The organism is Shinella zoogloeoides (assembly GCF_020883495.1).
Taxonomy (GTDB): Bacteria; Pseudomonadota; Alphaproteobacteria; order Rhizobiales; family Rhizobiaceae; genus Shinella; species Shinella zoogloeoides.
Window position 1 is genome coordinate 1,315,229 of record NZ_CP086610.1, and the last position, 109,624, is coordinate 1,424,852.

120 protein-coding genes and 7 tRNA genes (2 of these 127 cut by a window edge) are annotated in these 109,624 nt (G+C 63.3%); 87 read left to right on the top strand and 40 right to left on the bottom strand.

Annotated features, from left to right (window positions below; genetic code table 11):
- Together K8M09_RS06570 and prfB are read left to right on the top strand one after the other, a co-directional pair.
- Positions 1-1,054: the end of a penicillin-binding protein 1A gene (locus tag K8M09_RS06570; RefSeq protein ID WP_160784701.1), read on the top strand. The gene continues 1,394 nt to the left of window position 1, outside the view; 1,054 of the gene's 2,448 nt are visible here — the last part of the coding sequence; its start codon lies beyond the left edge, outside the window; the stop codon is at positions 1,052-1,054.
- Positions 1,055-1,154: 100 nt separating this feature from the next.
- Positions 1,155-2,286, top strand: a protein-coding gene (gene prfB, locus K8M09_RS06575) for a peptide chain release factor 2 (RefSeq protein ID WP_160784700.1) whose coding sequence is annotated in 2 segments (ribosomal slippage) — positions 1,155-1,223 and positions 1,225-2,286 — 1,131 coding nt in all. Because the reading frame shifts where the segments join, the coding sequence is not laid out codon by codon here.
- 45 nt (positions 2,287-2,331) lie between these two features.
- Here the strand turns inward: prfB and K8M09_RS06580 are convergent.
- The 7 genes from K8M09_RS06580 to K8M09_RS06605 all read right to left on the bottom strand — a co-directional run bounded on the left by K8M09_RS06580 (position 2,332) and on the right by K8M09_RS06605 (position 5,692).
- Positions 2,332-2,826 carry a hypothetical protein gene (locus K8M09_RS06580; protein WP_160784699.1) on the bottom strand — a complete coding sequence of 165 codons (495 nt, stop codon included), beginning with the start codon at positions 2,824-2,826 and terminating at the stop codon, positions 2,332-2,334.
- 31 nt (positions 2,827-2,857) lie between these two features.
- Positions 2,858-3,631 carry an NAD kinase gene (locus K8M09_RS06585; RefSeq protein ID WP_160784698.1) on the bottom strand — a complete coding sequence of 258 codons (774 nt, stop codon included), beginning with the start codon at positions 3,629-3,631 and terminating at the stop codon, positions 2,858-2,860.
- Positions 3,632-3,772: 141 nt separating this feature from the next.
- Positions 3,773-3,973, bottom strand: coding sequence for a hypothetical protein (locus tag K8M09_RS06590; RefSeq protein WP_160784697.1), 201 nt, complete (start codon positions 3,971-3,973; stop codon positions 3,773-3,775).
- A 119-nt stretch (positions 3,974-4,092) separates the two neighbouring features.
- On the bottom strand, positions 4,093-4,260 hold the full coding sequence (locus K8M09_RS06595; protein ID WP_160784696.1) for a hypothetical protein: 168 nt from the start codon (positions 4,258-4,260) through the stop codon (positions 4,093-4,095).
- Positions 4,261-4,331: 71 nt separating this feature from the next.
- Complete coding sequence (locus tag K8M09_RS23645; protein WP_267500183.1) at positions 4,332-4,457, bottom strand: hypothetical protein; 126 nt, start codon at positions 4,455-4,457, stop codon at positions 4,332-4,334.
- Between the two features lie 158 nt (positions 4,458-4,615).
- A tRNA-Thr gene (locus tag K8M09_RS06600) sits at positions 4,616-4,691 on the bottom strand.
- Positions 4,692-4,744: 53 nt separating this feature from the next.
- A complete protein-coding gene (locus K8M09_RS06605) occupies positions 4,745-5,692 on the bottom strand; it encodes a LysR family transcriptional regulator (protein ID WP_160784695.1) in 948 nt (315 codons plus the stop codon).
- 131 nt (positions 5,693-5,823) lie between these two features.
- Here K8M09_RS06605 and K8M09_RS06610 point away from each other — a divergent pair, with 131 nt between their 5' ends.
- Complete coding sequence (locus tag K8M09_RS06610) at positions 5,824-6,447, top strand: FMN-dependent NADH-azoreductase (RefSeq protein ID WP_160784694.1); 624 nt, start codon at positions 5,824-5,826, stop codon at positions 6,445-6,447.
- Positions 6,448-6,517: 70 nt separating this feature from the next.
- Here K8M09_RS06610 and rlmB read toward each other — a convergent pair whose 3' ends face one another.
- On the bottom strand, positions 6,518-7,393 hold the full coding sequence (gene rlmB, locus K8M09_RS06615; protein ID WP_160784693.1) for a 23S rRNA (guanosine(2251)-2'-O)-methyltransferase RlmB: 876 nt from the start codon (positions 7,391-7,393) through the stop codon (positions 6,518-6,520).
- Between the two features lie 245 nt (positions 7,394-7,638).
- On the opposite strand from rlmB, the gene K8M09_RS06620 reads away from it, so the two are divergent.
- From K8M09_RS06620 to rpoC, 13 genes are all read left to right on the top strand, one after another.
- A tRNA-Tyr gene (locus K8M09_RS06620) sits at positions 7,639-7,723 on the top strand.
- A 26-nt stretch (positions 7,724-7,749) separates the two neighbouring features.
- Positions 7,750-7,823: transfer RNA gene (locus K8M09_RS06625), tRNA-Gly, on the top strand.
- A 139-nt stretch (positions 7,824-7,962) separates the two neighbouring features.
- Positions 7,963-8,337, top strand: coding sequence for a hypothetical protein (locus K8M09_RS06630; RefSeq protein WP_160784692.1), 375 nt, complete (start codon positions 7,963-7,965; stop codon positions 8,335-8,337).
- A 285-nt stretch (positions 8,338-8,622) separates the two neighbouring features.
- A complete protein-coding gene (gene tuf / locus K8M09_RS06635) occupies positions 8,623-9,798 on the top strand; it encodes an elongation factor Tu (protein ID WP_160784683.1) in 1,176 nt (391 codons plus the stop codon).
- Positions 9,799-10,010: 212 nt separating this feature from the next.
- Positions 10,011-10,086 (top strand) — tRNA-Trp (locus K8M09_RS06640).
- Positions 10,087-10,278: 192 nt separating this feature from the next.
- The gene (secE, locus tag K8M09_RS06645) at positions 10,279-10,479 is read left to right on the top strand and encodes a preprotein translocase subunit SecE (protein ID WP_160784691.1); all 201 of its coding nucleotides are present in this window, start codon (positions 10,279-10,281) and stop codon (positions 10,477-10,479) included.
- Positions 10,480-10,495: 16 nt separating this feature from the next.
- Positions 10,496-11,026: a transcription termination/antitermination protein NusG gene (gene nusG / locus K8M09_RS06650; RefSeq protein WP_119259257.1), complete on the top strand. Its 531-nt coding sequence runs from the start codon at positions 10,496-10,498 to the stop codon at positions 11,024-11,026.
- Between the two features lie 201 nt (positions 11,027-11,227).
- Positions 11,228-11,659 carry a 50S ribosomal protein L11 gene (gene rplK / locus K8M09_RS06655; protein ID WP_160784690.1) on the top strand — a complete coding sequence of 144 codons (432 nt, stop codon included), beginning with the start codon at positions 11,228-11,230 and terminating at the stop codon, positions 11,657-11,659.
- Positions 11,660-11,663: 4 nt separating this feature from the next.
- The gene (rplA, locus tag K8M09_RS06660) at positions 11,664-12,356 is read left to right on the top strand and encodes a 50S ribosomal protein L1 (protein ID WP_160784689.1); all 693 of its coding nucleotides are present in this window, start codon (positions 11,664-11,666) and stop codon (positions 12,354-12,356) included.
- Positions 12,357-12,691: 335 nt separating this feature from the next.
- Positions 12,692-13,210 (top strand): 50S ribosomal protein L10, encoded by a 519-nt coding sequence (gene rplJ, locus K8M09_RS06665; RefSeq protein WP_024270435.1) that lies wholly within the window; start codon positions 12,692-12,694, stop codon positions 13,208-13,210.
- Between the two features lie 60 nt (positions 13,211-13,270).
- The gene (gene rplL / locus K8M09_RS06670; RefSeq protein ID WP_119259254.1) at positions 13,271-13,648 is read left to right on the top strand and encodes a 50S ribosomal protein L7/L12; all 378 of its coding nucleotides are present in this window, start codon (positions 13,271-13,273) and stop codon (positions 13,646-13,648) included.
- Between the two features lie 254 nt (positions 13,649-13,902).
- Complete coding sequence (gene rpoB, locus K8M09_RS06675) at positions 13,903-18,042, top strand: DNA-directed RNA polymerase subunit beta (RefSeq protein ID WP_160784688.1); 4,140 nt, start codon at positions 13,903-13,905, stop codon at positions 18,040-18,042.
- Between the two features lie 157 nt (positions 18,043-18,199).
- Positions 18,200-22,411 (top strand): DNA-directed RNA polymerase subunit beta', encoded by a 4,212-nt coding sequence (gene rpoC, locus K8M09_RS06680; RefSeq protein ID WP_160784687.1) that lies wholly within the window; start codon positions 18,200-18,202, stop codon positions 22,409-22,411.
- 143 nt (positions 22,412-22,554) lie between these two features.
- On the opposite strand, the gene K8M09_RS06685 is transcribed toward rpoC, so the two are convergent.
- On the bottom strand, positions 22,555-22,851 hold the full coding sequence (locus K8M09_RS06685) for a transcriptional regulator (protein ID WP_160784686.1): 297 nt from the start codon (positions 22,849-22,851) through the stop codon (positions 22,555-22,557).
- 630 nt (positions 22,852-23,481) lie between these two features.
- Between K8M09_RS06685 and rpsL the strand changes: the two genes are divergently transcribed.
- The 32 genes from rpsL to K8M09_RS06845 all read left to right on the top strand — a co-directional run bounded on the left by rpsL (position 23,482) and on the right by K8M09_RS06845 (position 44,168).
- The gene (rpsL, locus tag K8M09_RS06690) at positions 23,482-23,853 is read left to right on the top strand and encodes a 30S ribosomal protein S12 (protein ID WP_022719193.1); all 372 of its coding nucleotides are present in this window, start codon (positions 23,482-23,484) and stop codon (positions 23,851-23,853) included.
- Between the two features lie 55 nt (positions 23,854-23,908).
- A complete protein-coding gene (gene rpsG / locus K8M09_RS06695) occupies positions 23,909-24,379 on the top strand; it encodes a 30S ribosomal protein S7 (protein ID WP_160784685.1) in 471 nt (156 codons plus the stop codon).
- 31 nt (positions 24,380-24,410) lie between these two features.
- Positions 24,411-26,510 carry an elongation factor G gene (gene fusA / locus K8M09_RS06700; protein ID WP_160784684.1) on the top strand — a complete coding sequence of 700 codons (2,100 nt, stop codon included), beginning with the start codon at positions 24,411-24,413 and terminating at the stop codon, positions 26,508-26,510.
- 65 nt (positions 26,511-26,575) lie between these two features.
- Positions 26,576-27,751 (top strand): elongation factor Tu, encoded by a 1,176-nt coding sequence (gene tuf, locus K8M09_RS06705; RefSeq protein ID WP_160784683.1) that lies wholly within the window; start codon positions 26,576-26,578, stop codon positions 27,749-27,751.
- A gap of 189 nt (positions 27,752-27,940) precedes the next feature.
- Positions 27,941-28,249, top strand: coding sequence for a 30S ribosomal protein S10 (gene rpsJ, locus K8M09_RS06710; RefSeq protein ID WP_003507767.1), 309 nt, complete (start codon positions 27,941-27,943; stop codon positions 28,247-28,249).
- A gap of 157 nt (positions 28,250-28,406) precedes the next feature.
- Entirely contained in the window at positions 28,407-29,087 is a 681-nt protein-coding gene (rplC, locus tag K8M09_RS06715; RefSeq protein WP_160784682.1) for a 50S ribosomal protein L3, read from the top strand.
- A 12-nt stretch (positions 29,088-29,099) separates the two neighbouring features.
- A complete protein-coding gene (rplD, locus tag K8M09_RS06720) occupies positions 29,100-29,720 on the top strand; it encodes a 50S ribosomal protein L4 (RefSeq protein ID WP_160784681.1) in 621 nt (206 codons plus the stop codon).
- Positions 29,717-30,010 (top strand): 50S ribosomal protein L23, encoded by a 294-nt coding sequence (locus K8M09_RS06725; RefSeq protein ID WP_117372286.1) that lies wholly within the window; start codon positions 29,717-29,719, stop codon positions 30,008-30,010. The genes rplD and K8M09_RS06725 overlap by 4 nt, the downstream gene beginning before the upstream one ends.
- 31 nt (positions 30,011-30,041) lie before the next feature.
- Positions 30,042-30,878, top strand: a complete 837-nt coding sequence (gene rplB / locus K8M09_RS06730; protein ID WP_160784680.1) for a 50S ribosomal protein L2 — start codon at positions 30,042-30,044, stop codon at positions 30,876-30,878.
- Between the two features lie 15 nt (positions 30,879-30,893).
- Entirely contained in the window at positions 30,894-31,172 is a 279-nt protein-coding gene (rpsS, locus tag K8M09_RS06735; RefSeq protein WP_023517272.1) for a 30S ribosomal protein S19, read from the top strand.
- A gap of 2 nt (positions 31,173-31,174) precedes the next feature.
- Positions 31,175-31,564: a 50S ribosomal protein L22 gene (gene rplV, locus K8M09_RS06740; protein ID WP_023514179.1), complete on the top strand. Its 390-nt coding sequence runs from the start codon at positions 31,175-31,177 to the stop codon at positions 31,562-31,564.
- A complete protein-coding gene (rpsC, locus tag K8M09_RS06745) occupies positions 31,564-32,295 on the top strand; it encodes a 30S ribosomal protein S3 (RefSeq protein WP_117372289.1) in 732 nt (243 codons plus the stop codon). The genes rplV and rpsC overlap by 1 nt, the downstream gene beginning before the upstream one ends.
- 38 nt (positions 32,296-32,333) lie before the next feature.
- The gene (gene rplP, locus K8M09_RS06750) at positions 32,334-32,747 is read left to right on the top strand and encodes a 50S ribosomal protein L16 (protein WP_119258428.1); all 414 of its coding nucleotides are present in this window, start codon (positions 32,334-32,336) and stop codon (positions 32,745-32,747) included.
- A 12-nt stretch (positions 32,748-32,759) separates the two neighbouring features.
- Entirely contained in the window at positions 32,760-32,960 is a 201-nt protein-coding gene (gene rpmC / locus K8M09_RS06755; RefSeq protein WP_024270441.1) for a 50S ribosomal protein L29, read from the top strand.
- Between the two features lie 13 nt (positions 32,961-32,973).
- Positions 32,974-33,210, top strand: coding sequence for a 30S ribosomal protein S17 (rpsQ, locus tag K8M09_RS06760; RefSeq protein ID WP_160784679.1), 237 nt, complete (start codon positions 32,974-32,976; stop codon positions 33,208-33,210).
- 235 nt (positions 33,211-33,445) lie between these two features.
- Positions 33,446-33,814, top strand: a complete 369-nt coding sequence (gene rplN, locus K8M09_RS06765) for a 50S ribosomal protein L14 (RefSeq protein ID WP_119258425.1) — start codon at positions 33,446-33,448, stop codon at positions 33,812-33,814.
- A gap of 12 nt (positions 33,815-33,826) precedes the next feature.
- Complete coding sequence (rplX, locus tag K8M09_RS06770) at positions 33,827-34,138, top strand: 50S ribosomal protein L24 (RefSeq protein WP_024270443.1); 312 nt, start codon at positions 33,827-33,829, stop codon at positions 34,136-34,138.
- The gene (gene rplE / locus K8M09_RS06775; RefSeq protein ID WP_160784678.1) at positions 34,131-34,688 is read left to right on the top strand and encodes a 50S ribosomal protein L5; all 558 of its coding nucleotides are present in this window, start codon (positions 34,131-34,133) and stop codon (positions 34,686-34,688) included. Before rplX ends, rplE begins: the two co-directional genes overlap by 8 nt.
- A 33-nt stretch (positions 34,689-34,721) precedes the next feature.
- Positions 34,722-35,027 carry a 30S ribosomal protein S14 gene (gene rpsN, locus K8M09_RS06780; protein ID WP_119258423.1) on the top strand — a complete coding sequence of 102 codons (306 nt, stop codon included), beginning with the start codon at positions 34,722-34,724 and terminating at the stop codon, positions 35,025-35,027.
- Between the two features lie 12 nt (positions 35,028-35,039).
- Positions 35,040-35,438 carry a 30S ribosomal protein S8 gene (gene rpsH, locus K8M09_RS06785; protein ID WP_064329860.1) on the top strand — a complete coding sequence of 133 codons (399 nt, stop codon included), beginning with the start codon at positions 35,040-35,042 and terminating at the stop codon, positions 35,436-35,438.
- A 42-nt stretch (positions 35,439-35,480) separates the two neighbouring features.
- On the top strand, positions 35,481-36,014 hold the full coding sequence (gene rplF, locus K8M09_RS06790; RefSeq protein ID WP_160784677.1) for a 50S ribosomal protein L6: 534 nt from the start codon (positions 35,481-35,483) through the stop codon (positions 36,012-36,014).
- 12 nt (positions 36,015-36,026) lie between these two features.
- Positions 36,027-36,389 (top strand): 50S ribosomal protein L18, encoded by a 363-nt coding sequence (gene rplR, locus K8M09_RS06795; RefSeq protein ID WP_119258421.1) that lies wholly within the window; start codon positions 36,027-36,029, stop codon positions 36,387-36,389.
- A gap of 125 nt (positions 36,390-36,514) precedes the next feature.
- Positions 36,515-37,081 (top strand): 30S ribosomal protein S5, encoded by a 567-nt coding sequence (gene rpsE / locus K8M09_RS06800; RefSeq protein ID WP_119258420.1) that lies wholly within the window; start codon positions 36,515-36,517, stop codon positions 37,079-37,081.
- A 13-nt stretch (positions 37,082-37,094) separates the two neighbouring features.
- Positions 37,095-37,298: a 50S ribosomal protein L30 gene (gene rpmD, locus K8M09_RS06805; protein ID WP_064329863.1), complete on the top strand. Its 204-nt coding sequence runs from the start codon at positions 37,095-37,097 to the stop codon at positions 37,296-37,298.
- Between the two features lie 11 nt (positions 37,299-37,309).
- A complete protein-coding gene (gene rplO, locus K8M09_RS06810; RefSeq protein WP_160784676.1) occupies positions 37,310-37,789 on the top strand; it encodes a 50S ribosomal protein L15 in 480 nt (159 codons plus the stop codon).
- 315 nt (positions 37,790-38,104) lie between these two features.
- Positions 38,105-39,445, top strand: a complete 1,341-nt coding sequence (secY, locus tag K8M09_RS06815; protein ID WP_160784675.1) for a preprotein translocase subunit SecY — start codon at positions 38,105-38,107, stop codon at positions 39,443-39,445.
- Positions 39,442-40,026 carry an adenylate kinase gene (locus K8M09_RS06820; RefSeq protein ID WP_160784674.1) on the top strand — a complete coding sequence of 195 codons (585 nt, stop codon included), beginning with the start codon at positions 39,442-39,444 and terminating at the stop codon, positions 40,024-40,026. Before secY ends, K8M09_RS06820 begins: the two co-directional genes overlap by 4 nt.
- 229 nt (positions 40,027-40,255) lie before the next feature.
- Positions 40,256-40,624: a 30S ribosomal protein S13 gene (gene rpsM, locus K8M09_RS06825; protein WP_160784673.1), complete on the top strand. Its 369-nt coding sequence runs from the start codon at positions 40,256-40,258 to the stop codon at positions 40,622-40,624.
- 244 nt (positions 40,625-40,868) lie between these two features.
- Complete coding sequence (gene rpsK, locus K8M09_RS06830; protein ID WP_023513823.1) at positions 40,869-41,258, top strand: 30S ribosomal protein S11; 390 nt, start codon at positions 40,869-40,871, stop codon at positions 41,256-41,258.
- Positions 41,259-41,358: 100 nt separating this feature from the next.
- Complete coding sequence (locus K8M09_RS06835) at positions 41,359-42,369, top strand: DNA-directed RNA polymerase subunit alpha (protein WP_119258414.1); 1,011 nt, start codon at positions 41,359-41,361, stop codon at positions 42,367-42,369.
- Positions 42,370-42,414: 45 nt separating this feature from the next.
- Positions 42,415-42,840 (top strand): 50S ribosomal protein L17, encoded by a 426-nt coding sequence (rplQ, locus tag K8M09_RS06840; protein WP_160784672.1) that lies wholly within the window; start codon positions 42,415-42,417, stop codon positions 42,838-42,840.
- Between the two features lie 158 nt (positions 42,841-42,998).
- The gene (locus K8M09_RS06845) at positions 42,999-44,168 is read left to right on the top strand and encodes a GGDEF domain-containing protein (protein WP_160784671.1); all 1,170 of its coding nucleotides are present in this window, start codon (positions 42,999-43,001) and stop codon (positions 44,166-44,168) included.
- A 1-nt stretch (position 44,169) separates the two neighbouring features.
- Here the strand turns inward: K8M09_RS06845 and msrQ are convergent, their stop codons facing one another.
- Complete coding sequence (gene msrQ, locus K8M09_RS06850; RefSeq protein WP_160784670.1) at positions 44,170-44,829, bottom strand: protein-methionine-sulfoxide reductase heme-binding subunit MsrQ; 660 nt, start codon at positions 44,827-44,829, stop codon at positions 44,170-44,172.
- Positions 44,829-45,770, bottom strand: coding sequence for a protein-methionine-sulfoxide reductase catalytic subunit MsrP (gene msrP, locus K8M09_RS06855; protein ID WP_160784669.1), 942 nt, complete (start codon positions 45,768-45,770; stop codon positions 44,829-44,831). Before msrP ends, msrQ begins: the two co-directional genes overlap by 1 nt.
- A gap of 200 nt (positions 45,771-45,970) precedes the next feature.
- On the opposite strand from msrP, the gene K8M09_RS06860 reads away from it, so the two are divergent.
- On the top strand, positions 45,971-47,383 hold the full coding sequence (locus K8M09_RS06860; protein ID WP_160784668.1) for a DegQ family serine endoprotease: 1,413 nt from the start codon (positions 45,971-45,973) through the stop codon (positions 47,381-47,383).
- The gene (locus K8M09_RS06865) at positions 47,380-48,687 is read left to right on the top strand and encodes a replication-associated recombination protein A (RefSeq protein ID WP_160784667.1); all 1,308 of its coding nucleotides are present in this window, start codon (positions 47,380-47,382) and stop codon (positions 48,685-48,687) included. The genes K8M09_RS06860 and K8M09_RS06865 overlap by 4 nt, the downstream gene beginning before the upstream one ends.
- Positions 48,688-48,689: 2 nt before the next feature.
- Here the strand turns inward: K8M09_RS06865 and K8M09_RS06870 are convergent, their stop codons facing one another.
- The 8 genes from K8M09_RS06870 to K8M09_RS06905 form a co-directional block, all read right to left on the bottom strand.
- The gene (locus K8M09_RS06870) at positions 48,690-49,004 is read right to left on the bottom strand and encodes a DUF1883 domain-containing protein (RefSeq protein ID WP_160784666.1); all 315 of its coding nucleotides are present in this window, start codon (positions 49,002-49,004) and stop codon (positions 48,690-48,692) included.
- 169 nt (positions 49,005-49,173) lie between these two features.
- Positions 49,174-49,809 carry an alpha/beta hydrolase family protein gene (locus K8M09_RS06875; RefSeq protein WP_160784665.1) on the bottom strand — a complete coding sequence of 212 codons (636 nt, stop codon included), beginning with the start codon at positions 49,807-49,809 and terminating at the stop codon, positions 49,174-49,176.
- Between the two features lie 12 nt (positions 49,810-49,821).
- Positions 49,822-49,986: a hypothetical protein gene (locus K8M09_RS06880; RefSeq protein ID WP_170299399.1), complete on the bottom strand. Its 165-nt coding sequence runs from the start codon at positions 49,984-49,986 to the stop codon at positions 49,822-49,824.
- A 60-nt stretch (positions 49,987-50,046) separates the two neighbouring features.
- On the bottom strand, positions 50,047-51,039 hold the full coding sequence (locus K8M09_RS06885) for an endonuclease/exonuclease/phosphatase family protein (RefSeq protein WP_160784664.1): 993 nt from the start codon (positions 51,037-51,039) through the stop codon (positions 50,047-50,049).
- Positions 51,040-51,164: 125 nt separating this feature from the next.
- Positions 51,165-51,746, bottom strand: coding sequence for a hypothetical protein (locus tag K8M09_RS06890; RefSeq protein ID WP_160784663.1), 582 nt, complete (start codon positions 51,744-51,746; stop codon positions 51,165-51,167).
- Positions 51,747-51,914: 168 nt separating this feature from the next.
- The gene (gene gpt, locus K8M09_RS06895; protein WP_160784662.1) at positions 51,915-52,412 is read right to left on the bottom strand and encodes a xanthine phosphoribosyltransferase; all 498 of its coding nucleotides are present in this window, start codon (positions 52,410-52,412) and stop codon (positions 51,915-51,917) included.
- Positions 52,413-52,524: 112 nt separating this feature from the next.
- Positions 52,525-53,367, bottom strand: coding sequence for a universal stress protein (locus K8M09_RS06900; protein WP_160784661.1), 843 nt, complete (start codon positions 53,365-53,367; stop codon positions 52,525-52,527).
- 64 nt (positions 53,368-53,431) lie between these two features.
- Complete coding sequence (locus K8M09_RS06905) at positions 53,432-54,187, bottom strand: competence/damage-inducible protein A (protein WP_160784660.1); 756 nt, start codon at positions 54,185-54,187, stop codon at positions 53,432-53,434.
- A gap of 169 nt (positions 54,188-54,356) precedes the next feature.
- Between K8M09_RS06905 and wrbA the strand changes: the two genes are divergently transcribed.
- Positions 54,357-54,956: an NAD(P)H:quinone oxidoreductase gene (gene wrbA / locus K8M09_RS06910; RefSeq protein ID WP_160784659.1), complete on the top strand. Its 600-nt coding sequence runs from the start codon at positions 54,357-54,359 to the stop codon at positions 54,954-54,956.
- An 86-nt stretch (positions 54,957-55,042) separates the two neighbouring features.
- Here the strand turns inward: wrbA and K8M09_RS06915 are convergent.
- Positions 55,043-55,127 (bottom strand) — tRNA-Leu (locus tag K8M09_RS06915).
- 155 nt (positions 55,128-55,282) lie between these two features.
- Between K8M09_RS06915 and K8M09_RS06920 the strand changes: the two genes are divergently transcribed.
- Positions 55,283-55,642, top strand: a complete 360-nt coding sequence (locus K8M09_RS06920) for a hypothetical protein (protein WP_160784658.1) — start codon at positions 55,283-55,285, stop codon at positions 55,640-55,642.
- A gap of 9 nt (positions 55,643-55,651) precedes the next feature.
- Entirely contained in the window at positions 55,652-55,951 is a 300-nt protein-coding gene (locus tag K8M09_RS06925; RefSeq protein WP_160784657.1) for a hypothetical protein, read from the top strand.
- 69 nt (positions 55,952-56,020) lie between these two features.
- Here K8M09_RS06925 and K8M09_RS06930 read toward each other — a convergent pair whose 3' ends face one another.
- From K8M09_RS06930 to K8M09_RS06945, 4 genes are all read right to left on the bottom strand, one after another.
- Positions 56,021-57,028, bottom strand: a complete 1,008-nt coding sequence (locus tag K8M09_RS06930; protein ID WP_160784656.1) for an inorganic phosphate transporter — start codon at positions 57,026-57,028, stop codon at positions 56,021-56,023.
- Entirely contained in the window at positions 57,028-57,672 is a 645-nt protein-coding gene (locus K8M09_RS06935) for a DUF47 domain-containing protein (protein ID WP_160784655.1), read from the bottom strand. Before K8M09_RS06935 ends, K8M09_RS06930 begins: the two co-directional genes overlap by 1 nt.
- 124 nt (positions 57,673-57,796) lie before the next feature.
- A complete protein-coding gene (locus K8M09_RS06940; RefSeq protein WP_229342178.1) occupies positions 57,797-58,354 on the bottom strand; it encodes a hypothetical protein in 558 nt (185 codons plus the stop codon).
- A 96-nt stretch (positions 58,355-58,450) separates the two neighbouring features.
- The gene (locus tag K8M09_RS06945) at positions 58,451-59,905 is read right to left on the bottom strand and encodes a TrkH family potassium uptake protein (protein ID WP_160784653.1); all 1,455 of its coding nucleotides are present in this window, start codon (positions 59,903-59,905) and stop codon (positions 58,451-58,453) included.
- Between the two features lie 132 nt (positions 59,906-60,037).
- Between K8M09_RS06945 and ilvA the strand changes: the two genes are divergently transcribed.
- From ilvA to K8M09_RS06960, 3 genes are all read left to right on the top strand, one after another.
- A complete protein-coding gene (gene ilvA, locus K8M09_RS06950; protein ID WP_160784652.1) occupies positions 60,038-61,285 on the top strand; it encodes a threonine ammonia-lyase in 1,248 nt (415 codons plus the stop codon).
- Between the two features lie 62 nt (positions 61,286-61,347).
- Positions 61,348-61,662 carry an HlyU family transcriptional regulator gene (locus tag K8M09_RS06955; protein ID WP_160784651.1) on the top strand — a complete coding sequence of 105 codons (315 nt, stop codon included), beginning with the start codon at positions 61,348-61,350 and terminating at the stop codon, positions 61,660-61,662.
- A 123-nt stretch (positions 61,663-61,785) separates the two neighbouring features.
- The gene (locus K8M09_RS06960) at positions 61,786-63,036 is read left to right on the top strand and encodes a GGDEF domain-containing protein (RefSeq protein ID WP_229342324.1); all 1,251 of its coding nucleotides are present in this window, start codon (positions 61,786-61,788) and stop codon (positions 63,034-63,036) included.
- A gap of 18 nt (positions 63,037-63,054) precedes the next feature.
- Here the strand turns inward: K8M09_RS06960 and K8M09_RS06965 are convergent, their stop codons facing one another.
- Positions 63,055-63,516 carry an Lrp/AsnC family transcriptional regulator gene (locus tag K8M09_RS06965; RefSeq protein ID WP_160784649.1) on the bottom strand — a complete coding sequence of 154 codons (462 nt, stop codon included), beginning with the start codon at positions 63,514-63,516 and terminating at the stop codon, positions 63,055-63,057.
- A 163-nt stretch (positions 63,517-63,679) separates the two neighbouring features.
- On the opposite strand from K8M09_RS06965, the gene ald reads away from it, so the two are divergent.
- Positions 63,680-64,798 (top strand): alanine dehydrogenase, encoded by a 1,119-nt coding sequence (gene ald / locus K8M09_RS06970; protein ID WP_160784648.1) that lies wholly within the window; start codon positions 63,680-63,682, stop codon positions 64,796-64,798.
- Positions 64,799-64,875: 77 nt separating this feature from the next.
- On the opposite strand, the gene K8M09_RS06975 is transcribed toward ald, so the two are convergent.
- The 6 genes from K8M09_RS06975 to K8M09_RS07000 form a co-directional block, all read right to left on the bottom strand.
- Entirely contained in the window at positions 64,876-65,436 is a 561-nt protein-coding gene (locus K8M09_RS06975) for an OmpA family protein (RefSeq protein WP_160784647.1), read from the bottom strand.
- A gap of 87 nt (positions 65,437-65,523) precedes the next feature.
- Positions 65,524-66,123: a GNAT family N-acetyltransferase gene (locus K8M09_RS06980; protein WP_160784646.1), complete on the bottom strand. Its 600-nt coding sequence runs from the start codon at positions 66,121-66,123 to the stop codon at positions 65,524-65,526.
- Between the two features lie 3 nt (positions 66,124-66,126).
- The gene (sseA, locus tag K8M09_RS06985; RefSeq protein ID WP_160784645.1) at positions 66,127-67,017 is read right to left on the bottom strand and encodes a 3-mercaptopyruvate sulfurtransferase; all 891 of its coding nucleotides are present in this window, start codon (positions 67,015-67,017) and stop codon (positions 66,127-66,129) included.
- Between the two features lie 12 nt (positions 67,018-67,029).
- On the bottom strand, positions 67,030-67,773 hold the full coding sequence (locus K8M09_RS06990) for an alanyl-tRNA editing protein (RefSeq protein WP_160784644.1): 744 nt from the start codon (positions 67,771-67,773) through the stop codon (positions 67,030-67,032).
- Positions 67,774-67,778: 5 nt separating this feature from the next.
- Positions 67,779-68,819 carry a cysteine synthase A gene (locus K8M09_RS06995; protein WP_160784643.1) on the bottom strand — a complete coding sequence of 347 codons (1,041 nt, stop codon included), beginning with the start codon at positions 68,817-68,819 and terminating at the stop codon, positions 67,779-67,781.
- A 123-nt stretch (positions 68,820-68,942) separates the two neighbouring features.
- Complete coding sequence (locus K8M09_RS07000) at positions 68,943-70,208, bottom strand: SAM-dependent methyltransferase (RefSeq protein ID WP_160784642.1); 1,266 nt, start codon at positions 70,206-70,208, stop codon at positions 68,943-68,945.
- Positions 70,209-70,432: 224 nt separating this feature from the next.
- Here K8M09_RS07000 and K8M09_RS07005 point away from each other — a divergent pair, with 224 nt between their 5' ends.
- Positions 70,433-70,639 carry a hypothetical protein gene (locus K8M09_RS07005; RefSeq protein WP_160784641.1) on the top strand — a complete coding sequence of 69 codons (207 nt, stop codon included), beginning with the start codon at positions 70,433-70,435 and terminating at the stop codon, positions 70,637-70,639.
- A gap of 116 nt (positions 70,640-70,755) precedes the next feature.
- On the opposite strand, the gene K8M09_RS07010 is transcribed toward K8M09_RS07005, so the two are convergent.
- Positions 70,756-70,830: transfer RNA gene (locus K8M09_RS07010), tRNA-Asn, on the bottom strand.
- Positions 70,831-71,015: 185 nt separating this feature from the next.
- Between K8M09_RS07010 and K8M09_RS07015 the strand changes: the two genes are divergently transcribed.
- Positions 71,016-71,279 carry a hypothetical protein gene (locus K8M09_RS07015; RefSeq protein WP_229342180.1) on the top strand — a complete coding sequence of 88 codons (264 nt, stop codon included), beginning with the start codon at positions 71,016-71,018 and terminating at the stop codon, positions 71,277-71,279.
- 66 nt (positions 71,280-71,345) lie between these two features.
- Complete coding sequence (locus K8M09_RS07020; RefSeq protein ID WP_160784639.1) at positions 71,346-71,822, top strand: DUF2938 domain-containing protein; 477 nt, start codon at positions 71,346-71,348, stop codon at positions 71,820-71,822.
- A 52-nt stretch (positions 71,823-71,874) separates the two neighbouring features.
- On the opposite strand, the gene K8M09_RS07025 is transcribed toward K8M09_RS07020, so the two are convergent.
- Positions 71,875-72,198 (bottom strand): RcnB family protein, encoded by a 324-nt coding sequence (locus K8M09_RS07025; protein WP_229342182.1) that lies wholly within the window; start codon positions 72,196-72,198, stop codon positions 71,875-71,877.
- Positions 72,199-72,324: 126 nt separating this feature from the next.
- On the bottom strand, positions 72,325-72,762 hold the full coding sequence (locus K8M09_RS07030; RefSeq protein ID WP_160784638.1) for a PACE efflux transporter: 438 nt from the start codon (positions 72,760-72,762) through the stop codon (positions 72,325-72,327).
- Positions 72,763-72,844: 82 nt separating this feature from the next.
- Between K8M09_RS07030 and K8M09_RS07035 the strand changes: the two genes are divergently transcribed.
- Both K8M09_RS07035 and K8M09_RS07040 read left to right on the top strand, forming a co-directional pair.
- Positions 72,845-73,777, top strand: coding sequence for a LysR family transcriptional regulator (locus tag K8M09_RS07035; protein WP_160784637.1), 933 nt, complete (start codon positions 72,845-72,847; stop codon positions 73,775-73,777).
- Between the two features lie 124 nt (positions 73,778-73,901).
- Positions 73,902-73,975 (top strand) — tRNA-Cys (locus K8M09_RS07040).
- Positions 73,976-74,418: 443 nt separating this feature from the next.
- Here K8M09_RS07040 and exbD read toward each other — a convergent pair.
- On the bottom strand, positions 74,419-74,847 hold the full coding sequence (gene exbD, locus K8M09_RS07045) for a TonB system transport protein ExbD (RefSeq protein ID WP_160784636.1): 429 nt from the start codon (positions 74,845-74,847) through the stop codon (positions 74,419-74,421).
- Between the two features lie 4 nt (positions 74,848-74,851).
- Positions 74,852-75,877 carry a tonB-system energizer ExbB gene (exbB, locus tag K8M09_RS07050; RefSeq protein WP_229342184.1) on the bottom strand — a complete coding sequence of 342 codons (1,026 nt, stop codon included), beginning with the start codon at positions 75,875-75,877 and terminating at the stop codon, positions 74,852-74,854.
- Positions 75,878-76,167: 290 nt separating this feature from the next.
- Here exbB and K8M09_RS07055 point away from each other — a divergent pair, with 290 nt between their 5' ends.
- The 5 genes from K8M09_RS07055 (at position 76,168) to exoR (ending at position 83,697) form a co-directional block, all read left to right on the top strand.
- Complete coding sequence (locus tag K8M09_RS07055; RefSeq protein ID WP_229342326.1) at positions 76,168-76,818, top strand: protein-L-isoaspartate O-methyltransferase family protein; 651 nt, start codon at positions 76,168-76,170, stop codon at positions 76,816-76,818.
- A gap of 267 nt (positions 76,819-77,085) precedes the next feature.
- Positions 77,086-77,814: a PopZ family protein gene (locus K8M09_RS07060; RefSeq protein ID WP_160784634.1), complete on the top strand. Its 729-nt coding sequence runs from the start codon at positions 77,086-77,088 to the stop codon at positions 77,812-77,814.
- 139 nt (positions 77,815-77,953) lie between these two features.
- Positions 77,954-80,881, top strand: a complete 2,928-nt coding sequence (locus K8M09_RS07065) for a valine--tRNA ligase (protein WP_160784633.1) — start codon at positions 77,954-77,956, stop codon at positions 80,879-80,881.
- Between the two features lie 357 nt (positions 80,882-81,238).
- Positions 81,239-82,525, top strand: coding sequence for an OmpP1/FadL family transporter (locus K8M09_RS07070; protein WP_160784632.1), 1,287 nt, complete (start codon positions 81,239-81,241; stop codon positions 82,523-82,525).
- Positions 82,526-82,917: 392 nt separating this feature from the next.
- Complete coding sequence (gene exoR, locus K8M09_RS07075; RefSeq protein ID WP_407697079.1) at positions 82,918-83,697, top strand: exopolysaccharide production regulator ExoR; 780 nt, start codon at positions 82,918-82,920, stop codon at positions 83,695-83,697.
- Positions 83,698-83,860: 163 nt separating this feature from the next.
- Here the strand turns inward: exoR and xth are convergent, their stop codons facing one another.
- Positions 83,861-84,655: an exodeoxyribonuclease III gene (xth, locus tag K8M09_RS07080; protein WP_160785002.1), complete on the bottom strand. Its 795-nt coding sequence runs from the start codon at positions 84,653-84,655 to the stop codon at positions 83,861-83,863.
- A 32-nt stretch (positions 84,656-84,687) separates the two neighbouring features.
- Positions 84,688-85,020: a HesB/IscA family protein gene (locus K8M09_RS07085; protein ID WP_160784631.1), complete on the bottom strand. Its 333-nt coding sequence runs from the start codon at positions 85,018-85,020 to the stop codon at positions 84,688-84,690.
- Positions 85,021-85,239: 219 nt separating this feature from the next.
- On the opposite strand from K8M09_RS07085, the gene K8M09_RS07090 reads away from it, so the two are divergent.
- The 15 genes from K8M09_RS07090 (at position 85,240) to K8M09_RS07160 (ending at position 102,456) form a co-directional block, all read left to right on the top strand.
- Positions 85,240-86,460 carry a deoxyguanosinetriphosphate triphosphohydrolase gene (locus tag K8M09_RS07090; protein WP_160784630.1) on the top strand — a complete coding sequence of 407 codons (1,221 nt, stop codon included), beginning with the start codon at positions 85,240-85,242 and terminating at the stop codon, positions 86,458-86,460.
- 68 nt (positions 86,461-86,528) lie between these two features.
- Complete coding sequence (gene argS / locus K8M09_RS07095) at positions 86,529-88,289, top strand: arginine--tRNA ligase (RefSeq protein WP_160784629.1); 1,761 nt, start codon at positions 86,529-86,531, stop codon at positions 88,287-88,289.
- Between the two features lie 63 nt (positions 88,290-88,352).
- Entirely contained in the window at positions 88,353-91,490 is a 3,138-nt protein-coding gene (locus tag K8M09_RS07100; protein ID WP_160784628.1) for an SPOR domain-containing protein, read from the top strand.
- Between the two features lie 82 nt (positions 91,491-91,572).
- Positions 91,573-92,592: a beta-N-acetylhexosaminidase gene (nagZ, locus tag K8M09_RS07105; protein WP_160784627.1), complete on the top strand. Its 1,020-nt coding sequence runs from the start codon at positions 91,573-91,575 to the stop codon at positions 92,590-92,592.
- A gap of 83 nt (positions 92,593-92,675) precedes the next feature.
- The gene (locus K8M09_RS07110; protein ID WP_160784626.1) at positions 92,676-93,491 is read left to right on the top strand and encodes a segregation and condensation protein A; all 816 of its coding nucleotides are present in this window, start codon (positions 92,676-92,678) and stop codon (positions 93,489-93,491) included.
- A complete protein-coding gene (scpB, locus tag K8M09_RS07115; RefSeq protein ID WP_229342186.1) occupies positions 93,484-94,194 on the top strand; it encodes an SMC-Scp complex subunit ScpB in 711 nt (236 codons plus the stop codon). The genes K8M09_RS07110 and scpB overlap by 8 nt, the downstream gene beginning before the upstream one ends.
- Before the next feature lie 53 nt (positions 94,195-94,247).
- A complete protein-coding gene (locus K8M09_RS07120; RefSeq protein WP_160784625.1) occupies positions 94,248-95,351 on the top strand; it encodes an ABC transporter ATP-binding protein in 1,104 nt (367 codons plus the stop codon).
- Between the two features lie 42 nt (positions 95,352-95,393).
- Entirely contained in the window at positions 95,394-95,591 is a 198-nt protein-coding gene (locus K8M09_RS07125; protein WP_160784624.1) for a twin-arginine translocase TatA/TatE family subunit, read from the top strand.
- A 50-nt stretch (positions 95,592-95,641) separates the two neighbouring features.
- Positions 95,642-96,238: a Sec-independent protein translocase protein TatB gene (gene tatB / locus K8M09_RS07130; protein WP_160784623.1), complete on the top strand. Its 597-nt coding sequence runs from the start codon at positions 95,642-95,644 to the stop codon at positions 96,236-96,238.
- Positions 96,235-97,065 carry a twin-arginine translocase subunit TatC gene (gene tatC / locus K8M09_RS07135; protein WP_160784622.1) on the top strand — a complete coding sequence of 277 codons (831 nt, stop codon included), beginning with the start codon at positions 96,235-96,237 and terminating at the stop codon, positions 97,063-97,065. Before tatB ends, tatC begins: the two co-directional genes overlap by 4 nt.
- 77 nt (positions 97,066-97,142) lie before the next feature.
- On the top strand, positions 97,143-98,426 hold the full coding sequence (gene serS, locus K8M09_RS07140; protein ID WP_160784621.1) for a serine--tRNA ligase: 1,284 nt from the start codon (positions 97,143-97,145) through the stop codon (positions 98,424-98,426).
- A gap of 11 nt (positions 98,427-98,437) precedes the next feature.
- Entirely contained in the window at positions 98,438-99,208 is a 771-nt protein-coding gene (gene surE / locus K8M09_RS07145) for a 5'/3'-nucleotidase SurE (protein WP_160784620.1), read from the top strand.
- Positions 99,205-99,861: a protein-L-isoaspartate(D-aspartate) O-methyltransferase gene (locus K8M09_RS07150; protein ID WP_160784619.1), complete on the top strand. Its 657-nt coding sequence runs from the start codon at positions 99,205-99,207 to the stop codon at positions 99,859-99,861. Before surE ends, K8M09_RS07150 begins: the two co-directional genes overlap by 4 nt.
- A 256-nt stretch (positions 99,862-100,117) precedes the next feature.
- Positions 100,118-100,744 carry a biotin biosynthesis protein BioC gene (locus K8M09_RS07155; protein ID WP_160784618.1) on the top strand — a complete coding sequence of 209 codons (627 nt, stop codon included), beginning with the start codon at positions 100,118-100,120 and terminating at the stop codon, positions 100,742-100,744.
- A 128-nt stretch (positions 100,745-100,872) separates the two neighbouring features.
- A complete protein-coding gene (locus K8M09_RS07160) occupies positions 100,873-102,456 on the top strand; it encodes a peptidoglycan DD-metalloendopeptidase family protein (RefSeq protein ID WP_160784617.1) in 1,584 nt (527 codons plus the stop codon).
- Between the two features lie 62 nt (positions 102,457-102,518).
- On the opposite strand, the gene K8M09_RS07165 is transcribed toward K8M09_RS07160, so the two are convergent.
- Complete coding sequence (locus K8M09_RS07165; RefSeq protein WP_160784616.1) at positions 102,519-103,403, bottom strand: ATP-binding protein; 885 nt, start codon at positions 103,401-103,403, stop codon at positions 102,519-102,521.
- A gap of 167 nt (positions 103,404-103,570) precedes the next feature.
- Between K8M09_RS07165 and yajC the strand changes: the two genes are divergently transcribed.
- The 5 genes from yajC (at position 103,571) to K8M09_RS07190 (ending at position 108,334) form a co-directional block, all read left to right on the top strand.
- The gene (gene yajC / locus K8M09_RS07170; protein WP_160784615.1) at positions 103,571-103,909 is read left to right on the top strand and encodes a preprotein translocase subunit YajC; all 339 of its coding nucleotides are present in this window, start codon (positions 103,571-103,573) and stop codon (positions 103,907-103,909) included.
- A gap of 92 nt (positions 103,910-104,001) precedes the next feature.
- Positions 104,002-106,509, top strand: coding sequence for a protein translocase subunit SecD (secD, locus tag K8M09_RS07175; protein WP_160784614.1), 2,508 nt, complete (start codon positions 104,002-104,004; stop codon positions 106,507-106,509).
- Positions 106,502-106,888, top strand: coding sequence for an Mth938-like domain-containing protein (locus tag K8M09_RS07180; RefSeq protein ID WP_160784613.1), 387 nt, complete (start codon positions 106,502-106,504; stop codon positions 106,886-106,888). The genes secD and K8M09_RS07180 overlap by 8 nt, the downstream gene beginning before the upstream one ends.
- 20 nt (positions 106,889-106,908) lie before the next feature.
- Positions 106,909-107,763 (top strand): phytoene/squalene synthase family protein, encoded by an 855-nt coding sequence (locus K8M09_RS07185; protein ID WP_160784612.1) that lies wholly within the window; start codon positions 106,909-106,911, stop codon positions 107,761-107,763.
- Between the two features lie 115 nt (positions 107,764-107,878).
- Positions 107,879-108,334, top strand: coding sequence for a hypothetical protein (locus tag K8M09_RS07190; protein ID WP_160784611.1), 456 nt, complete (start codon positions 107,879-107,881; stop codon positions 108,332-108,334).
- Between the two features lie 3 nt (positions 108,335-108,337).
- On the opposite strand, the gene trmFO is transcribed toward K8M09_RS07190, so the two are convergent.
- Positions 108,338-109,624: the 3' portion of a methylenetetrahydrofolate--tRNA-(uracil(54)-C(5))-methyltransferase (FADH(2)-oxidizing) TrmFO gene (gene trmFO / locus K8M09_RS07195; protein ID WP_160784610.1), read on the bottom strand. It continues 123 nt past the right edge of the window; only the last 1,287 of its 1,410 coding nucleotides appear in the window; the start codon falls outside the window, past its right edge — the gene reads right to left on this strand; its stop codon occupies positions 108,338-108,340.

Consider the following 109,624-nt stretch of genomic DNA (forward strand, 5'->3'; position numbering starts at 1 on the left):
CAACCGCGCGACGCAGGCGATGCGCCAGCCGGGTTCCTCCTTCAAGCCCTTCGTCTATGCGGCGGCGCTCGACAACGGCTATACGCCGGCCTCGGTGGTCATGGATGCGCCGTTCGAGATCGTCGCCGGCGGCCAGGTCTGGCGCCCGCAGAACTACGGCGGCGGCTCGGCCGGCCCCTCGACGCTGCGCCTCGGCATCGAGCGCTCGCGTAACCTGATGACGGTGCGCCTCGCGAACGACATGGGCATGAACCTCGTCGCCGAATATGCCGAGCGCTTCGGCATCTACGACAAGATGCTGCCGGTTCTCGCCATGTCGCTCGGCTCGGGCGAGACCACGGTGATGCGCATGGTTTCGGCCTATGCCGTGCTCGCCAATGGCGGCAAGCAGATCAAGCCCTCGCTGATCGACCGCATTCAGGATCGCTACGGCAAGACCATCTTCCGCCATGAAGAGCGCACCTGCGAGAACTGCAACGCCAGTGACTGGGAAAACCAGCCGGAACCGGAACTGGTCGACAATCGCGAACAGGTCCTCGACCCGATGACCGCCTACCAGATCACCTCGATGATGGAAGGCGTCGTCACGCGCGGCACCGCCGCCGGCAAGATCAAGCTCGACCGCCCGACGGCGGGCAAGACGGGCACGACCAACGACGAGAAGGACGCCTGGTTCGTCGGCTATACGCCGGATCTCGTGGCCGGCCTCTATATCGGCTTCGACAGCCCGGCCCCGCTCGGCCGCGGCGGCACCGGCGGCTCGCTTTCCGCGCCGATCTTCAACGAGTTCATGCAGGCCGCGGTGGAGGGCACGCGCCCGACGAAGTTCATCGTGCCCGAGGGCATGCAGTTCATCGCCGTCAACCGCAAGACCGGCATGCAGGCCTATGAAGGCGATCCGGACACGATCATGGAAGCCTTCAAGCCCGGCACCGGCCCGGCCGACGTCTTCTCGGTCATCGGCGGCGACGAATATGCGACCCCCGAGGAAATCCTGAACAGCTCGCCGCAGGCCAACCAGGCCGTGACGGGCGGCAGCGGCGGCCTGTTCTGATCCAGCCGATCCCTTTGCGGGGGCGGGCGCGGGGCTTTACATCCGCGCCCGCCCTCTCTATTTCGGGGCCACCGAAACCTGAAGCATCGAAGAAACGGACATGCGCGCGGAAATCGAGAATATCGTCGACGAAATCAAGCAGGCCATAAGCCTGCTGAGGAGGCATCTTTGACTGGGATCAGGCGGTAAGACGACTGGACTGGTTGAACAACAAGGCAGAGGATCCCAACCTCTGGAACGATGCCCAGGAAGCCCAGAAGCTGATGCGCGAGCGCCAGCAACTGGACGAAAGCATCAATGGCGTGAAAGCCATCGAGCAGCAGCTCCGGGACAATATCGAACTCATCGAGATGGGTGAGGAAGAGGGCGACGATTCCGTCGTCAAGGACGCCGAAGATGCGCTGAAGGCCGTCAAGGTCGAGGCCGCGCGCAAGCAGGTCGAGGCCATGCTTTCGGGCGAGGCGGACACCAACGACACCTATCTCGAAGTGCATTCCGGCGCCGGCGGCACGGAAAGCCAGGACTGGGCGAACATGCTCCTGCGCATGTACACCCGCTGGGCCGAGCGCTCGGGCTACAAGGTGGAGCTGCTGGAAGTCCACGACGGCGAAGAGGCCGGCATCAAGTCCGCGACGCTTCTCGTCAAGGGCCACAACGCCTATGGCTGGCTGAAGACGGAATCGGGCGTGCATCGCCTTGTCCGCATCTCGCCCTATGACAGCAATGCGCGGCGTCACACCTCGTTCTCGTCGATCTGGGTCTATCCGGTGGTCGACGACTCGATCAACATCGAGGTGAACGAAAGCGACTGCCGCATCGACACCTACCGTTCGTCGGGCGCCGGCGGCCAGCACGTCAACACGACCGACTCGGCCGTGCGCATCACGCACATCCCGACCGGCATCGTGGTTGCCTGCCAGCAGGAGCGTTCGCAGCACAAGAACCGCGCCAAGGCGTGGGATATGCTGCGCGCGCGCCTCTACGAGCAGGAGCTGAAGAAGCGCGAGGACGCCGCCAACGCCGAAGCCGCCTCCAAGACGGATATCGGTTGGGGTCACCAGATCCGCTCCTACGTCCTCCAGCCCTACCAGCTCGTCAAGGACCTGCGCACGGGTGTCGAAAGCACGGCCCCTTCGGACGTGCTGGACGGCGAGCTGAACGAGTTCATGGAAGCCGCGCTCGCCCATCGCGTCAACGGTGGCGCCGATGCGGTGGTGGACGACCTGAACTGAGGTCTGCCGACATGAGATGAACGACGGGCGCTTCGGCGCCCGTTTTCAATTGGTGGCGCGTTCCACCTTGATCGCGCCGAGATCGTCGATCAGCACCGTCCAGCCTTCAGGCTCCACGGCTTTGGGATCGGTCTTGAGATAGACCGTCGCGAAGAGGCCGGGCTGCGCGGTAACGCCCGAGGAATTCTCCGGGCGGATATCGGTCACGTAGGGCTTCATCGCCGAAAATTCATCCAGCACCGCCGAGGAGGCGATCTTCGGGCCGGCTGCGGTCGCCTCGATCTGCTGGAGATGGATCGCGGCCGTTCCGTCCGGCTGGCGAACGGCGATCAGCTTGTAGTAGCCGCGGCGCGGGGCGGCTTGCGCGTCGCCTCCGACCGTCTCCGGCTTGGCCGTGTCGGCTTCCTCGGCCGGCTCCTCCCAGAAGCCGGTGCTGACGACGAAGGTGATCGTCTCTCCGACCGGCGAATCGCCCTCGGCCGCGGCCGGGCCGGTGAAAAGGAAAAAGGCGAGGGCGGCGGCGAGCAGATGCCGTTTCATGGCGAACTCCTGTCCTGAACCTGTCGCCGCCTCAATAATCGAATTGTTCGGCAAGAATCCGATCGGACCAGGAATGATCAGGATCCGAGAGGATGCGCGCCGAAAGGCCTATCGATTCGGCGATGCGCACGGAGATTACCGACTTGACCTCCGTATTGTCGGCCACGGCGTTGACAGGCCGCTTTTCCGCCTCCAGCACCTCGATCTCTACGGTCACCTTGTTCGGCAGCAGCGCGCCGCGCCAGCGGCGCGGCCGGAAGGCGCTGACAGGCGTCAGGGCGAGAAGCGGCGCCTCCAGCGGCAGGATGGGGCCGTGGGCGGAGAGATTGTAGGCTGTGGAACCCGCCGGCGTCGCCAGCAGCAGGCCGTCGCAGATCAGTTCCTCGAGCCGTACGCGCCCGTCCACGCTGACGCGCAGCTTGGCCGCCTGGTACGACTGGCGGAACAGGTAGACCTCGTTGATGGCCAGCGCCCGGCGCTCCTGGCCGCTCGTGTCGCTCGTGGTCATTTCGAGCGGACGGAAGGCGTTCTCCACCGCGGTCTCGATGCGCGCCGGCAGGTTCTGCGTGTCGTAGCGGTTCATCAGGAAGCCGATGGAGCCGCGATTCATACCGTAGACGCGCTTGCCGGAATTCATCGTCGTGTGCAGCGTTTGCAGCATGAAGCCGTCGCCGCCGAGCGCGACGATCACGTCGGCCTCCTCGGGATCGGTATTGCCGTAGATGGCGATCAGCTCGTTGCGCGCTTCCTGCGCTTCCTGCGCCTGCGAGGCGACGAAGGAGAGGGAGGTGGAATTACGCGTCATGCCCTGATCCGCATCCTCGCTGCAAAGCCCCGCCGGGTGCGGGCTGGCCTTTGTCGCATGCCTTCACGGCCCGCGCATCTGAAAAATACCGGCGACATCGATGCGGGCGGGCGGCGCTCGTTTGCATCGCTGTCGGCGGCTTCAAGCCTTGCGGGCCTTTTCCTGCGCCTCGAGGCGGTTGAGCACGGCCTGGCCGGCGGCCGCGGCCTGAAGCGGATTGGCGAAGGGACCGTTCACCGGATAGGTGACGCCGCGATAGGTGAGGGCGAAGAAATAACGCCCCTTGGCGTCCTTCTCCACCGAGACCTTGGTAGTCGGGTCCGGGTTCTTGTCTGCCGCCACGTTCGTTCCTCCGCATGATCGCCGCGCGGCTGGGTCACCGCGCGCTGTGCATGCCTATAGGGCAGAGCGCAGCCCACGGCAATGGAGCCTGCGTGGGGTGGCGGCACAGAGGAACGGCATCATTGCAGCCGTAGCTCAAGCTGCTTCTTGTTCTTCAGCACATAGAGCGGCTTGGCGACGGCCGCGGCCTTGCGCTGAAGCTCAAGGCGGTTCTGCATCTGCCGCTCGCGTAAGGAACGGCAGGCTTCGAGAAGGGCATGTCCGCGTTCCAGGGCATCGTTCTGCATGATTGCAACCTCCATATGTTCACTATATGTTCTATTTCTCTTGGGAAGTCAAGACACGGGCAACGGTAGGATCAGAACGTGGTTCTCAGGAAATGCGACAGGCTTTCGGCAGCTTCCCGGGTATACGCGCCCTGGTTCTGTGTGAAATCCCAGACGATGGCGCAGGCGATCGCAAAGACGGCGATGACATATCTCATGGGCACCCCGCACGACAGGGAAGGCGTGCGCCGGAAAACGGGCGCAGGGGGTATGGTGCGCCTTGCCGCAGCGCGAGTCCATCGAATTTCGGACTGTGTAAATTTTGGATTTTATCGGCGCATGGCCGCGCCGGAAATCGGCGCTCATGAGGAGAGAGTGGTGCCCCCAGCAAGACTCGAACTCGCGACCCCCTGATTACAAATCAGGTGCTCTACCAACTGAGCTATAAGGGCACTCTGCGAGGGAGTTAGCATATTCTCCGCTGCTGTAAAGCGAAAAGGCCGCTTCAGATCGACCAGTTGCTGTCGGAGGCGCCCCGGGGGACGATTTCCTGGCAGCGCTCCATGGAGCGCGGCAGGTTTTCGGCGAGGTGGTCTATGAGGGCGCGTACGGCCGGCAGCATGCCGTGGCGCGAGGTGAACACGGCATGCACGGCCGATTCCGCGCTCGACCAGTCGGGCAGGACCGGCGTCAGCAGGCCGGCGCGGAAGCCGCGCTCGACGATCATGTCCGGCAGCAGCGCCAGCCCCACGCCCTCGATGGTCGCCCGTTCCAGAACGGTGAAGTCGGAGCAGGTCAGAACCGGCGAATGGGAGACGTCGTGTACCTCGCCATTGGCGTGGAACAGCGTCCAGATGGCGCGCGGATTGTTCTCCTGCATGGAAAGGGTCGGCACGCGGCCGATCGTGTCGAGGTCGATGGGGCCGTAATGTTCTAGGAAGCGGGGACTTGCCGCAAGGTAGCGGCGGGTTCCGCCGAAGCGGCGCACGATCAGCGACTGGTCGGTGTCGTAGCTGTCGCGCACGCGCAGCGCCACGTCTATCCGCTCCTCGATGAGATCGACCGGCCGCCCGGTGGTGAGGATCGAGAGGCGGACCAGCGGATAGCGCCGCATGAAGCCCGGCAAGATATCCGCGACGACGGGGGCGAAGCCGGGCGGCATGGACATGCGCACCGTGCCGGCCGGCTCCGCCTTGGCGACCGCGACCACGGCCTCCGCCGCCTCCACGCCGGAAAGCACCGCCTCGCAGCGCTCGTAGAAGGACTGGCCGATATCGGTGACGGAGAGCTTGCGGGTGGAGCGCTCGATGAGCCGCACGCCGAGCTGTTCCTCCAGCGCGGCGATGCGCTTGCTGATCTTCGACTTCGGCAAGGACAGGGCATTGGCCGCGGCGGTGAAACCCTTGTGCCGAACCACGGCGGCGTAAAGCGCGAGATCGTTCAGGTCCTGCATGGCGTTCTCTCCGGTGATCGCCTGATTATTGTTTCCATGCGGAAACAGTCAATTGGATTTTTGCCGTCTAATCACGCGATTGTTTTCGGATCATATGGGTTGCATCGAATTTCAAGCAAAGGTGCTGACCCATGAACCTCCTTCACATCGATTCCGGCATTCTCGGCGATCATTCCGTTTCCCGCCGCCTGACCGCCGCCGTCGCCGCCCAGATCAAGGCCGAGCAGCCCCGCACGGCCGTCACCTATCGCGACCTCGTCGCCAGCCCGCTGCCGCATCTTTCCGGCGCGCATCTGATGGCGGCCAACGCCGCGCCTGAAGATGTCGATGCGCAGATTGCGGCCGACGTCGCGGAAAGCAAGGCCGTGCTGGATGAGTTCCTTGCCGCCGACACCGTCGTCCTCGGCGTGCCCATGTACAATTTCTCCCTGCCGAGCCAGCTCAAGGCCTGGATCGACCGCGTCGCCGTTGCCGGCAAGACGTTCCGCTATACGGCCGAAGGTCCGGAAGGGCTTGCCAAGGGCAAGAAGGTGATCGTCGTCTCCACCCGCGGTGGTCACTACAGCGCCGGCCCGGCGGCTATCATGGATCACCAGGAAAGCTACCTGAAGACCGTGCTCGGCTTCCTCGGCATCACGGATATCGAGATCGTTCGCGCCGAGGGGCTGAATCTCAGCGCCGACTCGAAGGTCGAGGCCATTTCGGAGGCCGAGCGCGTCATTTCCGATCGCGGCAGCCTGAAGCTTGCAAGCTGAGGTCGCTACCCAAAATGCAAAAGGCCCGCCGGTGGAAGCCGGCGGGCCTTTTGCGCATTCAGGAGGTGGTTCAGCCGAACAGGTGGCGATGCGAGGCGTAGAGCGCGATGGCGGCCGCATTCGACACGTTGAGCGACTTGATCGCGCCGGGCATGTCGAGACGGGCGAGGGCCTTGCAGGTGGCGCGCGTCTTCTGCCGCAGGCCCTTGCCCTCCGAGCCCATCACGAGCGCGATACGCTGGCCGGAAAGCGTGCCTTCCAGCGGGGCGGGGCCTTCCGAATCGAGGCCGACCGTCTGGAAGCCGAGCTTGTGCAGCTCTTCCAGCGCATCCGAGAGATTGGTGATCTGGATATAAGGGATGAGTTCCAGCGCGCCGGAGGCGGTTTTCGCCAATACGCCCGATTCGGTGGGGGAATGGCGCTGCGTGGTGATGACCGCGCCGGCGTTGAAGGCGACGGCCGAGCGCATGATGGCGCCGACATTGTGCGGGTCGGTGACCTGATCGAGCACGAGCAGGAGCGGCGAATCCTTCAGCGCCTCCAGCCGGCGCGCCGGCAGCGGCCGCGTTTCCAGCATCACGCCCTGGTGGATGGCTTCGGGGCCCAGCACCTTGTCGAGGTCGGAGGGAAGCACGGTCTCGACCGGATAGGGCAGGGTGGAAAAGTCCGGCAGCTCCAGCCGCTGGGCGGCGTTCTGGCTCACGGAAAGCTTGATGATTTTGCGCTCGGGATTGTCGAGCGCCGCGCGCACCGTATGCAGGCCATAAAGGAAGACCTGGTCGGGGGCGACGGCCGGCGGCTTCCAGCCTTCGGCCTGCCGGCGCCGGCGGTCGTCCTTGGGCGTCGGGATCTCGCCGCGCTCGCGCCGCTGGTCGCGATGCGCCCGGCGAAGCTTGGCGTAGTGGGTGTCTTTTGCGGACTTGCCGCCGGTATCGTCTTTGCTCATGCCGCTTCTATAATGCATGTCGCGCAAAAGTGTGCAGCGGTTTTGCACGAACTGCGAAAAATCGGGTGGGGAGCAAATCCCGCAGCCTGGGCCTCCGATGGGGACGATGACGTTTTTCGCAATTTTTTCCGTGACGTCGTGTTGACAGGATGAATTGTGCCCGTCATATACCGCGCCAGATCGAAGGCGCCGCTGCAAGGCACTGCCGAACGGTCGCTACTGGTCGCTTGATCCCGCCGGAATATGGAGGGATGCCCGAGTGGTTAAAGGGGACGGACTGTAAATCCGTTGGCTCAGCCTACGTTGGTTCAAATCCAACTCCCTCCACCATTCCGTTGCTCGGATCAAGACCTCCCGCGGGTATAGCTCAATGGTAGAGCAGCAGCCTTCCAAGCTGAATACGCGGGTTCGATTCCCGCTACCCGCTCCATCGATAATCCCTTGAAATTGGTGTGTTGTGCGGTCTCGCCGCGATCGATGACGCTCTTCGCTTCCGGCGCGAATCCTCAAGCCGCTCGACTCTTTCCTCAATTGGTTCCATGATCTTCCTCAGCGATGGGGAGGGGATCATGAATATGAAATCCTGCATTGTTGTCGCCTTCGCGGCAGCCCTTTCGGGTTGCGGCCAAACCGCGACGAAAGAAGTGACGCCGTCGACGCCGGTCTATGCGCTGACGCAGGCGGATACCGAGACTGTCCAGGCCGGCGTGCGGGCCTCGCTCAAGGACCCGGCATCCGCAACCTTCGGCCCGATGAGCGCGACGCAGCGGGCCGATGGCGTGATAACGGTCTGCGGCTATGTCGGCACGGCACCCTTCATGGGCGTCCTGACGCTTGCGCCGAAGCCGGTCTTCGACGTGACCGGGGTCGGGAGCGACGACGCGAAGGCGGCGTTGACGACGACGTTCTGCCAGAAAGCCGGAATCGTTCTGGCGGCGCAGTAGGCGTCGGGGCGGTATTATTGCCGGTTCCGGAGGCCTTGGCGGCGGGATATGCCGGCTCGGCCGTGACGCATTTCGCGCTCAGACGGCGGGGCAGCATCCCGGCATAAGGCTTTGCCTTGAAAAATCGATTCGGCATTCCGACTTATGGCAAATCCGGCTTGCCCAAGCTCGTTTCCGGCGGATTTCGTTGTGCATTTAAGGCTTGCGCATTCGTTGCGAAAGCCTTAAACGCCTGCCAAACCGGACGGGCCGGTTAGCCCAACTTTCGTTCAGTAGGAAAAAGACATGGCAAAAGGTAAGTTTGAGCGCAACAAGCCTCACGTAAACATCGGGACGATCGGCCACGTTGACCATGGCAAGACGTCGACGACTGCAGCGATCACGAAGTACTTCGGCGAGTTCAAGGCGTACGACCAGATCGACGCTGCCCCGGAAGAAAAGGCACGCGGCATCACCATCTCGACGGCGCACGTCGAATACGAGACGGCCAACCGTCACTATGCACACGTCGACTGCCCCGGCCACGCCGACTACGTCAAGAACATGATCACGGGCGCTGCCCAGATGGACGGCGCGATCCTCGTCGTTTCGGCTGCTGACGGCCCGATGCCGCAGACCCGCGAGCACATCCTGCTCGCCCGTCAGGTTGGCGTTCCGGCGATCGTCGTGTTCCTCAACAAGGTCGACCAGGTTGACGACGCCGAACTTCTCGAGCTCGTCGAGCTGGAAGTTCGCGAACTTCTGTCGTCCTACGAATTCCCGGGCGACGACATTCCGATCGTCAAGGGTTCGGCTCTTGCCGCTCTGGAAGACTCGAACAAGGAAATCGGCGAAGACGCGATCCGCGCCCTGATGGCCGCAGTCGACGACTACATCCCGACCCCGGAACGTCCGATCGACCTTCCGTTCCTGATGCCGATCGAAGACGTGTTCTCGATCTCGGGCCGTGGTACGGTTGTGACCGGCCGCGTCGAGCGCGGTATCGTCAAGGTTGGTGAGGAAATCGAAATCGTCGGCATCCGTCCGACGACGAAGACGACCTGCACGGGCGTTGAAATGTTCCGCAAGCTGCTCGACCAGGGCCAGGCCGGCGACAACATCGGTGCGCTGCTGCGCGGTGTGAACCGTGACGGCGTCGAGCGTGGCCAGATCCTGTGCAAGCCGGGTTCGGTCAAGCCGCACAAGAAGTTCAAGGCCGAAGCCTACATCCTGACGAAGGAAGAAGGCGGCCGTCATACGCCGTTCTTCACGAACTACCGTCCGCAGTTCTACTTCCGCACGACGGACGTAACGGGCATCGTTACGCTTCCGGAAGGCACGGAAATGGTCATGCCGGGCGACAACGTCACGGTTGACGTCGAGCTGATCGTGCCGATCGCGATGGAAGAAAAGCTGCGCTTCGCTATCCGCGAAGGCGGTCGTACCGTCGGCGCAGGCATCGTTGCCTCCATCGTCGAGTAATTTCGGGTCCCTGACCTGAAGAGAGCCCCGCGGGAAACCGCGGGGCTTTTGCGTTTCGGGCGCTTGCGCTGATGGGGCAGGGCGCTTGCCGGAATAAGCACTGATTTGTTGTAAGAAATGCGTTTTTCGGGCTTGCAAAGTCCGCCCCAGCGCCGTAAAGACCCCATGCCTTGCCGGTGACGGGTGCTTTGCTTCCGATGCGGCAGGCGATTAGGGGTATAGCTCAGTTGGTAGAGCGGCGGTCTCCAAAACCGCAGGTCGGGGGTTCGAGCCCCTCTGCCCCTGCCATTTCCTGCCGGACAGCGCGGACCACTTGCAGCGACGGTCGTAAATGGCGTGGCGGCTTCCACCGCCTAAATTCGTTAAAAGTCCGGTTGCCTCTTGTGAAAAAGGGAATCGGGCTTTATGTAGGGCAAAACAGACACGCGGTGCGTGGGGCTGAGAGTTCAGCTTTACGCGCCGTAATGGCGTGGACATTCAATGGCATCGAAAACGAATCCGATTGCGTTTCTGAAGCAGGTACGCTCCGAGACGGCGAAAGTGACTTGGCCCTCGCGGCGCGAGACGATGATCTCGACCGTCATGGTGTTTGTCATGGTCTTCCTTGCCGCAGTGTTCTTCTTTGCTGCGGACCAGTTGATGGGCTGGCTGATCGGCCTCGTCCTGAACGCCGGCGCCTGATTGGTTGGAGATGAACATGGCTTCCCGTTGGTACATCGTCCACGCCTATTCGAATTTCGAGAAGAAGGTCGCTGAGGATATCGAGAACAAGGCCCGCCAGAAGGGTCTTGATCACCTCTTCGAAAAGATCCTCGTGCCGACCGAAAAGGTCGTCGAGGTGCGTCGCGGCCGCAAGGTCGACTCCGAGCGCAAGTTCTTCCCCGGCTACGTGCTGGTGCGGGCGAACCTGACCGACGAGGCGTACCACCTCATCAAGAATACGCCGAAGGTCACGGGCTTCCTCGGTTCCGACAACAAGCCGGTTCCGATCCCGGACAGCGAGGCGGAACGCATCCTGTCGCAGGTTCAGGACGGTGTTGATCGTCCCAAGCCCTCCGTCTCCTTCGAGATCGGCGAGCAGGTTCGCGTTTCCGACGGTCCGTTCGCTTCGTTCAACGGTATCGTCCAGGACGTCGACGAGGAGCGGTCGCGCCTCAAGGTGGAAGTGTCGATCTTCGGTCGCGCCACCCCGGTCGAGCTGGAATACGCCCAGGTCGAGAAAATCTGATTTCGGCGGCGCTTTCGGGCGCTGCTCGTTCGAAAATCCAATCCTCGTTCCGAGGGTTGGTGGCGGAAGTTTCCGCCGACCGCGTGGAAGGGAAGGCGGCCTGTAGCCGGGCGCTCGTACCGCACCACGCAACCGCAGCCGCCGGTCTTTGGACCGGCATCGAGGGCCGGGCAACCGGCCGCATTCTGAAAGGCAGAGAAAATGGCTAAGAAAGTTGCAGGCCAGCTCAAGCTTCAGGTCAAGGCAGGATCGGCAAACCCGTCCCCGCCGATCGGCCCGGCGCTTGGTCAGCGTGGCATTAACATCATGGAATTCTGCAAGTCGTTCAACGCAGCGACGCAGGAAATGGAAAAGGGTATGCCGATCCCGGTCGTCATCACCTACTACCAGGACAAGTCCTTCACCTTCGTGATGAAGCAGCCGCCGGTGACCTACTTCCTCAAGAAGGAAGCCAAGATCCAGTCCGGCTCGAAGACCCCGGGCAAGGGCGCGACGGTCGGCAAGCTCACCAAGGCTCAGATCAAGTCGATCGCCGAAGCCAAGATGAAGGATCTCAACGCCGCCGATATCGAAGGCGCGATGGCAATGGTCGAGGGCTCCGCCCGCGCCATGGGCCTGGAAGTGGTAGGTTAATATCATGGCCAAGATTGCAAAGCGCATCCAGAAGATCCGTGAAGGCATCGACCCGACCAAGCTCGTCGCCCTGTCGGACGCTATCGCTCTCGTCAAGGAGCGTGCCGTCGCCAAGTTCGACGAAACCGTCGAAGTCGCCATGAACCTCGGCGTCGACCCGCGCCACGCAGACCAGATGGTCCGCGGCGTGGTCAACCTGCCGAACGGCACGGGCCGTGACGTTCGCGTCGCCGTCTTCGCACGTGGCGCCAAGGCTGACGAAGCCAAGGCTGCCGGCGCCGACATCGTCGGTGCGGAAGACCTGCTCGAAATCGTCCAGGGCGGCAAGATCGACTTCGATCGTTGCATCGCGACCCCGGACATGATGCCGCTCGTCGGTCGCCTCGGTAAGGTTCTCGGCCCGCGCGGCATGATGCCGAACCCGAAGGTCGGCACGGTCACCATGGACGTCACGGGCGCCGTCAAGGCTTCCAAGGGCGGCGCAGTCGAGTTCCGCGTCGAGAAGGCTGGTATCATCCACGCCGGCATCGGCAAGGCTTCCTTCGACGCCAAGGCTCTTGAAGAGAACATCAAGGCCTTCGCCGACGCCGTCATCAAGGCGAAGCCGGCTGGCGCCAAGGGCAACTACGTCAAGCGCGTAGCCATCTCTTCGACGATGGGCCCAGGCGTAAAGATCGACCCGTCGACGGTCGCTTAATTTCGGTTCGGCTTCGGCCGGATCGCAACAGAATTCCCGGCCTATCCGGCCGGGAATTTCCGGGGAAACCCGGAACTCCTGTCCGAGATTGCAGGTGGTTAGACCTTAATCACTTTGCCTGCATGAGACGGGTGAGACCTGAATTTCACTCAGCGTCGGATGACGCGGAATTCGGTTCGAACCTACCTTGCCTGTGTCGCGGCTCTAAGCCGAGCGCGGGGGGACAGGATCCTCGAGCGTCGCTCGGGATCAGCTTTTTGAGATGATCTCTAGCGGCAAAGGCAAACCCGGCAGGTTCCGTGAGAATTCACGGTCCTGTTAACTGGAGATAGGCAGTGGAAAGAGCGGAAAAACGCGAATTCGTCACGGAGCTGAATGAAGTCTTCAAGGCTTCCGGTTCGGTTGTCGTGGCCCGCTATGCCGGCATCACCGTTGCACAGATGAACGATCTTCGTACGAAGATGCGTGCAGCTGGCGGTACCGTCAAAGTCGCGAAGAACCGCCTGGCCAAAATTGCCCTTCAGGGTACGGAGTCGGAAGGGATGTCTGATCTCTTCCAGGGTCAGACGCTCATTGCATACGCAAATGATCCGATGATCGCTCCGAAGGTAGCCATGGATTTCGCCAAGACCAACGACAAGCTCGTTGTTCTCGGTGGCGCCATGGGTGCGACCACACTCGACGCAGAAGCAGTCAAGTCGCTTGCGACCCTGCCTTCGCTCGACGAGCTTCGTGCAAAGCTCCTGGGCCTCATTGCAGCCCCGGCAACGCGCGTCGCCACGGTCGTTGCAGCACCGGCAAGCCAGCTTGCCCGCGTGTTCGCAGCCTACGCCAAGAAGGACGAAGCCGCGTAAGGCGGTTTTTCGCTGTAAATCAAACAACCCAGTTCGAACCGAACAAAAGGAACTACTACAATGGCTGATCTCGCAAAGATCGTTGAAGACCTGTCCGCCCTGACCGTCCTGGAAGCCGCTGAGCTTTCCAAGCTTCTCGAAGAGAAGTGGGGCGTTTCGGCTGCAGCTCCCGTAGCTGTTGCTGCTGCTGGCGGCGCTGCTGCTCCGGCTGCTGCTGAAGAAGAAAAGACCGAATTCGACGTTATCCTCGTTGACGCTGGCGCCAACAAGATCAACGTCATCAAGGAAGTCCGCGGCATCACCGGCCTCGGCCTCAAGGAAGCCAAGGACCTGGTCGAAGGCGCTCCGAAGCCGGTCAAGGAAGCCGTTTCCAAGGCTGAAGCCGCTGACCTCAAGAAGAAGCTTGAGGACGCCGGCGCCAAGGTCGACGTCAAGTAATACCGGAATACGATGGGAGAGGGTTTCGACCCTCTCCCATTGCTCCTTTCCGCTGAACTGATTACCCAAAAGCCGCAAAAACGGCTTTTGGGTAATGGGTTCTTCAAGAGGATGGTCTTCGACCCGCAAGATTGGGCAATCCGGCCCGTCGACCGGCAGCAAGACGAGTTTGAACCAACCCATTGGTCGACGGGATCGACTGGCCAGCGAACCCCGTCCGTTGCAGGCCCGGATGCAAATTTGAAGGAGCGACGATGGCTCAGACCCTTTCGTTTAACGGTCGTAGGCGCGTACGCAAGTTTTTTGGTAAAATCCCCGAAGTCGCTGAAATGCCGAACCTCATCGAGGTTCAGAAAGCGTCTTACGATCAATTCCTGATGGTTGAAGAGCCCGCCGGCGGTCGTCCGGAGGAGGGCCTTCAGGCCGTTTTCAAGTCGGTTTTCCCGATCACGGACTTCTCCGGCGCTTCCATGCTCGAATTCGTTTCCTACGAGTTCGAACAGCCGAAGTTCGACGTCGAGGAATGCCGCCAGCGTGACCTGACCTATGCAGCGCCCCTCAAGGTGACGCTGCGCCTCATCGTGTTCGATATCGACGAGGATACGGGCGCCAAGTCCATCAAGGACATCAAGGAACAGAACGTCTACATGGGCGACATGCCGCTCATGACCGACAACGGTACGTTCATCGTCAACGGCACCGAGCGCGTCATCGTTTCCCAGATGCACCGTTCGCCGGGCGTGTTCTTCGACCACGACAAGGGCAAGAGCCATTCTTCCGGCAAGCTGCTCTTCGCCGCCCGCGTCATCCCGTATCGCGGTTCCTGGCTCGACATCGAGTTCGACGCCAAGGATATCGTGCATGCGCGCATCGACCGCCGCCGCAAGATCCCCGTCACCTCGCTGCTCATGGCTCTCGGCATGGACGGCGAAGACATCCTGTCGACCTTCTACACGAAGTCGCTCTACCAGCGCGACGGCGAAGGCTGGCGCGTACCGTTCAATCCCGACGCGCTGAAGGGCCAGAAGGCCGTCGCGGACATGATCGACGCCGACACGGGTGAAGTGGTCGTCGAGATCGGCAAGAAGCTGACCCCGCGTCTGCTGCGCTCGCTCTCCGAAAAGGGCCTCAAGGCCCTCAAGGCGACCGACGAAGACCTCTACGGCAACTATCTCGCCGAAGACGTCGTCAACTACGGCACGGGTGAAATCTACCTCGAAGCCGGCGACGAAATCGACGAGAAGACCCTGCCGGTCATCCTGTCGGCCGGTTTCGACGAAATCCCGGTCCTCGACATCGACCACATCAATGTCGGCGCCTACATCCGCAACACGCTTTCGGCAGACAAGAACGAGAACCGTCAGGACGCTCTGTTCGATATCTATCGCGTCATGCGTCCGGGTGAACCGCCGACCATGGATTCGGCCGAAGCCATGTTCAACACGCTGTTCTTCGATGCGGAGCGTTACGACCTCTCCGCCGTCGGCCGCGTGAAGATGAACATGCGCCTCGATCTCGACGTCGCCGACACGGTCCGCACGCTGCGCAAGGACGATATCCTTGCCGTCGTGAAGATGCTTGTCGAACTGCGCGACGGCAAGGGCGAGATCGACGACATCGACAACCTCGGCAACCGCCGCGTCCGTTCGGTCGGCGAGCTGATGGAGAACCAGTACCGTCTCGGCTTGCTCCGCATGGAGCGTGCGATCAAGGAACGCATGTCCTCGATCGAGATCGACACGGTCATGCCGCAGGACCTGATCAACGCGAAGCCGGCAGCCGCCGCCGTTCGCGAATTCTTCGGTTCCTCGCAGCTCTCGCAGTTCATGGACCAGGTGAACCCGCTTTCGGAAATCACCCACAAGCGCCGTCTTTCGGCTCTTGGCCCGGGTGGTCTGACCCGTGAGCGCGCAGGCTTCGAAGTCCGCGACGTTCATCCGACCCACTATGGCCGTATCTGCCCGATCGAAACGCCGGAAGGCCCGAACATCGGTCTGATCAACTCGCTCGCAACCTTCGCCCGCGTCAACAAGTACGGCTTCATCGAAAGCCCGTACCGCAAGATCGTCGACGGCAAGGTGACGAACGATGTGGTCTACCTCTCCGCCATGGAAGAGGCCAAGTACCACGTCGCCCAGGCCAACTCGGTGCTCGAAGCCGACAACTCCTTCGCTGAAGAGTTCGTCGTCTGCCGTCACTCGGGCGAAGTCATGCTCGCCCCGCGCGACCAGATCAACCTCATGGACGTTTCGCCGAAGCAGCTCGTTTCGGTCGCGGCGGCGCTCATCCCGTTCCTCGAGAACGACGACGCCAACCGCGCGCTCATGGGTTCGAACATGCAGCGTCAGGCCGTGCCGCTCCTGCGCGCGGAAGCGCCGTTCGTCGGCACCGGCATGGAGCCGGTCGTCGCCCGTGACTCGGGCGCCGCCATCGCGGCCCGCCGCGGCGGTGTCGTCGACCAGGTCGACGCGACGCGTATCGTTATCCGCGCCACCGAAGACCTCGATCCGTCGAAGTCCGGCGTCGATATCTACCGTCTGCAGAAGTTCCAGCGTTCCAACCAGAACACCTGCGTCAACCAGCGCCCGCTGGTCACCGTCGGTGACGTTCTGAACAAGGGCGACATCATCGCGGACGGTCCGTCGACCGACCTCGGCGACCTCGCGCTCGGCCGCAACGCGCTCGTCGCGTTCATGCCGTGGAACGGCTACAACTACGAAGACTCGATCCTGATGTCCGAGCGCATCGTCTCCGACGACGTGTTCACCTCGATCCACATCGAGGAATTCGAAGTCATGGCCCGCGACACCAAGCTGGGTCCGGAAGAAATCACGCGCGACATTCCGAACGTTTCGGAAGAAGCGCTGAAGAACCTCGACGAAGCCGGTATCGTCTATATCGGTGCAGAGGTTCAGCCGGGCGACATCCTGGTCGGCAAGATCACCCCGAAGGGCGAAAGCCCGATGACGCCGGAAGAAAAGCTCCTGCGCGCCATCTTCGGTGAAAAGGCCTCCGACGTTCGCGACACCTCCATGCGCATGCCGCCCGGCACCTTCGGCACGGTCGTCGAAGTTCGCGTCTTCAACCGCCACGGCGTGGAGAAGGACGAACGCGCGATGGCGATCGAGCGTGAAGAGATCGAGCGTCTGGCAAAGGACCGTGACGACGAGCAGGCGATCCTCGACCGTAACGTCTACGGCCGTCTGATCGACATGCTGCGCGGTCACGTCGCCGTTGCCGGCCCGAAGTCCTTCAAGAAGGGCACCGAGCTTTCGAACGCCGTCGTCTCCGAATATCCCCGCTCGCAGTGGTGGATGTTCGCCGTCGAGGACGAGAAGGTTCAGGGCGAGATCGAAGCCCTCCGTGGCCAGTACGACGAATCCAAGTCGCGCCTTGAACAGCGCTTCATGGACAAGGTCGAAAAGGTCCAGCGCGGCGACGAAATGCCCCCGGGCGTCATGAAGATGGTCAAGGTCTTCGTCGCTGTTAAGCGCAAGATCCAGCCGGGCGACAAGATGGCCGGCCGTCACGGCAACAAGGGTGTCGTCTCGCGCATCCTGCCGATCGAGGACATGCCGTTCCTCGAAGACGGCACGCATGTCGACATCTGCTTGAACCCGCTGGGCGTGCCTTCGCGCATGAACGTCGGCCAGATCCTCGAAACCCACCTTGCCTGGGCTTGCGCTGGCATGGGCAAGAAGATCGGCGACCTGCTCGACGAGTACCGCAAGACCATGGACATCACGGACCTGAAGCGCGAGCTGACGGAAGTGTATGAAAGCGAAGCCAAGGACGAAGTCGCTCACTTCGACGACGACGCCCTGGTCAAGCTTGCCGAGCAGTCCCGCAAGGGCGTCTCCATCGCAACCCCGGTCTTCGACGGCGCGCATGAACCCGACGTTGCCGGCATGCTGGAGCGCGCAGGTCTTGCCTCGTCCGGCCAGTCGGTTCTCTACGACGGCCGTACGGGTGAAGCCTTCGACCGCCAGGTCACCGTCGGCTACATGTACATGATCAAGCTGAACCACCTCGTGGACGACAAGATCCACGCCCGTTCGATCGGCCCGTACTCGCTCGTTACCCAGCAGCCGCTGGGCGGCAAGGCGCAGTTCGGCGGCCAGCGCTTCGGGGAAATGGAGGTCTGGGCGCTCGAAGCCTACGGCGCCGCCTATACGCTGCAGGAAATGCTGACCGTGAAGTCGGACGACGTCGCGGGCCGCACCAAGGTGTACGAGGCGATCGTGCGTGGCGACGACACGTTCGAGGCGGGCATTCCGGAGAGCTTCAACGTTCTCGTCAAGGAAATGCGCTCGCTCGGTCTGTCGGTCGAACTCGAGAACTCGAAGGTCGATCCGAACGCGGAAGCCGGCCAGCTTCCCGACGCGGCGGAATAAGCCTGATGATCCGGTGCGCGCTTCAAGGCGCGCACCGTCACCGCCTCGGCCCGGTCGGGCAGGGGCGGCTCATCCGTTTCGAGCAGCCTTGCGGCACCCGGGTATCGCCGCAATTGGTTGCTAAGCAGAGGGCCACTGGCCCACGAAGGAGATAGGCATGAACCAAGAGGTCATGAACCTTTTCAACCCGCAGGTGCCTGCGCAGACGTTCGACTCCATCCGTATTTCGATCGCGTCGCCGGAAAAGATCCTGTCCTGGTCGTATGGCGAGATCAAGAAGCCGGAAACGATCAACTACCGTACGTTCAAGCCGGAACGTGACGGTCTCTTCTGCGCGCGCATCTTTGGTCCGATCAAGGACTACGAGTGCCTGTGCGGCAAGTACAAGCGCATGAAGTACAAGGGCATCATCTGCGAAAAGTGCGGCGTCGAAGTCACGCTGTCGCGCGTTCGCCGTGAGCGCATGGGCCATATCGAGCTCGCCGCTCCCGTTGCCCATATCTGGTTCCTGAAGTCGCTGCCCTCGCGCATCGCCACGCTCCTCGACATGACCCTCAAGGATGTCGAGCGCGTTCTCTATTTCGAGAACTATATCGTGACGGAGCCGGGCCTGACCGCGCTCAAGGAAAACCAGCTTCTTTCCGAAGAAGAATACATGATCGCCGTCGATGAATATGGTGAAGACCAGTTCACGGCGATGATCGGCGCCGAGGCCATCTACGAGATGCTCGCTTCGATGAACCTCGAGAAGATCGCCGGCGACCTGCGTTCTGATCTGGCCGACACCACGTCGGACCTGAAGCAGAAGAAGCTGATGAAGCGCCTGAAGATCGTCGAGAACTTCATGGAATCCGGCAACCGTCCGGAATGGATGATCATGAAGGTCGTTCCGGTGATCCCGCCGGACCTGCGTCCGCTGGTTCCGCTGGACGGCGGCCGCTTCGCGACGTCGGACCTCAACGATCTCTATCGCCGCGTCATCAACCGTAACAACCGTCTGAAGCGCCTCATCGAGCTGCGCGCACCGGGCATCATCATCCGTAACGAGAAGCGCATGCTTCAGGAATCGGTTGACGCCCTGTTCGACAACGGCCGCCGCGGCCGCGTCATCACCGGCGCCAACAAGCGCCCGCTGAAGTCGCTGTCCGACATGCTCAAGGGCAAGCAGGGCCGCTTCCGCCAGAACCTGCTCGGCAAGCGCGTCGACTATTCCGGCCGTTCGGTCATCGTGACGGGCCCGGAACTCAAGCTGCACCAGTGCGGCCTGCCGAAGAAGATGGCGCTCGAACTGTTCAAGCCGTTCATCTACGCCCGCCTCGACGCGAAGGGTTTCTCCTCGACCGTCAAGCAGGCCAAGAAGCTCGTCGAAAAGGAAAAGCCGGAAGTCTGGGATATCCTCGATGAGGTCATCCGCGAGCATCCGGTTCTCCTGAACCGTGCGCCGACGCTCCACCGTCTGGGCATCCAGGCCTTCGAGCCGACCCTGGTCGAAGGCAAGGCCATCCAGCTTCACCCGCTCGTCTGCACGGCCTTCAACGCCGACTTTGACGGCGACCAGATGGCCGTTCACGTCCCGCTCTCGCTGGAAGCCCAGCTTGAAGCGCGCGTGCTCATGATGTCGACGAACAACATCCTGCATCCGGCGAACGGCGCACCGATCATCGTGCCCTCGCAGGACATGGTTCTCGGCCTCTACTATCTGGCGATCCAGAACCAGAACGAGCCGGGCGAAGGCATGGCCTTCTCCGACATGGGCGAACTGCACCATGCTCTGGAAAACAAGGTCGTCACGCTGCACGCCAAGATCCGTGGTCGCTTCAAGTCGGTCGATGCCGACGGCAAGCCCTACACGAAGATCTATGAAACGACGCCCGGCCGCATGATCATCGGCGAACTGCTGCCGAAGAACGGCAACATTCCGTTCGACATCTGCAACCAGGAAATGACCAAGAAGAACATCTCGAAGATGATCGACACGGTCTACCGTCATTGCGGCCAGAAGGACACGGTCATCTTCTGCGACCGCATCATGCAGCTCGGCTTCGCCCATGCCTGCCGCGCCGGCATTTCGTTCGGCAAGGACGACATGATCATCCCGGAAACCAAGGTGAAGATCGTCGGCGATACCGAAACCCTGGTCAAGGAATACGAGCAGCAGTACAACGATGGCCTGATCACTCAGGGCGAGAAGTACAACAAGGTCGTCGACGCCTGGGGCAAGGCTACCGAAAAGGTTGCGGAAGACATGATGGCCCGCATTAAGGCCGTCGAGTTCGACCCGGAAACCGGTCGCCAGAAGCCGATGAACGCGATCTACATGATGTCCCACTCGGGCGCCCGCGGTTCTCCGAACCAGATGCGCCAGTTGGGCGGCATGCGCGGCCTCATGGCGAAGCCCTCGGGCGAGATCATCGAAACGCCGATCATCTCGAACTTCAAGGAAGGCCTGACCGTGAACGAGTACTTCAACTCGACGCACGGCGCCCGTAAGGGTCTGGCAGACACCGCCTTGAAGACCGCGAACTCCGGTTACCTGACCCGTCGTCTCGTCGACGTCGCGCAGGATTGCATCGTCACGCATGTCGACTGCGGCACCGACAAGGGCCTCACGATGACGGCAATCGTCGACGCCGGCCAGGTCGTGGCTTCCATCGGCACCCGCGTTCTCGGCCGTACGGCTCTGGACGATATCGATCATCCGGTCACCGGCGCTCGTATCGTGGATGCCGGCAGGATGATCCTCGAGGCCGATGTCGTCGAGATCGAGAAGGCTGGTATCCAGTCGATCCGTATCCGTTCGGCGCTGACCTGCGAAATCCAGACCGGCGTCTGCGGCGTCTGCTACGGTCGCGACCTTGCACGCGGCACGCCCGTCAACATGGGCGAAGCCGTCGGCGTCATCGCGGCACAGTCGATCGGTGAACCGGGCACCCAGCTCACCATGCGTACCTTCCACCTTGGCGGCACGGCGACCGTGGTCGACCAGTCGTTCCTGGAAGCATCGTATGAAGGCACGGTGCAGATGAAGAACCGCAACATGCTGCGCAACTCCGAAGGCGCACTCGTCGCGATGGGCCGCAACATGGCGATCACCATCCTCGACGAGCGCGGCGTGGAACGTTCCTCGCAGCGCGTCGCCTACGGTTCGAAGATCTTCGTCGACGACGGCGACAAGGTGAAGCGCGGCCAGCGTCTCGCCGAGTGGGACCCCTACACCCGTCCGATGATGACGGAAGTCGAGGGCACCGTTCACTTCGAAGACGTTGTCGACGGTATCTCGGTTCTGGAATCGACGGACGAATCCACCGGCATCACCAAGCGTTCGGTCATCGACTGGCGCTCGACGCCGCGCGGTACGGACCTGAAGCCGGCCATCGTCATCAAGGACAAGAACGGCGCTGTCGCCAAGCTGTCCCGCGGTGGCGAAGCCCGCTTCATGCTCTCGGTCGACGCGATCCTCTCGGTCGAACCGGGACAGAAGGTCTCCCAGGGTGACGTTCTTGCCCGCTCGCCGCTGGAAAGCGCCAAGACCAAGGACATCACCGGCGGTCTGCCGCGCGTTGCCGAACTGTTCGAAGCCCGTCGTCCGAAGGACCACGCCATCATCGCTGAGATCGATGGTACGATCCGCTTCGGCCGCGACTACAAGAACAAGCGTCGCGTGCTGATCGAGCCGGCGGAAGACGGTGTCGAGCCGGTCGAATACCTGATCCCGAAGGGCAAGCCCTTCCACCTTCAGGACGGCGACTACATCGAAAAGGGTGACTACATCCTCGACGGCAACCCGGCGCCGCACGACATTCTGGCGATCAAGGGCGTGGAGGCACTCGCTTCCTACCTCGTGAACGAAATCCAGGAAGTCTACCGACTGCAGGGCGTTGTGATCAACGACAAGCACATCGAGGTGATCGTTCGCCAGATGCTGCAGAAGGTCGAGATCACGGATGCTGGCGACTCGACGTATATCGTCGGTGACAACATCGACCGTATCGAGCTGGAAGACGTCAACGACGCCCTGATCGAGGAAGGCAAGAAGCCGGCTTACGGCGATCCGGTCCTCCTCGGCATCACCAAGGCGTCGCTGCAGACCCCGTCGTTCATCTCGGCCGCTTCGTTCCAGGAGACCACCAAGGTCCTCACGGAAGCTGCGATTGCCGGCAAGACCGACGGCCTGCAGGGCCTCAAGGAAAACGTCATCGTCGGCCGCCTCATCCCGGCCGGTACCGGCGGCACCATGACCCAGATCCGCCGCATCGCGACGGCCCGCGACGAGATGATCCTCGACGAGCGCCGCAAGTCGACCGGCGCTGGCGTCGCCACCCCGATGCTGGCGGACCTCGCCGGCGGCGAAGGTGCCGCAGCCGAATAAGGCTGACGCTACGACAATACAGAACGCCGGGCCTTGCGCCCGGCGTTTTCGTTTGGCGGGGAGGGCGGTTCGCCGGTCCCATGCCAAAAACAAAAAAAGCCGCCCGGCGACCGGGCGGCTTTTTGCATTTCGGGAAGAAAGGGTCAGGCGAAGCGGATGATCGCGACTTCGCCTTCGAGCGCGCCCCGGTAGGCGGAGGCGTGCGGCTCGTCTTCCGGCTCGCCCGTCAGCGTGCCGATCTGGTCGAGGTCTGCTTCCAGGAACCCTTCCTCGGAAAGCGCGTTCAGGGCTTCCCGCACGGCGCTGTCGTCGTCCGGCGCACGCAGCATGACATGAATGTCGATGCCTTCGTCGCCCTCGCGCTCATAGGCCTTGCCGATGATGATGAAGACCATCGGCTCGTCGAGCGTATTGTTGTCGTTATCGGCGCTGGACGTCATGGCGGGTTCCTTTCGGGATCGGGTTGTGCTCGTTCTATAAAGGGTAGGGCGGCCGGACCCAAACGCAAAATCCGCCGCCCTTCAAAAAGATGAGAGAGAATCGGCGGATGTGCCGCGAGGCGTCCGACTCTTTCCGGTTGATTCCGCTTTCACGCTTTCTTAATGTTCTCCAGCGATGGCTCAGCCCGCCGCCTGCATGCTGAAACGGGGGCAGGGCAGGGCCGGAAAGCCCTGCTTTTCAGGCGGGGCAGCCATTCCGGCCCGGGATTCTTTGGCCGCGCCCCTTGACCTTTTGCCCTTAAGTCAGTAGACCGCACGCCATCAGAGCCTATGTGGGGCTGGCTGGTTCGGAATGACTCGTTCTGAAGTTCGCCTCAAACAGGGCTCGACGCACGTTGAGAACATGAATGCTGCACGCATGACGCGGTTATAGCGCGTCCTCTGCCTAACGAGGTCATCCACCAAGGTGGATCGGCCTTTTATTGCGCATGAACACGCGTGTGGCCACGAGCATTTTGCAGGCAAGCGGCACGCTTGGCGTCGCATAAATGCGGCAACCGAGTATGCCGGGGCGGTCCGCCGCTCCAAAACCGCCCGCAAGGGTAACAGACACGATTAAGGGATGGTTCTATGCCTACCGTAAACCAGTTGATCCGCAAGCCGCGCCAGGCGTCGGTTAAGCGCAACAAGGTTCCTGCCCTGCAGGAAAACCCGCAGAAGCGCGGCGTTTGCACCCGCGTCTACACGACGACCCCGAAGAAGCCGAACTCGGCTCTGCGTAAGGTCGCCAAGATCCGCCTGACCAATGGCTTCGAAGTCATCGGCTACATTCCGGGCGAAGGCCACAACCTGCAGGAACACTCCGTCGTCATGATCCGTGGCGGCCGCGTGAAGGACTTGCCGGGCGTGCGTTACCACATCATCCGCGGCGTTCTCGACACCCAGGGCGTCAAGAACCGCAAGCAGCGCCGCTCCAAGTACGGCGCGAAGCGTCCGAAGTAATACAGTAACCGGCGCCATTTCGCTGGTCAGAACCTTTTGAAGAAAGACGAAAAGTATGTCCCGTCGCCATAGAGCAGAAAAGCGCGAGATCAATCCGGACCCGAAGTTCGGCGATCTCGTCGTCACCAAGTTCATGAACGCCATCATGCTGGACGGCAAGAAGTCCGTCGCCGAAACGATCGTTTACGGCGCCTTCGATGTCGTTCAGGGCAAGGCCAAGCAGGATCCGCTCGGCGTGTTCCACTCGGCTCTCGACAACGTCGCTCCGCACGTCGAAGTGCGTTCGCGTCGCGTCGGTGGTGCGACGTACCAGGTTCCGGTCGATGTTCGTCCGGAGCGTCGTCAGGCTCTGGCCATCCGCTGGCTGATCGCCGCTGCCCGCAAGCGTAACGAAACGACCATGGTCGAGCGCCTCTCCGGCGAACTCATGGACGCAGCGAACAACCGCGGCAGCGCCGTCAAGAAGCGCGAAGACACGCACAAGATGGCTGACGCCAACCGTGCATTCTCGCACTACCGCTGGTAACCGAAACTAACGTCTCGAAAGGAGTCCGCTAATGGCTCGCGAATACAAAATCGAAGACTACCGTAATTTCGGTATCATGGCGCACATCGACGCCGGCAAGACGACGACGACCGAACGCATCCTCTACTACACCGGCAAGTCCCACAAGATCGGCGAAGTCCATGACGGCGCCGCCACCATGGACTGGATGGAGCAGGAGCAGGAACGCGGCATCACGATCACGTCCGCTGCGACCACGACCTTCTGGAAGGGCCGTGACGGCAAGACCCGCCGCTTCAACATCATCGACACCCCCGGCCACGTTGACTTCACCATCGAAGTCGAGCGTTCGCTGCGCGTTCTCGACGGTGCGATCGCCCTTCTCGACGCCAACGCCGGCGTTGAGCCGCAGACGGAAACCGTCTGGCGTCAGGCCGAGAAGTACAACGTTCCGCGCATGATCTTCTGCAACAAGATGGACAAGACCGGCGCGGACTTCTACCGCTCGGTTTCCATGATCAAGTCGCGCCTCGGCGCGACCGCAGTTGTCATGCAGCTTCCGATCGGCGCTGAAAGCGACTTCAAGGGCGTTATCGACCTCGTCGAGATGAACGCTCTCGTCTGGCGCGACGAATCGCTCGGCGCCCAGTGGGACGTCGTCGAAATTCCGGAAGACATGAAGGAAAAGGCCGAGGAATACCGCGAGAAGCTCATCGAGACCGTCGTCGAAATCGACGAAGCCGCGATGGAAGCCTATCTCGAAGGTAACTACCCGGACAACGACAAGATCCGCGAACTCGTTCGCCGCGGCACCATCGAAGTGAAGTTCCACCCGATGTTCTGCGGTACCGCGTTCAAGAACAAGGGCGTTCAGCCGCTCCTCGACGCCGTCGTCGACTACCTGCCGTCCCCGGCAGACATTCCGGCGATCAAGGGCATCGACGTGAAGACCGAAGGCGAAATCGAGCGTCACGCTGACGACAGCGAGCCGCTCTCCATGCTCGCCTTCAAGATCATGAACGACCCCTTCGTCGGTTCGCTCACCTTCGCCCGCATCTATTCCGGCAAGCTCGAAAAGGGCACGTCGGTCATGAACACGGTCAAGGAAAAGCGCGAGCGCGTCGGCCGTATGCTTCAGATGCATTCCAACTCGCGTGAAGACATCGAAGAAGCCTTCGCAGGCGACATCGTTGCTCTCGCCGGCCTCAAGGACACGACGACGGGCGACACGCTCTGCGATCCGCTGAAGCCGGTCATCCTCGAGCGCATGGAATTCCCCGAGCCGGTCATCCAGATCGCCATCGAGCCGAAGACCAAGAACGACCAGGAAAAGATGGGCCTCGCCCTGAACCGCCTGGCCGCCGAAGACCCGTCCTTCCGCGTCAAGACCGACGAAGAATCCGGCCAGACGATCATCGCTGGCATGGGCGAACTTCACCTCGACATCATCGTCGACCGTATGCGTCGCGAGTTCAAGGTCGAAGCGAACGTCGGCGCTCCGCAGGTTGCTTACCGTGAGACGATCACGCGCAAGACGGAGAAGGACTACACGCACAAGAAGCAGACCGGTGGTACCGGCCAGTTCGCCCGCGTGAAGCTCGTCTTCGAACCGAACCCGGATGGCGAAGATTTCGTCTTCGAATCCAAGATCGTCGGCGGTGCTGTTCCGAAGGAATACATCCCGGGCGTTCAGAAGGGTATCGAAAGCGTTCTGTCCTCGGGTCCGCTCGCAGGCTTCCCGATGCTCGGCGTCAAGGCGACGCTCATCGACGGCGCCTTCCACGACGTCGACTCCTCGGTCCTCGCCTTCGAAATCGCATCGCGTGCATGCTTCCGTGAAGCGTCCCGCGAAGCCGGCGCCCAGCTTCTGGAGCCGATGATGAAGGTCGAAGTCGTAACGCCGGAAGACTATGTCGGCGACGTCATCGGCGACCTGAACTCCCGTCGTGGCCAGATCCAGGGCCAGGAATCGCGCGGCGTCGCCGTCGTGATCTCTGCCAACGTGCCGCTGGCGAACATGTTCAAGTACGTCGACAACCTGCGCTCCATGTCGCAGGGCCGCGCCCAGTACTCGATGGTCTTCGACCATTACGCGCCGGTTCCGTCGAACGTCGCACAGGAAATCCAGGCAAAGTACTCCGGTCAGAAGTGACCGGGGTATCCCCCTCAAGAATTTGAACGAATTTCCCTTCGGGGATCAGGAACGGAGAGCCGGAAATGGCAAAAGGTAAGTTTGAGCGCAACAAGCCTCACGTAAACATCGGGACGATCGGCCACGTTGACCATGGCAAGACGTCGACGACTGCAGCGATCACGAAGTACTTCGGCGAGTTCAAGGCGTACGACCAGATCGACGCTGCCCCGGAAGAAAAGGCACGCGGCATCACCATCTCGACGGCGCACGTCGAATACGAGACGGCCAACCGTCACTATGCACACGTCGACTGCCCCGGCCACGCCGACTACGTCAAGAACATGATCACCGGTGCTGCCCAGATGGACGGCGCGATCCTCGTCGTTTCTGCTGCCGACGGCCCGATGCCGCAGACCCGCGAGCACATCCTGCTCGCCCGTCAGGTTGGCGTTCCGGCGATCGTCGTGTTCCTCAACAAGGTCGACCAGGTTGACGACGCCGAACTTCTCGAGCTCGTCGAGCTGGAAGTTCGCGAACTTCTGTCGTCCTACGAATTCCCGGGCGACGACATTCCGATCGTCAAGGGTTCGGCTCTTGCCGCTCTGGAAGACTCGAACAAGGAAATCGGCGAAGACGCGATCCGCGCCCTGATGGCCGCAGTCGACGACTACATCCCGACCCCGGAACGTCCGATCGACCTTCCGTTCCTGATGCCGATCGAAGACGTGTTCTCGATCTCGGGCCGTGGTACGGTTGTGACCGGCCGCGTCGAGCGCGGTATCGTCAAGGTTGGTGAGGAAATCGAAATCGTCGGCATCCGTCCGACGACGAAGACGACCTGCACGGGCGTTGAAATGTTCCGCAAGCTGCTCGACCAGGGCCAGGCCGGCGACAACATCGGTGCGCTGCTGCGCGGTGTGAACCGTGACGGCGTCGAGCGTGGCCAGATCCTGTGCAAGCCGGGTTCGGTCAAGCCGCACAAGAAGTTCAAGGCCGAAGCCTACATCCTGACGAAGGAAGAAGGCGGCCGTCATACGCCGTTCTTCACGAACTACCGTCCGCAGTTCTACTTCCGCACGACGGACGTAACGGGCATCGTTACGCTTCCGGAAGGCACGGAAATGGTCATGCCGGGCGACAACGTCACGGTTGACGTCGAGCTGATCGTTCCGATCGCGATGGAAGAAAAGCTGCGCTTCGCTATCCGCGAAGGCGGCCGTACCGTCGGCGCAGGCATCGTTGCCTCCATCGTCGAGTAAGTCTTAAGGCTTCAGGCCGCTGAAATAGGAAGGGCAGGATTGCATCCTGCCCCTCCGGTCTTTGATAATTTAGCGGACTGGCCTTTCGGCATTGTGTTTTCGTGCGCCTTCCTTTATGGGAAGCGCCAGAATCAAAAAAGCGCATTCCTCAAGAGAATCGCGCCGATAACGAACTAAGGAAAAAGTCGTATGAACGGCCAGAACATCCGCATCCGCCTCAAGGCGTTTGACCACCGGATCCTTGATGCCTCCACGCGTGAAATCGTGTCGACGGCAAAGCGCACCGGCGCAAGCGTCCGCGGTCCCGTTCCTCTCCCGACCCGTATTGAAAAGTTCACGGTCAACCGTTCGCCCCACGTTGACAAGAAGAGCCGTGAACAGTTCGAGATGCGCACCCACAAGCGCCTGCTCGACATCGTAGATCCGACGCCGCAGACGGTCGATGCTCTTATGAAGCTCGACCTTGCGGCCGGTGTGGACGTAGAGATCAAGCTCTAAGTCCTGGCGCAAGCCGAATAACAAGGAAGGTACGTGGCGAAAGCCGACGTCTTCTAAAAACGGGAAACCCGACGGCCTCGAGCCCGAGTGGAATCCTTAAACCAAGAGGCATGACGGGACGTCACGATCCCGCCAGGACTTCTAAGAGGATTGAACCATGCGTTCAGGTGTGATTGCACAGAAAGTAGGGATGACTCGCGTCTATAATGACGCAGGTGAGCACATCCCCGTAACAGTATTGCGACTGGACAACGTCCAGGTCGTTGCCCAGCGTACGCAGGACAAGAACGGCTACACGGCTGTTCAGCTCGGCGCCGGCTCTTCCAAGGTGAAGAACACGGCAAAGGCGCTCCGCGGCCAGTTCGCCGCTGCAAGCGTCGAGCCGAAGGCCAAGCTCGTCGAATTCCGCGTTTCGGAAGACAACCTCATCGAAATCGGCGCGGAACTGACCGCCAGCCATTTCGTCGCAGGCCAGCTCGTCGACGTTACCGGCACCACGATCGGTAAGGGCTTTGCCGGCGCCATGAAGCGCCACAACTTCGGCGGTCTTCGTGCAACGCACGGCGTTTCCGTTTCGCACCGTTCGCACGGTTCGACGGGTAACAACCAGGACCCGGGCAAGGTCTGGAAGGGCAAGCGCATGGCTGGTCACATGGGCCAGACGCGCGTCACCACCCAGAACCTCGAAGTCGTCTCCACCGACGAAGAGCGCGGTCTCATCCTCGTCAAGGGCGCAGTCCCGGGCTCCAAGGGCGCCTGGATCGTCGTTCGTGACGCCGTCAAGTCCGGCACCCCGTCCGACGCTCCGCGTCCGGCCGCCGTGCGCGCAGCCAAGTAAGGGAGCCTGATCATGGATCTCAAAGTCACGACCCTCGAAGGGAAGGACGCCGGCAAGGTCTCCCTCTCCGACGCGATCTTCGGCCTCGAGCCGCGCGAAGACATCATTGCCCGCGTCATCCGCTGGCAGCTCGCCAAGAAGCAGCAGGGCACGCACCAGTCGCTGACCCGCGGCGAAGTCGCTCGCACCGGCTCCAAGATGTACAAGCAGAAGGGTACGGGCCGCGCTCGTCACCATTCGGCTCGCGCTCCGCAGTTCCGCGGCGGTGCCAAGGCTCACGGCCCGGTATCCCGCAGCCACGCTCACGACCTGCCCAAGCAGGTTCGCGCGCTCGGCCTGCGTCACGCCCTCTCGGCCAAGATCAAGGCTGACGACGTCATCATCATTGATGATCTCGTTGCTGCAGAAGCAAAGACGAAGGCTCTGGCCGGCGCATTCGCTTCGCTCGGCCTCACCAATGCCCTCTTCATCGGCGGCGCAGAACTTGACGGCAACTTCAAGCTCGCAGCACGCAACATCCCGAACGTGGATGTCCTGCCGATCCAGGGTATCAATGTTTACGACATCCTGCGCCGCGGCAAGCTCGTGCTCTCCAAGGCTGCTGTAGAAGCCCTCGAGGAGCGGTTCAAATGACGGATCTTCGCCACTACGATGTGATCGTATCTCCTTCGATCACCGAAAAGTCGACGCTGGTATCCGAAAACAACCAGATCGTCTTCAACGTTGCCAAGCGCGCTTCCAAGCCTGAAATCAAGGCTGCGGTCGAAGCACTCTTCGGCGTCAAGGTCACGGCTGTGAACACGCTCGTCCGCAAGGGCAAGGTAAAGCGTTTCCGCGGCTTCGCCGGCCGGCAGGGAGATGTCAAGAAGGCTATCGTCACGCTCGCTGACGGTCAGTCCATCGACGTCTCCACCGGGCTCTAATCGGGCACTCGGCTAAAGAGGAAACAAGAAAATGGCATTGAAACACTTCAATCCGACCACTCCGAGCCAGCGCCAGCTGGTCATCGTCGACCGGTCGGGCCTTTACAAGGGCAAGCCCGTAAAGGCTCTGACCGAAGGTCTCACCAAGAGCGGCGGCCGTAACAACCTTGGTCGTATCACTGCCCGCTTCATCGGCGGCGGTCACAAGCGTACCTACCGTCTCGTCGACTTCAAGCGTCGCAAGTTCGACGTCGAGGGCACGGTCGAGCGTCTGGAATACGACCCGAACCGCACCGCGTTCATCGCTCTGGTGAACTATGCCGACGGCGAGCAGGCCTACATCCTGGCTCCGCAGCGCCTGGCAGCCGGCGACAAGGTCATCGCCTCCAACAAGGCCGTTGACGTCAAGCCCGGCAACACCATGCCGCTGCAGTACATCCCGGTCGGTTCGATCGTTCACAACGTCGAAATGAAGCCGGGCAAGGGCGGCCAGATCGCCCGTTCCGCCGGCACCTTCGTCCAGCTCGTCGGCCGCGACCAGGGCATGGCGATCCTTCGCCTGAACTCGGGCGAGCAGCGCCTGGTTCACGCCTCCTGCCTCGCAACGGTCGGCGCCGTATCCAACCCGGACCACGGCAACATCAACGACGGCAAGGCCGGTCGTACCCGTTGGCGCGGCAAGACCCCGCATAACCGCGGCGTCGTCATGAACCCGGTCGACCACCCGCACGGCGGTGGTGAAGGCCGCACCTCCGGTGGTCGCCATCCGGTGTCCCCGTGGGGCAAGCCCACCAAGGGCAAGCGCACCCGTTCGAACAAGTCCACGGACAAGTTCATCATGCGCTCGCGCCACTTGAAGAAGAAGTAAGAGAGGTAGTCAGGAATGGCTCGTTCAGTATGGAAAGGCCCGTTTGTTGACGGCTATCTTCTCAAGAAGGCTGAGAAGGTTCGTGAAGGCGGTCGTAGCGAAGTGATCAAGATCTGGAGCCGTCGCTCCACGATCCTGCCGCAGTTCGTAGGTCTCACCTTCGGTGTCTACAACGGCAGCAAGCACATCCCGGTGGCCGTCAACGAAGACATGGTCGGCCACAAGTTTGGTGAATTCGCTCCGACGCGGACCTACTACGGTCACGGCGCGGACAAGAAGGCGAAGAGGAAGTAACGATGGGTAAGGCTAAAGCCGAACGTCGGCTGAAGGATAACGAGGCGCAGGCTATCGCGCGCACGATCCGCGTCAGCCCCCAGAAGCTCAACCTGCTTGCTGCGCTCATCCGCGGCAAGAAGGTCGACCGCGCTCTCGCCGAGCTTGAATTCTCGCGCAAGCGTAGCGCCGAGACCGTCAAGAAGACGCTTGAGTCTGCGATCGCCAACGCAGAAAACAACCACGACCTCGACGTCGATTCGCTGATCGTCGCAGAGGCCTATGTCGGCAAGTCGATCGTCATGAAGCGCTTTGCCGCTCGTGGCCGCGGCCGTGCATCGCGGATCGAGAAGCCTTTCTCGCATCTGACGATCGTCGTCCGTGAAGTCGAAGCCAAAGGGGAGGCCGCATAATGGGCCAGAAGATTAATCCGATCGGTTTCCGCCTCGGCATCAACCGTACCTGGGACAGCCGTTGGTTCGCCGACAACGCCGAATACGGCCAGCTGCTCCACGAAGACCTGAAGATCCGCGCTTTCGTCATGGAAGAGCTGAAGCAGGCCGGTATCGCCAAGGTCGTCATCGAGCGTCCGCACAAGAAGTGCCGCGTCACGATCCACTCGGCTCGCCCGGGTCTGATCATCGGCAAGAAGGGTGCAGACATCGAGAAGCTCCGCAAGAAGCTTTCCGAGATGACGAATTCCGAAACGCACCTCAACATCGTTGAAGTGCGCAAGCCGGAAGTCGACGCAACGCTGGTCGCTCAGTCGATCGCCCAGCAGCTCGAGCGCCGCGTGGCCTTCCGCCGTGCGATGAAGCGCGCCGTTCAGTCGGCCATGCGTCTTGGCGCCGAAGGCATCAAGATCACCTGCGCCGGCCGTCTCGGCGGTGCGGAAATCGCCCGTACGGAATGGTACCGCGAAGGTCGCGTTCCGCTTCACACGCTGCGTGCAGACATCGACTACGGTACGGCTGAAGCCGAAACCGCATTCGGCATCTGCGGCATCAAGGTCTGGATCTTCAAGGGCGAAATCCTTGAGCACGATCCGATGGCTTCTGAGCGTCGCGCCAGCGAAAGTGACAGCCAGGGTCCCGCAAGCCGTGAACGCGGCGATCGCGGCGACCGTCGTCGTGAAAACGCGTAACAGTCGCGTTTGGCAGCCAATATCGGAGAAGTAAAAAAATGTTGCAGCCAAAGCGTACCAAGTACCGCAAGCAGTTCAAGGGCCGCATCAAGGGTGTCGCCAAGGGCGGCTCCGAGCTCGCCTTCGGCGAGTTCGGCTTGAAGGCTCAGGAACCGAACCGCGTGAACGCTCGCGAGATCGAGGCGGCCCGCCGCGCGATCACCCGTTACATGAAGCGTGCCGGCCGTGTGTGGATCCGCGTGTTCCCCGACACCCCGGTTACCGCAAAGCCCACGGAAGTCCGCATGGGTAAGGGTAAGGGTTCGGTCGAATACTGGGCAGCCAAGGTCAAGCCCGGCCGTATGATGTTCGAGATCGACGGTGTTTCCGAGGAAATCGCGCGTGAAGCGCTTCGCCTCGGCTCGGCCAAGCTCTCGGTCAAGACGCGCTTCGTACAGCGCATTGCAGAGTAAGGAGCGAGCGCCATGAAAGCCGCAGACGTCAAGGCGCTGAGCGCCGACCAGCTCAACGAAGAGCTTGCCAAGCTGAAGAAAGAGCAGTTCAACCTGCGCTTCCAGAAGGCCACCGGCCAGCTTGAAAAGACCTCGCGTATCAACGAAGTCCGCAAGGACATCGCGCGCGTCAAGACCATTGCCCGCCAGAAGGCGGCAGAAGCCAAGGCCTAAGGACCAGAAAAATATGCCGAAACGCATTCTGCAGGGCACCGTAGTCAGCGACAAGAACGACAAGACCGTTGTCGTTCGCGTCGAGCGCCGCTTTGCTCACCCGCTGCTTCAGAAGACCGTTCGCCGGTCGAAGAAGTACAAGGCGCATGACGAGAACAACCAGTACAAGGTTGGCGACGTCGTTTCCATCCAGGAATGTGCGCCGATCTCCAAGGACAAGCGCTGGACCGTTGTAGCGGCCCAGGCTTAAATCATCAGAATTCGCGCCCGGCCCTTGCGTCTGGCGCGAAATCCTGTATGAAGCAGCGCAAGGACGCTCGGAATCACGAGCGTTCTTTTGCTTTGAGCGCACGGAAGGTCCATCGGCTCGCCGAAGTGGAAACCACCTTGGCAACACACCATCCCGCGCGAAAACATGAATTTCCATAAGCTGGAACAGGGGGCTAACACCCAACCGGTCCGGTAAAACAAGAAGGCGACCTGACATGATTCAGATGCAGACTAACCTCGACGTCGCGGATAATTCCGGCGCACGTCGTGTCATGTGCATCAAGGTGCTGGGCGGCTCCAAGCGCAAGTACGCTTCGGTCGGCGACATTATCGTCGTCTCGATCAAGGAAGCTATTCCGCGCGGCCGCGTGAAGAAGGGTGACGTGATGAAGGCGGTCGTCGTACGTACCGCCAAGGACATCCGTCGCGCCGACGGCAGCGTCATCCGTTTCGACAGCAACGCCGCTGTCCTGATCGACAACAAGAAAGAGCCGATCGGCACCCGTATCTTCGGACCGGTTCCGCGCGAACTTCGCGCCAAGAACCACATGAAGATCATCTCGCTGGCTCCCGAAGTACTGTAAGGAGCGATGGCTATGCAAAAGATTCGCAAGGGCGACAAAGTCGTCGTACTCACCGGCAAGGACAAGGGCCGTACCGGTGAAGTCGTGCAGGTAATGCCGAAGGAAGACCGCGCGGTCGTCAAGGGTATCAACCTGGTGAAGCGTCACCAGCGCCAGACCCAGACCCAGGAAGCCGGCATCATCACCAAGGAAGCTTCGATCCATCTGTCGAACATCGCGATCGCCGACCCCAAGGACGGCAAGCCGACCCGCGTCGGTTTCAAGGTCGAAGGCGACAAGAAGGTTCGTGTAGCAAAGCGTTCGGGAGTGTCGATCGATGGCTGACACCAAGTATGAGCCGCGCCTCAAGAAGGAATACGTCGAGCGTATCCGCAAGGCGCTTCAGGAGCAGTTCTCCTTCGCCAACGAGATGCAGATCCCGCGTCTCGACAAGATCGTCATCAACATGGGCGTAGGCGAAGCCACGGCGGACTCCAAGAAGCCCACCGTTGCTGCTGCCGACCTCGCAGCGATCGCCGGCCAGAAGCCGGTCATCACGCGCGCTCGTAACTCCATCGCGGGCTTCAAGGTCCGTGAAGGCATGCCGATCGGCGCGAAGGTCACCCTGCGCGGCGCCCGCATGTACGAATTTCTGGATCGCCTCGTGAACATCGCGCTGCCCCGCGTACGCGACTTCCGTGGTCTGAACCCGAAGTCCTTCGATGGCCGTGGCAACTTCGCCATGGGTATCAAGGAGCACATTGTGTTCCCTGAGATCAACTACGACAAGGTTGATCAGATGTGGGGCATGGACATCATCGTTTGCACGACGGCAAAGACGGACGACGAAGCACGGGCTCTTCTGAAAGAGTTCAACTTCCCGTTCCGCGCCTGACCGTAACGACAAGCGTAAAGAAGGATAACTGTTATGGCTAAAACCAGCGCAGTAGAAAAGAACAACCGTCGCCGCAAGCTTGTCGCCAGCCAGGCTTCCAAGCGCGCCGCTCTCAAGGCGGTCATCATGAACCAGTCTCTTCCGATCGAAGAGCGCTTCAAGGCAACCCTGAAGCTTGCCGAAATGCCGCGCAATGGCTCCAAGACCCGCATTCGCAACCGTTGCGAAGTCACGGGCCGTCCGCGCGCTTTCTATCGCAAACTCAAGATGTCGCGTATTGCGCTTCGCGAACTGGGCAATCTCGGCAAGGTGCCGGGTATCGTCAAGTCGAGCTGGTAAGGAGACGGGAACATGGCAATGACTGATCCCCTGGGCGATATGCTCACCCGTATCCGCAACGGCGCCGCTCGCCGCAAGTCCAGCGTTTCCACGCCGGCTTCCAAGCTGCGTGCACGCGTCCTGGACGTCCTTCAGGCTGAAGGCTACATCCGCGGATATTCGGAAGTCGAATTCGGCAACGGCAAGGCCGAGCTGAACATCGAACTCAAGTACTACGAAGGCGCATCGGTGATCCGCAAGATCGACCGCGTCTCCAAGCCGGGCCGCCGGGTCTATGTCTCGGTCAAGTCCATTCCGCAGGTCGCGAACGGCCTCGGCATCACCATCCTTTCGACCCCGAAGGGCGTGATGGCCGATCACCAGGCACGCGAACAGAACGTTGGTGGCGAGATTCTTTGCTCTGTCTTCTAAGACAGGGCATGGATCTCCATAACGAACAGACAGGATAAAACAATGTCTCGTATCGGTAAGAAGCCCGTTCCGGTTCCCGCTGGCGTCACCGCGACCGTTGACGGTCAGAAGGTCACCGCGAAGGGCCCGAAGGGCGAACTGTTCTTCGTCGCCAATGACGAAGTTTCGGTCAAGCTCGAAGACAACTCCGTTGTCGTCCAGCCGGTCAACCAGTCCAAGGACGCTCGTTCGAAGTGGGGCATGTCCCGCACGATGATCGAAGGCATCTTCAAGGGCGTGAAGGACGGCTACGAGCGCAAGCTCGAAATCAACGGCGTCGGTTACCGTGCGTCGCTCCAGGGCAAGAACCTGCAGCTCGCGCTCGGCTTCAGCCATGACGTCGTCTACCAGACGCCGGAAGGCATCACGATCGCTGTTCCGAAGCCGACCGAAATCATCGTGTCCGGCATCAACAAGCAGCAGGTCGGCCAGGTCGCTGCCGAAATCCGCGAATACCGTGGCCCCGAACCCTACAAGGGCAAGGGCGTCAAGTATGCGGAAGAACGCATCGTCCGCAAGGAAGGCAAGAAGAAGTAAGGATCACGCGAAATGGCTAGCACTAAAGAAGCTCTCGTGCGCCGCGCCAACCGCGTGCGCCGTTCCATCAAGGCGGTCGCCAATGGCCGTCCGCGCCTGTCGGTTCATCGCTCGTCGAAGAACATCTACGTACAGGTCATCGACGACGTTGCCGGCAAGACCCTTGCCGCCGCTTCGACGCTCGACACCGATCTGCGCTCGTCGCTGAAGACGGGCGCCGACACGGCAGCAGCCGCTGCCGTCGGCAAGCTCATTGCCGAGCGCGCTGTCAAGGCCGGCGTCAAGGACGTCGTCTTCGACCGTGGCGCCTTCCTCTATCACGGCCGCGTCAAGGCTCTTGCCGACGCAGCCCGTGAAGGTGGTCTGAACTTCTGATCTCCGGTCGGGCGCTCCAGGGCGCCCGCCGATCAGCTCAGGGTATCGGTCGCTTCCATTCATGAAATGGAGGCGACTTTCGTCAATCTGCCGATTGCACCCGGAAAAGAAAAAGGAAAAGGACAATGGCACAGGAAAAGCGCGGTCGTGACGACCGCCAGAACCGCGAAGAGCGCGACAGCGAGTTTGTCGACAAGCTCGTCGCGATCAACCGCGTCGCGAAGGTCGTCAAGGGCGGCCGTCGTTTCGGTTTTGCAGCTCTCGTCGTCGTCGGCGACCAGAAGGGCCGCGTAGGCTTCGGCCATGGCAAGGCTCGTGAAGTTCCGGAAGCGATCCGGAAGGCCACCGAAGCCGCCAAGCGCGACCTCATCTTCGTCCCGCTGCGCTCGGGCCGCACGCTGCACCATGACGTGCACGGCCGCCACGGCGCCGGCAAGGTTCTGCTTCGTTCGGCCAAGGCCGGTACCGGTATCATCGCCGGTGGTCCGATGCGCGCCGTCTTCGAAACGCTCGGCGTTCATGACGTCGTCGCCAAGTCGACCGGTTCCTCGAACCCGTACAACATGATCCGCGCGACGTTCGACGCTCTCAAGAGCCAGATGCATCCGAAGGACATCGCAGCTCAGCGCGGCATGAAGTACGCCACGCTGCAGGCTCGTCGTCAGTCGGCTGGCGTTGCCGCTGAAGAATAAGGAGCACTGATCCATGGCTAAGAAAGAAACCGCCAAGAAGACGGTGACTGTCGAGCAGATCGGCAGCCCCATCCGCCGTCCGGCCATCCAGCGCGCCACGCTGGTCGGCCTGGGCCTGAACAAGATGCACCGGGTTCGCACGCTGGAAGACACCCCGTCTGTCCGCGGCATGATCCGTGCCGTCCAGCACCTCGTTCGCGTCGTCGAAGAGAAGTGAGGGGATAGATCATGAAGCTCAATGAAATCAAGGACAACGAAGGTTCTTCGAAGAGCCGTAAGCGCGTAGGTCGCGGTATCGGCTCTGGCAAGGGCAAGACCGGTGGTCGCGGCGTCAAGGGTCAGAAGGCCCGTTCGGGCGTCGCCATCAACGGCTTCGAAGGCGGTCAGATGCCCATCTACCGTCGCCTGCCGAAGCGCGGCTTCAACAACATCTTCGCGTCCGACTTCGTCATCGTTTCCCTGGACCGCGTCCAGAAGGCAATCGATGCCGGCAAGCTCGACGCCAAGGCGACTGTTGATGCGGCTGCTCTCAAGGCTGCCGGCGTCATCCGCCGCGAAAAGGACGGCGTGCGCATCCTCGCCGACGGCGAACTGAAGGCCAAGGTTGCCTTCGAAGTCGCCGGTGCCTCCAAGCCGGCGATCGAGAAGATCGAAAAGGCTGGCGGTTCGGTGAAGCTGCTGGTCGCAGCAGCGGAAGCCGCAGAATAATTCGACAAATGATCGCCCGGTGTGCTTCACACCGGGCGATTTTGCTCCCATATGTGAGCCTCACAACGACGGCCCGGATTCTTATCCCCGCTGTTGTCCGGACAAAAAACCAGGGTGAGGCCGGGATTGCTTGACAATCCGCGTTTCAACCGGTTTAGGCTCCATCCGCCCGATTTGCCGCATGGCAGAAGGGCACGACCAATTTCAGCATCGGCGTCGTCGGTCCGGGGAGGGCTGGCCGCAGGTGCCAACGGATCAGCCATTCCGGACCTGGCCGGGCTTCACCGCCGCCGGATCGGCTACGCGGAGAAATGCATGGCTTCGGCAGCGGAACAACTCGCCTCTAATCTCAACTTCTCGACTTTCGCCAAGGCGGAAGATCTGAAGAAGCGTCTCTGGTTCACGCTGGGCGCGCTGCTCGTCTATCGTCTCGGCACCTATATCCCGTTGCCGGGCCTCAACCCCGATGCCTTCGCCCAGGCCTTCCGTGGCCAGTCGGGCGGCATTCTCGGCCTCTTCAACATGTTCTCCGGCGGCGCCGTCGAGCGCATGGCGATCTTCGCGCTCGGCATCATGCCGTATATTTCCGCGTCGATCATCGTGCAGCTCATGACCTCGGTCGTTCCCTCGCTGGAACAGCTCAAGAAGGAAGGCGAGCAGGGGCGCAAGATCATCAACCAGTACACCCGCTACGGCACGGTGCTGCTCGGCACGCTGCAGGCCTACGGTATCGCGGTGGGCCTCGAGAGCGGGGCAGGGCTGGTCAACGATCCGGGCTGGTTCTTCCGCATCTCCACCGTCATCTCGCTGCTCGGCGGCACCATGTTCCTGATGTGGCTCGGTGAGCAGATCACCTCGCGCGGCATCGGCAACGGCATCTCGCTGATCATCTTCGCCGGCATCGTCGCCGCCCTTCCGCATGCCCTTGCCGGCACGCTGGAACTCGGCCGCACCGGCGCGCTCTCGATCGGCGTCATCATCGCCGTCGTCGTCATGGCCGTTGGCGTCATCGCGCTCATCGTCTTCGTGGAACGCGCCCAGCGCCGCCTTCTGATCCAGTATCCGAAGCGTCAGGTCGGCAACCGCATGTTCCAGGGCGATACCTCGCACCTGCCGCTGAAGCTCAACACCGCGGGTGTCATCCCGGCGATCTTCGCCTCGTCGCTGCTGCTGCTGCCGGCGACGCTGGCGGGCTTCTCCAACACGGCGGAGCTGCCGTCCTGGGCCACGTCCGCCATCGCGGCGCTCGGCCATGGCAGGCCGCTCTACATGGTGCTCTACGCCGCCATGATCGCCTTCTTCGCCTTCTTCTACACCGCCATCGTCTTCAATCCGAAGGACACGGCCGACAATCTGAAGAAGCACGGCGGCTTCATCCCCGGCATCCGCCCGGGCGAGCGCACCGCCGAATATATCGACTACGTGCTGACCCGCATCACGGTCATCGGCGCGGCTTACCTGATGTTCGTCTGCATTCTTCCGGAAATCCTGATCGCGCAGACCGGCGTGCCGTTCTACCTTGGTGGTACGTCGCTTTTGATTGTTGTCAGCGTGACCCTGGATACTGTAGCACAGATACAGGGTCACCTGATTGCTCAGCAGTATGAGGGGCTGATCAAGAAGTCGAAGCTGCGTGGAGGAAAGAGGGGACGATGAGACTGATTTTTCTGGGACCGCCGGGCGCTGGCAAGGGGACTCAAGCCAAGCTCCTGACGGAGAAGTACGGTATTCCGCAGCTTTCCACCGGTGACATGCTGCGGGCGGCCGTTGCTGCTGGCACGGATGTCGGCAAGCGCGCCAAGGCTGTCATGGATGCCGGCCAGCTCGTTTCCGATGCCATCGTCAACGAAATCGTTTCCGATCGCATCGATTCGCCGGACTGCGCCCGGGGCTTCATCCTCGACGGTTACCCGCGCACGGTTCCGCAGGCCGAAGCCCTCGACCAGATCCTCGCCGGCAAGGGCATCGCGCTCGATGCCGTCGTCGAGTTGAAGGTCGACGAGGATGCGCTGGTCAGGCGCATGGAGAATCGCGTGGCCGAAACGATCGCCGCCGGCGGTACGGTTCGCTCCGACGACAATCCCGAGGCCTTCAAGCGCCGCCTGACGGAATATCGCGAGAAGACCGCCCCGCTGTCGAATTACTACGCTTCGACGGGCAAGCTTCAGACGGTCGACGGCATGGCCAATGTCGACAAGGTGACCGCAGAGATTGCGGGAATCCTCGAGAACGCCTGATATCAGGTTAAAAAGGACGGCCGGGGAGTTGACTTTTTCGGCCGATTCCCCTTAAGACAGCGCCAACTCGCGACATACCATTGCGATCGGCGCGGATTTCCAAGAACGAAGTCCGGGTTCGGTCGTTTTCGACATGTCCCGAACATCAGATTGAGCGACACGGCCTTGAGGCCGTTTCAAGTGAAGAAAACCACTTGCCGGATGGCAACTGGAAGCAAGGAGAACAGGCGTGGCACGTATCGCTGGCGTCAACATCCCGACCGCAAAGCGCGTTGTCATCGCGCTCCGCTATATCCACGGGATCGGCCCGAAGTTTGCACAGGAAATCATCGAGAAGGTCGGTATCCCGGCTGATCGTCGCGTGCATCAGCTCACGGACGCAGAAATCCTGCAGATCCGCGAAACCATCGACCGCGACTACCAGGTCGAAGGCGACCTGCGTCGTGAAACCTCGATGAACATCAAGCGTCTCATGGACCTCGGTTGCTACCGTGGCCTGCGTCATCGCCGTAGCCTCCCGGTTCGCGGCCAGCGCACGCACACCAACGCCCGCACCCGCAAGGGCCCGGCCAAGGCCATCGCAGGCAAGAAGAAGTAATTTCCCGGAAACGGGGAACGGGAGGCTGGCGCTTCGCGCCGGCCTCTTTTGAGTTTCGAGCGGGGCCTTGTCTTTCATCAAGGGTCCCGGTCGGTGGAGCTGCTGGTGCTACGGCAGTGACGATATCGCCGCAGACGGACGCTTTCGGGCCTGTCTGCAAATACTGTTCAGGGCAGGGGATTCGTCCCGGCCCGGTGGAGCCGCTGGAATTACGGCGGTGTCGAGATCAACGAAAGGACTACCCATGGCCAAGGAAGCCGCACGCGTTCGCCGTCGCGAACGCAAGAACATCACCTCGGGTGTTGCTCACGTCAATTCTTCGTTCAACAACACGATGATCACCATCACCGACGCACAGGGCAACGCGATTGCCTGGTCGTCCGCCGGTGCAAAGGGCTTCAAGGGTTCGCGCAAGTCGACCCCGTTCGCGGCCCAGATCGCTGCCGAAGACTGCGCCAAGAAGGCCCAGGAACACGGCATGAAGTCGCTGGAAGTCGAAGTCTGCGGTCCGGGTTCCGGCCGCGAATCGGCTCTGCGCGCCCTCCAGGCTGCCGGCTTCATGATCACGTCCATCCGCGACGTGACCCCGATCCCGCACAACGGTTGCCGTCCGCGCAAGAAGCGCCGCGTCTGATCATCGACTTCAAACGACCGTGGAGGCCATCCGGCTTCCGCGGTTCTTCGGGGCTCGGCCGTCACGATTGGATGGTGGCGGCGAACGGAAGGCAAAACATATGATCCAGAAAAACTGGCAGGAACTGATCAAGCCGAACAAGGTGGAGTTCACCTCCTCCGGCCGCACCAAGGCAAGCCTTGTAGCAGAGCCGCTGGAGCGCGGCTTCGGCCTGACGCTCGGCAACGCGCTGCGTCGCGTGCTCCTGTCGTCGCTGCGCGGTGCGGCTGTTACCGCCGTGCAGATCGACGGCGTCCTGCACGAGTTCTCCTCCATCCCGGGCGTCCGGGAAGATGTGACGGATATCGTGCTCAACATCAAGGAAATCGCCATCAAGATGGATGGCGACGATTCCAAGCGCATGGTCGTGCGCAAGCAGGGTCCGGGCGTCGTAACCGCTGGTGATATCCAGACGGTCGGCGACATCGAGATCCTGAACCCCGACCACGTGATCTGCACCCTCGACGAGGGCGCGGAAATCCGCATGGAGTTCACGGTCAACAACGGCAAGGGCTATGTCCCGGCCGACCGTAACCGCTCCGAAGACGCGCCGATCGGCCTCATCCCGGTCGACAGCCTCTACTCGCCGGTCAAGAAAGTGTCCTACAAGGTGGAAAACACCCGTGAAGGCCAGGTTCTCGACTATGACAAGCTGACGATGACCATCGAAACCGATGGTTCCGTCACCGGCGAAGATGCGATCGCGTTCGCGGCCCGTATTCTCCAGGACCAGCTCTCGGTCTTCGTCAACTTCGACGAACCGCAGAAGGAAGCCGAGGAAGAATCGGTCACGGAACTGGCGTTCAACCCGGCGCTCCTCAAGAAGGTCGACGAACTGGAACTTTCGGTCCGTTCGGCGAACTGCCTGAAGAACGACAACATCGTCTACATCGGCGATCTCATTCAGAAGACCGAAGCCGAAATGCTTCGCACTCCGAATTTTGGTCGCAAGTCGCTCAACGAGATCAAGGAAGTTCTCGCTTCCATGGGCCTGCACCTCGGCATGGAAGTGCCCGCATGGCCGCCGGAGAACATCGAAGATCTCGCCAAGCGCTACGAAGACCAATACTAACCATCAAACGGCAGGCTACCTGCCTGCATGTGAAGGAGAACCGAGATGCGCCACCAGAATTCCGGTCGCAAACTCAACCGTACCGCCAGCCACCGTAAGGCGATGTTCGCCAACATGGCTGCTTCGCTCATCCAGCATGAGCAGATCGTAACGACGCTGCCGAAGGCGAAGGAAATTCGCCCGATCGTCGAGAAGCTCGTCACCCTCGGCAAGCGCGGCGACCTGCACGCTCGCCGTCAGGCGATCTCGCAGATCCGCGACGTTGCTGTCGTTTCGAAGCTCTTCGACGCGATCGCAAGCCGCTATGCCAACCGCAACGGTGGCTACCTGCGCATCATGAAGGCCGGCTTCCGCCACGGCGACAACGCCCCGCTCGCAGTCATCGAATTCGTTGACCGCGACGTCGATGCCAAGGGCGCTGCCGACAAGGCTCGCGTTGCTGCTGAAGCAGCCGCTGCCGAAGCTGCCTGATACGATAAGCATTCTTCCGAATGCCATGAAGCCGGGTGCCTCGCACCCGGCTTTTTGTTTGCCCGCGGCGCCGGATCAAGGTTTTGGAAACCATGTCTCTAGGCATTGTTTTCAGCCCTCGGGGATAGCATTTCCCGCGGTCTAATCGGATTTGGGTGATGGGCGAGAATTTCGCATTCCTGCTGCCGGTGGTTCTCACCCTGTTCGGCGTCGCCTTCCTCGTCGTCGGGCGCTTCGGCAATCGTGCCGCGCTGCTTTGGGGTGCGGGCTATCTCTGCGCGGCCGTCGGCTTCCTCGTGCCGCTCCTCGAGGTCGTGGTGCCCATACCCGTCGTGGCGATGACGGCGGATGCCGCCTTCCTTTCGGCCTTCTTCCTCTACAGCCAGGCGCTGGTCACGCATTTTGCCGCGCGGCGGCTGATGGCCGTTCGTCTTGGCGTGGTCGCCGTTGCCTATGCCAGTACCTCTCTGGCCGTTCTGGTCGGTGAAAGCCTCCGCTTCGAGCTTTTCATCAATGACATCGCCTGCAGCACGCTGTTGCTGATCGCGATATTGGCCTCCTGGCGGCGTTCGCACAGCCGGATCGACCGGGTGCTCTTCGGCGCCGTGGGATTCGTCATCGCGGAAACGACCGTGCGCACGATGGTCTTCTTCTTCATGGCCGGCCTGCCCGCCATGGGGGCGTTCATCGGTTCGACCTATGCCTATGTCATGCAGGTCACGGCGACGATCGGCGCGCTGGTGATGGCCCTGACGGCGCTGGCTTCCGTCGCGCTGCGGATCGTCGAACGGCATAGAAAGGCTTCGGAGGAGGACCCGCTGACCGGCCTTCTGAACCGTCGCGGCTTCGAGCAACTCGTCGGCGAGGGCGCACGCGCGCCGAAGGCGGAGGCGGCCATCATCGTCGCCGATATCGATTGGTTCAAGTCGGTCAACGACCGCTATGGCCATGCGGCCGGTGACGAGGCTATCCGCGAGGTCGCGGCCCTGCTGAACACGCTGTCCTGGCCGGGACTGGCCGTCGCGCGATTCGGCGGCGAGGAATTCATCGCCTATCTGCCGAACTGCCGCCTGCAGGACGCGCATACGCTGGCGAACACCGTGCGCATCGCCCTTTCCGGGCGCGATCTCGGGCGCATCGGTATCGACAGCTCGATTACGGCGAGCTTCGGCGTTGCCGTCACGGCTGCCGGGGATCACACGATCCACGATGCGATCAGCCGCGCCGACCGCCTGCTCTATCTCGCCAAGAGCCGTGGCCGCAACCGGGTCGTCAGCAGCGCGGCCGAGGTCCCGGAGCAGACGGGCGTGAAATTGTTCCGGGTATAGATCAGGCCGAACGGGCGCTGCCCTGGAGGCTTGCTGCGCCGTCCGGCCGCCCGCGCTTCTTCCGGCGGGTCATCGGCCGGATCAGCCGATAGGCGAGAAGCAGAACGACCAGCGCAATATAGCTCCACGGTTCGAGACCGACCACCTTGACCGACATGGCGAAATGCAGCGCCCCGGCCGCGGCGATAAGATAGACGAGCCGGTGCAGTTTCACCCAGCGCGGCCCCAGCCGCCGGATCGACCAGCCATTGGATGTCAGCGCCAGCGGAACCAGCATGAGGAAGGCGGCCATGCCGATGGTGATGAAGGGGCGCTTTGCGATATCCGCGAGGATCGCGGCGACGTTCAGATATTGGTCGAGCACCATATAGGTGAGAAGGTGCATCAGCACGTACCAGAAGGCCAGCAGGCCGAGGGCGCGGCGGTAGCGGATCCAGTTGATGCCGGTAAGGTCGCGCAGCGGCGTGATCGCCAGCGTCGCGACAAGGAAGCGCAGCGCCCACAGGCCGAGCAGGTGCTCGAATTCCTTGACCGGATTGCCGGGCAGCCGGCCCGTCGCGCCGAGCCAGAAGCCGTAGGCGGCCGGCAGCAGGCCGATGGCGTAGAGCAGCCAGATCGAGGCCGCGTGATATTTGCGGGGCAGGGCGGGCAGGGTCGCCATCAGTAGTTCGCCCGCAGGTCCATGCCGGAATAGAGACCGGCGACCTCGTCCGCATAGCCGTTGAACGGGAGTGTCGGCCGGCGGTTTGCGCCGAAGAAGCCGCCTTCGCCGATGCGGTTCTCGCTCGCCTGGCTCCAGCGCGGGTGGTCCACCTCGGGATTGACGTTCGCGTAGAAGCCGTATTCCCCGGGGGCGGAAAGGTTCCAGGTGGAGGGCGGCTGCTTGTCGGTAAGCGTGATCCTGACGATCGACTTGATGCCCTTGAAGCCGTATTTCCACGGCACGACGAGCCGGATCGGTGCGCCGTTCTGGTTCGGCAGCGTCTTGCCATAGACGCCGACGGCGAGGATCGCCAGCGGGTGGCGGGCCTCGTCCAGCCTCAGGCCTTCCACATAGGGCCAGGGCAGGGACTGGAAATAGCCGGACTGGCCGGGCATCTCCTCCGGCCGCACGACCGTCTCGAAGGCCACGTATTTCGCATCGCCCAGCGGCTCCACCTTGTCGAGCAGCGCGGCGAGCGGGAAGCCGACCCAGGGAACGACCATCGACCACGCCTCCACGCAGCGCATGCGGTAAATCCGGTCCTCGAGCGGCATGGCGAGCAGCTCTTCCAGCCCGAATTCCTTCGGCTTGCCGACGAGGCCATCGACCTTCACCGTCCAGGGTGTCGGCTTGAACTTTTCCGAATTGGCCAGCGGATCGCCCTTGCCCATGCCGAATTCGTAGAAGTTGTTGTAGCCAGTCACGTCCTTTTCCGGCGTCAGCGCCTCATCGACCGCATAGGGGCTTTTCGATGCCTTCAGCGCCTCCGCGAAGGCCGGCGTTCCGAGCGCGGCAAGCGCTCCGCCGGCGGCTGTCGCGAGAAACGAACGGCGATTGAGGAAACAGCTTTCCGGCGTGATCTGCGATGCGGCGATGCGGGGCGGGCGATAGAGGGACATGGCGGGACTCGATCCGTTCGGTTGCTTGCCTGACGAGAAGGTAAAGAAGACCTGTGGTGTTTCAACGGCCGGGCCAGTTTGCGGGCGACCACTTTTTCGTGCGCGCGGCGTGAGCCGGCGCGAGCGAAAGACTGTGCGGTTTGCCTTTTTTCCTGCGAAATCCTATCTGATCGTTACGCAGAAACGAAGGAGACTCGTCCATGCCGAACGTCCGCATCCTGCTTGCCGCTCCACTTGTCGCCGCCCTCGCGCTGGCGGTGCCCGCCATGGCTGAGGATCGCGCCGTGCCGCAATCGCGCACCGAAATGCAGCTCTCCTTCGCCCCGCTCGTCAAGCAGGTCGAGAACGCCGTGGTGAACGTCTATGCCGAGCGCGTGGTGGAGCGCCGCTCGATCTTCGAAGGCGATCCCTTCTTCGAGGAATTCTTCGGCCAGCGCATGCCCAATCGCAGCGAGAAGCAGTCCTCGCTCGGCTCGGGCGTGATCGTCGGCACCAAGGGCATCGTCGTGACGAACAACCACGTCATCGAAGGAGCCAGCGACATCAAGGTCGCGCTGGCGGACGGGCGCGAATATGAAAGCACCGTCGTGCTGAAGGACGAGCGCGTCGATCTGGCCGTGCTGAAGATCAAGGTGAGCAAGGCGGATACCGCGTTCACGGCGCTGCCGCTCGGCGACAGCGACGCGGTCGAGGTCGGCGACCTTGTGCTCGCCATCGGCAATCCCTTCGGCGTCGGCCAGACGGTGACGAGCGGCATCGTCTCGGCGCTCGCCCGCAACCAGGTGCGTTCGGGCGATTTCGGCTTCTTCATCCAGACAGACGCCTCGATCAATCCCGGCAATTCCGGCGGCGGCCTCATCAACATGAACGGCGAGCTGATCGGCATCAACACCGCCATCTTCTCGCGCGGCGGCGGCTCCAACGGCGTCGGTTTCGCCATTCCCGCCAATCTGGTGAAGACCTTCGTGGCCAGCGCCGAAAACGGCAGCGCCAGCTTCGACCGTCCCTTCGTCGGCGCGACCTTCGATGCCGTTACCTCGGAAGTCGCCGAGGCGCTCGGCCTCGACCGGGCGCGCGGCGCGCTTATATCGAAGGTGCTGCCGGGCAGCCCGGCGGAGAAGGCGGGCATGAAGCCGGGCCAGATCGTCACCGCCGTCAACGGCATTGCCGTCGAGCATCCCGATGCGCTCGGCTATCGCCTCACCACGGTCGGCATCGGCGGTACGGCGCGAATCACGGTCATCGCCGAAGGCAAGGAGAAGGAACTGACGCTTTCCCTCGACCGCGCGCCCGAAACGACACCGCGCGACGAACGGCTGATCGAGGGCCGCAATCCCTTTTCCGGCGCGGTGGTCGCCAATCTCTCGCCGCGCGTCGCCGAGGAGCTGCGCATGCCGACCAACGGCACGACGAGCGGCGTTGTGGTGACCGAGGTCAATCGCGGTTCCCCTGCCGCCCGCATCGGTCTCCAGCCGCGCGATATTTTCATCGAGCTGAACGGCACGGCGGTCACCTCAACCGAAACGCTCGCCGCACTCGTGGGCGAAGACCCGTCCATCTGGCGCGTCGAGATCGAGCGTGACGGCCAGCGCATCCGCCAGTTCTTCCGATGAGCGACCTTTTCGCCCCGCGTGAACCGGAGGGCATGGCGGCGAAGCGGCCTCTGGCCGACCGCCTGCGCCCCCGCACGCTGGGCGAGGTCTCCGGTCAGGCGCACCTGACCGGGCCGGACGGCGTGCTTTCGCGCATGATCGAGGCCGGCTCGCTCGGCTCGATGATCTTCTGGGGACCGCCCGGCACCGGCAAGACGACCGTCGCACGGCTGCTCTCCGGGGAGACAGGACTGGCTTTCGAGCAGATTTCCGCGATCTTCTCCGGCGTCGCCGATCTGAAGAAGGTTTTCGAAGCCGCCCGCCAGCGCCGCATGGGCGGTCGCCAGACATTGCTCTTCGTCGACGAGATCCATCGCTTCAACCGCGCCCAGCAGGACAGTTTCCTGCCCGTCATGGAGGACGGGACCATCGTGCTCGTCGGCGCCACGACGGAAAATCCATCCTTTGAGCTGAATGCCGCTCTTCTTTCCCGCGCCCGTGTGCTGACCTTCAAGCCGCATGACGAGGAGAGCCTGGAGGAGCTTCTGAAACGCGCGGAGGCTGTCGAGGAGAAGCCTCTTCCGCTCGACGAGGAGGCGCGCGCCTCGCTGCTGCGCATGGCCGATGGCGACGGGCGGGCGGTGCTGACGCTGGCCGAGGAAGTGTGGCGGGCGGCGCGCGCCGGCGAAACCTTCGGGCAGGACGATCTCTTCCGTATCGTGCAGCGCCGCGCGCCGGTCTACGACAAGTCGCAGGACGGGCATTACAATCTCATCTCCGCCCTGCACAAGGCGGTGCGCGGTTCCGATCCCGATGCCGCGCTCTACTATCTCACCCGCATGCTGGATGCTGGCGAGGACCCGCTGTTCCTGTGCCGCCGCATGGTGCGCATGGCGGTCGAGGATATCGGCCTTGCCGATCCGCAGGCGCTGGTCGTCTGCAACGCGGCCAAGGATGCCTACGACTTCCTCGGCTCGCCGGAAGGGGAACTGGCGCTGGCGCAGGCCTGCGTCTATATCGCGACCGCTCCGAAATCCAACGCCGTCTACACGGCCTATAAATCCGCCATGCGCGCGGCCAAGGAGAATGGCTCGCTTCTGCCGCCGAAGCACATCCTCAACGCGCCGACCAAGCTGATGAAGGGCGAGGGCTATGGGGACGGCTATCGCTACGACCACGACGAGCCGGATGCCTTTTCCGGCCAGGATTATTTCCCGGAAAAGATGGGCCGGCGCACCTTCTACGATCCGCCGGAGCGGGGTTTCGAACGGGAGCTGCGCAAGCGGCTGGAATGGTGGGCGAAGCTGCGGCGGGAACGCGGCTGAGGTCAGGCGGCGCCGAAGCGCGGGGCGGGCTTCTGCGGGGCCTGCGGCACCATCTTGATCGAGGATTCCGCCTTGCCGACATGACCCTCCATATCCACCACCACATGCCAGTGGCCGCTTTGCGGGATCTGCAGCCGGATCGGCGATTGCTTGGCAACGCCGCCAAGGAACTTGTGCTGGCGCGCATTCTTGAAGAGGTCGAAATTGGCATGGGTCATCAGCCGCACATTGGCGATGGCCGAAAGCGTGATCTCGATCACCGTGCCGCTGCGCTGCATGTCGAGATCGTAGTGCGTGTAGGAAAAGTTGTGCGCCATGAACCGTCCGGACTATCTGGTGTTTCGCTAATATGATGGCATGGACCGGTTAACGTTCCCTTCCTTCGTCACTAGAAATAGCTGTATTCTTTCAATGCTTTGCCGGGAAAAGCGGATTCGATCCGGCAGCGACTTGATTCATTGTCCGAGATTGGCGCGGCTGCGCCGGTCAGAGCGATTGCGTCCAGGTCCGCACGGTTTTCGCCATGGTGGCGAGGTGGTCGGCGGCGGAAAAGCCGGAAATGCTCTTGCGCGGCTTCAGGTCGTGGTCGCCGTCTTCCAGCCAGAGGAAACGGATGCGTTCCGGCAGGCCGTAGCCCGGCACCTCCTCGCGGGTGCCGAAGGGGTCGCGCGTGCCCTGGCAGATCAGGGCCGGCACCGACAGCGTCATCAGATGCGCGGTGCGAAGCTGCGCCGGCTTTTCCGGCGGATGGAACGGATAGCCGAGGCACAGGAGGCCGGCGACACAGCCTTCCGCATGAAGCGCGTCGGCAACCATGCTGGCGACGCGCCCGCCCATGGACTTGCCGCCGATGACGAGCTTGCCGCTCGCTCCAAGGCCGGCGACGGCCGCGCGGAATTCCGGGTTCAGCGTCTCGGCCTTCGGCGGCGGTCGGCGGCTGCCGTCCGCGCGCCGTGCGGCCATGTAGGCGAATTCGAAGCGGGCGACGCGCAGGCCTTCGCCGGCAAGCGCGGCGGCTGCGGCGTTCATGGCGGGCGAATCCATCGGCGCGCCGCTGCCATGGGCAAGCAGCAGGGTGACGGGGGCATCCTGCGGGCCGGTAAAGAGGAAGGGTGGGGTCATGCCTGCCCTGTTTCAGTCGTCGTTGACGTCGCCCGGCGCAATCGGGTCGCTGGCGGGAAAGGTTTCCTTCAAGGCCTGATCGAGATAGGCGTCCTGCTCAGCCTTGGGGCTTTTCTCTTTCCTGCTGGCCCGTTCCTTTTCCAGCGAGGCCTTCGGGCTGTTCTTGTCCGTCGCCATCGTCATCTCCCTTTGTCGTTCCCATTCAATATAGGACGCTTTTCCGTGGAGGCGAGGGCTTTACGTCTGGGGCAGCGAGAGTTCGGCGATGACCGGTAGGTGGTTCGACCCGAAATAGGGGCCGACACGGCGTTCGTGCAGCAGGATATCGGGAGAGACCGCGATATGGTCGATCGATGCGCCGATATACGCGATGGTGTCGAGCCGCATCGAGAAGCGGGTGACCGGCTGCAACCAGCCGCCCGCCGTGGAGGTAAGGCCCGCCTGCTTGAGGAAGCCGCGGAAGAAGGGCGACCATGTCGGCGTGTTCCAGTCGCCCGCGACGATGACCGGCGCCTTCTGGAGATCGCCCTTGATCGCATCGGCGGCGGCAGCCAGATAGGCGTTGCGGTCGCGCCATTGCCAGAGCCGGCGCGGCGTTTCCGGATGAAAAGCATAGAGGAAGAGCGGACGCCCGTTGAGGTCGAGTTCGAGCCGGAGCGGGTGCTTGTGGGCATATTTCTCGGTGAAGGCGCGTTGCAGCGCGCTTTCCGCGCGGATGGGGAGGGTTGAGAACACTTTCAGGTTCTCTTGCTCGCGGCTCTGCGTGCTGCTTTCAAAGGGGTAGAGTCCGGATGCGGAAATCGCCTGCGCCCAGGCAGCCGTGGTCTCCTGCAAGACGACGATATCGGGCTTTTCCCGGCGCAGCAGGTCGATGAAGACAGCGAGGTCTTCCACATTTTCCACGAAGAGATTGGCCGTGAGCACCTTCAGGCCGGTTCCCGCCGTGGCGGGGCGGGCGGTCGGCACGTCGAAGGCCGGAATAGTCGCGATGGCGAGGCCGGCAAGGGCGATCACGATGGCCTTCATGCGCCGCGTCACCAGTGCCGCAAGCACCAGGAAAATGCCCGCCGCCCCCACATAGGGCCAGGCGAAGGTGAGAAGATCGACCAGCCAGAACCGGTCGGCGGCCAGCACGACGATGCTGACGGCGAAGAGATAGGCGATGACGCCCGGCAGGACGAGGACGCGATAGGCGAGGTCGAGCGGTCCCCGGCGGCGGTCTGTCGGCATCGACTGTTCCTTCTGCTGTGCGGGAATGCGGGCCGGATCGATTCCCGTAGCGGGAGACCTGCATGTACCGCGCACATGCCGATGCTGCAATGACGGTGGAAAGCGGAAGTGCCGGGGCTACCTGTTCAGAGCGCGTCCAGATTGATGCCGACGGTGATTGCCCCGATCACCGCGCCCGTGTTCGGGTCGCGGATGGGAAGGCTTGCCTGCGACTGCATGAGTTGGGTCGATTCGTCCCGCCCCGCGTCCTCGATATAGAGGACGCTGCCGCCGAAACTCTTCTGCCATTTCGCCTCGTCGCCCTGCCAGTAGTCGGAGGTGATATCGCTCTGGCCGACATTGAGGCCGCGATTGTCCATGACGAAGATTTCGGTGATCACGCCCTCGGCCGCGCGCTGCCGGCCCTTGAGGTAGAGCGAGAGGGGATTGGAAAGCTGGGCCTCGATCATCGGGCGCGTCGTGCTGGAAAGCTCCGCCCGCCAGCGTGCGTCGAGCATCTCGATGCCGGCCTTGCCGAGCCTGGCATGGGCGCCGTTCTGCGCAAGGATCGCATTGATGATTGCCGGCTCGTCCAGCCAGGGGCGGACATTGGCCTCGATATAGTCCGCGACGGCCGCGGTGCGGATATCCGTCTCGGCCCCGGCGGGACCGAAGAGAAGGACGGTGGCGATGAGGATCGCCGGAAATATCCGCCTTCTATGCTGCATGAATGCCTGTCCTCCCCGGCAACGCCGATGCGCGGATAAGGAGTATCTTTTAGACGGATTGCGGAAAGATTAAGCCGGCGGATGCGGTTCCCGCGTCCACCGGCCTTTAATGATCATCAAATCAGCGCGTTGCCGCGTGGCCTTGAATCGTTTTCGAGCTTTCGCCGCTCAGCTACGCGGGCCTTTGGCGATCGGTTCCTGATAGGTGAAGCCCATGTCCCAGGGGAAATAGATCCAGGTGTCCTGGCTGACCTCTGTCACGAAGGTATCGACCAGCGGGCGGCCCTTCGGCTTGGCGTAGACGGCGGCGAAATGCGCCTTCGGCAGCATGGCGCGCACCTGCGCGGCCGTCTTGCCGGTGTCCGTGAGGTCATCGACGATGAGGATGCCTTCGCCACCGTGCTGGGTGAGTTCCGGCGAGATGCCCTTCAGGACATGCATATCGCCCTGCGAGACATAGTCGTGGTACGAGGCGACGCAGACCGTCTCGATCAGACGGATGTTGAGTTCGCGCGAGATGACGGCGGCCGGCACGAGGCCGCCGCGGGTGATGCAGACGATCGCCTTCCATTCGCGGTCGCCATCCGCCAGCCGCCAGGCGAGCGCCCGTGCGTCGCGGTGGAACTGGTCCCAGGATACGGGGAAGGCTTTGTCGGGCAGCGACATGACGGGCTCCTGATAGGCGGAAAAAGAAGATTCCTCCTCTCTACTGCAAGTCGCCGGTCAAGGAAATCGCCGCCCGGCCACAGAAACCGGGCGATCCACAGGCAAGTCCGCTTCAGCGCGACATCAGCACCGGCACGCGCGCGCCGCGCATCATGGCGCTGGTGACGCCGCCGAAGAGGCGCTGGCGCAGCCGCGAGTGGCTGTAGGCGCCCATGACGATGAGGCCCGCGTCGATCTCCGTCGCGCGACGGTTCAGCGTCTCGGCGACCGAATGGCCGCCGGTGGCCCCGGATGTGACCGTGGTGTTCACGCCATGGCGGGCGAGCGCCGCCGCAAGCTCGGCCCCGCTGAAATCGCGCGACTGCATCGCGGTTTCCGGCGGATCGACGGCGAAGACCTCGACATCCTTCGCGGCGGTCAGGAACGGCAGGGCGTCGAAGACGGCGCGCGCCGCCTCGCGCGAGCCGTTCCAGGCGACGAGGACGCGGTCGACCGGCTCGGGGCCTGCGGGCGCATTGGAGACGAGATAGACGGGCCGGCCGCTCTCGTAGAGCAGGTCCTCGATGTCCTCCCGCGCCGGGCCGTCGAGGTCCGGGTCGAACTGGCCGGCAAGGACGATATCCGCGCCGCGCGCGCTGTCGATGACGCCGGCTGATGCATAGCCGGCTGTGCCGGTGAAGAGCCGCCATTCATAGGAAATGTCGTCGCGTGCGCAGCGCGAGCGGAATGCCTGCTCGACCTCCCGCGATTGCTGCTGGGCGCGCTCCTGCAGTTCGAGAACGGCATTCGGATCAGGATATTCCATGGGGGCGATAAGCGTGACCACGACCGGGGATTCCGCATGGATGCCGATGACATGGCCGCCGGTCCGGCGCGCCAGGGCGAGCGCGTGATCGGTTACCTTGCCGGCGTCTTCGGCGGCGCTCAGTACCGCCACGATGGTCTTGTAGGTCATTTGGGCCTCCTGTCGGGTTCACACGAAACCTGCGCCCGCCGCGCCGCCTGGACCTTGATCCGGATCAAGACGCGGCCTTGGCTGCGGCGATTTCGGCGATCATCGCCAGTATATCACGTTCGGCCGCTTCCGCCGGAGCTTCTTCGCGGCTGCGGATGACGATTTCCGTCGAGAAGCGGTTCTCCGAAAAGCGCGGATAGGAGCCGATGCTGGTCTCGGGGTGATTCTTCTGGATCGCGGCGAGCGCGCTGCCGATATCGCCTTCGCCGAAGGGCGAGGCGACGGAGCGCGACAGCATCGGCTTGCCGCCTTCGAGCTTCGGTACGACGGTGCCGAGCATGGCGGTGAAGACCTGCGGCACGCCGGCCATCACATAGACATTGCCGATATGGAAGCCCGGCGCCGTGGAGACGGCGTTCTCGATATGCACGGCGCCCTCGGGCATACGGGCCATGCGCTGGCGGGCCTCGTTGAAGTCCACGCCCCGGCGCTCGTACATCGCGCCGAGAAGCTGCATGGCCAGCGGATCGTGCAGGCACGGCACGCCGAATGCCCTGGAGATCGCATCCGCCGTGATGTCGTCATGGGTCGGGCCGATGCCGCCGGAGGTGAAGACATAGGTATAGCGGGCGCGCAGCGCATTCAGCGCCTCGACGATGGCGTCCTCCTCGTCTCCGACGATGCGCACCTCCTTCAGGTCGATGCCGGCGAGGAAGAGCATGTCGGCGAGCTGGCCGATATTCTTGTCCTTGGTGCGGCCGGAGAGCAGTTCGTCGCCGATGGCGAGCATGGCGGCGGTGGCGATCGTGGTGGAACTCATGGGCGCTCTCCGAAGTTCGGACAGAAATGCCGACCGAAGGCGGGGGCATTGTCAATGACGGGTGAACAGTCTGTCGACCGCGCAGCTTCGTGCCGCGGTCATCTCGAAGTGCTACATCCAAGGCGAGGCCGCAATCAAGCGGAAAGCCCCTTTGCAACAGGAGACGAAGATGGCGAAAGTTCTGGTTCTTTACTACTCGGCCTACGGCCATATCGAAACGATGGCCTATGCCGTAGCGGAAGGCGCCAAGTCGGCCGGTGCGGACGTCACCGTCAAGCGCGTGCCGGAACTGGTGCCGGACGATGTCGCCAAGGCATCCTACTACAAGATGGACCAGAAGGCCGAAGTCGCCACCGTCGCCGACCTCGAGAATTATGACGCCATCATCGTCGGCGCCGGCACCCGCTTCGGCACGGTCGCCTCGCAGATGCGCAATTTCTGGGACCAGACGGGCGGTCTGTGGGCGCAGGGCAAGCTGGTCGGCAAGGTCGGTTCGGTCTTCACCTCCTCCGCCACCCAGCACGGCGGCCAGGAATCCACCATCCTCGGCTTCATTCCGACGCTGCTCCACCACGGCCTCGTCGTCGCGGGCCTGCCCTATGCCTTCCAGGGCCAGATGGGTGTTGAAGCGGTCAAGGGCGGCTCGCCCTACGGCGCTTCCACCATCACCGACGGCGACGGCTCGCGCCAGCCTTCCGAGGTGGAACTCGAAGCCGCCCGTTACCAGGGCGCTCACGTGGCGAAGATCGCCGGCAAGCTTTCGGCCTGACGTTCTCCTGAAACGTCGCTGAAGAAGAGGGTGCGGCCAGCGTCAGGGGCCGCACCCTTTTTTGTTTTCTGAAGCTCTGTGGTGAATGGTGCGGGCGGCGGGGATCGAACCCGCACAGCCAAGGCCGAGAGATTTTAAGTCTCTTGCGTCTACCAGTTTCGCCACGCCCGCTCGGCTTGCGTTCTCGATTGCGGGGGCGGGCCAGTCAAGAGCACAAATCCCGAAATGCGGCCTCACGGATAAATAAACCCCGCCAGGCCCCGCCTTCGTGCTGGATCGCCCTCGCCGGCCGATTGTAGCGGGCGACGATAAATTGTTATCTATGGTTGTTTTTTATTGAAGAACAATTTTTACTTGATATTCTTGTGGTGGTTGAGGAGGTGAATATGCATCAAAAAATTGCATTCTGCCTGGCGCTGCTGGCGTCGGGAACGGCAAATGCCGCTTCGATCTGCATCGACGGCAGTTTCATCCCTACGGGAGATACGCGGGTCATAAGTATTTATGACGAGGTCTGCCCGGGGGATAAGGGCAACTTCAACATTGTCGGGGGCGTGCAGCTGCGGGGCATCGGCGTGTGCTTCAGCGAAGCGGGCTATGCCTCCGTCATCTATCGGAACGTTACGAACAACGGCCCCGCCACGCGGGCGGGGTGGCTCAAGGATGGTGACTGCATCAAGCCGTAGGAGAGGGCTATGGACAGGATCGTATCGAAAGTTCTTCTGGCATCCGCGCTCATTCTGGCATTCCCCCAGATTTCCTCCGCCCAGATTCTTGGCGGGGTGGCCGGGGATGCCAAGGACGATGTCGAAGTGTCGTGCGGGAGTTGTTGCAGCGTGCGCAATACCGGCGGCAGAAAGGTGAGCGCCCGGTTGTCGCTGGCGCTCGGCGCAAGTGCCACGGTGATTGTTGGGCCTGGGCAAAGCGCGACCTGGTCCACGGGCGGCAGCTGTTTTTCCAGTGGTTTCGGCGTGTTTGCCAATTACGCGGACTGATCGCCGACCCGGCCGGCAGGACAGAAAAATACGGGCTGCAGGGTTCCTGCAGCCCGTACTGGTTTGCGCTCAACCGCTGATCGCGTTGAACACGAGATAGAACAGCGCCGAGATCGCCGCTGCCGAGGGCAGGGTGATGATCCAGGCCCAGACGATGTTGCTGGCGACGCCCCAGCGGACCGCGGAGACGCGGCGGGCGGCGCCGACGCCGATGATGGCGCCAGTGATCGTGTGGGTGGTCGAGACCGGGATGCCGAGCCAGGTGGCGCCGAAGAGGGTGAGGGCGCCGCCGGTTTCGGCGCAGAAGCCCTGCATCGGGTTGAGGCGGGTGATCTTGGACCCCATCGTGTGGACGATGCGCCAGCCGCCCATCAGCGTGCCGAGCGCCATGGCGGCCTGGCAGGTGATGACCACCCAGAAGGGCACGTAGAACTCGCCGCCGAGGTAGCCCTGCGAATAGAGCAGCACGGCGATGATGCCCATGGTCTTCTGCGCGTCGTTGCCGCCATGGCCGAGCGAATAGAGCGAGGCCGAGATGAACTGCATGACGCGGAAGGTGCGGTCGACGGCGAACGGCGTCTGGCGCACGAAGATCCAGGAGACGATCAGCACGAGGACCAGCGCCAGGAAGAAACCGAGGGCCGGCGACAGGAAGATGGCGCTCGCCGTCTTGATGAGGCCGCTCCACACGACGGCGTCGAAGCCGGTCCGCGCAAGGCCCGCGCCGACGAGGCCGCCGATAAGGGCGTGCGAGGAACTCGACGGGATGCCGAAGACCCAGGTGACGACGTTCCAGATGATCGCGCCCATCAGCGCCGCGAAGATGACGAGCGGGCTGACGATGGAGGGATCGATGATCCCCCTGCCCAGCGTTTCGGCGACATGCAGGCCGAAGAACAGGAAGGCGATGAAATTGAAGAACGCCGCCCACATCACCGCATATTGCGGCCGCAGCACGCGCGTCGAGACGATCGTGGCGATGGAATTGGCGGCATCGTGCAGGCCGTTCAGAAAATCGAAGAGCAGCGCGATGCCGATGAGGGCGATCAGCAACGGAAGGGCGAGGGCGGCGTCCATCAGACGTTCTCGATCACGATACCGCTGATTTCATTGGCGACGTCTTCGAAGCGGTCGACGACCTTCTCGAGTTCGCCGTAGATCTCGCTGCCGATGATATAGGCCATCGGGTCGGACTTGCCGAACTGCTTGAAGAGGTCCTTCAGGCCCTGGTCGTGCAGCTCGTCGGAGCGGCCCTCGACGCGGGTGACTTCTTCTGCGATGGCGCTGAGGCGGCCGGCATGCACGCCGATCTTGTCGAGCAGCGGAATGGCCTCGGCGACGAGGTGGGCGGCCTTGACGACCGCTTCGCCCATTTCCTGCATGCCGGGCTGGAAGCTCGTCTGCTCGAAGAGGCGGATGGTCTTGACCGTCTTGTGCATCATGTCGATGGCGTCGTCCATCGACTGGATCAGGTCCTTGATGTCGCCGCGGTCGAAGGGCGTGATGAAGCTGCGGCGAACGGCGAGCAGGACCTCGCGGGTGATCTCGTCGGCCTGGTCTTCCAGTTCGACGATGCGGTCGCAGTGTTTTTGAAGGTCCGGACCACCGGCCAGCGCCGAGCGGAGGGCTTCGGCGGCGCCGACGACGGTGCGGGAATGCTGCTCGAAGAGATCGAAGAAACGGTCCTCGCGCGGCATGAATTTGCGAAACAGCGAAAGCATGGATGCCCCTTGTGTGGCTGGGGTTGTCATGCGGCTGTCATAATTGAGCGGAAAGGCGCTGAAAAGCACTGATTCGCCGCTTGTCACAATTCTCTTGCGGTGCGGTAAACGGAGCCGGAGGGGATCAGGGCACGATCTTGAACGGCTGCTCGCTGATGGCGACGGCGCCGCTTGCGCTGTCGCGGAAGCGGTAGCGCAGCACGTAGTCGCCTGCCGGCGGGCTGCTGAGATTGAGCGTCAGCTTGGCGAAGACCTCCTGGTTGCGCACGCTACCCTTGAAGTCGAAGGAGCCGAAGGCCTTCTGTTCGGCGAGCTTCGCGCCCTTCGGATCGAGCAGTTCCAGATCGACGGTGAAATGCGATTCCAGAAGGCCGCCATCGACGGGACGCCAGGTGAGGCCGACCGGCTCGACATAGGAGATCAGCGCTTCGCCCGCCTTGAAGCTGGTATCTGCGCGCGTGGCGTACATGCCGTAGCCTTCCGGCGGCGCGGAAACGAAGATCGCCTTGCCGATGGAAAAGGGCAGGGTGGCGGCGAAGGCGCCGTAGGCGTCGCGGATCGTGTTGTGCGCGCCGACCGTATCGCCGGCCGCCGCCTGCTCCTCCGCCTTCTTCGCCGCGTCCGCAAGGGGGCCGGCCAGCGCGAGCGTCGGCGCGAGGGCGGCGACAAAGGTCAGACGCATCAGGGACTTCCACACGGACATTTGGTCTTCCTCCAGCCGGATGCCGGCCAAGATGCGAAGAAGCGTGACAACAGTCAAGGACGGGCGCCCCTCTTGTCAGTGCTTCCAGAAGAGCGGCGTCAGGATCACGAGGACGGTTAGGATTTCCAGACGTCCGAGCAGCATGAGGAAGGACAGGAGATACAGCGCCGCATCGTGAAAACCGGCGAAGGTGCCGGCCGGGCCGATCGCCTGCGTGACGCCCGGGCCGACATTCGAAAGCGACGTGGCGGCGGCCGAGATCGCCGTCAGCACGTCGTAGCCCATGAGGGCCAGCAGGATCGCACCGATGGCGGAGATCGCCACGAAGGTGATGAAGAACAGGAAGACGTTGCGCTGCAGGTCCGCGTCGACCGTCATCGGCCCATAGCGCACGGCATGGATGCCGTCGGGATAGATGAGGCGGTAGAGGCCGGTGCGGATGAAGTTGAAGAGGATGATCAGGCGATAGGCCTTGATGCCGCCCGCCGTCGAGCCGGAGCAGCCGCCCATGAAGGTGGCGACGAAGGCGAGCGCGACGATGAAATGGCCCCATTGGGTGTAGTCGTCGCTGGAAAAGCCGGTGGTGGAGAGGATGGAGGAGACGGTGAAGAAGGAATGCGCAAGCGCCTCATGGAAGTCGACGCCGTTCTGGAGGCGCTGGAAGATGCTGGCGGCAATGGAGAAGAGCGCAAGGTAGCCGAGGAACACGCGGATCTGCGGATCGCGCCAGGCGTCCACCCGCCCGCGCACCACGATGAGAATCAGCACGGAGAAGGGCAGGCTGCTCAGCGTCATGAAGAAGGTGGCGGCCCACAGCAGCGGCAGGCTCTTGAAGTAGCCGAAGGAGGCGTCGTGCGTGGAAAGCCCGCCGGTGGCGACGGTGGACATGGCGTTGTTCAACGCATCGAAATGGCTCATGCCGAGCGCGGCATAGGTGACGGCGCAGATGAGGGTTATCGACACATAGATGGCGAGGAAGGCGCGGGTGTAGCTGGCGATGCGGGCGAAGGGCTTGTCGGCGGTATCGGACGATTCGAGCTTGAAGAAGGACATGCCCCCGACGCGCAGATACGGCATGATGAAGAGGCCGAGCGCCAGGATGCCGATGCCGCCGAGCCAGTGCAGCAGCGAGCGCCACATCAGGATGCCGGGCGGGGCATGATCGAGGCCGACGATGACGGTGGAGCCTGTCGTGCTGATCGCGGAAACCGATTCGAAGAAGGCCTGCGCGAAGGTGAGTTTCAGCGAGGACAGCCAGAGCGGGATCGCGCCGATGAAGGTCGCGCTCAGCCAGAGCAGGTTCACCACCAGAAAGCCCATCCGCTTGTTGAAGGGCGGCGGGCCGGCACGTGTCGCAACGGCTGTGGCGAGCGAGAGGCCGCCGGTGAAGAAGGCGGACAGCAGGAAGACTTCCCAATCGGGATGCCCATAGTAGACGTCGATGAAGGCCGGGATGAGCATCGCCAGCGAAAGGTAGGTTCCGCTGATGGCTGCGATGTGGATGGCGGACCGGAAAATCGTGGCGTTCAAGGAAAATCGTCCTGCGTGCCGGCTGGCTCAAGGTCTGTCTCGAAGGGCCGCGCGGCCGGGACGGGTGGTGTCCGTCGCTGCGATATGCAATAGCCTTTGCATTGTCCAAACTCAAGGATGGCATCGAACGGCATGAAACCGGACGTCGACGCGGCCTGCGAAGCATTGCGCGGGCTCTTTCCCGAAACACCGCTCCAGCTCAACGAACACCTTTCCGCCCGCTACGGCGCGGAAATCTACCTGAAGCGCGAAGATCTCTCGCCGGTGCGCTCCTACAAGATCCGGGGCGCCTTCAACTTCTTCCGCAAGGTTCTGGCGGAGCCGGACGGCGCACGCAGCTTCGTCTGCGCCTCGGCCGGCAACCACGCGCAGGGCTTCGCCTTCGTCTGCCGCCATTTCGGCGTGCCGGGCGTGGTCTTCATGCCGGTGACGACGCCGCAGCAGAAGATCGACAAGACGCGCATATTCGGCGGCGAGTTCGTGACGATCAGGCTCGTCGGCGACTTTTTCGACCAGTGCTACAAGGCCGCCCGCGACCATGCGGAAGCGACCGGCGCACTGATGGTGCCGCCCTTCGACCATGCGGATATCATCGAGGGGCAGGCGACGGTGGCGGCGGAGATCGTCGCCCAGCTCGGCGAAGGAAAGCTGCCGGACCTCGTGGTCCTGCCCGTTGGCGGCGGGGGCCTCGCCTCGGGCGTCACCGGCTATCTCGACGGCACGATCGGCCCGTCGAGCTTTCTGTTCTGCGAGCCGGCCGGCGCGCCGAGCCTCAAGCGCAGCCTTGAAAGCGGCGCGGTGGTGACGCTCGATCAGGTCGACAATTTCGTCGACGGCGCGGCGGTCGGCCAGATCGGCGCATTGAATTTCGCCGCGCTCAGCCGGTTTTCGGCCGATCAGGTCATGCTGCTTTCGGAAAACGCGATCTGCGTGACGATGATCGACATGCTGAATGTCGAGGGCGTGGTGCTGGAGCCGGCCGGCGCGCTGTCGCTGACGGCGCTGGATGCGCTCGGCCGGGAGGCGCTGGAGGGCAAGACGGTCGTCGCCGTCGTTTCCGGCGGCAATTTCGACTTCGAGCGCCTGCCGGACGTCAAGGAACGCGCCATGCGCCATGCGGGGCTGAAGAAATACTTCATCCTGCGTCTTGCCCAGCGCCCCGGCGCGCTGCGCGACTTCCTCAACATGCTCGGCCCGGATGACGATATCGCGCGCTTCGAATACCTGAAGAAATCCGCCCGCAACTTCGGCTCGATCCTCATCGGCATCGAAACGAAGGCGCCGGAGAACTTCACGGCGCTCAGGAAGGCCTTCGACGCCGCCGGCATGCGCTACCAGGACATCACCGAGAACGAGATTCTCGCAAACCTCATCATCTAGGGACACGGGGCAGGCCGCGCGTTTCTCTTGGAGCGCGCTGTCGCCTGTGCTAGCAATCGACCATGGCATCGTTCTTTTCAAAACTCTTCGGTCGCGGCGGCGGCTCGGACGCTCCGGCAAAGGTTGCCGAGGAAACCGAGGCCTATAACGACCTTCTCCTCGTCGCCGCTCCCATCGCGGAGGGCGGCCAGTATCGCCTCGCGGGCCGCATCGAAAAGCAGGACGGTGAGCGCGTGCTGATCCGCACGTTCATCCGCGCCGACCTCTTTTCCTCGCGGGACGACACGGTCGCCTCGACCTTCCGCAAGGCAAAACAGATCGCCGACCAGCACGGCGCCTCGCTGTTCAGCGACGGCGCGGAGAGCCGGCAGGTCTAAATAATCCGGATGCAGGGCAGGAAGGCGCTAGAGAACCGGCGCGATTGCCTGTATCCGCAGAAGATGACTTTTGGCGATTCTCCCCGTGTCCCAAGGCGGGGATAGTCGAAGCTCCGCGGACCGATCATGGGTACAGAAAACCTGATCCTGCTTCTCATCGAGGCCGGATTCTATTTCGTCTTCATGGTGGGCATCCTGCATCTGCGCCATCAACTGGGCATCGGCGTGTTCATCGCCGCGCTCGGCGTGATGCATTTCCTCGAGACCTATCTCGCCGCCGTCTTCTATGTCGAATTGCCCTTCGGCGTGATTTCGCCCGGCTCCTCGGTGCTGTTCTCCGGCAAGCTGATGATGATCCTCCTTCTCTATGTGAAGGAGGATGCCGCCGTCGTGCGCGCGCCGATCTACGGCCTGCTCGCCGGCAATTTCCTGACGGTGGGGCTAAGCTTCCTCCTGCGCCATCACCAGACGGTGGGGGCGGTGCCGGGCCGCATCGCCGACCTTGCCTTCATCGACGAAATGGGCTGGCTGATGCTGTGGGGCACGACGCTGCTCTATCTCGACGCGCTCGGCATCATCCTGCTCTACGAGCGGCTCGGCCGGGTCTTCAAGAAGAGCGTGGCCCTGCGCTTCTTCGTCTCCGGCGTCGTCGTGCTCACCTTCGACCAGATCGGTTTCTTCGCGGCGCTGCATTTCCTCAACGGCGCGCCGGTCGCGGTCTTCTGGGGCGGCTGGATCGCCAAGATGATGGCGGCCTGCGTCTATGCGGTGCTGATCACGGTTTACCTGCATTATTCGCGCCTGTCGGCCATTCCCGTCTCGCCGCGGCCGATTGCCGACATCTTCGCGGACCTCACCTTCCGCGAGCGCTACGAGGACCTGCTCGACCGTTCCGGCCGCGACGCGCTGACGGGCATCTACGATCGCAGCCGGCTGGAATTCGAGGCCCCGCGTGTGCTTTCGGCCATGCTGGCGGAGGGCAAGCCGCTGGCGCTGATGATCATCGACGCCGACCATTTCAAGGACGTCAACGACCGCTTCGGCCACCTTGCCGGCGACGGGGTGCTCAAGGAGATCGCCGCCTGCCTGCAGCGCACGCTGCGCAGCGGCGACCGGATTTTCCGCTTCGGCGGCGAGGAGTTCGTCGTGCTCTGCGAGGATATCGCGCCGGAGACTGGGACGAGCCGGGCCGAGGCGCTGCGCCGCGCCGTGGAGACGGACATCCGCCGGCCGGACGGCCTGCCGGTGACGGTCAGCATCGGTGTCGCCAACAGCTATGGCGACGGCACCACGCTCAACGCCCTCCTGTCGGCCGCCGATGCGCGGCTCTATGCGGCCAAGGATGCGGGGCGCAACCGGGTGATGGCCGCTTAAAGCCGCACCGCTTTCGCCTTAGACCCCGACATTCGGCCGGTCGATGATCTCGCGCAGCGCGAAGCTCGAATTGATCTTCACCACATGGGGCAGGGCCGAGAGCCAGTCGCGGTGGATACGCTCGTAATCCTCAAGGTCCTTGGCCGCGACGCGCAGGATATAGTCGTATTCCCCGGACATCAGGTAGCAGACCAGCACATTGGGGCACAGCTTCACCGCCGCCTCGAACTCCGCCAGCGTCTTGGCGAACTGGCCGGAAAGCGAGATATGCACGATGGCGATCATCTTGTAATCGAGCGCCTTGGGTGAGACGCGGGCATGGTAGCCGTTGATGACACCGGATTTTTCGAGAATGTCGAGACGGCGCGAACAGGCGGACGGCGACAGGCCGACGCGTTCGGCAAGCTCGGCATTGGAGATTCGCCCGTTCTGCTGAACCGCCTTCAGGATCGCAGCATCGATAGCATCCAGTTGCGCCATTCGAATTTTCTCCGAAAATTTCGCAGATAATCGAAGAATATTCGATGAGCGGCCCTTTCGCCAAGGGGCTTTGCAAGGACATTGCGTGCGTCCTCTGCTTCCATTGTGTCTCCGCCGAACAAGGCGGCAAGAACGGGAACACACCACTGGGAAAGGAACGCGCATGCGTGTCGGTTGTCCGAAGGAAATCAAGAATCACGAATATCGGGTCGGTCTCACGCCCGGTGCCGTGCGCGAATATGTGGCCCACGGCCATGAGGTGATCGTCGAGACCAAGGCCGGCGCCGGTATCGGCGCGGACGATGACGCCTACCGCGCCGCCGGCGCGAAGATCGTGCCCACCGCCGCGGACATTTTCCTGAAGTCCGACATGGTGGTGAAGGTCAAGGAACCGCAGCCCGCCGAATGGGCGCAGCTCCGCGACGGACAGATTCTCTATACCTATCTCCATCTTGCCCCGGACCCGGAACAGACCAAGGGCCTTCTCGCCTCCGGCGTCACCGCCATCGCCTATGAGACGGTGACGGATGATCGCGGCGGCCTGCCGCTGCTCGCTCCCATGTCCGAGGTCGCCGGCCGTCTCTCCATTCAGGCCGGCGCTACGGCGCTGCAGAAGGCCAATGGCGGGCGCGGCATCCTGCTCGGCGGCGTGCCGGGCGTGCTGCCGGCCAAGGTGGCGATCATCGGCGGCGGCGTCGTGGGCCTCCATGCGGCAAAGATGGCCGCCGGCCTCGGTGCGGATGTCTCCATCCTCGACCGCTCGATCCCCCGCTTGCGTCAGCTCGACGATCTCTTCGGCGGCCGCGTCCACACGCGCTACTCGACAATCGATGCGCTGGAGGAGGAGGTCTTTTCCGCCGATCTGGTCATCGGCGCCGTGCTGATCCCCGGTGCTGCCGCGCCGAAGCTCGTCACCCGCGAAATGCTCTCGGGCATGAAGAAGGGGGCGGTCATCGTCGACGTCGCCATCGACCAGGGCGGCTGCTTCGAAACCTCGCACGCGACCACCCATTCCGACCCGACCTACGAGGTCGACGGCGTGGTTCATTACTGTGTCGCCAACATGCCGGGGGCGGTGCCGGTCACCTCCGCCCACGCGCTCAACAACGCGACTTTGCACTACGGTCTCCAGCTCGCCGACAAGGGCCTGAAGGCGATCGCCGAGGACCGGCACCTGCGCGCCGGCCTCAATGTGCATAAGGGCCGTGTGACGAACCGCCCGGTGGCCGAGGCGCTCGGCTACGAGTCCGTCGCGCCGGAGGCGGTGCTGAACGTCGCCTGATTCTTGAAGGCGCGGTCTACCTCGAATCGAAACCGCCGGCGTGAGGCCGGCGGTGAAGGTTTGGGCTGATAGGATGATTAGCGCACGAATTCGTCGATACGGCGGAGCGTGACGCGGCGATTGCGCCATTCCTCGTTCTGCGTCGGCACCAGCAGATATTCCTCGCCGTAGCCGACGGTCTCCAGCGCGCGATAGGGAAGGCCGAATTCCTCGACGAGCACCCGTTTCAGCGATTCGGCGCGGCGTTCCGAGAGGATCTGGTTCGACGCGGCGGAGCCGACGGCGTCCGTATGGCCTTCGATCAGGAAGACGGCGCGGCGGCGACGGCTGAGGAGCCTTTCCATTGCACGCGCGATCTGGCGCACCTTGCGGTATTCCGAGCGCGGGATTTCGGCCGAGGCGAAGGCGAAATTGATCGACTGGATGTTAATCGACGGCGCTGCGCCGCGCAGGTCCGGCCGACGCTTGAACTCGCGCACCGTCACCCGTTCCTCCTCGCGCATGCGGCGGGCGGGGGCGGCGTCGAGACGGCGCAGGATCATGTCTTCCGAAGGGGTTTCCTGCGCGAGCGTCGCACGCGAAAAGGCCGGAACGGCGAGGGCGGTGGCGAACGCGGTCAGGAAAGTGCGGCGTTGCATGGGTGTCTCCTTCAGTCTGGATCGTCTGTTGGCTGCAAATTGCCCCGGACGACCTGAAGGGAGCCTGAACCGCCTGTTAGGCTCCGTTCATAATGCTTGACGCCGCTCGGCCGGGGGCAGGTAGTCGCGCTTGGCGAGCGCCAGCAGTTCGGCGTCGGAAAGCGGCACGACGTCCGCCTCCAGCGTGCTGACCGGCGAAAAACCGAACATCTGGTAGAGCTGTAGCGCGCGGGGATGATCGATGCTGTTGGTGGTGACGGTCACGCGCTTCGGCCCGCTCGCCCAGGCGGCATAGAGCGTCTGGAGCAGGAACCATTTGCCGATGCCAAGCCCGAGCGCCCGCTCGAAGAGGCCGAAATGCGAAAGCTCGATCGTGTCGTCGTCGAGTTGCCGCAGCTCGAAGAAGCCGGCCGGCGCGCCATCGACATAGAGCACGGTCACGCTGTTGCGCTTGTCGTGCAATGTCGTGGCCAGCGCCTCGTCGTCCATGCGCAGCCGGTCGACCCAATGCCAGCGGCTGCCGACCTGCCGGTAGAGGAAGCGGTAGAAGGCAAGCGGGATTTCCGTCACGCCGAGGATCGCCGTCTGCACGTTGACCGGCACCGGCAGGCTCTGCTTTGGCGGCGCGATCATTTCGAGCGATGTGATGGTGACGGATATCGGCGCGGACTGGACCTTCTTCGCCATGGATCAGTCCTTACCTGTCATTGGGCCTGTTACTGGGCCCGTCGCGGGGCCGGTCACGACGGGCGTATCCTCGCGCCCGCCCCATTCCGTCCAGGAGCCGTCGTAGAGCGTGTTGTTCTCGTGGTCGAGCGAATGCAGGGCCAGCGTGATGATCGCGGCCGTAATGCCGGAGCCGCAGCTCGTGACGACCGGCTTTGAAAGGTCGATGCCCGATGCCTCGAAATGCCGGCGCAGGCTTTCGAGGTCCTTGAACCTGCCGCTTTCGGAGAACGTGCCGGAAGGCAGGCTTCTCGCGCCCGGCATATGGCCGGAGCGCATGCCGGCGCGCGGTTCCGCCTCTTCGCCGGTGAAGCGGCCCGCGCCGCGCGCATCGGCGATCTGCCTCGATCCCGTCGTCACGACGCCGCGCATCTCCTCGAAGGAGGTGACGGCATAGGGATTGAAATTGGTATGGAAGGTGGCCGGTGCCGGCTCAGGAAGGTCTGTCTGAAGCGGCCGTCCTTCCTTCTTCCAGCCGTCAATACCGCCGTCCATGACGAAGACGTTCTTTGCGCCCATCGTGCGGAAAAGCCACCAGACGCGCGGTGCGGTGAAAATGCCGGGGCCGTCATAGACGACGATGGTGTCCGTATCCGAAATGCCGAGCTTGCCGACCTCGGTCGCAAAGAATTCCGGCGAGGGAATGGTATGCGGCAGCGTGCTGGAATGGTCGTGGATCGCATCCTGATCGAAGAAGACTGCGCCGGGGATGTGGCCTTCGGCATATTCGGCCGCGCCGTTGCGGTTCTGCGCGGGAAGATACCAGGAGGCATCGACGATGCGGAACTCCGGCGCGCCGAGCTGCTTTTCCACCCAATCCGCCGAGACGACGAACCTGCTCTTTTCGTTGGACATGTCTTGCTCCCTTCAGGCCTCGGAACCCGGCGCACCGAAACGGATGCGGAACCGGCGGTTCTCCTTGCCCTTCTTTTCGATCTTGGCGATGTGGATCGCGCCCACTTCCTGCGTTTCGGAAACATGGGTGCCGCCGCAGGGCTGACTGTCGACGGATGAATTCTCGCCGATGCACACGAGGCTGACGCGGCCGAGGCCCATCGGTGGGCGCACGTTCTTGGATTTCACGATGCTGGGATTGGCCGCCAGTTCCTCGTCGGTGATCCATTGGACGAAGATCGGATGGTTCTCCTCGACGAGCGTCATCAGCTTCGCCGTCACCTCGTCCCTGTCGATGGTTTCCGTCATGTCGAAATCGACGCGGCTATCCTCTTCGCCGACCGCCGCGCCCGTGATCGGGTAGGGGCAGACGACGGAAAGCAGGTGGCAGGCCGTGTGCATGCGCATCAGCCTGTAGCGGCGCGCCCAGTCGGTATGGGCGACGACCGTCTCGCCGACGATGGGCAGGGCCTCGCCCTCGAGCGGCCGGTGGATGATGATTTCCTTGGTCGCGCCCGTCACCGCCGGGCCGAGCGCGATGCGGCCGCCGTCGGCGCGCTCCAGAAAGCCCGTATCGCCCGGCTGGCCGCCGGAGGTCGCGTAAAAGCAGGTCTGGTCCAGCTCGATGCCGCCGTCCTCATGCACCGCCGTCACCACTGCCTCGTTTGTCGAAAGATAGAAATCGTCGCGAAAGAGGGCGGTGGTGGGAAGGGACATGGAACCTATTCGACCGGCTGATAGGGGACCTTGATCCCCGATTTCGCCTTCAGCCAGCCTGGAACCGGCAGGCCCTTCGAATCGAGGAAGTCCGGGTTGAAGAGTTTGGACTGATAGCGGTTAGCATAGTCGCAGAGGATCGTCACGATCGTGTGGCCGGGGCCGAGATCCTTCGCAAGGCGGATCGCGCCCGCGATATTGATGCCCGAGGAGCCGCCGACGGCGATGCCCTCGTTCTCGATGAGGTCGAAGACCAACGGAACCGCCTCCGAATCCGGGATATTGTAGGCATAGTCCGGCGTGAAGCCTTCGAGATTGGCCGTGATGCGGCCCTGGCCGATGCCCTCGGTGATCGAGCTGCCGGAGGATTTCAGCTCACCGTTCTCGTAGTAGCTGTAGAGCGCCGCGCCGTCCGGGTCGGCAAGGGCGATCTTGATGTTCGGGTTCTTCGCGCGAAGGCCGGCGGCGACGCCAGCAAGCGTGCCGCCCGAACCGACGGCCGAGACGAAGCCGTCGACCTTGCCGTTCGTGTCGCGCCAGATTTCCGGCGCGGTCGTCTCGATATGCGCGTCGCGGTTGGCGACGTTGTCGAACTGGTTGGCCCAGATCGCGCCGTTCGGCTCGGTCTTCGCAAGCTGCTCGGCGAGGCGGCCGGAAAGTTTTACGTAATTGTTCGGGTTCTTGTAGGGAACGGCCGGCACCTCGACCAGTTCCGCGCCGAGCAGGCGCAGCGCGTCCTTCTTTTCCTGGCTCTGCGTCTCGGGAATGACGATGACGGTGCGATAGCCGAGCGCCTGCGCCACCAGCGCAAGGCCGATGCCCGTATTGCCCGCCGTGCCTTCGACGATGACGCCGCCCGGACGCAGCGCGCCGGAGCGTTCGGCCGCGCGGATGATGGAGAGCGCCGCGCGGTCCTTCACCGACTGGCCGGGGTTCAGGAATTCCGCCTTGCCGAGGATTTCGCAGCCCGTCGCCTCCGACGCGCCCTTGAGGCGGATCAGCGGCGTGTTGCCGATTGCATCGAGGACGGACGGAAGAATGGACATGGCAGACGGGCCTCGCATTATGTACCTAGACTGAAAACGTCTTTTCCGCCTGCAAGCGCCGCTTTGCAAGAAATCCTGTTTCTTGTGAAAGGGCTTCCGGAGCGATTTTTTCCACCGGAGGCCTCAGGCGAGGGGCCGCGTGTAGACCACCTGCCGCACATCGATGTTTTCCGCACGAAAACCCGCCTCGCAATAATAGAAGTAGAATTCCCAGAGCTTGCGGAAGCGCTCGTCGAAGCCGAGCGGCACGATGCGCTCCCAGGCGGCGCGGAAGCGGTGCCGCCATTCGGCGAGGGTGCGGGCATAGTCGTGGCCGAAGCCCATGTCGGAAGCCGTCGACAGGCCGAACTGCCGCCCCAATGAGGAGAGGTGCTCGCGGGTCGGCAGCATGCCGCCGGGGAAGACATATTTCTGGATGAAATCCGGATTGGCCCGGTATTCCGCATAGGCTTCCTGAAGAATGGTGATGATCTGCAGGCCTGCCCGTCCGCCGGGCTTGAGACATTCGTGCAGCTTGGAGAAATAGGCCGGCCAGTATTTTTCGCCCACCGCCTCGAACATCTCGATGGAGACGATGCGGTCATAGGTGCCGGTCTCGTCGCGGTAGTCCTGGAACTTCAGCTCCACCCGGTCGGCAAGGCCGGCCTTGGCCATGCGCTCGCGGGCAAAGGCGAGCTGCTCGCGGCTGATGGTCAGGCCCGTGACCTTGCAGCCGATCTCGCCAGCCGCGAATTCCGCAAAGCCGCCCCAGCCGCAGCCGATCTCCAGCACGTGGTCGCCGGGGCCGATTCCCGTCGCCTCGGCCAGCGCGCGATATTTTGCGACCTGCGCGGAGGTGAGGTCGTTCGCGCCGCGCGAATAGAGCGCGGAGGAATAGGTCATCGTCGGGTCGAGCCATTGGGAGTAGAAGGCGTTGCCGAGATCGTAATGCGCCGCGATGTTGCGCTGGGAGCCGCGGCGGGTGTTGGCGTTCAGCCAGTGGCGGAATTTCTCGACCAGCAGGAAGAGACCGCGCGGGCCGTTCGTATAGTTGCGCACGACCTTCGTGTTGATCAGGACGAGTTCGAGAAAGGCGCCGGCATCCGGGCTTTCCCAGTCGCCGTCCATATAGGTTTCCGCGACACCGATCGCGCCGCCGCTGACGGCGCGATGCACGAGGTTCCAGTTATGGAGCGTCACCGCGGCATGCGGACCGGGGGTGCTGCCGGCGATCACGAACGTCTGTCCGCCCGGTATCGTCATCGCCAATATGCCGGCTTCGAGGCTGAGCAGCCCGCGAAGGACCATCCGGGCGCGCAAGGGCAGTCCCTTCGTGCGGGTCGGGAAATTCTCTGCCGTCAGCCGCCCATGGCCCGCAAACGCCGTTCCTGAAGTCATTTCAGTCGTCATCGATTGCCCCTCTGTCAACCCGACGCTGGGGAAGGCTAGCCGCAATGGGCGTGAACGCCAAGTCGTGAATCGTGACAGGTCGGATCAAAAAATTGGCCGGCCCGGCCGTGAAAGGGGCGGCTTTTAACGAACTGTTAGCAAGCATGGTTAATTTTGCGTCTATCCGGCGCGTTGCGGAACGGAATGGCTGCGCGCCCGTTTGGACGGAAACTGGAGACACCGCGATGCTTTTCGGACTTTTTCAGGCCACCCCCACCAACGACGATGACATCGCCACCGGAACCTATGCGGACGGCGTCGTCGGAACGCCGCTGAGCGATGCCTCCGCCCGCCCGCGCGACCGCAGCCAGCCTTTCCGCCGCACCGCCCACGAGCGGGACTACGGCACGACGCGCGCCGCCGGTCAGACCGGCGCGGGCATGATCCCCTGAAGTAAAGGCACGCCCGAAGGGCGGGCTGACGTCGAGGCAAGATCGGAAGATTGGTTTTTCGCGCCTTGGGCTGAAAAGCAGAAGGGCCGCGCTATTCAGCGCAGCCCTTCAAAATCTGGCTCCCCGGGCCGGATTCGAACCGGCGACCTGTCGATTAACAGTCGAATGCTCTACCGCTGAGCTACCAGGGATCATCCGCTCGCTGCGGAGTGAGCGCGTAATACAAATGCTGGATCGATTTGCCAAGCGCTTTTTGACAAAAAAATGCACCAGACTTGATTGATTGTGGAGAAGTCTCCAACTGGGAGAAGGAAGAGCCTTGGAAAACCGGGCTTTGCAGCGAAAAGAGCGGTGAATGACGGCGCGGAAAACAAATATGCATTTCGGGATCGATCCCCGCACGCGGGAGATCGTGATCGGTTCGTTCCGCATGAAACTGCCGGAATCGCGCTGGTCGCGCACCGCCATCGGCGTGCTTCTCGTCTGCGGCGGCCTGCTCGGCTTCCTGCCGGTGCTCGGATTCTGGATGGTGCCGCTCGGTCTGCTCGTGCTTTCGCACGATTCTCCCTATGTACGCCGCCAGCGCCGCCGCCTCGCCGTCTGGTGGGCGACGCGCAAGGCCCGGCGCAATGCGCGCTGAGTCCCGTTGCCTCGCGCCGGCGGACCTGCTCTAACCCCTTGCAACGATTTCGGGTGAGGGACCTGCATGGAACTGCTGCTGAAGGGTGTCGCGATCGGAATCGGCGCGACGGTGCTCATGGATCTGTGGGCGGTGTTCCTCTGGAAGGTTTTCCGTCAGGCGCGGCCCAACTGGGGGCCGGTGGGGCGCTGGTTCTGGCACCTGAAGAATGGCACCGTCTTTCACAATGACATCGCGAAGGCCGAACCCTATGCGCATGAACACGCGCTCGGCTGGATCGGCCATTATGCGGTTGGCATTCTCTATGGTGTGATTCTGGCGCTGCTTGCGGGCGCGGACTGGTTCGCATCGCCCACCTTCCTGCCGGCCTGGATTCTCGGCCTGGTGACGGTGGGGGCCGGCTGGTTCCTGCTGCAACCCGGCCTTGGCCTCGGCGTTGCCGCCTCGAAGTTGCCGAACGCCAGCACGGTGAGGGTGTTCAACCTCATTTCCCACACGGTCTTCGCGCTGGGTCTTTACGGTACGGCCCTGCTGATCGCCTGAGCGCACCCGAAAAAAAACGCCACCGGGCACAGGGCGCGGTGGCGTTTTGCGTTTAGCGGGCTGCGGCGATGCCGAGGATGAGGCCCGTGGCGACGCTCATCAGCAGGTAGCTGTCGTCCACCTTCACCCATTGCTGGCCGCGACCGGGCTTGCGCAGGCCGTGGCGATGGTAGTCGCGGACGGGCGGACGGCGCTTCCAGTCGGAATAGCGCTCGCCCTTGCGCCAGTCATGGTGCCGTCTGGCGCCGTGCTTGTCCCAGGAGGAGGAATAGCCGGGCTTGCGGTCGTTGCCGTAATGCTGCTGGGCCTGCGCCATCGGCGCGGCGGCAAAGGAAAGTGCAACGGCGGCAAGAAGGGTTCGGGTCAGGACTTTCATGGTCGGTTCCTCGTTGTCGATGCGAGGAACCTAGGGCGGATCTGATGAATGAAAACTGAATGAAACATTACAATGCTGTAATGAAAACAGTATGTTAATTCCTATGTTCACTTTGTGGCGGCCGTCTCATGACGTAGGGTGAGGCAGCGGCGTCTGCGGAATCGGGAATGCCCAGTCGTAGACGATGTTGAAGACGAAGGCATAGACCAGGTAGAAGGCGACCACCGTCAGGTCCAGAACGAGCGCCGTCAGCAGCCCGATGCCGAGATACCAGGCGATGAACGGGATGAGGATGGCGATCAGGCCCAGTTCGAACAGCACCGTATGAAGCACGCGGATCGGCATCGTCTTCATCACGCTGCCGCGAAGGCGCAGCATCGTGCGGTCGAATCCCAGGTTGAAGACGAAATTCCAGACCGTCGCCGCGGTCGCCGAGACGACGCCGATGACGCCCATATGTCCGATAGGCTGGTCGAACAGGAAGGCGGCGCCCGGCGTGAAGACCGCAAGGCCGATGATCTCGAACATGATCGCATGCCGGACACGATCGCTGAAGGTACGCATGTGTTTTCCTCGACGTTGTTGGCGATACTTCTATCTGATATTCTGGCAGAGAAAAGTTAGATACTATCTGGAATTACGATAGATGCCGGTCTCGCTCGACCAATTGGAGGCGTTCGTCGCCGCCGCGGAACAGGGTTCCTTCTCGGCCGCCGCGCGGCACCTGCGCAAGGCGCAGTCGGCCGTCAGCCTGCTCGTCTCCTCGCTGGAGGACGATCTCGGCGTCAGGCTGTTCAGCCGCGCCACGCGCAATCCGACGCTGACGGAAGCCGGCAAGCGGCTGCTGGCCGAGGCGAGCCTCATCCTCGACCGCCGCGAGCACCTGATCGGCGTTGCCAGGAGTTTCGAGAGGCGGGTGGAGACACGGCTTGCCGTGGCCGTCGACGAACTCTACCCCGAACCGGCCGTCGGTGCGCTGTTCGCGGCTTTCGCCGAGCGATTCCCCCATGTCGAGCTGGAGCTTTCCTTTCCGTCCACGCGGGATATCGCGGGACTGGTGCTCGAGGGCAAGGCCGATCTCGGCGTGACATGGCGGGAGGAGGACCTGCCGCCGGCGCTCGGTTTTCACACCATCGGCTGGGTGCCGCTCATCCTCGTCTGCGGGCGCGGCCATCCTTTGGCTACGACGCCCGTCACCTGGGAGGAACTGCGCCGCCACCGCCAGATCATGGTGACGAAGCGCAGCGACGGGGCGGAAACCCATCGCCTGCGCGTGGCGGCCGAGGTCTGGTGGGTCGGCAGCCATTGGGTCATCCTGCAGATATTGCAGAGGGGCATCGGCTGGGCGCTGATTCCCGCGCATATTCTGGCCAATTCCCCGCTCGCGCCCGAACTGGCGACGCCATCGCTGCAATTCGACGGCGGCGCTCACCCCGTCGCGCTCGAACTCATCTGGAACAAGCAGCGCCCCGCCGGCCCCGCCGCCTTATGGCTGCGCGAACAGTTCGCGGCGACCGGGATTCGCAGCGGGGAGATAGAGGATATTCCGCGTCTGGCGGATGTGGTTACGGTGATGTGATCGTCTTCGGATAGTGGTGTGACGTTGGCCGGTAAAAAAGCTTGGCATTCGCAACGAATGCCCTTGCGCCCTTTCTAAATTCGTTCTAAACGCCCGTCACCACACGCTTTATAGCAAAACGGATGGCCTCGTGGCGGAGTGGTGACGCAGAGGACTGCAAATCCTTGCACCCGAGTTCGATTCTCGGCGAGGCCTCCACCTTCTCCCGACAGGCGCGGATATATGTCGCTTTAAAGTGCTGCGTGCGGGGTGCCGCTTCGTGCGTCTGCGGTTTGGTGATGATCGACTTTCACACGGCTGCGACCGTGAAAATAGACCCACATCGCGTTAGTTTTGCCAGCCGTTCGTTTGTGTCCCTTGTTTACCGAAGGTCCGTTCAACTCGCTATTCCGCTGGAGATTGGGGTCGCCCATCGGCGAAACTGCTCTCCTTTGTGCGAGTTGCCGATGCACGTGCACGACTATCTTCTTTAGAAAACTAATATCTGCTGGTGTTCCAAACGTCGGATGTCTCGATCCTGCGAATCGATCACGCTTGGTCTTCGCGCCTCTGTTGTCGGGAGGACGAAGTAACGAGGAGCTTACGGTTCGCAACACCCTGTGTTTGTAGCTACCGTTTCATAGACAAGAGCCTTCCCGACACTATTGCGCGGGAGCGCCTTCGAGGCCCACAAGGGCGATCTTGCCGTAGCCGGCGCCGCGCAGGAGGTTCATCACATCCATGACGCTGCCGTAGTCCACGGCCTTGTCGGCGCGCAGAAGGATGCGGGCGTCCTTGTTGCCTTCCGTCACGGCGTCGAGCGCCGGGCCGAAATTGTCGCGCGCGATCTCGCCATTGCCGATGGAGACCGTCAGGTCCTTCTTCAGCGTCATGAAGACCGGCTTGTCCTCGCGCGGCGTCGGCTGGGCGACGGAGGAGGGCAGGTCGACATTGATGTCGACGGTGGCGAGCGGCGCGGCCACCATGAAGATGATGAGCAGAACCAGCATGACGTCGATGAACGGCGTCACGTTGATTTCGCTGTTCTCCTCGAGGTCGTCGCCGATACCTTCCTTGATCTTGCCGGCCATGGCGTCACCCGGCCTTGGCGACGCGCTCGGCGCGCTGCGCGGGATGGCGCATGGCGCGGCGCACGTCGAGATCGCGGCTGGCAAGCCGCTCGATGGCGGCGGAGGCGTCCGCGAGGTTCTGGCGGTAGCCGGTGATGGCGCGGGCGAGGAAATTGTAGATCACCACGGCGGGGATGGCGGCGACGAGGCCGATGGCCGTCGCCAGAAGGGCTTCGGCGATGCCGGGGGCGACGATGGCGAGATTGGTGGTCTGTGCCTTCGAGATGCCGATGAACGAGTTCATGATGCCCCAGACGGTGCCGAACAGGCCCACGAAGGGCGCGGTCGAGCCGATGGTGGCGAGAAGGCCGGTGCCCTTGGCGATGCGCCGCCCGGCATGCACTTCCATGCGGGTGAGGCGCGAGGCGATGCGCTCCTTCACGCCGCCGTCGGAGACATGGTCGAGCACGGCTTCCGAGGCTTCCATCTCGTCGCGCGCCGCGCGCGTCATGCGGCCGACGACGCCGCGGTTGCCGCCGATGGCGTCCTCGCCGTCCTCAAGGCCGCGGGCCGCGGTGAGCTGGCGCACGGCCCGGCTGGCCGAGCGCTGCGCGCCGCCGAGTTCGGCAAGCTTGACGAGCAGGACGGTCCAGGTGACGACCGAAGCGAAGGCAAGGCCGATCATCACGCCCTTGACGACGATATCGGCCGCCATGAACATGCCCCACGGGGAAAGATCGTGCGGAAGGCCTGCCTGCCGCTCGCCGGCCGTATCGAGCGCTACCGCGTCGTCATCGGCTGGAGCCGTGCCGGTTTCGGCGGCGCTCGCCGGGGTGGTCGATGCACCGGCTTCGTTTTCGACGGTCGTCGGACGCGATGTCGTGTCCGTCGTCGTGCCGGCGCCTGTCGCCGTGCCCGTCGTGGATTGTCCGGCTTCCGGCTGGCTGTCCGTCTGGACCGCGGGGGTCTCCTGTGTCTGCGCCGAAACGGCGTGCGGGGCGGCAAGCCCCATCAGGATGATCGCAAAGTACAGTCGAGACCGTTTCAGCACGGCATATTCCTCTTGCATGTCGCAGTTCGGGCGACGCCCGTTTGAAAGACAGGGCGCGCGGCTCCCTGAAACCTCCGTGCTCAATACGACATTATGCCCGGCGCAGGCAATGATATGTTGAGTAATTTATTCATGATAACGCGGGAAATCACAGGGCGCGCTTTTTGCGCGCAACCGCCTGCCGCCTATGGACACCCGCCCCGAAACCGCACTAAGAGAATTGCGACGCACCCGGCACGGGCCGGGCCTTTGCGCCGGTCTTCGCCGTTTTATTCTAAGGGCCAGAGATGATTGACTACAAAGCAGCGCGCACGAAGATGGTGGACAACCAGATCCGTACGACGGATGTGACGTCGCACGAGGTGCTCGACGCCTTCCTGACGGTTCCGCGCGAGGAATTCGTGCCCGCGGCCGTAAAGCCGCTCGCCTATATCGATAATGACATCCAGCTTGCGCCCGGCCGCTTCCTCATGGAGCCGTCGCCGCTCGCCAAGTTGATCCAGCTCGCCGATATCGCACCGGGCGACATCGTGCTGGAAGTCGGCTGCGGCAGCGGTTACGCCTCGGCGATCCTGTCGAAGCTCGGCAGTTCGGTCGTGGCGCTGGAAAGCGACGCGGAACTTGCCGCGAGCGCGACGGAAACCCTTGCCAGCCTCGGCTATGACAATGTCGCCGTCGTCACCGGCGATCTCGAGGGCGGATACGCTCCGGAGGCGCCTTACGACGCCGTCTTCGTGCATGGCGCGGTCGAGTTCGTGCCGGAAGCGCTGTTCGCGCAGCTTCGCGATGGCGGCCGCCTCGTCGTGGTCGAAGGCTACGGCAACGCCTCGCAGGCGCGCCTCTATATCAAGGAGGGCGGCCGCGTGGCCGAGCGCAATGCCTTCAACACGGCCGTCAAGCCGCTGCCGGGCTTCCGCAAGGCGAAGGAATTCGTCTTCTGACAGCGCTGCACGCAGCATGAAATCCGAAGGCCCGTCCGCTTCAAGCGGCGGGTCTTTTTCGTTGCCCTTGGCAGCGCAAACAAATCTGTGCATCACTCATGGCATTATGATTCGCAGCGATTTAGTTCGCCGCCGAACTCGCCTAGGGTTTTCGGGATGTCGGGCATGGCTCCGGAGCATCTCCAGCAAACGTGCATAGCGGTTTTGCATCGGGAATTGCGCTGAACAAGGGGCTGGCTGCGGACGCCGCAGAGAACGGGGATAGAAATGGCTCAGCCGAATGTAGCGCGTGAACCGTCCATGGATGAGATCCTGGCGTCGATCCGCAAGATCATCGAAAACAACGAGGCGCAGCCTGACCTTGCCGCCGATGCCGGCGAGGACGAGGGCTTTGCCATCACCACCGAGAGCCATGCGAGCCTCATGGATCATCCCGCCGTGGTCGACCGCTTCCATTCGGAAGAGCAGCGCGCCGCCGCGCCGTCGTTCCAGCGGAGCGAGCCGGGGCAGGGCGGCCAGCCGGCCCTGTCGCTGGCCGATGTCGCCGCGCGCGTGCGCGCCGCCTCCGAGCGCCATGTCGCCGCCAACCGGGAGAATGCCGAGCCTGTCGCCATCGAGCCGGAGCCGGCGCACGAGGAAAGCCCGCTCATCGCGGTCCGCCTGAGCGAGACGAGCCGCCCGGCTCTCATCGAAACGGTCGAGCCTGCCATCGAGGAAGCGGTGGTCGCCGCGCCTGTTCAGGCCGTTGTCGAGCCGATCGCGGCCGGCCGCGATATCGCTGCGCTCATTTCACCGGCTGTCGGCGAGCGTGTGGCGCAGTCCTTCGGCGCGCTGGCCGAGGCCATCGATGCCGGCCCGCGCCGCTCCTTCGACGAGATCGCCGAGGACATGCTGCGCCCGATGCTGCAGGAATGGCTCGACGACAACCTGCCGACGCTGGTCGAGCGGCTGGTGCGTGAAGAGATCGAGCGGGTGGCGCGCGGCCCGCGCCGCTGAGCGACGCCTCTCTTCCTCAAGGAAAAATGAATTGAGCCGCACCGGAACCCCCGGTGCGGCTTTTCTTCTGATATTGTTGACTCCATGCCGGCCATCCGGTTTACAAACCCCACCGACAAACAGCAGGCCACGCACGAAAATGCTTGAAAAAAACTATGATTCCGCAGCGGTCGAGCCGCGAATTGCCAAGATGTGGGACGACGCGGACGCCTTCCGCGCCGGCGAGGGTGCAAAGCCCGGCGCCGAGACCTTCACCATCGTCATCCCGCCGCCGAACGTGACCGGCTCGCTGCATATGGGCCACGCCCTCAACAACACGCTTCAGGACATCATGGTCCGCTTCGAGCGCATGCGCGGCAAGGACGTGCTGTGGCAGCCGGGCATGGACCATGCCGGCATCGCGACCCAGATGGTCGTCGAGCGCAAGCTTGCCGCCGAAAAGCTTCCCGGCCGCCGCGAGATGGGCCGTGAGGCCTTCATCGAGAAGGTCTGGGAGTGGAAGGCGGAATCGGGCGGCCTGATCTTCAACCAGTTGAAGCGCCTCGGCGCTTCCTGCGACTGGTCGCGCGAGCGCTTCACCATGGATGAGGGGCTTTCCGAAGCCGTGCTCGAAGTCTTCGTCTCGCTCTACAAGGAAGGCCTGATCTATCGCGGCAAGCGGCTGGTCAACTGGGATCCGAAGTTCGAGACGGCGATTTCCGATCTCGAGGTCGAGAACAGGGAAGTCGACGGCCACATGTGGCACTTCAAGTACCCGCTCGCCGACGGGGCCACCTATACCTATGTCGAGAAGGACGCGGACGGTAACATCGTCTTCCAGGAGGAGCGCGACTACATCTCCATCGCCACCACCCGTCCCGAGACGATGCTGGGCGACGGTGCTGTCGCCGTCCACCCGTCCGACGAGCGTTACGCGCCGATCGTCGGCAAGCTCTGCGAGATCCCGGTCGGCCCGAAGGAGCATCGCCGCCTCATCCCGATCATCACCGACGAATATCCGGAGAAGGATTTCGGCTCCGGCGCGGTCAAGATCACCGGCGCGCACGACTTTAACGACTACCAGGTCGCCCGCCGCAACAACATCCCGCTTTACCGGCTGATGGACACGCGCGCCGCCATGCGCGCTGACGGTGAGGCCTATGCCGTCTATGCCGCACAGGCGCTGGAGATTGCGAAGTCGGGTCATGTGCCCAGCGAGGCGGAGGTCGACGACATCAACCTCGTGCCCGACGAGTATCGCGGTCTCGACCGCTATGAGGCGCGCAAGCGCATCGTTGACGCGATCAATGCCGAGGGCCTCGCCGTTACGGTGAAGGACGCCGAGGGCAACGACGTTCCCTATGTCGAGAACAAGAAGGTCATGCAGCCCTTCGGCGACCGCTCCGGCGTCGTCATCGAGCCGATGCTGACCGACCAGTGGTTTGCCGATGCCGCGACGCTGGCCAAGCCCGCCATCGCCTCCGTCCGCGAGGGGCGCACGAACTTCGTTCCGAAGAACTGGGAAAAGACCTACTTCGAGTGGATGGAGAACATCGAGCCGTGGTGCATCTCGCGCCAGCTCTGGTGGGGCCATCAGATTCCGGCCTGGTACGGTCCGGATGGACAGGTCTTCGTGGAGAAGACCGAGGAGGAGGCGCTGCACGCCGCCATCCAGCACTACATCGCCCACGAAGGCCCCTGGAAGGCCTGGGTCGAGGAGAAGCTGGAGAACTTCGCGCCGGGTGAAATCCTGACGCGCGACGAAGACGTGCTCGACACCTGGTTTTCCTCCGCGCTCTGGCCGTTCTCGACGCTCGGCTGGCCGGAGCAGACGAGGGAACTGGAGAAATATTACCAGACCGACGTCCTCGTCACCGGCTTCGACATCATCTTCTTCTGGGTCGCCCGCATGATGATGATGGGCCTGCACTTCATGAAGGACGAGTTCGGCAATCCGGTCGAGCCGTTCCACACCGTCTATGTCCACGCGCTGGTGCGTGACAAGAACGGGCAGAAGATGTCGAAGTCGAAGGGCAACGTCATCGACCCGCTCGAGCTGATCGACGAATACGGCGCGGACGCGCTGCGCTTCACGCTGGCCATCATGGCCGCGCAGGGCCGCGACGTGAAGCTCGACCCGGCCCGCATCGCCGGCTACCGCAACTTCGGCACCAAGCTGTGGAACGCCACGCGCTTTGCCGAAATGAACGGCGTGAAGGCCGATCCGAAGTTCGTGCCGGAGACGGCGTCGCTGACGATCAACCGCTGGATCCTGACTGAGCTTGCCCGCACGGCGCGCGACGTCACCGAGGCCATCGAGACCTACCGCTTCAACGATGCGGCCGGCACACTCTACCGCTTCGTCTGGAACCAGTTCTGCGACTGGTATCTCGAATTGCTGAAGCCGGTCTTCAGCGGCGAGGACGAGGCCGCCAAGGCGGAATCGCAGGCCTGCGCGGCCTATGTGCTGGAAGAGACCTACAAGCTCCTCCACCCCTTCATGCCCTTCATGACGGAAGAGCTGTGGGCGCATACCGCCGGCGAGGGCACGACGCGCGACAGCATGATCTGCCACGCTTCCTGGCCGTCGCCGGCCTATGCGGACGACGCTGCGGCCGACGAGATCAACTGGCTGGTCGATCTCGTCACCGGCATCCGTTCCGTCCGCGCCGAGATGAACGTGCCGCCGAGCGCGACGGCTCCGCTCGTCGTCGTGGGCGCCAACGCGCTGACGAAGGCGCGTCTCGCCACGCACGATTCGGCGATCCGCCGCCTCGCCCGCGTTGCGGATATTCGTCTTGAGGATGCCGCACCGAAGGGCGCGGCGCAGATCGTCGTCGGCGAAGCGACCGCCTGCCTGCCGCTCGGCACCCTGATCGATCTGGCCGCCGAAAAGGCCCGCCTCGAAAAGGCGATCGACAAGGCGAAGGCGGAAGCCGCGCGCATCCAAGGCAAGCTGTCGAACGAAAAGTTCGTCGCCAACGCCAAGCCAGAGGTGGTCGAGGCCGAGCGCGAGCGCATGGCCGAGTTGGATCAGCAGCTTGCAAGTCTCTCGGTGGCGCTCGCCCGCGTTAGCGAAGCGGGCTGATTCTCCGCTTTCACCGCTGGAAGCCCTGAAAACCGCGCCGGAAGCCCCGGCGCGGTTTTCTATTCGCGGATAGGCCTGCAAAATTTCGGTTGTGTCCAGAATGTGACATGATTGTGATGGTGTGCAAAATAATTCCAAATTTATCCCGTTATGTCAATTTCCGGAGAATTCTATTTCAGTTGCACTGAGTGTTGAGGGGCTTCAGAAAAATCTTACGTAATTTAATGAATGCTTCCCGCAAATCACGGACAAGAAGTGGGGTTTGCCAAGCCGGCGCGGGTCTTCGATAGTCCATTTCGGATAGGCGCAGGACGAGGAAACTGTAGTTTGCGCCGGGATTTCGCAGGGGAGGATTTCATGCGTAAGAATAAACTTGGCCTCGGCGCGATGGCGGCGGTCTCGCTCCTGGCGGCCACGTCCGCTCATGCGGGTGGTCTGGAGCGTGGCGGCTACAATATCGATCTGCTGTTCGATCCTTCGGACTATGCGGCGGAAGCGGCTGTTACCTATGTCAACCCGCAGCGCAAGCTGAACAATGTGCGCGATAGCAATACCGGGACTCCCGGGGTTACGCCCGGCGGAGACGGCAATGTGAACAGTCGCCCAAGCAGCGGCATTGGTGCTACTGAAGGGTACTGGGTTCCGCGGATCGGCTTCAAGGCTTCGATCGGTGATGCCGTCAACTGCATGGCGGACTATTCCGAACCATGGGGTGCCCATCTGAATCAGGGGGCCAACTGGGCCGGCGCCAACGAAAATATAGAGACCAAGATCGACGTCGAAAACTATGCAACAACATGCTCCTACTCTTTTGATGTAGGGCCGGGGAAGCTACGCGTGATCGGTGGCGGTTTCTATCAGGAAGTTTCGGGCTTTCAGGAGCGACTTGCGGCGTATCTCGGTGCTCCGGTGTCTTCGCAGATCGGCGTAGGGCGCCTTGACATGGAAGGAAGTGGTTGGGGGTGGCGTGCGGGCATCGCCTATGAAATCGAGGAATACGCATTGCGTACAAGCCTCGTCTATAACAGCGCTGTCGATCTGGATAACCTTAGCGGCACTCTGAACTTGTCGCAGCTCCCGGCAATGCCAGGTACCCCGTTTGGAAAAATTCTCCCGGTTTACGGCAACGTCAGTCTGCCGGACGCGCTTGAATTCAAGTTCCAGACAGGTATCGCCCCTGATTGGCTGGCTTTCGGCTCGGTCAAGTGGACCGATTGGAGCCAACTCCAGAGCATTCCGTTCTGCGCCAAGGGAACGGGGCCTTGCACTCCCGGTCTTCCAACGGGCGGAACGAATAAGGAGCTTACCTCAATCGACCTGCTTTACCGTGACGGCTGGACGGTCAGTGGCGGCGTCGGCCACAAGTTCAATGACAAGTGGAGCGGCGCTCTGAGCCTGACCTGGGACCGAGGCGTGAGCACGGGTGTGGGCACGCATACGGATACCTGGACCGTTGGTGCCGGTGTATCTTATGCCGCGACCGAGAATGTCGAATTCCGCATTGCCGGCGCTCTTGGTGTGCTGACGAGCGGTTCGTCCGGCGCGACCGTCAGGGATGGTCGTACATATGGACAGCGCGCGTCCTATGACTTCGGCGATGACCTCGTATCGGCAATCTCGACCTCGCTGAAGGTCAAGTTCTGATCGGCGAGATGCGTCTCTGAAGAGTTGGAATCGGGCCTGGCGTCACCGCCGGGCCCTTTTTCTTGGTTAACGTTTCCTTGCTATTCGGCCTCTCTAATGGGGAAATCACAGCGATGCCTGAAAATATGTGACGGAATCGCAACACATTGTTTTCCAGAGTTTGCTACACCCATAGGCAGGCGTCCAAATGTCCATTTCCCGCCACAAACGGGGCGCAGCGATAGGGACATGTAGACGCGTGGAACCACGCCAAGGAAACGATGAGCCAGCCGATGTCATTGCTGCCGGAACTGTCGGACGACCGCACGGGACGTGTGCGCTTCCGGCATGGCGCAGGGAAGAAGGCGAGGCGCGGAATTGTAGACCTGATGCCCAAGTCCGAGTTGATGCCGATGAAAGTAGTGGTAATGGGCCTTTGCCTTTCGCTGTCTTCCTGGATGGCGCCCCAGGCCCTCGCATTCGATCCGCAGTCCGGTGTCAGCAAGGAGAGCGGTCCGTTCGACCTCTTCAAGTTCGGGTTCTTCTCCTACAAGGAGGGACGCAAGGGCGATGCCGTCGAGGCCTATCGCTACGCGGCGGAAAAGGGCCATACCGGCTCGCGCTGGGCGCTTGCCAACATGTATGCCGATGGCGACGGCGTGCCGGAGAACGATCTCGAGGCTTTCAAGATCTATAGCGAGATCGCCCAGGCCGGCGTCGAGCCGGGTTCCGAGGATACGGGCTACTTCGCCAATGCGCTGATCGCGCTCGCCAGCTACTACCGTCGCGGCATTCCCGACAGCCCCGTCAAGATCGATCTTACGCAGGCGCGCCAGCTCTATTTCCAGGCCGCTTCCGCCTTCGGTATTCCCGAAGCCCAGTTCCAGCTCGGTCGCATGATGCTGACGGGCGAGGGTGGTTCCGTCAGCGTGCATCAGGCCAAGAAATGGCTGAACCGGGCGCGCAGCAAGGGCCATGCCGGCGCCATGGGCCTCTTCGGCAATATCATCTTCCAGGAGGGCGATGCAGCCCGGGGCCTCGCCTTCATGACGGCCGCCCTCGACCATTGCCCGCCGAAGGACTGTGGCTGGTTGCAGGCCAATCAGGAGGAAGCCTTCTCCGTCGCCAGCGAGGCAGACCGCCGCAAGGGCGTCGCGCTCGCACAGAATATCCGGGCCAATCCCGACGAATAGGCCAACGCGCGGCGTGGCCACCCGTTTATCGAGGTCCCTTAAGACACGCCTCTTTCGTCATGCTCGGGCCTGTCCCGAGCATCTGCGACCTTTCGATTTCTCGATACTTTGGCGAATCCTCGGCACAAGGCCGAGGATGACGACGGCCTTGTAGGAGTTTGTCTCAGACAGCCGCGAAATCCAGCACCGCCACCACCGGAACGTGGTCCGACGGCTTTTCCCAGTTGCGTACATGCTTCTCGATGCCCGTCGAGACGAGGCGGTCGGAGGCTTCGGCCGACAGCATGAGGTGGTCGATGCGGATGCCGTTGTTCTTCGGCCAGCACCCCGCCTGATAATCCCAGAACGTATAGAGCGGCGCGGCGTCCGTGGACGCGCGCACGGCATCGGTGAAGCCGAGATTTTCGAGACGGCGGAAGGCCTGGCGGGTCGGCGGCAGGTAGAGCGCATCCTTCTCCCACGCCTTCACATCCCAGCAGTCGTGCGGCTCGGGAATGACATTGTAGTCGCCGGCGAGGATCAGCGGCTCCTCCAGCGCAAGCCGGTCCTCGGCGAAGGCGGCGAGCCGGTCCATCCACGAGAGCTTGTAGGGATATTTCACCGGATCGTCCGGCGGGTTGCCGTTCGGAAGATAGAGGCAGCAGAAGCGGATGACGCCGCCCTTGACGGAGAAGACGCCTTCCATGAAGCGGGACTGCTCGTCGCCGTCGCCGCCGGGAAGGCCGCGGTTCACCTCGTCGGGGCGAATCTTCGAAAGGAGCGCGACACCGTTGAAGCCCTTCTGGCCATGGGTCTCGACATGGTAGCCGAGCGCCTCGATCTCGGCGCGCGGAAAGCCCTCGTCGACGGTCTTGATTTCCTGCAGCCCGACGATGTCGGGACTGGATTCCTTCAGCCATGCGACCAGATTGTCGAGGCGTGCCCGCACGCCGTTGATGTTCCAGGTGGCGATCTTGATCGGCATGCGGGTTTTCTTCCTGAAGGTTGCGGTCAGATCGAGAAGCTGGTGCCGCAGCCGCAGCTTGCGACGGCGTTCGGATTCCTGATCTGGAAGGACTGGCCGAGCAGGTTATCGACGCAGTCGATCTCCGAGCCGTCCATATAGACGAGGGAAAGCTGGTCGATCAGCACCCGGGCGTCGTCCTTTTCGAGGAGAAGGTCGTCGTCCTGGCGGTCTTCGACAAGGTCGAACTTGTAGGAAAAGCCGGAGCAGCCGCCGCCTTCGACTGACACGCGCAGGGCCTGTTTTTCCGGCGATGCGCCGAGGATGGACGCGATGCGCCTTGCGGCGGCGTCGGAGATGGTTACGGACTTGTCGGTCATGTCTGCCTCCTGCCGGGGTCAAGATCCGGAGAGAATCGCTTGCCTGCTGCGGTGGGCCAGTCTTGCGCCCGAAGCCCGGCCTCGCTCGAAGCGCTTTCGGCAAGGCCCTGAAAAGGCTTGCATTTCATGCGCAGCTTGCGGGCGGGCTTGCCGCTATGCACACTATAGGTATGAAGGCATTGAGGCCGCGTCAATGGGCGGCGTGAATGCAGGTGACGAATGACGTTTGACAGACATGCGCTGGGCTTCGGCGCCGGACAACGCGCCCTCTATGCATCCGACCCCTGGGCGACCCGAGGGCGGCTTTTCCCGGAGGGGGAAAGCCCGACGCGCTCGGACTTCCAGCGCGACCGAGACCGTATCGTCCACACGACCGCCTTCCGCCGCCTCAAGCACAAGACGCAGGTCTTCATCGCCGCCGACGGCGATCATTATCGCACGCGCCTGACCCATACGATCGAGGTGGCGCAGATCGCCCGCGCGCTGGCCCGTGCCCTGAAGCTCGACGAGGACCTCGCCGAAGGCGTCGCGCTGGTGCACGATTTCGGCCACACGCCCTTCGGCCATACCGGTGAGGACGCGCTGCACGAGGTTCTCGAACCTTTCGGCGGCTTCGATCACAATGCGCAATCGCTGCGTATCGTCACCAAGCTGGAACGGCGTTACGCCGATTTCGACGGGCTGAACCTTACCTGGGAAAGCCTGGAAGGCCTCGTCAAGCACAATGGGCCGCTGATCGGCCCGACGGGCAAATGCACGCATGGGGAAGACGTGCCGCGGCCGATTCTCGAATATTGCGCCGTGCACGATCTCGAACTCGGCAGTTTCGCCAGCCTGGAGGCGCAGGTGGCGGCGATTGCCGACGACATCGCCTACAACACCCACGATATCGACGACGGCCTGCGCTCCGGTTTCCTCGATTTCGAGATGCTGGAGGAGGTGCCGTTCCTCGCGAAACTGATGAAGGAAGTGCGCGATCGTTATCCGGGGCTGGAGGACGCGCGCTTCACCCATGAGATCATGCGCCGGCAAATCACCGCCATGGTCGAGGACGTCATCAGCTATGCGCAGCAGGCGATCCGCGAGGAGCGTCCCGAAAGCGCCGAGGACGTGCGCAAGGCCCATCGCTGCCTTGCCACCTTCTCGGAAGAAATGTCGGTGACGGACAAGCAGATCAAGAAGCTGCTGTTCTCGCGCATCTACCGCCACCCGGAAGTGATGCGGGTGAGGGCGAACGCCGCCTCGATCCTCACCGACCTCTACCACGCCTATATGGACGACCCGCAGCTCATGCAGGGCCACTATTGGGTGGACCGGATCGCGACCATGCCGGAATCGGCGCGCGCCCGCCATGTCGGCGATTATCTTGCGGGAATGACCGACAACTACGCGATCAACACGCATCGCCGTCTGTTTGACCATACCCCCGAATTGCGATAGTCACCCGCCCACCTGAACTTCTTCGCAGGCCTGGCCCCAAAAGGGGCCGCTGCGCGCGGATGGATGAGATGAACCTTTTTACAGATTTCGACAGCAGAATCAAAACCGTACTCGAAAATCTCGAGATCGTGCGTGAAAAACGATCCGAACTCGACTTCGGCCGCATCAGCGTCGAACCGCCGCGCGACCAGAGCCATGGCGATGTCGCGACCAATGCGGCGATGGTTCTCGCAAAGCCGCTCGGCCTCAATCCGCGCGCGCTTGCCGATCTCATCGTCGCCGAGCTGAAGAACGATCCTGAAGTCGCCGACGTCAGCGTCGCCGGGCCGGGCTTCATCAATGTGCGCCTTTCCGTCGCCTACTGGCAGAAGTTGCTGGCAGCCGTCGTCAAGGCCGGCGCGGATTACGGGCGCGGCTCGCTCGGCGCGGGCCGCAAGGTCAATGTCGAATATGTCTCGGCCAATCCGACGGGCCCGATGCATGTTGGCCATTGCCGCGGCGCGGTGGTGGGCGATGCGCTCGCCAACCTGCTCGCCTTCGCCGGCTATGACGTGACGAAGGAATACTACATCAACGACGCCGGCTCGCAGATCGACGTCCTGGCCCGCTCCGCTTTCCTGCGTTACCGCGAGGCGCTGGGCGAGGCCATCGGAGAAATCCCGTCGGGCCTTTATCCGGGCGACTATCTGGTTCCCGTCGGCGAGGCGCTGGCGGCCGAGCACGGCACGTCGCTGCGCGCCATGCCCGAGCATCAGTGGATGCCCATCGTCAAGGAAAAGACCATCGCGATGATGATGGCGATGATCCGCGAGGACCTCGCCGCCCTCAACGTCCACCACGATATCTTCTTCTCGGAGCGGTCGCTGCACGCCGGCAACGGTGCGCCGATCCGCACCGCCATCAATGACCTGACCTTCAAGGGGCATGTCTACAAGGGCGTGCTGCCGCCGCCGAAGGGGCAGCTTCCGGAAGACTGGGAAGACCGCGAGCAGACGCTCTTCCGCTCGACCGAGGTGGGCGACGATATCGACCGCCCGCTAATCAAGTCGGACGGTTCCTATACCTACTTCGCCGCCGACGTCGCCTACTTCAAGGACAAGTTCGACCGCGGCTTCGACGAGATGATCTATGTGCTCGGCGCCGACCATGGCGGTTACGTCAAGCGTCTGGAAGCCGTCGCCCGCGCTGTCTCCGAGGGTAAGGCGAAGCTGACCGTGCTGCTGTGCCAGCTCGTCAAGCTCTACCGCAACGGCGAGCCGGTGAAGATGTCGAAGCGCTCCGGCGACTTCGTCACCCTGCGCGACGTGGTCGAGGAAGTCGGCCGCGATTCGGTGCGCTTCATGATGCTCTATCGCAAGAACAGCGAGCCGCTCGACTTCGACTTCGCCAAGGTCACGGAGCAGTCCAAGGACAATCCGGTCTTCTATGTGCAGTATGCGCATGCGCGCTGCATGTCGGTGTTCCGTCAGGCTGCGGAAGCCTTCCCCGGCCTCGATATCGCCTCGCTCGATCTTGCCGGCGCGATTGCCGGAAACATCTCGGATCCCAGCGAGTTGCAGCTTCTTGCGAAGCTCGCAGAATATCCGCGTGTCGTCGAAGGCGCGGCGGTGGCTCAGGAGCCTCATCGCATCGCGTTTTACCTCTATGATCTTGCCAGCGCGTTCCATGGACACTGGAACAAGGGTAAAGAGCAGCCGGAATTACGGTTTGTTAACGATAAAAATAGAGAATTGAGTATCGCCAGACTTGGGCTGGTGCACGCTGTCGCGTCTGTTCTTAAGTCGGGCCTGTCCATTACAGGCACCGCCGCACCGGATGAAATGCGATAACGTCACCATTTACCCACAATAAGCTGGCAAATGCACCTTTGTAGCTTGTGAGTGGGAAGCAGTATGGCAGACAAGAACTTCGCGCGAAGCGGAACCGCTGACACGGATCTCTTGGCAGACGACGATCCGTTGAGCGAGCTTGCCCGTCTCGTCAACTTCGAGCCGCGCCCGGTCCAGGGCGTCGATCGTTCCTTTGCCGAGGGCGCGCAGCCCGCGCCCCGGTACGAGAACCCCGTCCTCGCCCTTGAGGATGAACTTCTCCGCGCCTTCGAACAGTACGACGCGCCGTCGAGCTACGTCGCCGTCGAGCCGGTCGTCGCCGAAAGGGCGGCGCCGCTTCACGTCGAGCCCGTCTTCGAAGCGCCTGCGCCGGTCGCGCAGGAGCAGGCGTTCGTCATCGATGAAGCGCCGATGCGGGGCTTCTCCGCCGACGGCCCGTATCATCATGAGCCGGCTTTCGCCGACGTGCCGTCCTTCGATCCCGCGCCGGAAACGGCTGCCGATCCGGCACTGCTTCTCGCCGACGAGCTGGAGACGTCCATCCATGACGTTCCCTCGGTCGAGGTCGAACCGGTCATCCATGCCGGCCACGCCTTCGCCGACCGGTTCGAGCCGCGCTTCGAGGAGCCGGTGCGCCAGGATGTGGCCGTCGAACCGCATTTTTCGGAACCTGTCCTTGCTGCCGAGCCGCAGCCGACCTTCCTCGGCCTCCAGCCGCTGGCGGCGGACGCGGGATTTGCCGACGAGATCGGTCTCGATCTGGAACGTGAGCTTGAGCTTTCCATCGGCGACGGTTTTGCCGACGATCTTCTGGCCGACGCATCCTTCGTCGAGCCGCTGCCGGTCGCCGTCGCTGCCGTCGAGACGAATATCGAGCCGAGCTTCGATAGCTGGATGCCTGTTGAAGCCAGCATCGCGCAGGCGGAACCGTTTCATGCCGAGCCTGCTGCTTATGCGGGAGAGGAGCCGCAGTTCGTAGCGGACATTGCGCACGAGACACGGGAGGAGCGCGCCCGCTCCGCGGCCGAAGCCGAAGCGGCCTGGCAGGTCCAGGCGAGCGAACCCGTCTTCGAGGCCGAGCCGGTCTATCAGGTCGAGTCCGTCGAAAAGGGCGAAAGCTACGATCACGACGACCTGCTCGCGGAAATCGAGAGCTTCCCCGTGCCGGAGGCCCGTTCTCCGCTCGCGGCCGCCACCGTTGCCGCCGCTGCTGCGGTTACGGCCCGCGGGAACACGCCGGCCAACATCTCGGCCATCTTCGGCCGCGCGACGCCCCGGGTCCACCGTGAGCCGGTCGTCGAAACGGTTGCTGCGCCCGTTGTCGAACCCGTGATCGCGCCGGTTCAGGCCGTGCAGACGCCCGTCGTCGAAGCGCGCCGGGAGCCGGTCGTGGCTGCAGCGCCTGTCGCCGAACCCGAGCTCGATTTCGAGAACATGGAGTTCGACCTTTCCGATATCGATCTCGACCTGTCGGATTTCACGCTGGATGAAGGCGCTGCGACGCCGGCGGTTAAGCCGGTCGAGGCGAAGGTCTCGGTCGTGCCGCAGCCCGTCGCCGTCGAAACGCCCGTGCGCCGCGAGCCGGCCGTTGCCGTTCCGGTTTCCACCTATACGAAGCCGCAGCCGGTTGCCGTCGAGACCAATGACGGTGCGCTGCCCTTCGACCCGACGATGATCGCCGAGACCGATGTGGGCGTTTCACCCGTCACGGAACTCGATGTGCCGCAGCTTCCCGTCATCGAGAAGGAAAAGCCGCCGGTCTACCAGCCCGACTACGACCTGGATATCGATGCGGAAATGGCCCAGCTCTTCAGCGAGCCGGTTGCAAAGCCGCGCGCCGAGGATCTGCCGGTGCGCGCAGCCGTCGCCGCGGCTTCCGCCGCCGTCGCCCAGCCGGTGACGCAGATCAACGATGTCGACGATTTCGAGCGCGCGCTGGAGGAAGACTTCCGCCGTTCCCTGAACCAGCCCGAGCGCATGGCGATCCCGGTCGATCCCGGCCAGGCGAACGTCCTCTATGCTGGTGACGGCTACGACGACGAGGCTGCGCGTCCGCGCCGGGGCCTGCTGATCGCCGCGTCGATCGCCGGGCTTCTGCTGGTCGGCGGCACGGGTGTCTATGCGTGGTCCGCCTTCACGGGCGGCTCGGCCAGCTCGGGTGAGCCGCGCGTCATCCTTGCGGACAAGGACCCGATCAAGGTCGTGCCCGCCGAAAAGGGCGGCAAGACCGTGCCGAACCAGGACAAGGCCGTCTATGATCGCGTTGCCGGCGACACCGCCAATGCGCCGCAGCAGGAACAGCTTGTCACCTCCACGGAAGAGCCGGTCGACGTCGTGCAGCGCACGCTGACGCCGGAAACCCTGCCGTTCGACGGGCCGGAGGACGGTCCCGATACGGCTGACGCCGCCGACGACCAGAGCCGCCTGCTGCCCGGCGTCGACGAGCCGGAAACGGCCTCGTCCGAGGCCGCCGGCAAGCCGGTCGTCTCGCCGCGCAAGGTCAAGACCATGATCGTCAAGCCGGACGGCACGCTCGTCGCCCGCGAGGATACGGTTGCCGCGCCCGCGGAAGAGACCGCAGACCTCGATGCGAAGGCGACCGCGACCACCGGCAGCGCCTCCGGCGGTGCAACGGCCAATGCGGTGATCGACGCAGACGCGTCGCTCCGCGCGGAACAGACGGCAGGGGGCCAGCCCCGCTCGGCGCTTGCCGAGGTTGCCGATACGCAGGTCGATGACGCCGCGCCGGTGCGCACGGTGAAGACGACCACCATCGGCGCGGACGGCACGGCCGCCAAGGGCGACAAGGCGCCGGTTCCGGGCACCCGCCCCGTCGACCAGCCCGTCAACGTGGTCGAGACCGTCACCGAGAACGGCAATATCGCAGCCAAGCAGACCGCAGCGGCGACGCAAACCCAGAAGACGGCGGAACAGACCGAAGTCGCCGCCGTTGCCCCTGGCAGCTACGTCATCCAGATCGCCTCGCTTCCTTCCGAAGCCGAGGCGCAGAAGACCTACAAGTCGCTCTCCTCGAAGTTCTCGGGCGTCATCGGCGGCCGGGGCGTGGATATCAAGAAGGCGGAAATCCCCAACAAGGGCACCTTCTTCCGCATTCGCATCCCCGCCGGCTCGCGCGAGGAGGCCAACGCCCTCTGCAGCCGCTACAAGAGCGCGGGCGGTAGCTGCCTCGTCACCCGCTGAGGCCAGCGTGGACTTTCCCCGAGGGGCGCGGACCATGTCCGCGCCCCTCGTCTTTTCCAATCCAACATCTAAGATTGCGGACATGAGCGAATCGAAATCCTTCATTTCGGGCTGCAAGGGCCTGAGCCTCACCGCCGACGAAAAGGCCTTCTTCCGCAGCGAGCGGCCCTGGGGCTTCATCCTCTTCGGCCGCAATATCGGCGAGCCGCAACAGATTGCGGACCTGACGGCGGAGATGCGCGACTGCATCGGCGGCGGAGCGGATATCCCCGTCCTGATCGACCAGGAGGGCGGCCGCGTCCAGCGCATCAAGCCGCCTTACGTCCAGCAATATCCGAACGCCGCCGCGCTCGGCGCGATTTTCCGCGCGGACGAAGAGAAGGGGCTGCGCGCCGCGTGGCTGATGTCGCGCCTGCACGCCTTCGATCTCCTGCGCCTCGGCATCAACGTGGATTGCCTGCCGGTGCTCGACGTTGCCGTTCCGGGTGTTCACGATGTCATCGGCAACCGCGCCTACGGGCAGGAGCCGGAGATCGTCTCGATCATGGGCAAGGCGGCTGCCGAGGGGCTGAAGGCGGGCGGTTTGCTGCCGATCATGAAGCACATGCCGGGCCATGGCCGCACCATGGTCGATTCGCATCACGACCTGCCGGTGGTGCATGCGACCCGCGAAGAATTGGAAGCCTGCGATTTCGTGCCCTTCCGCCGCATGAAGGACGAGCTGATGGCGATGTCCGCGCATATCGTCTTCACCTCAATCGACGCCGATACCCCGGCGACGACCTCGGCGAAGGTGGTGGAGGAGATCATCCGCGGCCATATGGGCTTCGACGGCCTGCTGATGTCCGACGACGTGTCGATGAACGCGCTTCGCGGCGATATTGCCGAAAGAACCCGGGGAATCGTCGCCGCCGGCCTCGACATGGTGTTGCATTGCCATGGCATCATGGAGGAAATGATACAGGTGGCCGAGAACGCTCCGCCACTTTCGGGCGAAAGCCTGCGGCGGGCGAATGCGGTGCGCGCGGCCTTCCCGGCGCCGGATGGGGCGGACGAGCAGGCGCTGCGCGAGGAATTCAACGCCATGATCGCGGTGGCCTGACGGCTGCGACCGGGTCGAAGAGGGGCGATGTGCAGGTAACGGGGTCGAAGCCACCGAGGAAGGGCCGCGGCGCGGATGCGCCGATGGAGGACCTGTGGCAGGACGACGCCGCGGGGCGGGGACTTTCCGAGGAAAGTCTCGTCGTCGACCTTGCCGGCTTCGAAGGCCCGCTCGACCTGCTCCTGCACCTTGCCCGCACGCAGAAGGTGGACCTCACCCGCATCTCCGTGCTGGCGCTCGCCGAGCAATATCTCGCCTTCATCGACAAGGCGCGGAAGATCCGCATCGAGCTTGCCGCCGATTACCTCGTCATGGCGGCATGGCTCGCCTATCTGAAATCCCGCCTGCTGATCCCCCGGCAGGCCAAGGACGAGGGCCCTTCCGGCGAGGAGATGGCGGCAAGCCTCGCTTTCCGCCTCAAGCGGCTGGAAGCGATGCGCGACGCCGCCACCAAGCTCGTCAACCGCAACCGCCTCGGCCGCGACGTCTTCGCCCGCGGCATGCCGGAACATATCCCCACGGAGCGCCGCTCGGCCTTCGAGGCTTCGCTTTACGATCTGCTCAATGCCTATGCGTCGCTGCGCCAGCGCCACGCGGTCACGCAGGTTACCATCGAGAAACGCAGCGTCTGGTCGCTTTCCGACGCCCGCGAGATCCTGCAACTGCTGATCGGCGATTTCGATGACGACTGGACCGCGCTCGACCATTTCATGCTGCGCTATCTGAGCGATCCCGCCGAGCGCACGACGGCGATCGCCAGCGCCTTCGCCGCGACGCTCGAACTCGTGCGGGAGGGGCGGCTGGAGCTTCGGCAGGACGGCGTCTTCCAGCCGATCTATCTTCGCCGTGGCCCGAAGGCGGGCGAGGGCGGGGAAGACGGGAGCGATCGGGGTGATTGAGGACGAAGAGGTTTCCGACCACGAGGAGGGCGGCATCGTCGTCGATCCGCGCCGGTTGCACGAGGCGGCGCGCATTGCCGAGGCGCTGGTCTTCGCTTCGGCCGGGCCGGTCTCCGAGACCTATATCGCCGAGCGCCTGCCGCGCGGTGTGGATGTGCAGCATGTGCTGCGCGAATTGAAGGGGCTTTATGCCGGCCGGGGCGTGCAGCTCGTGCAGGCCGGCGACGCCTGGGCCTTCCGCACCGCGCCGGACCTGTCTTTCGTCATTCGCACGGACGAGACCGAGGTGCGCAAATTGTCGCGCGCCGCGCTCGAAGTGCTGTCGATCATCGCCTATCACCAGCCGGTGACGCGCGCCGAAATCGAGGACATTCGCGGCGTGCAGACCTCCAAGGGCACGCTCGACGTGCTGATGGAGGCCGGCTGGGTGCGTTTTCGTGGCCGTCGCCGCTCGCCGGGCCGGCCCGTGACCTTCGGCACGACGCGCGATTTCCTCGACCATTTCGGCCTTGAAGAATTGCGCGACCTGCCGGGCCTCGAGGAATTGAAGGGCGCGGGCCTGCTTTCCGGCCGCATCCCGTCGAATTTCCAGGTGCCGCTGCCGCTGGGCGAGGACGAGCTTGCGGAGGACGAGGATCCGATCACCCAGCTCGACCTTGAGGAACTCGGTCTCTTGACACCGGGCGGAAAAGAAGACGAATAGGCGAAGCTTATAGGCCCCGGCTCTCCGGCCGGCGGCAGGGAAAGACTTCGACAATGGCTTCGGACCCGTCAGGCGGGAATGGTATCGAGACGAGACGGGCATCGGCGGTCACCTTCGCGGCGCGCCTCGCCTTCGAGGATATCCATCACAGCTACCACAGCAAGGAAACGATCCGCGGCATCTCGCTGACCGCGGAGCCGGGGGAAGTGCTGTGCCTGCTCGGTCCGTCCGGTTCCGGCAAGACGACCCTGCTGCGCATCGCGGCCGGCATCGAGGCGCAGACCTCGGGCCGCGTGCTGCTCAATGATCGCGAGATTGCCGGCCCCGCCGTCTTCCTGCCGCCCGAGCGGCGCGGCGTCGGGCTGATGTTCCAGGATTTCGCGCTGTTTCCGCATATGTCGGTGCTCGACAATGTGCGTTTCGGCCTGACGGCCCTGCCGCGCGCCGAGGCCGAGGCTGAAGCGCAGGTGGCGCTGGAGCGCGTCGGCCTTGCGCATTATGCGCAGAAATATCCCCATGTCCTGTCGGGCGGCGAGCAGCAGCGGGTGGCGCTAGCCCGGGCGCTTGCGCCGCGTCCCGCGGTGCTGCTGATGGACGAGCCGTTCTCCGGCCTCGATTCGCGCCTCAAGGATTCGATCCGCGCCGATACGCTGGCTATCCTGCGCAAATCGCGCGCCAGCGCCATCGTCGTCACGCATGACGCCGAGGAGGCGATGCGCATGGGCGACAGAATCGCGCTGTTGAAAGACGGCCGGCTCGTGCAGGTCGGCACGGCCGAGCAGCTCTATCTCAACCCGCAGAGCATCTTCGCCGCCGCCTTTTTCTCCGAGATCAACGAGTTCTCCGGCCATGTGCGCGGCGGCGTCGTGGAAACGCCGCTCGGCAACGTGGACGGCAAGCGTTTCGCGGATGGGCAGACGGTGCGTGTTGCCGTGCGTCTTTCGGGCCTCAGCGTACACGAGGCCGGCGGCGAGACGCCGGCGCGCATATTGTCGCGGCGTTTTCTCGGGGTGGTCGAACTGCTGGAACTGGCGGTTCCCGGGGCGGACAGGCCGGTGCGGGCGCGGGTACGAGCCGATCAACTGGCGCCCGGATTGCGCGACGTCACGCTTTCGGCTAACCACCGCGACATACTGGTATTTGAAAAAGACGGCTGAACGTCTTAAATCGGGGTTCAGGTTTCAACGGGAGTTAAGGGAATGGGTTCTTTCAGCATCTGGCATTGGCTGATCGTTCTGGTGGTTGTGCTGCTGCTGTTCGGCCGCGGCAAGATTCCGGAACTGATGGGCGACGTCGCCAAGGGCATCAAGAGTTTCAAGAAGGGCATGGCCGACGAGGAAGCCTCTGCGGCCGATACGTCCAAGACGGTCGAGCACAAGGCCGACGAGGCCAAGTGACCGGCATCCGGCCGGGAACCCCGGTTCCCGGCCCTTGAGGACAATACCCTATGCTTGATGTCGGCTGGACCGAAATACTCGTCATCGCCATCGTTCTGATCATCGTGGTGGGTCCGAAGGACCTGCCGCAGATGCTGCGAACGTTCGGCCGCATGGTTTCCAAGATGCGTGGCATGGCGAGCGATTTCCGCCAGCAGTTCGATGAGGCGCTGCGCGAAGCGGACCTCGATGACGTCCGAAAGACGATCGGCGAGGCGCAGAAGCTTAATCCGCTGAACACCATCCGCGACGCGGTCAATCCGCTGCGCCAGATGGGCGACGAGATCAAATCCGATCTCCAGAAGGCGACGAGCCTTGCTCCGACCCCCGCATCCGACGCCGCGCCCGCCGAGAGCGTTTCCAGCGCTCCGGTGGAGGCCGTCAAGCCGGTTTCCGCCGAGCCTGTCGCCGCCGCGCCGCTGAAGGCCGAGCCGGTCGCCAAGGCGTCGAAGAAGGCCGAAGGCGAGGCCGCGAAGGTGGCGAAGCCGCGCAAGGCGGCCGCCAAGCCTGAAGGCGAGGCGAAGGCCGCCGCCAAGAAGGCTCCGGCTGCCAGGAAAGCGGCCGCTGTAAAGCCGAAGACTGCAAAGACCAAGAAGGACGAGGCATGAGCGGCGATCTTGACGACAAGCCCCAGCCGCTCATCGAGCATCTGATCGAACTTCGCCAGCGCCTGCTCTGGGCCGTCGGCGCGTTCTTCGTCGCCTTCCTCGTCTGCTTCTATTTCGCCAAGCAGCTCTTCAACCTGCTCGTCCTGCCCTTCAAGTGGGCGGTGGAATGGGCGGGGCTTTCCCATCGCAATGTCGAGCTGATCTATACGGCGCCGCAGGAATTCTTCTTCACGCAGATCAAGGTCGCCATGTTCGGCGCGCTGGTCATCGCCTTTCCGGTGATCGCCCAGCAGATCTACAAGTTCGTCGCCCCCGGCCTCTACAAGAACGAGCGCGCCGCCTTCCTGCCGTTCCTCATCGCGTCCCCGATCCTCTTCCTGATCGGCGCGGCCCTCGTCTATTTCTTCTTCACGCCCATGGTCATGTGGTTCTTCCTCGCCATGGAACAGGGTGGCGGCGAGGGGCAGGTCTCCATCCAGCTTCTGCCCAAGGTTTCCGAATATCTCAGCCTCATCATGTCGCTGATCTTCGCCTTCGGCCTCGTCTTCCAGCTTCCGGTGATCTCGTCGCTGCTGGTGCGGTCGGGATTCATCGATTCGAAGGCGCTTGCCGACAAGCGCAAGTATGCGATCGTCATCGCCTTCGTCGTCGCCGCCGTGCTGACGCCGCCCGATCCGGTTTCCCAGATCGGCCTTGCACTGCCGGCCATCCTTCTCTACGAGATTTCCATCTACACGGCCCGACTCATCGAACGGCAGCGGGCGCGCGCCTCGGAAGCGCAGGATGCGGAAAACGAGGTCGTTGCAACGCCGGACAAAGCCGACTGACGCTTTGTCGGCGGCGTTGCCGCTAGTCGCTGCCGGGCGTGGAGGGGCTTCAATCCACGGAAACGCCTGGAACGACAATGCTTGATATCAAATGGATCCGCGACAACGCCGCCGCTCTTGACGCTGCCCTCGCCAAGCGCGGCGCAAGCCCTCTTGCCCAGGCGCTGATCGATGTCGACGAGAAGCGCCGCGCCGTCATCCAGAAGGCGCAGGACATGCAGTCGCGCCGCAATGCCGCCTCCAAGGAGATCGGCGCTGCGATGGCGAGCAAGAACGCCGAGCTTGCCGAAAAGCTGAAAGCAGAAGTCTCGGCCATCAAGGACCAGCTCCCCGCCGCCGAGGAGGAGGAGCGCCAGGTCACCGCCGAACTCAACGACGCCCTGTCGCGCATTCCCAACATTCCGCTCGACGACGTGCCGGTCGGTTCGGACGAGACCGGCAATGTCGTGAAGCTGACATGGGGCAGCAAGCCCGGCTGGAACCACAAGGCCTTGGAGCATTACGAAATCGGCGAAGCCCTCGGCTACATGGATTTCGAGGCTGCCGCCAAGATCGCCGGCTCGCGCTTCACCGTGCTGAAGGGCCAGCTTGCCCGCCTTGAACGCGCGCTCGGCCAGTTCATGATCGACGTTCACACGCAGGACCATGGCTATACGGAAGTTCATGCGCCGCTTCTCGTGCGCGACGACGCCATGTTCGGCACCGGCCAGCTTCCGAAATTCTCCGAGGACCTGTTCCGCACCACGGATGGCCGCTGGCTGATCCCGACTGCGGAAGTCTCGCTCACCAACCTCGTGCGCGAGGAAATCCTGGAACAGGAAAAACTGCCGCTGCGCTTCACCGCGCTGACGCCGTGCTTCCGTTCGGAAGCCGGCTCGTCGGGCCGCGACACGCGCGGCATGCTGCGCCAGCACCAGTTCATGAAGTGCGAGCTGGTCTCGATCACCGATGCGGAAAGCGCCGTCGACGAGCACGAGCGCATGACGGCCTGCGCCGAGGAAATTCTCAAGCGCCTCGGCCTGCACTACCGCGTCATGACGCTCTGCACGGGCGACATGGGCTTTGGCGCACGCAAGACCTACGACCTCGAAGTCTGGCTGCCGGGGCAGGACACGTTCCGCGAAATCTCGTCCTGCTCGGTCTGCGGCGATTTCCAGGGCCGCCGCATGAATGCGCGCTATCGCGGCAAGGACGACAAGGCGACGAAGTTCGTTCACACGCTGAACGGCTCGGGCACGGCCGTCGGCCGCGCGCTGATCGCCGTCATGGAAAACTACCTCAACGAGGATGGCTCGATCACTGTGCCTGACGTGCTGCTGCCCTATATGGGCGGACTGAAGAAGATCGAGAAGGCTGCCTGAGCGGAGACGGAATGCGTATTCTCCTGACCAATGACGACGGCATCCATGCCGAGGGCCTCGCGGTCCTCGAGCGGATCGCCCGCGAACTGACGGACGACGTGTGGATCGTCGCGCCGGAGACGGACCAGAGCGGCCTTGCCCATTCGCTGACGCTTTCCGAGCCGCTGCGCCTGCGCAAGATCGACGACAAGCGTTTCGCGCTGCGCGGCACGCCGACGGACTGCGTCATCATGGGCGTGCGCGAAGTGCTCGACAGGAAGCCCGACCTCGTTCTGTCCGGCGTCAATGTCGGCGCGAACATGGCCGATGACGTGACCTATTCCGGCACCATCGCCGGCGCCATCGAGGGCACGCTGCAGGGCATCAAGTCCATGGCGCTGAGCCAGGCCTATAACCATGCCGGCGGCCGCGTCGTGCCGTGGGAAATGGCGGAAACCTTCGCGCCGAAGCTGATCCGCCAGCTCATGGATGTCGAGCTGCCCGACTGGACCTTCTTCAACCTCAACTTCCCGAATTGCGCACCCTCGGAGCTGCAGGGCGTCGAGGTGACGAGCCAAGGCAAGCTCGATTTCGGCCTGACGATCGAGGAACGTGCCGATGGCCGCGGCTTGCCCTATTACTGGCTGCGTTTCGGCGAGCGGAAAGGCGATTTCCGTGCGGGCACGGATATCCATGCGGTGAAGAACCACAAGATTTCCGTGACGCCCCTGAAGCTCGACCTCACGGATTACACCGTGCTCGACCGGGTGCAGCGCGCGCTCAGCGCAAGGGGTGACGATTGAACACGGGGCGGGTGATCGAGAAGGAAGGTTTTGCCGCGCTGGCTTTGCGTCTGCGCGGTGAGGGCATCAACAATCTCGACCTCCTGACGGCCGTCGAGCAGACGCCGCGCACGCTCTTCGTGCCGCCGCAGTTTGCCGGCGAGGCCTATTCCAGCCGTCTGCTGCCGCTGGATTGCGGCTCGTTCATCGAAGGCATCGATCTTGCCGTCCGCCTGCTCAACCTGCTCAATCTCAAGGCCGGCCAGCGCGTGCTGGAGGTCGGCACCGGCAGCGGCTTCACCGCCGCCGTCATGGGCCGGCTCACCGAGCGCGTGCTGACCATCGACCGCTACCGCACGCTCGTTACCAATGCGCAGCAGTCCATGGAAAAGGCCGGCATCCGCAATGTGATCGTGCGGCAGGCCGATGGCAGCAACGGCATGCCGGGCGAGGGGACCTTCGACCGCATTCTCGTCACCGCCGCCTTTCCGGCCCTGCCGCGCTTCTTCGCCGAACAGCTCGTTTCCGGCGGCATGCTGATCGCGCCCGTCATGACCAGCGAAACCGAGTGCCGCATGCTCAAGCTGGTCAAGACCGGCAGCCGCTTCGACCGTGAAGACCTTTTCGCGGTCCCCTATCTGCCCATCGTGCCGCAGATGGCGCAGGCCCTTTAGCCGATTCCCGACCGTTTTCGTGCAACCCGGCAGGCGCTCGTCTGCTGAGTCTCTTGCCGTTTTTGCTGGAAATCCAGCATTCCGGCGGCGTGCATCTGCGCGTCATGCGTGAAATCCATCCGCAAAATCAGGGCATTAACCTTTTGTTAACTTGCGCAAGCTTCGCGCAAGCTTCGGGGCGTAGCCCGGAAGCGAAGCAGCAAGTTCCACGCAGAACGCCGGTTTTCCAGTTGGTTCGGCCGCGATGGAGAGGGAAATGTACGTTTCGAACAGGATTGCCAGCGGTTCGACAAGCGACAGCCTCGCGTATCTCGCGACGCGGGCTGCGGGAAGCGTTGCCGAGGAAAATGCCGAGGCTGGATCGACGGCCCATCTGGCCGGCGGCAGCTACGACCCGTCCGCTTTGGTCAGCCTGTCGGTGGACGCGCTTCTGGTGCTGAGCGCCACGCGGGAAGAGACGGCTTACAGTCAGCCCGCGCTTACCGAGGCGGAGCGCAACAATCTTGATACGTCGGAACTGGAAAAGCGCGAACACACCGCTTACGGCCATTTCCTCGACGCGGGCGACCGCAAGGCCTATCTGCGCGCCTATATCGAATATTTCGACAGCATGCCGGCGCAGGACCAGCGCAGTTCGCGTTATGCCGGAACGCGGGAGCCTGCCGTGGCCGCACTGCGCGCCATCGCCTATAACGAAAGCGCTCTCGACATGACAGTCCCGGATGCCGCATTGGAGAATGTCGCCGAGACCGGCGACAGGACGGCGCGCCGCGCGACGCCGATTTCGGCGATCTTCCAGCCGAGCGCCGGCGACTTCGAGAATGCTGCCCGCGTCGGCGGCCGCATCTCGCGCGCCGACAGCATGTATGCGACGGGCTTCTGACCCGCCCGGTCCGGGCATGGTTATCAATTCATCAAAAAACCGATGCGGATAGTCCGGCTTTAACCGGGCAGTAACTCTAACGCGCTTTAATCGGCCTACATCAAGTAGCGTACCGATTGGGTAGTTTCATGCGTAAGAGTGTATCGCCGAGTTTTGGTAGGACCGCGACCCGCCTTATGGCGGCTGCCCTGCTGGCAAGCGTAGCGACCGGGTGCAGCTCGGACGTGAGCCGCTTCGGTGGCCTTTTCTCCAGCTCGGGTCAGGACAACATGACCACGAGTTCGGTTCCGCGCCGCACGCTGTTCGGCGGTGGCGGCGGTAATCCTGTTCCGCGCGGCGATGTTGGTAATGGCGGGCAGCAATATGCCTCCGGCAACCAGATGGGCACCCGCAACGAGGCGCTCAACCAGCCGTTCCCGGATCAGGGCAACGTTTCCTACGACCCGATCAATACCGCTACGACCGCAGGCTCCGGCACGCGCTTCGCAACGACGCCGATGAGCGTTCAGCGCGGCGAGCTTGCCGACCCGACCGCCGATGCCCGCCGTTCGGCCGAGCGTCAGGCCGCGATGGCCCAGGAGTTGCCGCAGCGCAAGGCGAAGGCTCTGGCGGAGGACGTGGATACCCTCAAGACGGCGACGGTCAAGAGCAAGGCGGGCTGGTCGGCCAACAATGGCCCGGTCGTCATGCTGCGCCAGGGCGAAAGCGTGAAGACGCTCGCCAACCGCTACGGCGTGCCGGAAAAGGAAATCCTCGCCGCCAACGGCCTCAAGCGCTCCTCGGATGCCGAGCCGGGCCAGCGGATCGTCATCCCCACCTTCAGCACGACGGCGAGCGCCGCCAAGGCCTCGACCGATCATACCCTCAAGGTCGACAACAAGCTGCCGACGCCCGAGCGCAACGGCGAGCAGAACGTCGCGATCCTGCCGGGCACGACGACGCGTGACAAGGTGAAGTCGGAAAGCGGCCAGACGAATTCCAACGTCGCCGATGCCGGTGAAGGCAATGGCAAGGGCGGCTACGAGGTGAAGCCGGGCGATTCGCTCGCCAAGATCGCGCGCAGCAACGGCGTTTCCGTCGCGGCGCTGAAGAAGGCGAACGGCATCGACACGGCATCGATCCGCATCGGCCAGAAGCTGGTCATCCCGGCCGGCGGCGCTGCCGTCGAGACGCCGACCGACAAGACACAGACCGCATCCATCCCGGTCGCCAAGGAAAAGAAGATCGAGACGGCCGAGAAGAAGCCGGAAGCCTACAAGGCGCCGGTGAAGACCGTTTCGGTGACGGAAGCGACGGAAAAGTCCGACGTGACGGACGAGGCTCCCGAATCGACGGGTATCGGCAAGTATCGCTGGCCGGTGCGCGGCGCGGTCATCGCCGGCTACGGCGCCAATGTCGAGGGCAACCGCAACGACGGCATCGATATCTCGGTTCCCGAGGGCACGCCGATCAAGGCCGCCGAGAACGGCGTGGTCATCTATGCCGGCAGCAGCCTGAAGGAACTCGGAAACGCGGTTCTGGTGCGCCACGACGACGGCACGGTGACGGTCTACGGCCATGCCGGCGACCTCAACGTTCAGCGCGGTCAGAAGATCCAGCGCGGCCAGACGGTCGCCACCTCCGGCATGAGCGGTAACGCGACCCGCCCGAAGGTTCACTTCGAGGTGCGCAAGAACGCGACGCCGGTCAACCCGATGACTTTCCTCGAATAGGACGACGGCTACGGCTTAATCAAAAAGGGCGGCTCCGAACGGGCCGCCTTTTTCGTTTTTCATCACCTGTTGAGCGATTTGCCGAGGCGGCCCGCCAGGTCCTGCACATATTGCCAGGCGACGCGGCCCGAGCGCGAGCCGCGCGTGGTGGCCCATTCGAGCGCCTCGGCGTGGAGCTGCTCCTGCGGCAGGTCGAGGTCGAAATGGCCGGCATAGCCGTCGATCATTTCGAGATATTCCGTCTGGCTGCACTTGTAGAAGCCGAGCCAGAGACCGAAGCGGTCGGAGAGCGAGACCTTCTCCTCCACGGCCTCCGACGGGTTGATGGCGGTCGACTGCTCGTTCTCGATCATGTTGCGCGGCAGGAGGTGCCGGCGGTTCGAGGTGGCGTAGAGCAGCACATTGTCCGGCCGGCCCTCGACGCCGCCGTCCAGCGCCGCCTTGAGCGACTTGTAGGACGTGTCGTCATGGTCGAAGGACAGGTCGTCGCAGAAGATGATGGCCGGGAAGGGCGCATCCTTCAAAACGTCGAGCAGCGCGGGCAGGGTGGCGATATCCTCGCGATGCACCTCGATAAGCTTCAGGCCGCTTGCGGTTTCCTTCGCGGCGAGTGCGTGTACGGACTTGACCAGCGAGGATTTGCCCATGCCGCGCGCGCCCCACAGCAGCACGTTGTTGGCCGGCAGGCCGCGGGCGAAGCGCACCGTATTGTCGACGAGGATGTCGCGCACGTGGTCCACGCCGCGAATGAGGTCGATGTCGATACGGTTCGGCCGCTTGACGGGCTGTACCTGAAGGCGCGCCGGGACCCAGACGAAGACGTCGGCGGCGTTCCAGTCGTTGACCGCGGGGGCGGGGCCGGCGAGGCGTTCCAGTGCGGCGGTGATGCGGCCGATTTCGGCCAGCAGATGCTTGACGTGATCTTCCTGCAAGGTCTTTCTCCTCATGCTGCTAGCCGGGTAGCATGCGCCGGCAGGTCGCGAAAAGAGGTAAAGCGCTTGAAAAACGAGAGCTTCGCGGTCTCGTGTGTTGCAATCAATGGCCGCTTGCCTATATTCCGGCAACCGAAATGGCCGCTATGGCGGCGAGAATCCCAGATTTCAAGGAGTAACTGATGTTCATTACCGAGGCCTTCGCCCAGACGGCGGCACCCGGCGGGGCAGCAGGCGGCGCGGACATTCTCATGTCCATCCTGCCGTTCCTGCTGATCTTCGTGGTGATGTATTTCCTCATCATCCGCCCGCAGCGCGCAGCCATGAAGCGTCGCGAGGAGCTTCTGAAGAACATCCGCCGCGGCGACCAGGTCGTGACCGGCGGCGGCATCGTCGGCAAGGTCACCAAGGTCGTCGACGACAACGAGCTTGAAGTCGAAGTCGCCGAGGGCGTCAAGCTGCGCGTCGTGCGCAGCGGCATCAGCGAAGTCCGCGTCAAGGGCGAACCCGTCAAGGAATAAGCTTGGCCTGCCGCCAGGCCGGGGATACTCTCGGCCCGGTGGCCCGACTGGTTTTCAGCCGGCGCCGATGCCGGACCCTAGACGAGATCGCGATGCAGCAATCCGCCCGCTGGAAGACCGTTTCTTTCTGGCTCGTCCTTGTGGCGAGCCTTGTCGTCATCCTGCCGAGCCTGTTGCCGGCAGGCATGGCTGCCGGCCTTCCCGGATGGATGGGCGCGCATCGCCTCGTCCCCGGCCTCGACCTGACCGGCGGCTCTCGACTCGTTCTTGAAGTTTCACGCGCGGATATTACCGAAGAGCGGCTGCGTGCCGGCGTTGGAACCATCGGCGACGCGCTTCGTGCCGCGGGCGTTGCCTATAGCGATCTCAACGGTTCGGAAGACGCCATCGACGTGACCGTGACGGCGCCCGATCGCATCGATGCGGCGCGCCAGACGCTCACGGGCCTCGGCCTTGGTGCTCTCAGCGAACCGGAGAACGGCCAGTTCCGCATCGTCCTGCCCTCCGAGGCCATCGACGAGGCGGTCGGCGCCGCTTCCCTGGGTGCGGTGGATGCGGTGCGTCGCCGCGTCGAAAGCCTCGATATCCCGTCCCTTCTGGTGTCGCGCGGCGAGCGCGACCGCATCGTGGTCTCCATGCCGGGGCTGACCGATCCGCAGCGTGTCAAGGACATGCTGGCGCAGGTCGGCCGGCTCTCCGCCCGGCTGGTCGATGACAGCATGCCCGTCAACACCGCGATAGAAGACGGCCCGCCGGAAGGCTCCGAAGTGCTCTATTCCACCGGCGAACCCCCGGTCGGCTATCTGGTGAAGCGCGCAGACCTCTTCACCGCCGTCGACGTGGCCTCGGCGCAGCCCGCGGCCAATGGCGAAGCCTTCATCGAATTCGTGCTCAAGGGAGAGGCGGCCGAGCGGCTTGCGGCCTTCACGCAGGAAAACAGCGGGCGAACCGTCGCCATCCTGCTCGACGATCAGGTCATCTCCACCTCGCAGATACAGGGTGCCATCGTCGATGGCGTCGGCAGGCTTTCCGGCGATTTCGATGCCGAGGGCGCGGCGAATATCGCGCGCATCGTCGCGAGCGGGCCGTTGCCCGCGCCGCTCACCATCATCGAGGAACGTTCCATCGAGCCGGCGCTCGGCACGACCTCGGTCGGAACGGTCGTGCTTGCGCTTGCCGCCGCCGTCGCGGCGGTCGTCGCCTTCATGACGATCTTCTACGGCGTGCTCGGCGTCATCGCCTCGCTCTCGCTGTTCTTCAACGTGCTGGTGACCTTCGCCGTTCTGGCGCTCGTCGGCGCGCCGATCTCGCTCTCCATGATCGCCGGCGTGGTGCTGACCGTCGGTGTCACGGTCGATGCCAGCGTGCTGATCTTCGAGCGTATCCGCGAGGAGGTCAGGAACGGCCGCTCGCTAGCCGACGCCGTTGCCATCGGCTTCGGCCGGGCGCGCAGGACGGTCGTCGATGCGTCCGTCACCATGCTGATCGCCGTTGCGGTTCTCCTCGTCCTGTCCGCCGCGCCCGTGCGCGCCTTCGCGCTCACCGTCGCCATCGGCCTGCTTGCGACGCTCTTCACGACCTTCACGCTGACGCGGGGCCTCGTGCGTGCCTGGCTCGGTCGCAGCCACGCGACCCATCTGCCGAAGGGCGTGCGCACCGGCGTCTTCGACCGGCTCAACCTGCGTTTCATGGCGGTGCGCAATGTGGTGTTCCTGGTGACGGCGGCGCTGTCGCTCGTCATCGCCGGCCTGCTGGTACTCGGCGAACTGCGTCTCGGCATCGATTTCACCGGCGGGGCGGCGGTGGAGATTCAGGCCAAGTCCGGCACCGCGGATCTCTTCGATATCTCCGCGCGCCTTGCGGATGCCGGCATCGATGTGCAGAGCATCGACACCCACGGCAACGACCGCCGCGCGCTGGTGCGCCTGTCCTCGATGGGCGAGGGCGAGAATGCCGAGCAGACCTCCGTCCTCGTCGCGCGCGGCGAGCTTGAGGATGCCTACGACTTCCGCCGCGTCGAGGTGGTCGGCCCGGCCATTTCGGGCGAATTGATCGATACCGCGACCATCGGCTTCGTCGCCGGCCTTCTCGCGCTCGTCGCCTATATCTGGATCCGCTTCGAATGGCACTTCGCCATAGGTGCGGTCATCGCGCTGGCGCATGACGTGTTCTTCACGCTCGGCTTCCTTGCCATCGCCGATATCGAATTCAATGTCAGCGCCGTCGCAGCGCTCCTGACGGTTGCCGGCTATTCGCTGAACGATACGATGGTCGTCTATCATCGCATCCGCGAGAATCTGCGGCATTTCAAGCATATGCCGCTGCCGATCCTCATCGACGACGCGATCAACCGCACGCTCTCGCGCACGGTCCTGACCTCGGCGACGACGCTGATCGCGCTGGCCGCGCTCGCGCTCTTCGGCGGCGAGGCGATCCGCACCTTCGCGCTGACGCTGCTCTTCGGGGTGGCGATCGGCACTCTTTCCTCTATCTACATTGCCGGGCCGGTCCTCATCCTGTTCCGCCTTCGGCCGGAACACTACCGTCCCGGCAAGGGCGGCAAGGGACCGGTTGCGGAAGCGACGGGAGCCAATGGCTAAGGGCATCGAAATCCGGGAGGCGCATTTCCCCGGGCGTGCGCCGATCGACGCATATGGCAATGGCGGCTTCCGCTTCGCCGACATGTCGCATCGCGGCTCCATCCTCTGCCTGCCGTCGGGCATCCACGGCTGGGACAAGGCCGGGGAAACGCCGCTGACGCTCGCCGACCTCACGCGCGTGCTGGACGAGGCGGGGGAGATCGAGGTCCTGCTCGTCGGCACCGGCAAGGAAATCTGCCCGCTGTCGCCGGAAATCAAGGCGGCGCTGCGCGAGCGGAACATCCGTTCCGACCCGATGAGCACGGGCGCGGCCGTGCGCACGTTCAACGTCATGCTGGCCGAGAGCCGGGCGGTCGCCGCCGCGCTTATCGCCGTGTGAGCGAAAGGCGGTTTGCGGACGTGACGGACAAGAGACAGGAAAACGACGCGCATTGCCTGACGGTGCTTCGCGATACCGATCGCGATCGCTATCTGGCCTGCCTGCTGGCGCCGGCCGAAAAGCGCGGCGCACTGGCGGCGCTCTATGCCTTCAACGCCGAGATCGCGCGGGTGCGCGACCTGGTGCGCGAGGCGCTTCCCGGTGAAATTCGCCTGCAATGGTGGCGCGACCTTCTGGAGGGCTCCGCCGATGGCGACGCCATGGCCAATCCGCTCGCCGCCGGCCTGCTGGCCTGCGTGGAGGAGCACCGGCTGCCCGTCGCCGTGCTGACGGACATGATCGAGGCGCGCATCTTCGACGTCTACAACGACCCGATGGAAAGCCGTTCGGCGCTGGAAGGCTATGCCGGCGAAACGGCCTCGGCGCTCATCCAGCTCGCAAGCCTCATCCTCGACCCGCAGAATGCGCCGCAATCGGCGGAGGCCGCCGGCCATGCCGGCGTGGCGCAGACGGTGGCCGGAACGCTGCTCATGCTGCCGATCCACCGCCGGCGGGGGCAGGTCTATCTGCCGGCCGATCTCATGGCCGCGACGGGCCTGACGCCGGAAGCCCTGCTCGGCGGTAGCGACAGGCAGGCGGCGGCGCGCGCCGTCGAGGCCTTCGTCGGCCTTGGCCGCGAGCATCTGGCCAAGGCGCGGGCCGCCAATGGCATATCGGCGGCCAACCGTCCGGCCTTCCTGCCCGTCGCGCTCGTGCCACATGTGCTGCGCGCTGCGGAAAAGGCCGGTGCGGATACGCTCGAACGTGCCTTGCAGCCGGCGCAATGGCGGCGGCAATGGTGGATGTGGCGGGCGCTCAGCCGCGGCCCGTTCTGAGCAGACCCATTCTGAGCAGGATTGCGCCGCTCAGCCAAAGGTCTTGACGGGACGCCAAACTGGCGCAAGCCTTGTCCGCTACAGCGATGGGACATTTTCGTGGAGGAGTGCGCTGATGCTCTGGACCATCACCATCGCCTGCCTGCTGCTGGCCGGCCTGATCTTCCGCCAGAGTTTCCGCAAGCGGAACGAGGCGCCGGAGACTCTGGGCGAGGACGCGGGACTGGCGATCCTAGAGTTCGGCCGGGCTTTCCCGGGAGAAGCGATCCGCGCGGTGATCACCACGGCGAACGGCCGCACCGTCTTCCTGCGGCTGCATGACGGCAAGGCGGGCTGCATGCATGCCCACGGCCACCACTATGCCTGCCACCTTATCGAGCCGGGCACGGTGCGCGTTTCCAGCGCCGGCCCGAAGCGGCTCGAGGTACGCTTCGCCAATGCCGCCTTCGAGGGCGGCACGTTCGAGTTTCGGGATGAGAAGCAGGCGGCCGAAATCTCGCTCTGGCTGCTCGGCAGCTTCATGCCGGGCCTTGCCGGCCAGAATCCGCAGATATCCGGCCAGCCTGGCTGAGGCTCAGCGCCCCAGCCAGCGGGCGCAGTCTTCCAGCGCGCGGGCGGCGGTCGCATGTTTCTTGGCGAGCGCCTTGTCCTTGCCTCGGAACCGTTTCAGGCCTTCCGGCCGTACCACCGCGCCCGGCTCCAGCGGAGGGAACAGGCCGAAATTGACATTCATCGGCTGGAAGGAGCGCTTGCCCGGCTCGTCCTCTGAAACGATATGGCCGCCGGTGATATGGTTCAGCAGCGCGCCGAAGGCCGTCGTTTCGGGCGGTAGCGACGGCGTTTCCCCACGGCGCTCGGCGGCGGCGAAGCGGCCGGCGAGCAGGCCGATGCTGGCGCTTTCGACATAGCCTTCGCAGCCGGTGATCTGCCCGGCAAAACGCAGGCCCGGCCGGCCCTTCAGCGTCAGGGAGCGGTCGAGCAGCGTCGGCGAATTGATGTAGGTATTACGGTGAAGGCCGCCGAGGCGGGCGAATTCCGCATTTTCGAGGCCGGGAATGAGGCGGAAGATTTCGGCCTGCGCGCCGTATTTCAGCTTCGTCTGGAAACCGACCATGTTGTAGAGCGTGCCGAGCGCATTGTCCTGCCGAAGCTGGACGACCGCATAGGGCTTGACTGTCGGGTTATGCGCGTTGGTGAGGCCCATGGGCTTCATCGGACCGTGGCGCAGCGTCTCGCGGCCGCGCTCCGCCATCACCTCGATCGGCAGGCAGCCGTCGAAATATGGGGTGCCTTCCCATTCCTTGAAGCCGGTCGTATCGCCGGCGATCAACGCATCGATGAAGGCGTTGTACTGCGCCTCGTCCATCGGGCAGTTGATATAGTCCTTGCCCGTGCCGCCGGGGCCGACCTTGTCGTAGCGCGACTGATACCAGCAGACATCCATGTCGATGCTCTGCGTATGGACGATCGGCGCGATGGCGTCGAAGAAGGCAAGCGAATCGGCGCCTGTGCGGGCCTGGATGCTCTCGGCGAGCGAGGGCGCGGTGAGGGGGCCGGTGGCGATGATCGCCTGGTCCCAGTCCTCCGGCGGCAGGCCCGTCACTTCCTCGCGCGCGATGGTGATCAGCGGATGGCTTTCCAGCGCGGCAGTGACGGCGATGGAGAAGCCGTCGCGGTCGACGGCGAGCGCCCCGCCGGCCGGCACCTGGTTGGCATCGGCCGAGCGCATGATCAGCGAACCGGCAAGCCGCATTTCCGCATGCAGCACGCCGACCGCATTGCTGGTGGCGTCGTCCGAGCGGAAGGAATTGGAGCAGACGAGTTCGGCAAGGCCGTCCGTCTTGTGGGCATCCGTGCCGCG

Bases quoted from the DNA above. Each gene is read 5' to 3' on its own strand.
- K8M09_RS07110 (WP_160784626.1), top strand. From the start codon at position 92,676: ATGGAGGACCTGTGGCAGGACGACGCCGCGGGGCGGGGACTTTCCGAG.
- K8M09_RS06685 (WP_160784686.1), bottom strand. From the start codon at position 22,851: ATGACGTCCAGCGCCGATAACGACAACAATACGCTCGACGAGCCGATG.
- K8M09_RS06860 (WP_160784668.1), top strand. From the start codon at position 45,971: ATGCCGAACGTCCGCATCCTGCTTGCCGCTCCACTTGTCGCCGCCCTC.
- K8M09_RS07005 (WP_160784641.1), top strand. From the start codon at position 70,433: ATGCTTTTCGGACTTTTTCAGGCCACCCCCACCAACGACGATGACATC.
- rpoC (WP_160784687.1), top strand. From the start codon at position 18,200: ATGAACCAAGAGGTCATGAACCTTTTCAACCCGCAGGTGCCTGCGCAG.
- rplK (WP_160784690.1), top strand. From the start codon at position 11,228: ATGGCTAAGAAAGTTGCAGGCCAGCTCAAGCTTCAGGTCAAGGCAGGA.
- rpmC (WP_024270441.1), top strand. From the start codon at position 32,760: ATGAAAGCCGCAGACGTCAAGGCGCTGAGCGCCGACCAGCTCAACGAA.
- K8M09_RS07070 (WP_160784632.1), top strand. From the start codon at position 81,239: ATGCGTAAGAATAAACTTGGCCTCGGCGCGATGGCGGCGGTCTCGCTC.
- rpsE (WP_119258420.1), top strand. From the start codon at position 36,515: ATGGCACAGGAAAAGCGCGGTCGTGACGACCGCCAGAACCGCGAAGAG.
- K8M09_RS07060 (WP_160784634.1), top strand. From the start codon at position 77,086: ATGGCTCAGCCGAATGTAGCGCGTGAACCGTCCATGGATGAGATCCTG.
- wrbA (WP_160784659.1), top strand. From the start codon at position 54,357: ATGGCGAAAGTTCTGGTTCTTTACTACTCGGCCTACGGCCATATCGAA.
- rplN (WP_119258425.1), top strand. From the start codon at position 33,446: ATGATTCAGATGCAGACTAACCTCGACGTCGCGGATAATTCCGGCGCA.
- tatC (WP_160784622.1), top strand. From the start codon at position 96,235: ATGAGCGGCGATCTTGACGACAAGCCCCAGCCGCTCATCGAGCATCTG.
- rplL (WP_119259254.1), top strand. From the start codon at position 13,271: ATGGCTGATCTCGCAAAGATCGTTGAAGACCTGTCCGCCCTGACCGTC.
- K8M09_RS07160 (WP_160784617.1), top strand. From the start codon at position 100,873: ATGCGTAAGAGTGTATCGCCGAGTTTTGGTAGGACCGCGACCCGCCTT.
- K8M09_RS23645 (WP_267500183.1), bottom strand. From the start codon at position 4,457: ATGAGATATGTCATCGCCGTCTTTGCGATCGCCTGCGCCATCGTCTGG.
- yajC (WP_160784615.1), top strand. From the start codon at position 103,571: ATGTTCATTACCGAGGCCTTCGCCCAGACGGCGGCACCCGGCGGGGCA.
- K8M09_RS06585 (WP_160784698.1), bottom strand. From the start codon at position 3,631: ATGACGCGTAATTCCACCTCCCTCTCCTTCGTCGCCTCGCAGGCGCAG.
- K8M09_RS06975 (WP_160784647.1), bottom strand. From the start codon at position 65,436: ATGCAACGCCGCACTTTCCTGACCGCGTTCGCCACCGCCCTCGCCGTT.
- K8M09_RS06865 (WP_160784667.1), top strand. From the start codon at position 47,380: ATGAGCGACCTTTTCGCCCCGCGTGAACCGGAGGGCATGGCGGCGAAG.
- K8M09_RS06940 (WP_229342178.1), bottom strand. From the start codon at position 58,354: ATGCGTCTGACCTTTGTCGCCGCCCTCGCGCCGACGCTCGCGCTGGCC.
- K8M09_RS07030 (WP_160784638.1), bottom strand. From the start codon at position 72,762: ATGCGTACCTTCAGCGATCGTGTCCGGCATGCGATCATGTTCGAGATC.
- rpsQ (WP_160784679.1), top strand. From the start codon at position 32,974: ATGCCGAAACGCATTCTGCAGGGCACCGTAGTCAGCGACAAGAACGAC.
- nusG (WP_119259257.1), top strand. From the start codon at position 10,496: ATGGCTTCCCGTTGGTACATCGTCCACGCCTATTCGAATTTCGAGAAG.
- K8M09_RS06885 (WP_160784664.1), bottom strand. From the start codon at position 51,039: ATGCCGACAGACCGCCGCCGGGGACCGCTCGACCTCGCCTATCGCGTC.
- K8M09_RS06930 (WP_160784656.1), bottom strand. From the start codon at position 57,028: ATGGACGCCGCCCTCGCCCTTCCGTTGCTGATCGCCCTCATCGGCATC.
- rpoB (WP_160784688.1), top strand. From the start codon at position 13,903: ATGGCTCAGACCCTTTCGTTTAACGGTCGTAGGCGCGTACGCAAGTTT.
- K8M09_RS07000 (WP_160784642.1), bottom strand. From the start codon at position 70,208: ATGACGACTGAAATGACTTCAGGAACGGCGTTTGCGGGCCATGGGCGG.
- K8M09_RS07065 (WP_160784633.1), top strand. From the start codon at position 77,954: ATGCTTGAAAAAAACTATGATTCCGCAGCGGTCGAGCCGCGAATTGCC.
- K8M09_RS06995 (WP_160784643.1), bottom strand. From the start codon at position 68,819: ATGTCCATTCTTCCGTCCGTCCTCGATGCAATCGGCAACACGCCGCTG.
- rpsS (WP_023517272.1), top strand. From the start codon at position 30,894: ATGGCTCGTTCAGTATGGAAAGGCCCGTTTGTTGACGGCTATCTTCTC.
- K8M09_RS07190 (WP_160784611.1), top strand. From the start codon at position 107,879: ATGCTCTGGACCATCACCATCGCCTGCCTGCTGCTGGCCGGCCTGATC.
- K8M09_RS06595 (WP_160784696.1), bottom strand. From the start codon at position 4,260: ATGCAGAACGATGCCCTGGAACGCGGACATGCCCTTCTCGAAGCCTGC.
- K8M09_RS07035 (WP_160784637.1), top strand. From the start codon at position 72,845: ATGCCGGTCTCGCTCGACCAATTGGAGGCGTTCGTCGCCGCCGCGGAA.
- K8M09_RS07165 (WP_160784616.1), bottom strand. From the start codon at position 103,403: ATGAGGAGAAAGACCTTGCAGGAAGATCACGTCAAGCATCTGCTGGCC.
- secD (WP_160784614.1), top strand. From the start codon at position 104,002: ATGCAGCAATCCGCCCGCTGGAAGACCGTTTCTTTCTGGCTCGTCCTT.
- exoR (WP_407697079.1), top strand. From the start codon at position 82,918: ATGAAAGTAGTGGTAATGGGCCTTTGCCTTTCGCTGTCTTCCTGGATG.
- K8M09_RS07090 (WP_160784630.1), top strand. From the start codon at position 85,240: ATGACGTTTGACAGACATGCGCTGGGCTTCGGCGCCGGACAACGCGCC.
- tuf (WP_160784683.1), top strand. From the start codon at position 26,576: ATGGCAAAAGGTAAGTTTGAGCGCAACAAGCCTCACGTAAACATCGGG.
- rlmB (WP_160784693.1), bottom strand. From the start codon at position 7,393: ATGAGCAAAGACGATACCGGCGGCAAGTCCGCAAAAGACACCCACTAC.
- rplD (WP_160784681.1), top strand. From the start codon at position 29,100: ATGGATCTCAAAGTCACGACCCTCGAAGGGAAGGACGCCGGCAAGGTC.
- rplX (WP_024270443.1), top strand. From the start codon at position 33,827: ATGCAAAAGATTCGCAAGGGCGACAAAGTCGTCGTACTCACCGGCAAG.
- tuf (WP_160784683.1), top strand. From the start codon at position 8,623: ATGGCAAAAGGTAAGTTTGAGCGCAACAAGCCTCACGTAAACATCGGG.
- rpmD (WP_064329863.1), top strand. From the start codon at position 37,095: ATGGCTAAGAAAGAAACCGCCAAGAAGACGGTGACTGTCGAGCAGATC.
- rpsJ (WP_003507767.1), top strand. From the start codon at position 27,941: ATGAACGGCCAGAACATCCGCATCCGCCTCAAGGCGTTTGACCACCGG.
- K8M09_RS06935 (WP_160784655.1), bottom strand. From the start codon at position 57,672: ATGCTTTCGCTGTTTCGCAAATTCATGCCGCGCGAGGACCGTTTCTTC.
- K8M09_RS06725 (WP_117372286.1), top strand. From the start codon at position 29,717: ATGACGGATCTTCGCCACTACGATGTGATCGTATCTCCTTCGATCACC.
- K8M09_RS07155 (WP_160784618.1), top strand. From the start codon at position 100,118: ATGTACGTTTCGAACAGGATTGCCAGCGGTTCGACAAGCGACAGCCTC.
- K8M09_RS07015 (WP_229342180.1), top strand. From the start codon at position 71,016: ATGCATTTCGGGATCGATCCCCGCACGCGGGAGATCGTGATCGGTTCG.
- K8M09_RS06820 (WP_160784674.1), top strand. From the start codon at position 39,442: ATGAGACTGATTTTTCTGGGACCGCCGGGCGCTGGCAAGGGGACTCAA.
- K8M09_RS06965 (WP_160784649.1), bottom strand. From the start codon at position 63,516: ATGGCGCAACTGGATGCTATCGATGCTGCGATCCTGAAGGCGGTTCAG.
- fusA (WP_160784684.1), top strand. From the start codon at position 24,411: ATGGCTCGCGAATACAAAATCGAAGACTACCGTAATTTCGGTATCATG.
- K8M09_RS06845 (WP_160784671.1), top strand. From the start codon at position 42,999: ATGGGCGAGAATTTCGCATTCCTGCTGCCGGTGGTTCTCACCCTGTTC.
- K8M09_RS07100 (WP_160784628.1), top strand. From the start codon at position 88,353: ATGGCAGACAAGAACTTCGCGCGAAGCGGAACCGCTGACACGGATCTC.
- rpsC (WP_117372289.1), top strand. From the start codon at position 31,564: ATGGGCCAGAAGATTAATCCGATCGGTTTCCGCCTCGGCATCAACCGT.
- K8M09_RS07125 (WP_160784624.1), top strand. From the start codon at position 95,394: ATGGGTTCTTTCAGCATCTGGCATTGGCTGATCGTTCTGGTGGTTGTG.
- K8M09_RS07085 (WP_160784631.1), bottom strand. From the start codon at position 85,020: ATGACCGACAAGTCCGTAACCATCTCCGACGCCGCCGCAAGGCGCATC.
- K8M09_RS07020 (WP_160784639.1), top strand. From the start codon at position 71,346: ATGGAACTGCTGCTGAAGGGTGTCGCGATCGGAATCGGCGCGACGGTG.
- rplR (WP_119258421.1), top strand. From the start codon at position 36,027: ATGGCTAGCACTAAAGAAGCTCTCGTGCGCCGCGCCAACCGCGTGCGC.
- K8M09_RS06980 (WP_160784646.1), bottom strand. From the start codon at position 66,123: ATGGCGAAGAAGGTCCAGTCCGCGCCGATATCCGTCACCATCACATCG.
- sseA (WP_160784645.1), bottom strand. From the start codon at position 67,017: ATGTCCAACGAAAAGAGCAGGTTCGTCGTCTCGGCGGATTGGGTGGAA.
- K8M09_RS06990 (WP_160784644.1), bottom strand. From the start codon at position 67,773: ATGTCCCTTCCCACCACCGCCCTCTTTCGCGACGATTTCTATCTTTCG.
- K8M09_RS06630 (WP_160784692.1), top strand. From the start codon at position 7,963: ATGAATATGAAATCCTGCATTGTTGTCGCCTTCGCGGCAGCCCTTTCG.
- argS (WP_160784629.1), top strand. From the start codon at position 86,529: ATGAACCTTTTTACAGATTTCGACAGCAGAATCAAAACCGTACTCGAA.
- K8M09_RS06900 (WP_160784661.1), bottom strand. From the start codon at position 53,367: ATGACCTACAAGACCATCGTGGCGGTACTGAGCGCCGCCGAAGACGCC.
- secE (WP_160784691.1), top strand. From the start codon at position 10,279: ATGGCATCGAAAACGAATCCGATTGCGTTTCTGAAGCAGGTACGCTCC.
- rplP (WP_119258428.1), top strand. From the start codon at position 32,334: ATGTTGCAGCCAAAGCGTACCAAGTACCGCAAGCAGTTCAAGGGCCGC.
- tatB (WP_160784623.1), top strand. From the start codon at position 95,642: ATGCTTGATGTCGGCTGGACCGAAATACTCGTCATCGCCATCGTTCTG.
- msrP (WP_160784669.1), bottom strand. From the start codon at position 45,770: ATGTCCCTCTATCGCCCGCCCCGCATCGCCGCATCGCAGATCACGCCG.
- rpsG (WP_160784685.1), top strand. From the start codon at position 23,909: ATGTCCCGTCGCCATAGAGCAGAAAAGCGCGAGATCAATCCGGACCCG.
- K8M09_RS06610 (WP_160784694.1), top strand. From the start codon at position 5,824: ATGAACCTCCTTCACATCGATTCCGGCATTCTCGGCGATCATTCCGTT.
- ilvA (WP_160784652.1), top strand. From the start codon at position 60,038: ATGAAACCGGACGTCGACGCGGCCTGCGAAGCATTGCGCGGGCTCTTT.
- nagZ (WP_160784627.1), top strand. From the start codon at position 91,573: ATGAGCGAATCGAAATCCTTCATTTCGGGCTGCAAGGGCCTGAGCCTC.
- K8M09_RS06925 (WP_160784657.1), top strand. From the start codon at position 55,652: ATGGACAGGATCGTATCGAAAGTTCTTCTGGCATCCGCGCTCATTCTG.
- msrQ (WP_160784670.1), bottom strand. From the start codon at position 44,829: ATGGCGACCCTGCCCGCCCTGCCCCGCAAATATCACGCGGCCTCGATC.
- surE (WP_160784620.1), top strand. From the start codon at position 98,438: ATGCGTATTCTCCTGACCAATGACGACGGCATCCATGCCGAGGGCCTC.
- K8M09_RS06605 (WP_160784695.1), bottom strand. From the start codon at position 5,692: ATGCAGGACCTGAACGATCTCGCGCTTTACGCCGCCGTGGTTCGGCAC.
- gpt (WP_160784662.1), bottom strand. From the start codon at position 52,412: ATGTCGCTGCCCGACAAAGCCTTCCCCGTATCCTGGGACCAGTTCCAC.
- rplF (WP_160784677.1), top strand. From the start codon at position 35,481: ATGTCTCGTATCGGTAAGAAGCCCGTTCCGGTTCCCGCTGGCGTCACC.
- K8M09_RS06905 (WP_160784660.1), bottom strand. From the start codon at position 54,187: ATGAGTTCCACCACGATCGCCACCGCCGCCATGCTCGCCATCGGCGAC.
- K8M09_RS06890 (WP_160784663.1), bottom strand. From the start codon at position 51,746: ATGCAGCATAGAAGGCGGATATTTCCGGCGATCCTCATCGCCACCGTC.
- K8M09_RS06955 (WP_160784651.1), top strand. From the start codon at position 61,348: ATGGCATCGTTCTTTTCAAAACTCTTCGGTCGCGGCGGCGGCTCGGAC.
- K8M09_RS06835 (WP_119258414.1), top strand. From the start codon at position 41,359: ATGATCCAGAAAAACTGGCAGGAACTGATCAAGCCGAACAAGGTGGAG.
- K8M09_RS07120 (WP_160784625.1), top strand. From the start codon at position 94,248: ATGGCTTCGGACCCGTCAGGCGGGAATGGTATCGAGACGAGACGGGCA.
- K8M09_RS07180 (WP_160784613.1), top strand. From the start codon at position 106,502: ATGGCTAAGGGCATCGAAATCCGGGAGGCGCATTTCCCCGGGCGTGCG.
- rpsK (WP_023513823.1), top strand. From the start codon at position 40,869: ATGGCCAAGGAAGCCGCACGCGTTCGCCGTCGCGAACGCAAGAACATC.
- rplA (WP_160784689.1), top strand. From the start codon at position 11,664: ATGGCCAAGATTGCAAAGCGCATCCAGAAGATCCGTGAAGGCATCGAC.
- secY (WP_160784675.1), top strand. From the start codon at position 38,105: ATGGCTTCGGCAGCGGAACAACTCGCCTCTAATCTCAACTTCTCGACT.
- rplE (WP_160784678.1), top strand. From the start codon at position 34,131: ATGGCTGACACCAAGTATGAGCCGCGCCTCAAGAAGGAATACGTCGAG.
- K8M09_RS06870 (WP_160784666.1), bottom strand. From the start codon at position 49,004: ATGGCGCACAACTTTTCCTACACGCACTACGATCTCGACATGCAGCGC.
- rpsL (WP_022719193.1), top strand. From the start codon at position 23,482: ATGCCTACCGTAAACCAGTTGATCCGCAAGCCGCGCCAGGCGTCGGTT.
- rpsH (WP_064329860.1), top strand. From the start codon at position 35,040: ATGGCAATGACTGATCCCCTGGGCGATATGCTCACCCGTATCCGCAAC.
- rplQ (WP_160784672.1), top strand. From the start codon at position 42,415: ATGCGCCACCAGAATTCCGGTCGCAAACTCAACCGTACCGCCAGCCAC.
- rplO (WP_160784676.1), top strand. From the start codon at position 37,310: ATGAAGCTCAATGAAATCAAGGACAACGAAGGTTCTTCGAAGAGCCGT.
- rpsN (WP_119258423.1), top strand. From the start codon at position 34,722: ATGGCTAAAACCAGCGCAGTAGAAAAGAACAACCGTCGCCGCAAGCTT.
- K8M09_RS07025 (WP_229342182.1), bottom strand. From the start codon at position 72,198: ATGAAAGTCCTGACCCGAACCCTTCTTGCCGCCGTTGCACTTTCCTTT.
- ald (WP_160784648.1), top strand. From the start codon at position 63,680: ATGCGTGTCGGTTGTCCGAAGGAAATCAAGAATCACGAATATCGGGTC.
- rplV (WP_023514179.1), top strand. From the start codon at position 31,175: ATGGGTAAGGCTAAAGCCGAACGTCGGCTGAAGGATAACGAGGCGCAG.
- serS (WP_160784621.1), top strand. From the start codon at position 97,143: ATGCTTGATATCAAATGGATCCGCGACAACGCCGCCGCTCTTGACGCT.
- K8M09_RS06580 (WP_160784699.1), bottom strand. From the start codon at position 2,826: ATGAAACGGCATCTGCTCGCCGCCGCCCTCGCCTTTTTCCTTTTCACC.
- K8M09_RS06880 (WP_170299399.1), bottom strand. From the start codon at position 49,986: ATGGCGACGGACAAGAACAGCCCGAAGGCCTCGCTGGAAAAGGAACGG.
- rplB (WP_160784680.1), top strand. From the start codon at position 30,042: ATGGCATTGAAACACTTCAATCCGACCACTCCGAGCCAGCGCCAGCTG.
- exbD (WP_160784636.1), bottom strand. From the start codon at position 74,847: ATGGCCGGCAAGATCAAGGAAGGTATCGGCGACGACCTCGAGGAGAAC.
- rplC (WP_160784682.1), top strand. From the start codon at position 28,407: ATGCGTTCAGGTGTGATTGCACAGAAAGTAGGGATGACTCGCGTCTAT.
- K8M09_RS06875 (WP_160784665.1), bottom strand. From the start codon at position 49,809: ATGACCCCACCCTTCCTCTTTACCGGCCCGCAGGATGCCCCCGTCACC.